The organism is Nostoc sp. 'Peltigera membranacea cyanobiont' 210A, from assembly GCF_002246015.1.
Lineage (GTDB): Bacteria > Cyanobacteriota > Cyanobacteriia > Cyanobacteriales > Nostocaceae > Nostoc.
Genome location: NZ_NOLJ01000006.1, coordinates 351,364 through 465,276, shown reverse-complemented (window position 1 = coordinate 465,276; position 113,913 = coordinate 351,364). Strand labels below are relative to the sequence as shown.

Annotated in this window: 129 protein-coding genes and 4 pseudogenes (1 of these 133 only partly in view); 57 read left to right on the top strand and 76 right to left on the bottom strand. The window is 41.5% G+C overall.

The annotated features are described in order from the left end of the window. The 4 genes and pseudogenes from treY to CDG76_RS39680 all read right to left on the bottom strand — a co-directional run. Positions 1–231 carry the start of a malto-oligosyltrehalose synthase gene (gene treY, locus CDG76_RS21270; protein ID WP_094350915.1) on the bottom strand. Its footprint begins 2,562 nt before the window's first position, so only the first 231 of its 2,793 coding nucleotides appear in the window; the start codon lies at positions 229–231; its stop codon lies off the left edge, out of view. A gap of 521 nt (positions 232–752) precedes the next feature. Then, on the bottom strand, positions 753–2,600 hold the full coding sequence (treZ, locus tag CDG76_RS21265; RefSeq protein WP_094350914.1) for a malto-oligosyltrehalose trehalohydrolase: 1,848 nt from the start codon (positions 2,598–2,600) through the stop codon (positions 753–755). A gap of 457 nt (positions 2,601–3,057) precedes the next feature. Next, positions 3,058–3,462: a thiol-disulfide oxidoreductase DCC family protein gene (locus CDG76_RS21260; protein ID WP_094350913.1), complete on the bottom strand. Its 405-nt coding sequence runs from the start codon at positions 3,460–3,462 to the stop codon at positions 3,058–3,060. Between the two features lie 114 nt (positions 3,463–3,576). Beyond that, positions 3,577–3,728, bottom strand: a pseudogene (locus CDG76_RS39680) (Uma2 family endonuclease); the annotation flags it as partial. Positions 3,729–3,995: 267 nt separating this feature from the next. Here CDG76_RS39680 and CDG76_RS21255 point away from each other — a divergent pair. The 6 genes from CDG76_RS21255 to CDG76_RS21230 all read left to right on the top strand — a co-directional run bounded on the left by CDG76_RS21255 (position 3,996) and on the right by CDG76_RS21230 (position 9,691). Beyond that, positions 3,996–4,520 (top strand): calcium-binding protein, encoded by a 525-nt coding sequence (locus CDG76_RS21255; RefSeq protein WP_094350912.1) that lies wholly within the window; start codon positions 3,996–3,998, stop codon positions 4,518–4,520. Between the two features lie 389 nt (positions 4,521–4,909). Continuing rightward, on the top strand, positions 4,910–5,962 hold the full coding sequence (locus CDG76_RS21250; RefSeq protein ID WP_094350911.1) for an aldo/keto reductase: 1,053 nt from the start codon (positions 4,910–4,912) through the stop codon (positions 5,960–5,962). A gap of 120 nt (positions 5,963–6,082) precedes the next feature. Then, positions 6,083–6,655: a DNA starvation/stationary phase protection protein Dps gene (dps, locus tag CDG76_RS21245; protein ID WP_094350910.1), complete on the top strand. Its 573-nt coding sequence runs from the start codon at positions 6,083–6,085 to the stop codon at positions 6,653–6,655. A 314-nt stretch (positions 6,656–6,969) separates the two neighbouring features. After that, positions 6,970–7,686: a pirin family protein gene (locus CDG76_RS21240; RefSeq protein ID WP_094350909.1), complete on the top strand. Its 717-nt coding sequence runs from the start codon at positions 6,970–6,972 to the stop codon at positions 7,684–7,686. Between the two features lie 408 nt (positions 7,687–8,094). Beyond that, positions 8,095–8,799 (top strand): mobilization protein, encoded by a 705-nt coding sequence (locus CDG76_RS21235; RefSeq protein WP_094350908.1) that lies wholly within the window; start codon positions 8,095–8,097, stop codon positions 8,797–8,799. A gap of 169 nt (positions 8,800–8,968) precedes the next feature. Then, entirely contained in the window at positions 8,969–9,691 is a 723-nt protein-coding gene (locus CDG76_RS21230; protein ID WP_094350907.1) for a class I SAM-dependent methyltransferase, read from the top strand. Positions 9,692–9,824: 133 nt separating this feature from the next. Here the strand turns inward: CDG76_RS21230 and CDG76_RS21225 are convergent, their stop codons facing one another. From CDG76_RS21225 to CDG76_RS21215, 3 genes are all read right to left on the bottom strand, one after another. Then, positions 9,825–10,253, bottom strand: coding sequence for a YidH family protein (locus tag CDG76_RS21225; RefSeq protein ID WP_094351079.1), 429 nt, complete (start codon positions 10,251–10,253; stop codon positions 9,825–9,827). Positions 10,254–10,571: 318 nt separating this feature from the next. Further along, a complete protein-coding gene (locus CDG76_RS21220; protein ID WP_094351078.1) occupies positions 10,572–11,234 on the bottom strand; it encodes a hypothetical protein in 663 nt (220 codons plus the stop codon). A gap of 79 nt (positions 11,235–11,313) precedes the next feature. Next, positions 11,314–12,024, bottom strand: a complete 711-nt coding sequence (locus CDG76_RS21215) for a cadmium resistance transporter (RefSeq protein WP_094350906.1) — start codon at positions 12,022–12,024, stop codon at positions 11,314–11,316. Positions 12,025–12,264: 240 nt separating this feature from the next. Between CDG76_RS21215 and CDG76_RS21210 the strand changes: the two genes are divergently transcribed. Beyond that, a complete protein-coding gene (locus CDG76_RS21210) occupies positions 12,265–13,347 on the top strand; it encodes a LysR substrate-binding domain-containing protein (protein WP_094350905.1) in 1,083 nt (360 codons plus the stop codon). 117 nt (positions 13,348–13,464) lie between these two features. On the opposite strand, the gene CDG76_RS21205 is transcribed toward CDG76_RS21210, so the two are convergent. From CDG76_RS21205 to CDG76_RS21195, 3 genes are all read right to left on the bottom strand, one after another. Beyond that, complete coding sequence (locus CDG76_RS21205) at positions 13,465–13,833, bottom strand: pentapeptide repeat-containing protein (RefSeq protein WP_094350904.1); 369 nt, start codon at positions 13,831–13,833, stop codon at positions 13,465–13,467. After that, positions 13,823–14,137, bottom strand: a complete 315-nt coding sequence (locus CDG76_RS21200; RefSeq protein WP_190240923.1) for a hypothetical protein — start codon at positions 14,135–14,137, stop codon at positions 13,823–13,825. The genes CDG76_RS21205 and CDG76_RS21200 overlap by 11 nt, the downstream gene beginning before the upstream one ends. A gap of 129 nt (positions 14,138–14,266) precedes the next feature. Further along, positions 14,267–14,797 carry a hypothetical protein gene (locus tag CDG76_RS21195; RefSeq protein WP_094351076.1) on the bottom strand — a complete coding sequence of 177 codons (531 nt, stop codon included), beginning with the start codon at positions 14,795–14,797 and terminating at the stop codon, positions 14,267–14,269. A 24-nt stretch (positions 14,798–14,821) separates the two neighbouring features. On the opposite strand from CDG76_RS21195, the gene CDG76_RS36350 reads away from it, so the two are divergent. From CDG76_RS36350 to CDG76_RS21165, 7 genes and pseudogenes are all read left to right on the top strand, one after another. Continuing rightward, the gene (locus tag CDG76_RS36350) at positions 14,822–15,010 is read left to right on the top strand and encodes a hypothetical protein (protein ID WP_143854135.1); all 189 of its coding nucleotides are present in this window, start codon (positions 14,822–14,824) and stop codon (positions 15,008–15,010) included. Positions 15,011–15,078: 68 nt separating this feature from the next. Beyond that, a complete protein-coding gene (locus CDG76_RS21190) occupies positions 15,079–17,037 on the top strand; it encodes an AAA-like domain-containing protein (RefSeq protein ID WP_094350903.1) in 1,959 nt (652 codons plus the stop codon). A gap of 272 nt (positions 17,038–17,309) precedes the next feature. After that, positions 17,310–17,366, top strand: a pseudogene (locus CDG76_RS39675) (hypothetical protein); the annotation flags it as partial. 24 nt (positions 17,367–17,390) lie between these two features. Further along, entirely contained in the window at positions 17,391–17,855 is a 465-nt protein-coding gene (locus CDG76_RS21180; RefSeq protein WP_190240922.1) for a WD40 repeat domain-containing protein, read from the top strand. 51 nt (positions 17,856–17,906) lie between these two features. Then, positions 17,907–18,884 (top strand): ABC transporter substrate-binding protein, encoded by a 978-nt coding sequence (locus CDG76_RS21175; protein WP_190240921.1) that lies wholly within the window; start codon positions 17,907–17,909, stop codon positions 18,882–18,884. A gap of 9 nt (positions 18,885–18,893) precedes the next feature. Further along, positions 18,894–21,557: a hybrid sensor histidine kinase/response regulator gene (locus CDG76_RS21170; RefSeq protein WP_094350900.1), complete on the top strand. Its 2,664-nt coding sequence runs from the start codon at positions 18,894–18,896 to the stop codon at positions 21,555–21,557. Continuing rightward, positions 21,547–22,914, top strand: a complete 1,368-nt coding sequence (locus CDG76_RS21165; protein WP_094350899.1) for a diguanylate cyclase domain-containing protein — start codon at positions 21,547–21,549, stop codon at positions 22,912–22,914. The genes CDG76_RS21170 and CDG76_RS21165 overlap by 11 nt, the downstream gene beginning before the upstream one ends. Positions 22,915–22,992: 78 nt before the next feature. Here CDG76_RS21165 and aat read toward each other — a convergent pair whose 3' ends face one another. After that, the gene (aat, locus tag CDG76_RS21160; protein ID WP_094350898.1) at positions 22,993–23,568 is read right to left on the bottom strand and encodes a leucyl/phenylalanyl-tRNA--protein transferase; all 576 of its coding nucleotides are present in this window, start codon (positions 23,566–23,568) and stop codon (positions 22,993–22,995) included. Between the two features lie 102 nt (positions 23,569–23,670). Between aat and CDG76_RS21155 the strand changes: the two genes are divergently transcribed. Next, positions 23,671–24,000: a hypothetical protein gene (locus CDG76_RS21155; RefSeq protein ID WP_012410384.1), complete on the top strand. Its 330-nt coding sequence runs from the start codon at positions 23,671–23,673 to the stop codon at positions 23,998–24,000. A 77-nt stretch (positions 24,001–24,077) separates the two neighbouring features. On the opposite strand, the gene rpsN is transcribed toward CDG76_RS21155, so the two are convergent. The 6 genes from rpsN to CDG76_RS21125 form a co-directional block, all read right to left on the bottom strand. Further along, positions 24,078–24,380 (bottom strand): 30S ribosomal protein S14, encoded by a 303-nt coding sequence (gene rpsN, locus CDG76_RS21150; RefSeq protein ID WP_012410383.1) that lies wholly within the window; start codon positions 24,378–24,380, stop codon positions 24,078–24,080. 76 nt (positions 24,381–24,456) lie between these two features. After that, positions 24,457–25,146 (bottom strand): endonuclease III, encoded by a 690-nt coding sequence (gene nth, locus CDG76_RS21145; protein ID WP_094350897.1) that lies wholly within the window; start codon positions 25,144–25,146, stop codon positions 24,457–24,459. Further along, positions 25,122–26,222 (bottom strand): RIP metalloprotease RseP, encoded by a 1,101-nt coding sequence (gene rseP / locus CDG76_RS21140; protein WP_094350896.1) that lies wholly within the window; start codon positions 26,220–26,222, stop codon positions 25,122–25,124. Before rseP ends, nth begins: the two co-directional genes overlap by 25 nt. Positions 26,223–26,352: 130 nt before the next feature. Then, the gene (gene serS / locus CDG76_RS21135; RefSeq protein WP_094350895.1) at positions 26,353–27,633 is read right to left on the bottom strand and encodes a serine--tRNA ligase; all 1,281 of its coding nucleotides are present in this window, start codon (positions 27,631–27,633) and stop codon (positions 26,353–26,355) included. 193 nt (positions 27,634–27,826) lie between these two features. Then, entirely contained in the window at positions 27,827–28,168 is a 342-nt protein-coding gene (locus tag CDG76_RS21130) for a hypothetical protein (protein WP_190240920.1), read from the bottom strand. 316 nt (positions 28,169–28,484) lie between these two features. Next, the gene (locus tag CDG76_RS21125) at positions 28,485–29,063 is read right to left on the bottom strand and encodes a DUF3611 family protein (RefSeq protein WP_094350894.1); all 579 of its coding nucleotides are present in this window, start codon (positions 29,061–29,063) and stop codon (positions 28,485–28,487) included. Between the two features lie 667 nt (positions 29,064–29,730). Between CDG76_RS21125 and CDG76_RS21120 the strand changes: the two genes are divergently transcribed. Continuing rightward, positions 29,731–30,078: a PadR family transcriptional regulator gene (locus tag CDG76_RS21120; RefSeq protein WP_094351073.1), complete on the top strand. Its 348-nt coding sequence runs from the start codon at positions 29,731–29,733 to the stop codon at positions 30,076–30,078. 52 nt (positions 30,079–30,130) lie between these two features. Continuing rightward, on the top strand, positions 30,131–30,661 hold the full coding sequence (locus CDG76_RS21115) for a cofactor assembly of complex C subunit B (RefSeq protein WP_094350893.1): 531 nt from the start codon (positions 30,131–30,133) through the stop codon (positions 30,659–30,661). A gap of 451 nt (positions 30,662–31,112) precedes the next feature. On the opposite strand, the gene CDG76_RS21110 is transcribed toward CDG76_RS21115, so the two are convergent. Then, complete coding sequence (locus CDG76_RS21110; protein ID WP_041566316.1) at positions 31,113–31,430, bottom strand: DUF3155 domain-containing protein; 318 nt, start codon at positions 31,428–31,430, stop codon at positions 31,113–31,115. 286 nt (positions 31,431–31,716) lie between these two features. Between CDG76_RS21110 and CDG76_RS21105 the strand changes: the two genes are divergently transcribed. After that, positions 31,717–33,072, top strand: a complete 1,356-nt coding sequence (locus CDG76_RS21105) for a GAF domain-containing sensor histidine kinase (RefSeq protein WP_094350892.1) — start codon at positions 31,717–31,719, stop codon at positions 33,070–33,072. A 106-nt stretch (positions 33,073–33,178) separates the two neighbouring features. On the opposite strand, the gene CDG76_RS21100 is transcribed toward CDG76_RS21105, so the two are convergent. From CDG76_RS21100 to CDG76_RS21085, 5 genes and pseudogenes are all read right to left on the bottom strand, one after another. Next, positions 33,179–34,420 carry an S-layer homology domain-containing protein gene (locus CDG76_RS21100; protein WP_094350891.1) on the bottom strand — a complete coding sequence of 414 codons (1,242 nt, stop codon included), beginning with the start codon at positions 34,418–34,420 and terminating at the stop codon, positions 33,179–33,181. A 609-nt stretch (positions 34,421–35,029) separates the two neighbouring features. After that, a pseudogene (locus tag CDG76_RS37490) lies at positions 35,030–35,671 on the bottom strand (S-layer homology domain-containing protein); the annotation flags it as partial. 1,471 nt (positions 35,672–37,142) lie between these two features. Then, positions 37,143–37,283, bottom strand: coding sequence for a hypothetical protein (locus CDG76_RS37485; protein WP_190240919.1), 141 nt, complete (start codon positions 37,281–37,283; stop codon positions 37,143–37,145). Between the two features lie 19 nt (positions 37,284–37,302). Then, positions 37,303–38,025, bottom strand: coding sequence for a conjugal transfer protein TrbI (locus tag CDG76_RS21090; protein WP_094350890.1), 723 nt, complete (start codon positions 38,023–38,025; stop codon positions 37,303–37,305). Between the two features lie 410 nt (positions 38,026–38,435). Next, positions 38,436–40,847, bottom strand: coding sequence for an NACHT domain-containing protein (locus CDG76_RS21085; protein ID WP_094350889.1), 2,412 nt, complete (start codon positions 40,845–40,847; stop codon positions 38,436–38,438). A 162-nt stretch (positions 40,848–41,009) separates the two neighbouring features. Here CDG76_RS21085 and CDG76_RS21080 point away from each other — a divergent pair, with 162 nt between their 5' ends. Next, a complete protein-coding gene (locus tag CDG76_RS21080) occupies positions 41,010–41,204 on the top strand; it encodes a hypothetical protein (protein ID WP_094350888.1) in 195 nt (64 codons plus the stop codon). Between the two features lie 355 nt (positions 41,205–41,559). Next, positions 41,560–44,586, top strand: a complete 3,027-nt coding sequence (sbcC, locus tag CDG76_RS21075) for an exonuclease subunit SbcC (protein WP_094350887.1) — start codon at positions 41,560–41,562, stop codon at positions 44,584–44,586. Between the two features lie 43 nt (positions 44,587–44,629). On the opposite strand, the gene CDG76_RS21070 is transcribed toward sbcC, so the two are convergent. The 3 genes from CDG76_RS21070 to CDG76_RS21060 all read right to left on the bottom strand — a co-directional run bounded on the left by CDG76_RS21070 (position 44,630) and on the right by CDG76_RS21060 (position 48,665). Continuing rightward, positions 44,630–46,054, bottom strand: coding sequence for a peptidoglycan-binding protein (locus CDG76_RS21070; RefSeq protein ID WP_190240918.1), 1,425 nt, complete (start codon positions 46,052–46,054; stop codon positions 44,630–44,632). Between the two features lie 201 nt (positions 46,055–46,255). Continuing rightward, positions 46,256–46,765 carry an SH3 domain-containing protein gene (locus CDG76_RS21065; RefSeq protein WP_094351071.1) on the bottom strand — a complete coding sequence of 170 codons (510 nt, stop codon included), beginning with the start codon at positions 46,763–46,765 and terminating at the stop codon, positions 46,256–46,258. A gap of 388 nt (positions 46,766–47,153) precedes the next feature. Continuing rightward, positions 47,154–48,665: an AAA family ATPase gene (locus CDG76_RS21060; RefSeq protein WP_094350886.1), complete on the bottom strand. Its 1,512-nt coding sequence runs from the start codon at positions 48,663–48,665 to the stop codon at positions 47,154–47,156. Positions 48,666–49,533: 868 nt separating this feature from the next. On the opposite strand from CDG76_RS21060, the gene CDG76_RS21055 reads away from it, so the two are divergent. After that, positions 49,534–50,136 (top strand): hypothetical protein, encoded by a 603-nt coding sequence (locus CDG76_RS21055; RefSeq protein WP_094350885.1) that lies wholly within the window; start codon positions 49,534–49,536, stop codon positions 50,134–50,136. A gap of 28 nt (positions 50,137–50,164) precedes the next feature. On the opposite strand, the gene CDG76_RS21050 is transcribed toward CDG76_RS21055, so the two are convergent. Beyond that, positions 50,165–50,860 (bottom strand): hypothetical protein, encoded by a 696-nt coding sequence (locus CDG76_RS21050; protein ID WP_143854133.1) that lies wholly within the window; start codon positions 50,858–50,860, stop codon positions 50,165–50,167. Positions 50,861–50,912: 52 nt separating this feature from the next. Further along, positions 50,913–51,842, bottom strand: coding sequence for a ParA family protein (locus CDG76_RS21045; RefSeq protein WP_094350883.1), 930 nt, complete (start codon positions 51,840–51,842; stop codon positions 50,913–50,915). Between the two features lie 590 nt (positions 51,843–52,432). Between CDG76_RS21045 and CDG76_RS21035 the strand changes: the two genes are divergently transcribed. Continuing rightward, the gene (locus CDG76_RS21035) at positions 52,433–52,654 is read left to right on the top strand and encodes an AbrB/MazE/SpoVT family DNA-binding domain-containing protein (protein ID WP_029637898.1); all 222 of its coding nucleotides are present in this window, start codon (positions 52,433–52,435) and stop codon (positions 52,652–52,654) included. Then, positions 52,654–53,082, top strand: coding sequence for a putative toxin-antitoxin system toxin component, PIN family (locus CDG76_RS21030; protein ID WP_094350882.1), 429 nt, complete (start codon positions 52,654–52,656; stop codon positions 53,080–53,082). The genes CDG76_RS21035 and CDG76_RS21030 overlap by 1 nt, the downstream gene beginning before the upstream one ends. Here the strand turns inward: CDG76_RS21030 and CDG76_RS39670 are convergent. The 8 genes and pseudogenes from CDG76_RS39670 to CDG76_RS20995 form a co-directional block, all read right to left on the bottom strand. Continuing rightward, a pseudogene (locus tag CDG76_RS39670) lies at positions 53,072–53,194 on the bottom strand (IS982 family transposase); the annotation flags it as partial. The gene CDG76_RS21030 and the pseudogene CDG76_RS39670 overlap by 11 nt on opposite strands. A 127-nt stretch (positions 53,195–53,321) precedes the next feature. Next, positions 53,322–53,840 carry a YceD family protein gene (locus CDG76_RS21025; RefSeq protein WP_094350881.1) on the bottom strand — a complete coding sequence of 173 codons (519 nt, stop codon included), beginning with the start codon at positions 53,838–53,840 and terminating at the stop codon, positions 53,322–53,324. Between the two features lie 225 nt (positions 53,841–54,065). Further along, positions 54,066–54,593, bottom strand: a complete 528-nt coding sequence (locus tag CDG76_RS21020) for a Jag family protein (protein ID WP_190240917.1) — start codon at positions 54,591–54,593, stop codon at positions 54,066–54,068. Then, positions 54,590–55,741, bottom strand: coding sequence for a membrane protein insertase YidC (gene yidC, locus CDG76_RS21015; protein ID WP_094350879.1), 1,152 nt, complete (start codon positions 55,739–55,741; stop codon positions 54,590–54,592). The genes CDG76_RS21020 and yidC overlap by 4 nt, the downstream gene beginning before the upstream one ends. 187 nt (positions 55,742–55,928) lie before the next feature. Then, a complete protein-coding gene (locus CDG76_RS21010) occupies positions 55,929–56,321 on the bottom strand; it encodes a PH domain-containing protein (RefSeq protein ID WP_094350878.1) in 393 nt (130 codons plus the stop codon). After that, positions 56,308–56,730, bottom strand: a complete 423-nt coding sequence (gene rnpA, locus CDG76_RS21005) for a ribonuclease P protein component (protein WP_094350877.1) — start codon at positions 56,728–56,730, stop codon at positions 56,308–56,310. Before rnpA ends, CDG76_RS21010 begins: the two co-directional genes overlap by 14 nt. A 26-nt stretch (positions 56,731–56,756) precedes the next feature. After that, entirely contained in the window at positions 56,757–56,891 is a 135-nt protein-coding gene (gene rpmH / locus CDG76_RS21000; protein ID WP_094350876.1) for a 50S ribosomal protein L34, read from the bottom strand. A 113-nt stretch (positions 56,892–57,004) separates the two neighbouring features. Continuing rightward, positions 57,005–57,517, bottom strand: coding sequence for a DUF2808 domain-containing protein (locus CDG76_RS20995; RefSeq protein WP_094350875.1), 513 nt, complete (start codon positions 57,515–57,517; stop codon positions 57,005–57,007). A gap of 766 nt (positions 57,518–58,283) precedes the next feature. Between CDG76_RS20995 and CDG76_RS20990 the strand changes: the two genes are divergently transcribed. The 3 genes from CDG76_RS20990 to CDG76_RS20980 are packed head-to-tail and all read left to right on the top strand — an operon-like array spanning position 58,284 to position 61,179. Next, the gene (locus tag CDG76_RS20990; protein ID WP_094350874.1) at positions 58,284–59,450 is read left to right on the top strand and encodes a Re/Si-specific NAD(P)(+) transhydrogenase subunit alpha; all 1,167 of its coding nucleotides are present in this window, start codon (positions 58,284–58,286) and stop codon (positions 59,448–59,450) included. Between the two features lie 32 nt (positions 59,451–59,482). Continuing rightward, positions 59,483–59,776 (top strand): NAD(P) transhydrogenase subunit alpha, encoded by a 294-nt coding sequence (locus tag CDG76_RS20985; RefSeq protein ID WP_012408294.1) that lies wholly within the window; start codon positions 59,483–59,485, stop codon positions 59,774–59,776. Then, positions 59,773–61,179: an NAD(P)(+) transhydrogenase (Re/Si-specific) subunit beta gene (locus tag CDG76_RS20980; protein WP_094350873.1), complete on the top strand. Its 1,407-nt coding sequence runs from the start codon at positions 59,773–59,775 to the stop codon at positions 61,177–61,179. The genes CDG76_RS20985 and CDG76_RS20980 overlap by 4 nt, the downstream gene beginning before the upstream one ends. A gap of 145 nt (positions 61,180–61,324) precedes the next feature. Here the strand turns inward: CDG76_RS20980 and CDG76_RS20975 are convergent, their stop codons facing one another. Continuing rightward, positions 61,325–62,794: a WD40 repeat domain-containing protein gene (locus CDG76_RS20975; RefSeq protein ID WP_094350872.1), complete on the bottom strand. Its 1,470-nt coding sequence runs from the start codon at positions 62,792–62,794 to the stop codon at positions 61,325–61,327. Then, positions 62,791–63,927: a hypothetical protein gene (locus CDG76_RS20970; protein ID WP_223265315.1), complete on the bottom strand. Its 1,137-nt coding sequence runs from the start codon at positions 63,925–63,927 to the stop codon at positions 62,791–62,793. The genes CDG76_RS20975 and CDG76_RS20970 overlap by 4 nt, the downstream gene beginning before the upstream one ends. 275 nt (positions 63,928–64,202) lie before the next feature. Here CDG76_RS20970 and CDG76_RS20965 point away from each other — a divergent pair, with 275 nt between their 5' ends. Together CDG76_RS20965 and CDG76_RS20960 are read left to right on the top strand one after the other, a co-directional pair. Beyond that, on the top strand, positions 64,203–64,556 hold the full coding sequence (locus CDG76_RS20965; RefSeq protein ID WP_143854132.1) for a hypothetical protein: 354 nt from the start codon (positions 64,203–64,205) through the stop codon (positions 64,554–64,556). A gap of 7 nt (positions 64,557–64,563) precedes the next feature. Then, complete coding sequence (locus tag CDG76_RS20960; RefSeq protein ID WP_094350869.1) at positions 64,564–65,463, top strand: DUF4351 domain-containing protein; 900 nt, start codon at positions 64,564–64,566, stop codon at positions 65,461–65,463. Positions 65,464–65,629: 166 nt separating this feature from the next. On the opposite strand, the gene CDG76_RS20955 is transcribed toward CDG76_RS20960, so the two are convergent. From CDG76_RS20955 to petN, 6 genes are all read right to left on the bottom strand, one after another. Beyond that, entirely contained in the window at positions 65,630–66,079 is a 450-nt protein-coding gene (locus CDG76_RS20955; protein ID WP_094350868.1) for a type II toxin-antitoxin system VapC family toxin, read from the bottom strand. Between the two features lie 6 nt (positions 66,080–66,085). After that, positions 66,086–66,409, bottom strand: coding sequence for a hypothetical protein (locus CDG76_RS20950; protein ID WP_094350867.1), 324 nt, complete (start codon positions 66,407–66,409; stop codon positions 66,086–66,088). A gap of 153 nt (positions 66,410–66,562) precedes the next feature. After that, entirely contained in the window at positions 66,563–66,787 is a 225-nt protein-coding gene (locus CDG76_RS20945; RefSeq protein ID WP_094350866.1) for a hypothetical protein, read from the bottom strand. Positions 66,788–66,938: 151 nt separating this feature from the next. Further along, entirely contained in the window at positions 66,939–70,133 is a 3,195-nt protein-coding gene (locus tag CDG76_RS20940; protein ID WP_094350865.1) for a GAF domain-containing sensor histidine kinase, read from the bottom strand. Between the two features lie 152 nt (positions 70,134–70,285). Continuing rightward, a complete protein-coding gene (locus tag CDG76_RS37480; protein WP_094350864.1) occupies positions 70,286–70,447 on the bottom strand; it encodes a hypothetical protein in 162 nt (53 codons plus the stop codon). Between the two features lie 7 nt (positions 70,448–70,454). Then, positions 70,455–70,544 carry a cytochrome b6-f complex subunit PetN gene (petN, locus tag CDG76_RS20930; protein WP_012408302.1) on the bottom strand — a complete coding sequence of 30 codons (90 nt, stop codon included), beginning with the start codon at positions 70,542–70,544 and terminating at the stop codon, positions 70,455–70,457. 258 nt (positions 70,545–70,802) lie between these two features. On the opposite strand from petN, the gene CDG76_RS20925 reads away from it, so the two are divergent. The 5 genes from CDG76_RS20925 (at position 70,803) to CDG76_RS20905 (ending at position 76,693) form a co-directional block, all read left to right on the top strand. Continuing rightward, the gene (locus CDG76_RS20925) at positions 70,803–72,713 is read left to right on the top strand and encodes an ATP-binding protein (protein ID WP_094350863.1); all 1,911 of its coding nucleotides are present in this window, start codon (positions 70,803–70,805) and stop codon (positions 72,711–72,713) included. A 161-nt stretch (positions 72,714–72,874) separates the two neighbouring features. After that, positions 72,875–74,137: a sensor histidine kinase gene (locus tag CDG76_RS20920; RefSeq protein WP_094350862.1), complete on the top strand. Its 1,263-nt coding sequence runs from the start codon at positions 72,875–72,877 to the stop codon at positions 74,135–74,137. A 235-nt stretch (positions 74,138–74,372) separates the two neighbouring features. Continuing rightward, a complete protein-coding gene (locus CDG76_RS20915; protein ID WP_094351070.1) occupies positions 74,373–74,807 on the top strand; it encodes a hypothetical protein in 435 nt (144 codons plus the stop codon). 186 nt (positions 74,808–74,993) lie between these two features. Further along, the gene (locus tag CDG76_RS20910; RefSeq protein WP_094350861.1) at positions 74,994–75,557 is read left to right on the top strand and encodes a 3'-5' exonuclease; all 564 of its coding nucleotides are present in this window, start codon (positions 74,994–74,996) and stop codon (positions 75,555–75,557) included. A gap of 338 nt (positions 75,558–75,895) precedes the next feature. Further along, a complete protein-coding gene (locus CDG76_RS20905) occupies positions 75,896–76,693 on the top strand; it encodes a superoxide dismutase (protein ID WP_094350860.1) in 798 nt (265 codons plus the stop codon). A 306-nt stretch (positions 76,694–76,999) separates the two neighbouring features. On the opposite strand, the gene CDG76_RS20900 is transcribed toward CDG76_RS20905, so the two are convergent. The 4 genes from CDG76_RS20900 to CDG76_RS20885 form a co-directional block, all read right to left on the bottom strand. Then, positions 77,000–78,343, bottom strand: coding sequence for a hypothetical protein (locus CDG76_RS20900; RefSeq protein WP_223265314.1), 1,344 nt, complete (start codon positions 78,341–78,343; stop codon positions 77,000–77,002). A 128-nt stretch (positions 78,344–78,471) separates the two neighbouring features. Continuing rightward, the gene (locus CDG76_RS20895) at positions 78,472–79,170 is read right to left on the bottom strand and encodes a hypothetical protein (protein ID WP_094350858.1); all 699 of its coding nucleotides are present in this window, start codon (positions 79,168–79,170) and stop codon (positions 78,472–78,474) included. A 1,289-nt stretch (positions 79,171–80,459) separates the two neighbouring features. Beyond that, positions 80,460–80,732 carry a GlsB/YeaQ/YmgE family stress response membrane protein gene (locus CDG76_RS20890; RefSeq protein WP_094350857.1) on the bottom strand — a complete coding sequence of 91 codons (273 nt, stop codon included), beginning with the start codon at positions 80,730–80,732 and terminating at the stop codon, positions 80,460–80,462. 531 nt (positions 80,733–81,263) lie between these two features. Next, positions 81,264–81,764: a DUF4174 domain-containing protein gene (locus tag CDG76_RS20885; protein WP_094350856.1), complete on the bottom strand. Its 501-nt coding sequence runs from the start codon at positions 81,762–81,764 to the stop codon at positions 81,264–81,266. A 31-nt stretch (positions 81,765–81,795) separates the two neighbouring features. Between CDG76_RS20885 and CDG76_RS20880 the strand changes: the two genes are divergently transcribed. Further along, on the top strand, positions 81,796–81,993 hold the full coding sequence (locus tag CDG76_RS20880) for a hypothetical protein (RefSeq protein ID WP_094350855.1): 198 nt from the start codon (positions 81,796–81,798) through the stop codon (positions 81,991–81,993). 174 nt (positions 81,994–82,167) lie between these two features. Here the strand turns inward: CDG76_RS20880 and CDG76_RS20875 are convergent, their stop codons facing one another. Then, positions 82,168–83,148: an aldo/keto reductase gene (locus CDG76_RS20875; RefSeq protein ID WP_094350854.1), complete on the bottom strand. Its 981-nt coding sequence runs from the start codon at positions 83,146–83,148 to the stop codon at positions 82,168–82,170. A gap of 225 nt (positions 83,149–83,373) precedes the next feature. Here CDG76_RS20875 and CDG76_RS20870 point away from each other — a divergent pair, with 225 nt between their 5' ends. Next, on the top strand, positions 83,374–83,625 hold the full coding sequence (locus tag CDG76_RS20870) for a hypothetical protein (protein ID WP_094350853.1): 252 nt from the start codon (positions 83,374–83,376) through the stop codon (positions 83,623–83,625). Positions 83,626–83,735: 110 nt separating this feature from the next. After that, positions 83,736–83,918: a hypothetical protein gene (locus tag CDG76_RS20865; protein WP_094350852.1), complete on the top strand. Its 183-nt coding sequence runs from the start codon at positions 83,736–83,738 to the stop codon at positions 83,916–83,918. Between the two features lie 81 nt (positions 83,919–83,999). On the opposite strand, the gene CDG76_RS20860 is transcribed toward CDG76_RS20865, so the two are convergent. Together CDG76_RS20860 and CDG76_RS20855 are read right to left on the bottom strand one after the other, a co-directional pair. Then, entirely contained in the window at positions 84,000–84,188 is a 189-nt protein-coding gene (locus CDG76_RS20860) for a hypothetical protein (RefSeq protein ID WP_094350851.1), read from the bottom strand. Positions 84,189–84,394: 206 nt separating this feature from the next. After that, the gene (locus CDG76_RS20855; RefSeq protein ID WP_094350850.1) at positions 84,395–84,976 is read right to left on the bottom strand and encodes an NADPH-dependent FMN reductase; all 582 of its coding nucleotides are present in this window, start codon (positions 84,974–84,976) and stop codon (positions 84,395–84,397) included. A gap of 219 nt (positions 84,977–85,195) precedes the next feature. On the opposite strand from CDG76_RS20855, the gene CDG76_RS37475 reads away from it, so the two are divergent. Both CDG76_RS37475 and CDG76_RS20850 read left to right on the top strand, forming a co-directional pair. Next, positions 85,196–85,342: a hypothetical protein gene (locus CDG76_RS37475; RefSeq protein ID WP_190240916.1), complete on the top strand. Its 147-nt coding sequence runs from the start codon at positions 85,196–85,198 to the stop codon at positions 85,340–85,342. A gap of 268 nt (positions 85,343–85,610) precedes the next feature. Beyond that, positions 85,611–86,711, top strand: coding sequence for an alpha/beta fold hydrolase (locus CDG76_RS20850; RefSeq protein WP_223265313.1), 1,101 nt, complete (start codon positions 85,611–85,613; stop codon positions 86,709–86,711). Between the two features lie 390 nt (positions 86,712–87,101). On the opposite strand, the gene CDG76_RS20840 is transcribed toward CDG76_RS20850, so the two are convergent. Further along, positions 87,102–87,332, bottom strand: coding sequence for a hypothetical protein (locus CDG76_RS20840; RefSeq protein ID WP_094350848.1), 231 nt, complete (start codon positions 87,330–87,332; stop codon positions 87,102–87,104). Positions 87,333–87,699: 367 nt separating this feature from the next. On the opposite strand from CDG76_RS20840, the gene CDG76_RS20835 reads away from it, so the two are divergent. After that, positions 87,700–88,899 carry an NACHT C-terminal helical domain 2-containing protein gene (locus CDG76_RS20835; protein ID WP_094350847.1) on the top strand — a complete coding sequence of 400 codons (1,200 nt, stop codon included), beginning with the start codon at positions 87,700–87,702 and terminating at the stop codon, positions 88,897–88,899. Between the two features lie 124 nt (positions 88,900–89,023). Continuing rightward, entirely contained in the window at positions 89,024–89,296 is a 273-nt protein-coding gene (locus CDG76_RS20830; protein ID WP_094350846.1) for a Precorrin-3B methylase, read from the top strand. Positions 89,297–89,303: 7 nt separating this feature from the next. On the opposite strand, the gene CDG76_RS20825 is transcribed toward CDG76_RS20830, so the two are convergent. Beyond that, on the bottom strand, positions 89,304–89,765 hold the full coding sequence (locus CDG76_RS20825; protein ID WP_094350845.1) for a DUF3592 domain-containing protein: 462 nt from the start codon (positions 89,763–89,765) through the stop codon (positions 89,304–89,306). Positions 89,766–90,027: 262 nt separating this feature from the next. On the opposite strand from CDG76_RS20825, the gene CDG76_RS20820 reads away from it, so the two are divergent. Further along, positions 90,028–92,280, top strand: a complete 2,253-nt coding sequence (locus CDG76_RS20820) for a family 10 glycosylhydrolase (protein ID WP_094350844.1) — start codon at positions 90,028–90,030, stop codon at positions 92,278–92,280. Between the two features lie 194 nt (positions 92,281–92,474). On the opposite strand, the gene CDG76_RS20815 is transcribed toward CDG76_RS20820, so the two are convergent. The 9 genes from CDG76_RS20815 to CDG76_RS20775 form a co-directional block, all read right to left on the bottom strand. After that, the gene (locus CDG76_RS20815) at positions 92,475–92,810 is read right to left on the bottom strand and encodes a hypothetical protein (protein WP_094350843.1); all 336 of its coding nucleotides are present in this window, start codon (positions 92,808–92,810) and stop codon (positions 92,475–92,477) included. A gap of 3 nt (positions 92,811–92,813) precedes the next feature. Then, on the bottom strand, positions 92,814–93,194 hold the full coding sequence (locus tag CDG76_RS20810; RefSeq protein WP_223265312.1) for a hypothetical protein: 381 nt from the start codon (positions 93,192–93,194) through the stop codon (positions 92,814–92,816). Positions 93,195–93,254: 60 nt separating this feature from the next. After that, positions 93,255–93,512 carry a hypothetical protein gene (locus tag CDG76_RS20805; RefSeq protein WP_094350841.1) on the bottom strand — a complete coding sequence of 86 codons (258 nt, stop codon included), beginning with the start codon at positions 93,510–93,512 and terminating at the stop codon, positions 93,255–93,257. Between the two features lie 2 nt (positions 93,513–93,514). Next, positions 93,515–94,090, bottom strand: coding sequence for a hypothetical protein (locus CDG76_RS20800; protein WP_094350840.1), 576 nt, complete (start codon positions 94,088–94,090; stop codon positions 93,515–93,517). 106 nt (positions 94,091–94,196) lie between these two features. Next, positions 94,197–95,189: a hypothetical protein gene (locus tag CDG76_RS20795; RefSeq protein ID WP_223265311.1), complete on the bottom strand. Its 993-nt coding sequence runs from the start codon at positions 95,187–95,189 to the stop codon at positions 94,197–94,199. A gap of 3 nt (positions 95,190–95,192) precedes the next feature. Next, positions 95,193–96,116 (bottom strand): hypothetical protein, encoded by a 924-nt coding sequence (locus CDG76_RS20790; RefSeq protein ID WP_094350838.1) that lies wholly within the window; start codon positions 96,114–96,116, stop codon positions 95,193–95,195. 20 nt (positions 96,117–96,136) lie between these two features. Then, the gene (locus CDG76_RS20785; RefSeq protein ID WP_143854131.1) at positions 96,137–97,777 is read right to left on the bottom strand and encodes a hypothetical protein; all 1,641 of its coding nucleotides are present in this window, start codon (positions 97,775–97,777) and stop codon (positions 96,137–96,139) included. Between the two features lie 6 nt (positions 97,778–97,783). Further along, entirely contained in the window at positions 97,784–98,236 is a 453-nt protein-coding gene (locus tag CDG76_RS20780; protein ID WP_094350836.1) for a hypothetical protein, read from the bottom strand. Continuing rightward, positions 98,236–98,592, bottom strand: a complete 357-nt coding sequence (locus CDG76_RS20775; protein ID WP_094350835.1) for a hypothetical protein — start codon at positions 98,590–98,592, stop codon at positions 98,236–98,238. The genes CDG76_RS20780 and CDG76_RS20775 overlap by 1 nt, the downstream gene beginning before the upstream one ends. A gap of 228 nt (positions 98,593–98,820) precedes the next feature. Here CDG76_RS20775 and CDG76_RS20770 point away from each other — a divergent pair, with 228 nt between their 5' ends. Beyond that, positions 98,821–99,405, top strand: coding sequence for a site-specific integrase (locus tag CDG76_RS20770; protein WP_094350834.1), 585 nt, complete (start codon positions 98,821–98,823; stop codon positions 99,403–99,405). After that, entirely contained in the window at positions 99,402–99,554 is a 153-nt protein-coding gene (locus CDG76_RS37470) for a hypothetical protein (RefSeq protein WP_190240914.1), read from the top strand. The genes CDG76_RS20770 and CDG76_RS37470 overlap by 4 nt, the downstream gene beginning before the upstream one ends. A 415-nt stretch (positions 99,555–99,969) precedes the next feature. On the opposite strand, the gene CDG76_RS20765 is transcribed toward CDG76_RS37470, so the two are convergent. Continuing rightward, the gene (locus CDG76_RS20765) at positions 99,970–100,164 is read right to left on the bottom strand and encodes a hypothetical protein (protein ID WP_094350833.1); all 195 of its coding nucleotides are present in this window, start codon (positions 100,162–100,164) and stop codon (positions 99,970–99,972) included. Positions 100,165–100,246: 82 nt separating this feature from the next. Between CDG76_RS20765 and CDG76_RS36340 the strand changes: the two genes are divergently transcribed. Further along, the gene (locus tag CDG76_RS36340; protein ID WP_190240913.1) at positions 100,247–100,618 is read left to right on the top strand and encodes a hypothetical protein; all 372 of its coding nucleotides are present in this window, start codon (positions 100,247–100,249) and stop codon (positions 100,616–100,618) included. Here the strand turns inward: CDG76_RS36340 and CDG76_RS20760 are convergent. The 6 genes from CDG76_RS20760 to CDG76_RS20735 form a co-directional block, all read right to left on the bottom strand. After that, complete coding sequence (locus CDG76_RS20760; RefSeq protein ID WP_094350832.1) at positions 100,539–100,979, bottom strand: hypothetical protein; 441 nt, start codon at positions 100,977–100,979, stop codon at positions 100,539–100,541. The two genes, CDG76_RS36340 and CDG76_RS20760, sit on opposite strands and share 80 nt — an antisense overlap. Before the next feature lie 51 nt (positions 100,980–101,030). After that, the gene (locus CDG76_RS20755) at positions 101,031–101,768 is read right to left on the bottom strand and encodes a hypothetical protein (RefSeq protein ID WP_094350830.1); all 738 of its coding nucleotides are present in this window, start codon (positions 101,766–101,768) and stop codon (positions 101,031–101,033) included. 68 nt (positions 101,769–101,836) lie between these two features. Continuing rightward, entirely contained in the window at positions 101,837–102,061 is a 225-nt protein-coding gene (locus CDG76_RS20750) for a hypothetical protein (RefSeq protein ID WP_094350829.1), read from the bottom strand. Next, on the bottom strand, positions 102,061–102,306 hold the full coding sequence (locus tag CDG76_RS20745) for a hypothetical protein (RefSeq protein WP_094350827.1): 246 nt from the start codon (positions 102,304–102,306) through the stop codon (positions 102,061–102,063). Before CDG76_RS20745 ends, CDG76_RS20750 begins: the two co-directional genes overlap by 1 nt. Positions 102,307–102,337: 31 nt before the next feature. Continuing rightward, positions 102,338–102,541: a hypothetical protein gene (locus CDG76_RS20740; protein ID WP_094350826.1), complete on the bottom strand. Its 204-nt coding sequence runs from the start codon at positions 102,539–102,541 to the stop codon at positions 102,338–102,340. A gap of 130 nt (positions 102,542–102,671) precedes the next feature. After that, positions 102,672–103,058: a hypothetical protein gene (locus CDG76_RS20735; protein ID WP_094350825.1), complete on the bottom strand. Its 387-nt coding sequence runs from the start codon at positions 103,056–103,058 to the stop codon at positions 102,672–102,674. 176 nt (positions 103,059–103,234) lie between these two features. Here CDG76_RS20735 and CDG76_RS36335 point away from each other — a divergent pair, with 176 nt between their 5' ends. The 7 genes from CDG76_RS36335 (at position 103,235) to CDG76_RS20700 (ending at position 106,959) form a co-directional block, all read left to right on the top strand. After that, positions 103,235–103,663 carry a hypothetical protein gene (locus CDG76_RS36335; protein WP_143854129.1) on the top strand — a complete coding sequence of 143 codons (429 nt, stop codon included), beginning with the start codon at positions 103,235–103,237 and terminating at the stop codon, positions 103,661–103,663. An 83-nt stretch (positions 103,664–103,746) separates the two neighbouring features. Continuing rightward, a complete protein-coding gene (locus CDG76_RS20725) occupies positions 103,747–104,064 on the top strand; it encodes a hypothetical protein (protein ID WP_094350822.1) in 318 nt (105 codons plus the stop codon). Between the two features lie 104 nt (positions 104,065–104,168). Beyond that, positions 104,169–104,357 (top strand): hypothetical protein, encoded by a 189-nt coding sequence (locus CDG76_RS20720; RefSeq protein ID WP_094350821.1) that lies wholly within the window; start codon positions 104,169–104,171, stop codon positions 104,355–104,357. 115 nt (positions 104,358–104,472) lie between these two features. Next, the gene (locus CDG76_RS20715; protein WP_094350820.1) at positions 104,473–104,676 is read left to right on the top strand and encodes a hypothetical protein; all 204 of its coding nucleotides are present in this window, start codon (positions 104,473–104,475) and stop codon (positions 104,674–104,676) included. Positions 104,677–104,692: 16 nt separating this feature from the next. Beyond that, positions 104,693–105,103 carry a hypothetical protein gene (locus tag CDG76_RS20710; RefSeq protein ID WP_094350818.1) on the top strand — a complete coding sequence of 137 codons (411 nt, stop codon included), beginning with the start codon at positions 104,693–104,695 and terminating at the stop codon, positions 105,101–105,103. After that, positions 105,103–105,294 carry a hypothetical protein gene (locus CDG76_RS20705; RefSeq protein WP_094350817.1) on the top strand — a complete coding sequence of 64 codons (192 nt, stop codon included), beginning with the start codon at positions 105,103–105,105 and terminating at the stop codon, positions 105,292–105,294. Before CDG76_RS20710 ends, CDG76_RS20705 begins: the two co-directional genes overlap by 1 nt. 300 nt (positions 105,295–105,594) lie before the next feature. Next, on the top strand, positions 105,595–106,959 hold the full coding sequence (locus tag CDG76_RS20700) for an IS110 family transposase (protein WP_094350816.1): 1,365 nt from the start codon (positions 105,595–105,597) through the stop codon (positions 106,957–106,959). Positions 106,960–107,073: 114 nt separating this feature from the next. Here the strand turns inward: CDG76_RS20700 and CDG76_RS20695 are convergent, their stop codons facing one another. Both CDG76_RS20695 and CDG76_RS20690 read right to left on the bottom strand, forming a co-directional pair. Continuing rightward, positions 107,074–107,715 (bottom strand): DUF938 domain-containing protein, encoded by a 642-nt coding sequence (locus CDG76_RS20695; protein WP_094350815.1) that lies wholly within the window; start codon positions 107,713–107,715, stop codon positions 107,074–107,076. 38 nt (positions 107,716–107,753) lie between these two features. Further along, positions 107,754–108,185, bottom strand: a complete 432-nt coding sequence (locus CDG76_RS20690; RefSeq protein ID WP_223265310.1) for an NUDIX domain-containing protein — start codon at positions 108,183–108,185, stop codon at positions 107,754–107,756. A 101-nt stretch (positions 108,186–108,286) separates the two neighbouring features. Between CDG76_RS20690 and CDG76_RS20685 the strand changes: the two genes are divergently transcribed. Further along, the gene (locus CDG76_RS20685; protein WP_094350813.1) at positions 108,287–109,576 is read left to right on the top strand and encodes an ISAs1 family transposase; all 1,290 of its coding nucleotides are present in this window, start codon (positions 108,287–108,289) and stop codon (positions 109,574–109,576) included. On the opposite strand, the gene CDG76_RS20680 is transcribed toward CDG76_RS20685, so the two are convergent. The 4 genes from CDG76_RS20680 to CDG76_RS20665 form a co-directional block, all read right to left on the bottom strand. Next, positions 109,544–109,978 carry a hypothetical protein gene (locus CDG76_RS20680; RefSeq protein ID WP_094350812.1) on the bottom strand — a complete coding sequence of 145 codons (435 nt, stop codon included), beginning with the start codon at positions 109,976–109,978 and terminating at the stop codon, positions 109,544–109,546. The genes CDG76_RS20685 and CDG76_RS20680 overlap by 33 nt on opposite strands. A gap of 292 nt (positions 109,979–110,270) precedes the next feature. After that, entirely contained in the window at positions 110,271–110,507 is a 237-nt protein-coding gene (locus CDG76_RS20675; RefSeq protein WP_223265309.1) for a hypothetical protein, read from the bottom strand. Positions 110,508–110,574: 67 nt separating this feature from the next. Then, positions 110,575–111,222, bottom strand: coding sequence for a hypothetical protein (locus CDG76_RS20670; protein ID WP_094350811.1), 648 nt, complete (start codon positions 111,220–111,222; stop codon positions 110,575–110,577). A 3-nt stretch (positions 111,223–111,225) separates the two neighbouring features. Beyond that, positions 111,226–111,495 (bottom strand): hypothetical protein, encoded by a 270-nt coding sequence (locus CDG76_RS20665; RefSeq protein ID WP_094350810.1) that lies wholly within the window; start codon positions 111,493–111,495, stop codon positions 111,226–111,228. 359 nt (positions 111,496–111,854) lie between these two features. Here CDG76_RS20665 and CDG76_RS20660 point away from each other — a divergent pair, with 359 nt between their 5' ends. Genes CDG76_RS20660 through CDG76_RS20640 form a run of 5 tightly spaced genes read left to right on the top strand, consistent with a single transcriptional unit; the run spans position 111,855 to position 113,525 of the window. After that, positions 111,855–112,031: a plasmid partition protein ParG gene (locus CDG76_RS20660; RefSeq protein WP_196517437.1), complete on the top strand. Its 177-nt coding sequence runs from the start codon at positions 111,855–111,857 to the stop codon at positions 112,029–112,031. A 60-nt stretch (positions 112,032–112,091) separates the two neighbouring features. Further along, positions 112,092–112,280 carry a plasmid partition protein ParG gene (locus tag CDG76_RS20655; protein WP_094350808.1) on the top strand — a complete coding sequence of 63 codons (189 nt, stop codon included), beginning with the start codon at positions 112,092–112,094 and terminating at the stop codon, positions 112,278–112,280. After that, complete coding sequence (locus CDG76_RS20650) at positions 112,277–112,534, top strand: hypothetical protein (RefSeq protein ID WP_094350807.1); 258 nt, start codon at positions 112,277–112,279, stop codon at positions 112,532–112,534. Before CDG76_RS20655 ends, CDG76_RS20650 begins: the two co-directional genes overlap by 4 nt. Then, complete coding sequence (locus tag CDG76_RS20645) at positions 112,531–112,818, top strand: hypothetical protein (protein ID WP_094350806.1); 288 nt, start codon at positions 112,531–112,533, stop codon at positions 112,816–112,818. The genes CDG76_RS20650 and CDG76_RS20645 overlap by 4 nt, the downstream gene beginning before the upstream one ends. 53 nt (positions 112,819–112,871) lie before the next feature. Beyond that, complete coding sequence (locus tag CDG76_RS20640; RefSeq protein WP_094350804.1) at positions 112,872–113,525, top strand: Uma2 family endonuclease; 654 nt, start codon at positions 112,872–112,874, stop codon at positions 113,523–113,525. Between the two features lie 11 nt (positions 113,526–113,536). Here CDG76_RS20640 and CDG76_RS20635 read toward each other — a convergent pair. Continuing rightward, on the bottom strand, positions 113,537–113,913 hold a 377-nt coding region (locus tag CDG76_RS20635; protein ID WP_143854145.1), incomplete at its 5' end, for an ISAs1 family transposase.

Sequence of the window (113,913 nt, the reverse complement as noted above, 5' to 3'; positions counted from 1 at the left end):
GATTTCATCAACTAATGCATCAAAGGATTCATTTGTTCCCAGTTCTGGATTGAGTTGAGTGGCATCTACTATATCGTAGCCGTGTGTACTCCCAGATCGTGCCTTGAAAATGGGGGAGGCATATAAATCGGAAATACCCAAATCTGCTAGATAAGCTGCGATCGCTTTGGCGTTGTCAAAGCCAAACTGGGGTGTAAACTGAATTCGATAAGTGGCGGTGGGAATTCGCATATTTTTTTAGTGGGGAGTAGAGAGTGGGGAGTAAGGGGGATGAGGTTTTGAGCATGAACGTTGAGCCTTTTAGAGGATGTTTGAAAAGTCCTCTTCTCGGTAGTGAAAAGTTCTAGATCCCCCTAAATCCCCCTTAAAAAGGGGGACTTTGATTCCGGGTTCCCCCCTTTTTAAGGGGGGTTAGGGGGGATCAATAAGTGTCTAACATCACAGCCAAACATTTTTCAAACAACCTTTTAGCTTGAACCTTAAGTCTTTTAGCTCGAACCTTAAGCCTTTTAGCTCGAACCTTAAGTCTTTTAGCTCGAACCTTAAGTCTTTTAGCTCGAACCTTAAGCCTTTTAGCTTGAACCTTAAGCCTTTTAGCTCAAACGTTAAGCCTTTTAGCTCGAACCTTAAGCCTTTCAGCTCGAACCTTAAGTCTTTCAGCTCAAACGTTAAGCCTTTTAGCTCGAATCTTAAGCCTTTTTGCTTGAAACTTGAGGTTATGAGGCTGAAACTTTAAGTTCTAACTCTCTCCCTCATCCTTTTTCATAGAGTACTAGACTAGTAGGTTGCAATTTCACTTCTTGTCCCACAGACAGATGTTCAGCAGCTTCAGAACCATGCCCAGACCATGAGGTATCAGCAGAGTCCAACAATTTATTAGCATTATGCTCAAACGGCAGAGTTACCGTCACTGGCGACGAATTGAAATTCATCACAAATATTATTTCACTGGATTCGCACCAACGGCGCACGATGACCACTTCCTTCTCTTCATCGCTAGTCGCTTCGATGAAATTGCGATCTTGGTTGAGAAGGGCTGGATGTGTCTTCCGTAAATTAATTAACTGACGATACCAATCCCAGAGAACTTTGTGCTTTCCTTCATTGCGTAATTCCCAATTCAGTTTAGACTTGAGGAAAGTTTCTGCCGATTCTGGATCTGGGGGATCGTCTGCATAGTGAAATGCTTCAAATTCTTCTCTGCGTCCGGCTCGAACTGCTTGAATCAAATCGGGATCGGAGTGACTGACAAAGTAAATAAAGGGTGCAGTTTCGCCGTATTCTTCTCCCATAAATAACAGGGGTAAGTTGGGCGACAGCAGCACAGCGCCAGCAGCTAACTTTAATCCTTCAAAAGAGATCCGCTGGGTGAGGCGTTCTCCTTTCATTTGATTGCCGATTTGATCGTGATTCTGAATGCAGACTGTAAACTGTGATAAAGGGCGATCGCGGCAAGATACGCCATGAAACCGTTTGCGATGTGGAGCATACTTCCAATCGTAGACAAAAGTATCGCTATAAGCTTTTGCTAAATCAGCACATTTCCCAAAATCTTGATAATATCCTTGGCGATCGCCTGTCAACAGTGTGTGCAATGCATGGTGAAAATCATCACTCCACTGAGCATCAAGACCATATCCACCCAATTCTGCCGGACGAATTATTTGCGGATTATTCATATCGCTTTCGGCAATTAAATGGCGTTTCCATTTTTGCCCTTGTTGTGAAAAATGATGAACTGCTTCCGCTAATTCCCACAAAAAATGCTTTGCCCCCAAGTCGTAAATTGCTTGAATGGCATCCAGGCGCAATGCATCAATGTGGAATTCACCCAACCAGTAAAGCGCATTTTCGATAAAATAATTTCGCACACCCTGACTATGGGCGTCATCGAAATTCAGTGCTTCGCCCCACGGCGTTTTATAGGTTTTAGTAAAATAGGGCGCGAACTGACTCATATAGTTGCCTTCTGGCCCAAAGTGGTTATACACCACATCCAGCACAACGGCGATATTATTTTGATGGCAAGCATTTACCAGTTGCTTGAGTTCGGCTGGACTACCGTAGGAATTTTGGACAGCATAAGGATAAACGCCATCATAGCCCCAGTTGCGATATGCCAGAGTTGCCTCAACATGAGTGTCTCCCGGAAACTGGGAGATGGGCATGATTTCAATGGCGTTAATTCCCAGTTCCCTCAGTTCTGGTAAACGGGGAATGATGGCGGTGAAACTTCCTTCTGGGGTGAATGTCCCAACGTGAACTTCATAGAAAATCATCGACTCTACAGGAATCCCAGTCCACCCTTCATCAGTCCACTCAAAAGAAGGATCGACAATTTGCGACGGCCCATGCACCCCTTCCGGTTGATACTGCGATGCCGGATCGGCAAAGTTGTCTTGGCCATTCAAGACATACCGATAAAGCGTACCCGGATACACATCGTTGACTTTCGTGTGCCAGTATCCCTCAGATTGAGGCTTGAGGGGAATTAACTGCTGTTCTGGCGTCAAAATTTTTACCGTGACGCTATCTAATAGCGGAGACCAAACTGTAAATTCACACTCTCCGTTACCCAAGTATTGAGCACCAATTTTCACGCAGTATCCTCCCGTCAGTTCAGTTTGTTGTGCCAAATTGCGGCGCGATGGCGTACCCGCCCTTTCCGGTGGCGATAAGCGAAGCTTAAGCCTTCGGCTATCGCAAATGTCATTGATTGCACAATGTTTACAAACACGCCAGATAGCATAATGGTTGGTCTAGCAGACTTTTTGCTAGCATCTGGAGGCGGATTTTTTACCAGAAAAAATTCTGTCTAATGACCAAAGAGGCAGGGGAGCAGNGGGGGATGAGGGGAAACCCCATAAATAAATATATTGGCTCTGAGACAAATACGTATTATTTATCGTCGCACTTTTCGCTCAAAATAAATATTTTTTCCTTGAGCATAAATACATTTATTAGCTCGTAACCCTAGACTGCTGGGGAATTACAGCATCTTTCTCCCCCTGCCCCCTGCCCCCTGCGTCAGACTGGGAATACGCTCACCTTTACTACCTACGGTTTGCAGCTACCATCTACACAGTACGATGATTGATATGTATTAGAACGTTTACCAAAGATTGCGTAGCGGTTATCGCGGATTTGTTCGTAAAAGCGATCGCCTGCCCATTTCATCCCCGGTAATGCTCGATAAGCGTCTACAAATATACTTCCTGCTGGCAATAACCGCCCAATTTCTTCTGCTGCATTACTGCCTTGCCAGCGTCTCTCAGGTTGATTGCCATCAATTAAAATCACCCCCTGTTCGCAATCTTGGGCTGAAATTCCCCACTGTAAAAGTGTTTGCTCATCTTGCATAGGACTGTAGCGAAACAGCTTTCCTTGGTCTAAGGTTTCTAGTAATTGCACCAGACTAACGCAGAGATTACAATTCCCGTCGTAGATTACGTAGTAATTCATAAAAATAACGGCTCTTTGGCAATTGAATTGTCGGATGTGTCTAAACACAACTTTGGTATTCTAGCTTAGAAAACTGTAGCGATCGCTCTTACCTCACCGAAACCAATCTCCAGTTCAAATATGCATAATGTCATCTAGCTTAAGTTGTAAATTTGGCAATAAATCAGAAGAAATAGTATCTACTAAGCGATATTGTTGTTTGTTGCTGGCAAACAGCGTTAACAAACGTTAAAGGTTGGTTGTTTGGGATTACCGATAAACATCACGATGCATTTGTACACCATGAAAGTCCTACAATCATAGTTTCCAAACAAGGACTATAAAATGTTTCTATATAAATTACTCTCACCACAAAAAATAATTAGCATTCTTACTTTTTAACAAAAGAACCTTGTGTATTGATTCCTGTTTAATATATAGTCTTTTTTCGTACACACATTGGCACAAGAAAATACTGGATACTTGCGACATGTAAGTATATCCTTAATTGTCAGACTTTGTATCTTAAAACACCAATTACCGAATAAACAAGTATGGCTAATATCACTGGAACCTCTCTAAACGATGTTCTTAACGCTACTGTTGGCAACGATGTAATCAATGGACTGAATGGAAATGACCGCTTAACAGGGAATGCTGGAGTCAATACTTTGAACGGTGGTCCGGGTGATGACAACCTTGATGGTAGAGATGGTAATGATATTCTAATTGGCGGATTGGGTAGAGATACCTTAGCTGGTGGAGCAGGATCTGATATCTTCCGTTACAACAGTGCTTTAGAGGGTGGCGATATTATCAATGACTTAAACGCATCTCAAGGTGATAAAATACAAGTTTCTGCATCTGGATTCGGAGGTGGACTCGTAGTAGGGCAATTACAACGTTCTCAATTAACTCTCGGTAGTGCTTTCACCAAGCCTAACCAACGCTTTAGAGTTGACACCAGTAGCTCGATTGTATTCTTCGACAAAGATGGTAGCGGTTCGCAATTTGGCTCCGTCGAAATTGCTAGAATAAACGGCGTTAATGGTCCTCAAATTATCGAAGTAATCGCCTAGAAAATTTTGGATTTTAGATTAGACCTCTTGCAAAAGTCCCTAACACCCCACCCCCAACCCCTCCCCGCTCTTCGGGAGGGGAGACAAAGCGTAGCTTTGGCGGGGTGGGGTTCTTTCNGATCCGATTTTAAAAATCTTACAGCAGATTTCAAATTGGTGATGTATACAAGCTAAGTCTGTTACCAAGCTGTAAAGCGTGTTTTACTCCTGTTAGCGCAGCGGGGCGCAGCCCATTCTAAATTCTGTTCTTTCTTCTTTTTGATTTATGCAAGAGGTCTATTGTAGGGTCGGGTGTCGTAGCTAGATGGACTATGGCACCATTAGCAGACATCAAAAAACTCAGAAGCCGAGTTTCGTAAATTTAAAAACCTAGTTATAGAAAAATATTCATGAGATACAAACTCTTGGGCAAAAGCGGGTTAAGAGTCTCTGAACTCTCCTTGGGAACCATGACCTTTGGTGAAGATTGGGGTTGGGGTGCATCTGTTGACGAAAGTCGTAAAATTTTTGATAGCTATGCAGAAGCAGGGGGAAATTTCATTGATACCGCCAACGGTTATACCGATGGTAGCAGTGAAAAAATTGTTGGCGAGTTGATTGCTAAAGAACGTGAACGCTTTGTAGTTGCGACAAAATATTCCTTTCCCTTGCGGATGAATGATAAAAAGGGCGATCCTAATGCCAGTGGAAACCATCGCAAGAATTTAATTCAGTCTTTAGAAGGTAGTTTGAAACGGCTGAATACCGATTACATTGATTTATTCTGGTTGCACGCTTGGGATTTCACAACACCGATTGAAGAAGTCTTGCGATCGCTCGATGATGTAGTCCGTCAAGGTAAAGTACTTTACATTGGTATTTCTGATACACCCGCTTGGATCGTTTCCCAAGCTAATACCATCGCCCATTATCAAGGATGGACGCAGTTTGTCGCTCTCCAAATTGAGTATAGTTTAATTCAACGAACACCAGAACGTGACTTGCTACCGATGGCTAAAGCTTTAGATTTAGCAGTAACACCGTGGTCGCCTTTAGGTGGTGGTGTGCTTACAGGTAAGTATAATCAGCCTCCTCAAGACAGTAGCGAACAAGGAAGATTAGTAAATCCAGCGTTTGGAACTATTTCAGAACGGAATTTAGCGATCGCTCAAGTTGTCAGTGAAGTTGCAACCCAAATTGGACACACACCTTCACAAGTAGCATTAGCTTGGTTACACGCTCAAAATGCTGTGATTATTCCGATAATTGGGGCACGTAAATTAACGCAGTTTCAAGATAACTTAGCTTCTTTAAATATCACCCTCTCGCCAGAACATTTGCAACGTTTAAATGAAGTGAGTCAAATTGAACTGGGTTTTCCTCATGACTTTTTGCACAATGATGTTATTCGCGATCGCCTTTTCGGTGGCACATTCAACACCATACAAAACCACCGTATTTAACTAATAGTCATAAACTTTAACATATTCAGGCATTAATTCAATCGGTCGTCAGAGAGTTTCGCCAAGCCTTGCAATTCTGTAAAGTTGGATTTAAAAGGCATTAACAACGTAGAAAGAATCATGAGCGACAACAGCATTACATCACGTTTGTACCCTACCCGCATTGACATTCCCGCTGAAGCGCGAGTGCAAATCGTGGTACTTCTCAACCAAACCTTGGCAGCTACTTCGGATTTGAAAACCCAAGCAAAGCAAGCGCACTGGAACGTTAAAGGTACTGACTTTTACCAGTTACACTTATTATTTGATGAACTTGCTGGGGAATTAGAAGAGTACATCGATCTAGTAGCTGAACGTGTCACAGCTTTAGGCGGATACGCTTTTGGAACAGCCCGCGCCGCAGCTAGTAATTCAATTTTGCCAGAATATCCCTTAGATATTTTGGATGGTAAAGACCATGTAACAGCCTTGTCAGATCGTTATGCATTCTATGCTAAACATCTTCGAGAAGCGATCGATAAAACTGATGAATTAGGCGACCTCGATACCGCCGACCTTTACACCGAAATTTCTCGCACCATTGACAAACGACTCTGGTTCTTAGAAGCTCATCTGCAAGTAGCAGAAATTAAGGCAGAGAATGGCAAAGCGGCTACTACTAAAACTCAAAAGATACCTGCTGGTGTAAAGTAAGCACTTCTGAGAAAAGTAGTCTTTCGTAAATCTAAATAGTATCTTTTTGGTAAGTACGTCACTTTTAAGTGCGTACTTTTCATTTATATGTATATACTTTACTATTGAAATAGTTCAAAACTAGATCGAAAAATTCCAGAATATCTTCGACAAGTGATACATCAAGATTAATACTGCAACTTGAATAAGCTAGTCGGTTAGTGAAAAAGTATCCTAATTTCATTCGATTACTAACTGTTGTACAGACGCGATTCATCGCGTCTCTTCTACAATTAATCGCGTCTCTAAATACTCATTAATAACGAGGTAAATATATGTCTCAAAATACAATTAGCCATCTAATTCACGATCGCAATGCCCGTGGTCACGCTAAAATGGGCTGGCTCGATAGTTATCACACATTTTCCTTCGGTAGTTTTTACGATCCCAACCGCATGGGATTTCGCTCTCTGCGAGTGATTAACGACGATCGCATCGCCCCTGGTGCTGGATTCCCTACCCACAGCCATCGTGACATGGAAATCCTCACTTATGTCTTAGAAGGTGCTGTAGAGCATAAAGACAGCTTGGGTACTGGCTCGGTGATTCGCCCTGGTGATGCACAGATTATGAGTGCTGGAACTGGAATCAGCCACAGTGAATTTAATCCCTCACCAACTCAACCACTACACTTACTACAAATCTGGATTCTTCCCGATCGAGAAGGGTTAGCACCAAGATATGAACAAAAAGCTTTTCCTCTAGAAGAAAAGCGCGGCAAATTACGCTTAATCGCTGCTAAAGATGGACGCGATGGTGCTGTGACAATTTACCAAGATGTTGATTTATATACATCTGTTTTAGAGTCAGGTGATGTCGTTAATTATCAAGTCAAACCCGGTCGCTATGCCTGGTTACAAATAGCGCAAGGCATAGTTAACCTAAATGGTGAAGAACTCAGAGCCGGCGATGGTGTACAAATCAACGGCGAAGAACAGCTAGAAATTAGCACCAACATCGGCGGCGAAATCTTGCTTTTCGATTTAGGCTAATATTGCAGCGAAAAGAGCGGTTAGAAACCACGTCTAAACAAAACTTGCTTCCGCAGGTTATAACAAGGGGCTTAAGCCCCTTGTTTTGTCTTAGTCCGCGCAGACCGACTTTGCCTGTGTAAAATGAGACTGTTGGAATATAGCGGTTCTCAGTTGCATAAAATACAGACCTAACCCCCAGCCCCTTCCTTTCTAGCGTTGGGGAGTAAAATTCAAAGCCTCTCTCCTAAAAGGAGAGAGGAATGAAAGTGAGGTCAAAGTGTATTGCATCCGAACGAGAAGCGCTATATATCCAAATCACAGTTATACTTTCTCATAAAACCACCAAAATACTTGGGGGCAATGGCCAAAAAGTTCTTAGTTTGGGAAAGATATATCAGACTTTAATAACTATTAGAGGTGGCTGTAATGCCGACGATTCATTTTGTGGATGGTGAAAAAGGCGGGGTAGGAAAATCTCTCTTTGCCAGGACAATGATTCAGTATTGTCTGGATAAGAGAATCCCATTTGTACCAGTGGAGACAGATAGATCGAATCCAGATGTCGCAGGGGTATATAAGGAGATATGTAAATATGCTGTGTTTAGCGAGAATGAACGACAGGCAAATAAGGCAGATAGAATATTTGAGTGGGCGATAGAGAAGCCAGTAATTGTGAATTTAGCCGCACAATCGCATAGAGCAGTACAAGGGTGGATTGAATCTAATCAATTACTTGAACTAGGAAGTTCGCAGGGAGTGATGTTTTGCAAATGGTTTGTATCTACAGGAGGATACGACAGCATCAACCTGTTTGCTCAGTCAGTGAATACTTACGGTGATAAAATCCCTCATATTCTGGTGAGGAATTTAGGGCTGTGTGATGATTGGGAGCATCTAGAGTCAGACTCCAACTATCAGAACATAGTAAATAAATATCAGATAAAAGTTATAGATTTTCCGAAGTTAGCATACAGAGAAAGAAACATAATTGACCAAAATCGCCTGACTTTTGCAGAGGCTAGAGAGTATAAAGAATTTGGGATAATTGGGAAACAGAGAATAGTGAATTTTCTGAAGCTTGCTTATGGTGCTTTTGAGAAAGTAGGTATCTGGTATGAAAAGGTTGAGTAGTAGTCATTTGTCATTGGTCATTTGTCATTTGTCATTGGTCATTAGTACCAATGACAAATGACAAACCTTAGCAGGAGATTGGATGGGGGTGCGATGGCGTACCCGTCTGCCGTAGGCGATCGCTTTGCGAATTTGACTACAATTCTTAGAAAGAGTAGCAAAAACCTAAATGTCTAAAAAGTCCGATTCTCAGTTTCAAAATCTCTTTAGTTCACCCAAATCAAGCAACTGGGACGAAAGATTAGCCCAAATAGCCTATCGTTTTAACCGAGAGTATCAACGTGAAACCTTTGAACTCCCAGCAGAGGTACAAGCGATGCCGATATTCCGCGAGTGGATTGGAGGTAGCTTCTCAAGTAGAATTGCTTCCCCTTTTTGGGAAGTTGCTGAACCTAAAAAGAACCAACACTGTATAGATATCGGCTGTGGTATCAGCTTTTTAATCTATCCTTGGCGGGATTGGCAAGCATTTTTTCATGGGCAAGAAATCAGTAATGTGGCACGCGATACCCTTAATTCTCGCGGGCCACAGTTGAATTCTAAGCTGTTCAAAGGGGTTGAGTTGGGAGCAGCTCATCAGTTAAACTATCCATCAGAGCAATTTGATTTAGCGATCGCCACCGGATTTAGCTGCTATTTTCCCCTCGAATATTGGGATGCTGTACTAGCAGAAGTCAAACGGGTGTTAAAACCAGGTGGACATTTTGTATTTGACGTTCTCAATCCAGAACAGCCCTTAGCAGAAGATTGGGCAGTTCTGGAAACTTATTTAGGGGCTGAGGTGTTTTTAGAGCCTTTGGCTAAGTGGGAAAAAACGATTAAGACCGCTGGTGCTAAAGTCGTAACGCATAAATCAGGGGAATTATTCGAGGTGTATAAGATCCGATTTTAAAAATCTTACAGCAGATTTCAAATTGGTGATGTATACAAGCTAAGTCTGTTACCAAGCTGTAAAGCGTGTTTTACTCCTGTTAGCGCAGCGGGGCGCAGCCCATTCTAAATTCTGAATTCTGAATTCTGATGTATTACTCAGGGATAAGTGGACTCATTGGATCTAAAGAAGTTGTAAAAACAAAATAGATTACCCCAGTTCCGAGAATCATCACAGCGAGACTGAACAGCAATACCCATCTGTCTGTTGGTTCGTAAGTATCTTCTTCGATATCACGACGGACAGCAAAATAGTGTGACGTTGAAAGCCACACCGTAATTAAACCCACCAGCGAGAAGACTAAACCTAATTTCCAGCCGTTACCAGGACGGGGTATCAAAGGTACTTGAAAGGCACGCAAACGCACGATGACGACACCGAAACCTAAAAGAGCGATCCCTGTCCGCATCCAAGCGAGGTAGGTACGCTCATTTGCCAAATGATCTCGGATTCTGGATGGATTCAGTCTTCCTGGCTTTTTTTTATCTTTATCTTCTTCTGTAGGTTTCAATTTTAACTGCATCAATAACACCCTTATCCCCAAAGCGGCTCTTATCAAAAAAATGCGAAGGTAGTAGGAAATATCTTTCCAGATTACTTGCACCCAGCGCAATAGTTGCGCTACTGAAATATGCCTGTTGTGATTGTACATTTTTTACAAAATTTATCTTAATGCAGATATGAAAATAAAACAAGCCTAAAATTGAGCATAGATAAACTCAAAAAAAATAGCCAAGATCAGAGAGATGTTTCACCAGTGTTTGTCCTGTTTCTCTGATTTTGGCTGTTACCCTATTTAAATTCAGAACAATCATTCAAAAATAGACTATGCAGTTCTATTTCAAGACTGATTGCTAGGCGCATTAGGAACTCGTGTATTTATGAGATCCTGCGATATATATGGGATAAACCAGTTAGCCTCTTTGCTGTCTATAACTTTTACAGTCGGGACATTCAATTCAATCGCAGCAGTATCTGGATTCCTCTTAATTACCAACTGAGTTCCATCAAGGATCTTCAGAGCCGCCGCTCCTGTCAATTCTTCACCTTGGCCATTAGGACTAGAGGTGAAATTTTCTACCTGGACATCATTCGGTAGATAGATGCCATCACAATCCCAGTTATTTTTAGTGGATTGACCATCAGCTAGAAAATATAGACCATTCTCGTACACTGCATCTTCATCTTCTTCATCATTTGGTCTTTTACCATATACCGCTATGGTATTACCTGTTTGGTTGCTGCATTGACCCCAATTGATTCCCGTCTCTAAAGCATATTTTTGCAGTGTTAATTCCTCGGTTCTTGTTTTAATTTCTTCTGGTGTGAGACCTTCAACTTGAGTTTGAGTATCTTTTGTCTGCGAGAGTTGCTTAAGAGCTTTAGTGACTTCGATGTAATCAGGGTTTTTGCTAAATTTTGGTCTATCAGCAAAAGAAGGTTGAGCAAAGGCGAGATTAGCGACAATCATTAAGACAATTAGCAGAGATTTCCAGATTTTCATGTTTTGATTCCTGTTAATGGGTAAGATATTTTCCAGTTTAGAATTCATTTTGCTCAGAAAATTCATCATGCACCTGTTTTTAGACACTTAATTTTTCTTGTTCTTCACTCGACGGCTGAGTAGTCAAACCTAAAATTAATGAGAATATATAACTAGAAACTACAGATAAAAGAGTCCAAGTAACATTTTCTGTGACAATAAACACGCCCAAACCAATTAAGATACAAGGTACAAAAGTGTTACCATTTTCAGTTAAAAAGTTGGCGATCGCAGGCAAATAGGTTAACTTGTAAGCGGTATAACACCATACACCAACTAGAGTAAAGAATACACTTAGTATCACCAGCAGACTATCTAATTCTGAGTTGGCAAACAGGGGCACATAGACGCTGATATTATCACTACCATTAGCAAAGGCGATCGCGGCTACATTGCAAGTTTGCGGAGAGAGAAAACTACTAACTATAGAGGGACAAGATGGCTCGGTTTCTTCTTCGGCTTCCTCTGGTGAATCCTCTTCGCGTTTTAGTAAACTGCTCACACCAATGATTATTGGCATTAACCCAAGTAGTCTAATCCAGTCCTGCGGTATGATTAGTCCACCGAAGAAACCAGGAAGGCTAGCAACGATCAATGCTGCAAAACCGAGATACTGACCAGCAAGGATGTGACGACTGCGAAACGTTTTGCTTATTTGTGAAAAAAGCAACGTTAGTATGACAATATCATCAATGTTGGTGGCAGTGAATGCGGTAATCCCTGTGGTAATTGCAGTTCCTAAATCGTTCATTTGTGGATGTCCTTATGTTCATGCTTGGGCATTGGGCACTTGTACTGAGCGAAGTCGAAGTATTGGGCATTGGTTACTCTCCCTCATCTCCCCCTGCTCTCTACTTGGCCGTTTGAGTCCGTGCCGAAGCCTTGATTTATACTTTAGTCAAATTAACCGATAGAATCAAATGCTTTTATTTGTCAGAATGATAAATGAAAGTGATTAAAATTTTGACATTAAGTCTTAGGGATACGATAAATGGCAGGAATGACGCTTGAGCAGCTAAAAATATTTCTGGCTGTGGCGCAGAACTTACACTTTACTCGCGCAGCAGAGGAGCTTTATATTACACAACCTGCCGTCAGTGCAGCGATTCACAACTTAGAGCAAGAATACGGTGTGAAACTGTTTCATCGGATTGGTCGCCATATCGAGATTGCTGAGGCGGGTAAATTACTGCAAGTGGAAGCGCAAAAAATTCTCGATCAAGTTTCCTTGACAGAAAGGGGGTTGCGAGAATTGAACAATCTGCAACGGGGTGAATTGAAATTAGGGTCGAGTCTGACAATTGGCAACTACTGGCTACCAAGTAAGATTAGTGAGTTTAAGAGCCAATATCCTGGTATCCAGATTGACTGTACCCTTGCCAATGCAGAAACGATTTGTGTCGGTACAGCGATGGGACAGTTTGATTTAGGTTTGGTGGAAGGAGATGTGAAGCCAGCGCTTCAGAATACTTTAGACTATGAAATAGTAGCTAGCGATCGCTTGCAAATTGTGGTCGGTCAAAAACACCCTTGGTTTGAGTGGGGAGAAGTTGATTTAAGCCAACTAACTCAGACTCCGTGGGTGATGCGGGTGCGGGAATCTGGAACACAGCAAAGGTTTGAGGAAGCGTTGCAAAATTGGGGGATCAACCTCAGCGAACTGAATGTAATTTTAGTGTTCACCAGTGGTGAGATGGCAAAAGCCGCAATTGAAAATGGCGTAGGCGCAACTGGAATTTCTGAGTTGATGGTAAAAAAAGAAATCCAGCTTGGAACTCTGCGGGCAATTCGAGTTATTGATAACCGAGAAGGCAACGGTGCGATACCTTCAACGGTAACAGAGCGACTTGCCTTGACTAGTGCCGAGCGGCTTGCCCTGAGCGCAGTCGAAGGGAGCCGAGGTAGCGAAGTCGAAAGGAGCCGAAGTGTGGGCTACACTTACGCAGAAATAGTTCGACCTTTTTTCAAAATCAAGCATCGTCAGCGTTTTCAAACTGCTCTTTCCAAAGTCTTTGAACAAATGTTGATATCGTCTGTGTTGGATGGTTCACATCAACATTTATCAGTTATTTAAAGGGGATTGGGGATTGGGGATTGGGGATTGGGGATTGGGGATTGGGCACAAGAGGCAGAGGTGCAGAGGGGCAGAGGGGAAAAACTTACTGCAACTGCTCCCCTGCTCCCCTGCTCCCTACACCTTGCGCATATTTCTACTGATGGGGTCAAAACCTCTAGAAAAGCGCGTACTTTCATCATAGTAAGCGCCAGTTAGATTCGCTCCATACAACTTGGCATAGTTGAGTTTTGCTCCCCGGAGATTTGCTTCATTCAGATTGGCACCGCTCAAATTAGCTCTGGTCAAATTCGCTTTGGCTAAATTAGTACTACTCAAATCTGCTCCCCAGAGTTTAGCTTTAGCTAAGTTAACTCCACTCAAGTCAGATCCCCATAAATTAATTCCAGGCAAATCGGCTCCAATCAGCTTGTTACTACTCAAGTTGACGGCTGGAAAATATCTTTCTCCTGCGGCAAAACGCCTTTTTAATTCTTCAGCATTCATGCGTCGCGTTCACCTTCTTTAGCAATACAGAAGTTATTTGTTCCCATTCCTGGCTTAGTTCTCCTGAAAATACTGGCTGACCACTGCGTTGATACCAGAAATGGGCATTGTTCAAATCGCCTTCTTTGCGGTGCAGATAAGCATGAACCCAGGCACTGTCAGCATCGCTGGCATCTGTAACTATTTCATGAGCTTTGTTCCAATCACCTTTGTTGTCATACCACATTGCTTGCAGCCCTTTTGGTAGTGTCTGAGGACATGGGCGCTGCTTTTCGATCAATCGCAGGAATTCCTCTGTATTCACGATCGCCACCTAACAAGAATTAAACTTCTATTTCTAAGATACTCCTCAGTTTCAGGCTAAGGGGAAAAGAAGAAGCGGGGGAGAATGACAGACAAATGACAAAGGACAAATGCCCAATGCCCTTCATCTCTACTTAACTGGAATAACTTCAAACTGGAAAGTACCGATCAAACGGTTATCAATATAGACTTCTATTCTATGCTTACCAACTGGATCGCCAGGGGCGATTGTCCAAAAATTCTCAATTATACCTTCTGGAGCCGACTGTGTGCGCCGTGTTACAGATGTCTTGCCGTCTGCTGATATTGAGAAATCTTCACCATTATCTGTACCCCAAGTTTCTGGAGGTTTTGGTAAATACAAAACTTCACGCCATTTCACTTCACCTTGGTAGTTTTTGAGTTTAATCCGCCACCCGTAGGTGTTTCCTTCCTGAAGTGGCACTCTTGTTGTCTGGAAAATGGTAACGTTTCCTTTGGAATCAACTCTCTTCAGACCAAACTCGGTGTTACTGACAGTAATCTGTTTTGCATTCGTTGGCGCCGGAGATGATATGGCATTTTCTACCAAAACAGAAGTAGCGTTGATTGGCTTAGAACCGATGACCCCAGATATTAGCCAAAAAGCAGCTAGCACAGCAGTAGTAGTCCAAATTCTCATTAGTATGGTTTTCCTATCAGACTTTTGGTACTTATTCAAGTAATCTGCCATGTTTTCCGGGTCAAGGTTAGCGATGTTAATGATTGCAACACATCCTTGGGTAAAGACGCGATGAATCGCGTCTCTACAAATGGTCTATTTGTCGCATTCTTTTTTCAAATTGGTCTTACTCTACAAGACACTTCACAACGGGATAGTGTGGCATGGATATAGTATTCTGAATCCTGAATTCTGAATTCTGACTCCTTCTTTATCTTTTCCTTTTCTAATCACACTTGCACATGAGATACCAAGTTGGCGGTAGCCTCCACAGTGACGATCCCACTTATGTTGTGCGTCAAGCAGACGAAAAACTTTATACCAGCCTGAAAAGTGGTGATTTTTGCTACGTCTTCAACTCTCGCCAAATGGGTAAATCATCCCTACTACAGCGAATAAGTCGTCGTCTCAAGTCAGAAGGCTATAAATGTATTTACTTAGACGTGACGCAATTGGGTAGCGAGGATACCACATCAGCACAATGGTATAAAGGAATCATTGTCAGCATATTCTACGGGTTAAATCTGGCGGAACACGTCAACTTTAAGCAATGGTGGAATATGCAAACAGGTCTGTCTCCTGTACAAAAGCTACACCAGTTTGTTGAGGAAGTATTGCTGCCAAATGTTAAGAGCGATTCTGAAGGAGGCGGCAAAGCTAAAGGCATTTTCATTTTAATTGATGAAATTGATAGTTTGCTGAGTTTGAATTTTCCGGTCAATGACTTTTTTGCCTGGATTCGTCATTGCTACAATCAGCAGGCACACGATCCGAATTTTAAACGCCTGGGATTTGCATTGTTTGGAGTCGCCAGTCCATCTGACTTAATTGCTGACAAACGCCGAACACCTTTTAACATTGGGACAGCTATAGAGTTATACGGCTTTCGATTGCATGAAACTAGCCCATTGCTAAACGGGTTACAGGGAGCAATCAGTCAACCAGAAGTCGTGCTGCAAGAGGCGATCTATTGGACAGGGGGACAACCATTTCTCACTCAAAAACTTTGTCAATTAGTTCTCCAAACTGCCTTAAATACATCAGAACGGAAAATTATCCTATCGCCAAAAACTGAGGCGTATTGGGTAGAAGCATTGGTGCGATCGCACATTATCCAACACTGGGAATCACAAGATGAACCCGAACACCTCCGCACAATTCGCGATCGCTTACTTTTCAACCAACAACAAGCCGGACGGTTATTGAGTCTTTATCAGCAGGTATTGCAAGCAGAGGAAATAGAGGACGCAAAGAATAAAAATACTAGCGACTCTTGGTATCCTACACCTGCAATATCTCCCGTGCCTACCGATGATAGTCGAGAACAGACAGAGCTTTTACTATCAGGATTGGTCGAGAAACACAACGGCTATCTCAGAATTAAAAATCCCATCTACCGCAGTATTTTTAATGCTGAATGGGTGTTAAAGCAGTTAGACAATCTGCGCCCTTATTCACAGCCATTCAATGCTTGGGTAGCATCGGGCTTTCAAGATGAGTCACGTCTACTGCGGGGTAATGCCTTACAAGAGGTTTTGGATTGGACTCAGCGTAAAAGTCTCAGCGATTTGGACTATCGATTTTTAGCAGCCAGCCAAGAATTGGAACGTCGGGAAGTCCAGCACAAACTGGAAGTGGAACGACTCAAAGAAACTGAAGCGCGATTGGCGAGTGAACAAAAGAGCGCCCGCCTTCAGCGACGACTCCTGCTAGGGGTAAGTTTGGCTCTAGTAGCAGTTATTATCTTGGGGTTCACAACACTCTACGCCGCAAGGCAAGCATCACTGAGTGAGGTACGGGCGATCGCATCTGCTTCCAATGGGAGTTTTAATTCCAATCAACGCTTAGATGCACTGGTACAAGCAATCCGAGCCAGACAGAAATTTCAACGGCTCGATCTGCAAAATTTCGCAGATGCCAATGCCCTGGATCTCCAAACTCGCAAAGTGTTACAACAAGCTGTCTACGGTGCTGATGAATTCAATCGCCTGTCAGGGCATCAAGGGATTGTCTTAGGCGTTGATTTTAGCGCTGATGGTCAGTGGATTGCTTCATCTAGCATCGATCGCACAGTCAAGCTATGGAAGCGAGATGGAACACTGGTGAGAACAATACCACATACTGCAACCATACAAAGCGTTCGCTTCAGCCCCGATAGCCGTCTGATCGGGGAGCAACGCGAAAAAGTGAGATCCTCGTGAAAAGAGCTTTCTTAGGCAGGGGGAGCAGGGGGAGCAGGGGGAGTGAAGAGAAAACTTTAGTATTTTTTATGACCGTTATAGCTCTAAATACACTTNGGGAGCAATGCGATTTTGTGAGCAGGGGGAGCAGGGGATGCAGGGGAGGCAGGGGAAGAGAAAGAAATAAGTGTATTTAGAGCTATAACGGTCATAAAAAATACTAAAGTTTTCTCTTCACTCCCCCTGCTCCCCCTGCTCCCCCTGCCTAAGAAAGCTCTTTTCACGAGGATCTCACTTTTTCGCGTTGCTCCCGTCTGATCGTTGCTGCCGGTATTGATGGCACTATCCGTCTTTGGACAATCGATGGTAAATTGTTGACCATTTTTAAAGGACATAAATCTGCGGTGTGGCGAGTTGCCTTTAGCCCAGATGGACAAACGATCGCTTCTGCCAGTGGCGATTTTAGCATCAAGCTTTGGCAACTAGATGGCACTTTAATCAGAACTCTTAAACATGAGCGTGGTGTGTGGGGAATTGCTTTCAGTCTCGATGGTCATACGATCAAAGTCTGGAAAATTGATGGTACTTTACTCGTCACCCTGAATGGACATACTTCTAATGTCAGCAGTGTTGCCTTTAGTCCCGATGGTAAAACCCTCGCCTCTGGCGGAGATGACCAACTTGTGATTATGTGGGATCTAGAACAAATTCTCCATCTCAACCTACTGAAATACACTTGTGATTGGGTGCGGGATTATTTAAAGACTAATATAACAGTGGAAAAGAGCGATCGCTCTATTTGCAATTACAGTCTTTTCCATTGCAAGAGGTCTAATTAGTTTGTTTAGCTGAATCTTTGATTAACAATAATTAAAAAGATCAAGAATTCTATGCTGAAACTACTCAAATCCATTAGTATTTTCCTCATTACCGCCTGTTTACTAATTGCTTGTAATACTTCAGTACCAACTGAAGTAAAACGCCCTCCATTGAAAGTGATATTTGGATCTTTTGTTGGAGAGCTTCCAGGCATCATTGCTCAAAAAAAAGGATTCTTCAAAGCCCAAGGGGTAGATGTGGAACTAATTCATACACAATACGCCCAATTGGAACAAGCAAACTTCAATGCGGGTAAGTATGATGGGATTACATCGTCATTGGGAAAGTTTATAATCTTGAGTGCCACAAATCCAGATATACAAGGCGCGATCGTTATAGATGAATCAATAGGAGCAGATGTGGTAGTCGCCCAATCAAAAATTAAAACCGTCGCTGACTTGAAAGGGAAAAAGCTGGGTGCAAATCTAGGCAGTTTTAGCGAAGTTTTCGTGACTGAAATGTTGAAAACTGCCAATTTAACTAGTGATGATGTGAACTTAGTTCAATTAGAGGCTTCAGAAATTCCTCAACGCTTGAAAAATAATACGATTCAAGCCGGACAGACTTGGGAACCCTATCTCTCTGAAGCGATTAAATTAGGGGGGAAGATCCTATTTACTAGCAAGCAAACCCCTGGCTTGATTTTAGATTTAATTATCTTTCGCGGTGAGACAATCCGCGATCGCCCCGAAGACATTCGGGCATTTGTGCGAGGATGGCTGCAAGCCTCGACCTACTGGAAAGCAAATGTTGAGGAAGGAAAAGCGATCGTCAGCAAAGCGTTAAAAATTCCGATCGATACTCTCTCTCTAGATGGAATTAACCTAACTGATTTAGGTGAAAATCAAAAATATTTTCAATCTAGCAACCCTAACTCCATTTACAAAACTGCCAAGATATATGCAGACTTTTTTATTCGTTCTGGAAACATTACACGTATTCCTAAGCTAAAAAGTTTGTTCAATTCTTCCTTCTTGAATCCCCCCTAGTTTGAAGTTATGCAGCACTCCTTTTTGGGTGGCATCCGTACAAAGTTAATCGCCTCGTTTCTCGTTGTTGCTTTGATTCCGTTGCTGTTATTGGCATTTGTCAACAAACAGACAACCGAAAAAGCACTAACTGACAACGCCCGACAAGCCCTATCTGCGGCGGCTAACGAAACCGCTAACAGAATAGATGCCTTTATTGATGGAAATCTCAATGCCGTGCGCGTAGAGGCGATTTTACCAGGTTTGACACGCTACCTCAGCCTAACTCCAAAACAACGAGACGACAGCCCCGAAATGCAATTGGCGACAGAAACATTAATCCGTCTCAGTCGCAAAGATATGATCAATATTCTCTCTTATGCTTTGCTCGACTTAAACGGTAAAAATGTATTGGATACACGTACACTGAATATTGGCAAAGATGAATCAGTTCAAAATTATTTTAAAAAACCGCTACAAACTGGTTTCTCCTTTGTTTCTAGCATGAAGCGATCGCCGACAATTCCCGATCTTATTACCCTATTTTTTAGCAGTCCGGTTCGCAATGCCAAGGGAGATATATTGGGTATATTGCGTGTTTCATATAATGCTACTGTTGTTCAGCAGTTAGTAACTCGACAAACCGAACGGGCTGGGGCAAAATCTTTTGCGATTCTTTTAGATGACAATAATATTTATCTGGCACATAGTACTGCACCAGAACTGCTTTTTAAATCAATTGTGCCTCTGCCTGATGATGTTGTAACTCAACTGCAATTGGAAGGTCGTTTGCCTAATTCTTCTCTCAAAGAATTGGCAACTAATGAGTCAAAACTTAAACAAGCATTGGATAATAAACAGTCGTATTTAATTGCATCCTTGGAAGCAACAGGTAATCAGGTTAATCTAATTGCGATCGCTCGTTTGCAATATAAACCTTGGTCTGTGTTGTTTGCACGACCCCTTGCCGTTGCCCTAGCACCTGTAGAAAAGCAAATTCGTGATACAATTTTTCTATTTGCATTTATCGCTGGAGTAGTGACAATCATCGCTTTTGCCATTGGGCAACTGCTAACAAAGCCAATAATTCACCTTACCAATATAGTTTTCCAGTTTACCGCAGGTAACTTAGATATCCGCGCCAAAAATAAATCAAAAGACGAAATAGGTCAACTGGCAAAATCGTTTAACAACATGGCACTTCAGTTACAAACATCTTTGGAAACTTTGGAACAACGGGTACAGGAGAGAACAGCAGAGTTAGCCATTGCTAAAGAAAAAGCCGAAGTAGCAAATCAAGCTAAAAGTTTATTTATTGCGAATATGAGTCATGAGTTGCGATCGCCCCTCAATGCTGTTCTAGGTTTTTCTCAATTAATGTTACGCGCTAACAACTTGCCTGCCGAGCATTATGAAAATGCCGGGATCATTTATCATAGTGGTGATTATTTATTAACGCTCATCAATAATATTCTCGATTTATCAAAAATAGAAGCGGGTCAAACTACTCTTAACCCTAGAGACTTTGACCTGTATCGCTTGCTAGATGACTTAGAAGATATGCTACATTTACAGGCAAGTAATCAAGGCTTAAATTTAATATTTCAACGTAGTGAAAATGTTCCATGTTATATTTGCACAGATGAGTTAAAACTCCGGCAAGTATTAATTAATTTGATTGGTAATGCCATTAAGTTTACTCAAAAAGGAACAGTTAGTTTAACAGTAAATAATATTAGTGAAGAAATCATAGATATTTTAACTCTTGATTTTAAAGTCTGTGATACAGGAGTGGGGATTGCAGCCGCAGAATTACCCAAACTATTTAATGCTTTTTCTCAAGCACAAGCTGGAAAAGAATCCCACGAAGGAACAGGTTTAGGTTTAGCAATTAGTCACAAGTTTATTCAGTTAATGGGAGGAGATATTTCTGTTGAAAGTAAATTAGGAGTCGGGACAACTTTTCAATTTTATATCCAAGCAAAATTAGGTCAACCAACCAATATAAATACTTTAGAAGTACATCCAAAAGTACTAGAAGTTGCACCAGGACAACCTATATATAAACTATTAATAGTAGATGATAAACCTATTAATCGCCAATTATTAATTAAACTTTTACAACCGTTAGGGTTTGAGATGAAAGAAGCTAGTAATGGCAAAGAAGCGATCGCTATTTGGAATGAATGGGAACCCCACCTGATTTGGATGGATATGCGAATGCCTGTCATGGACGGTTACGAAGCCACAAAATATATCAAGTCCACTACCAAGGGGAATGCTACAGCTATAATTGCTCTGACGGCAAGTGTTTTAGAAGAAGAAAAAGCGATCGTCCTTTCAGCCGGATGTGATGACTTTCTCCGCAAACCTTTTGCAGAACATACAATTTTTGACACACTAGCCAAACATCTTGGTGTCAAATATATATTTGCTGAAAATAATTATTCAAATTTGGAATATACAGAAAAAAATCCTTTAACATCTAACAATCTAATTTGTATGTCTCAAGAATGGATTAATCAATTCTATGAAGCTGCATTAGAAGCAAATACTAATCATGTCATAGAATTAATTAGAGATATTCCCCAAACAGAAACATTTTTAATTCAATCTTTAACAAAACTTGCTCGTCAATTTGAATTTGAGGAATTGGTTGATTTAGCCGAACCCCTGAGAAGCAATGAATCTTGATTCTGATAAAGAAAATAAAGGTAATATTCTCTTAGTAGACGACAGTCCCAAGAATTTACATTTATTAAGTGATTTTCTGGTCAAACTCGGCTACACTGTTCGCAGCGTCACAAGTGGGCGGATGGCACTAAAAACAGTAAAGGCGAAGCAACCAGATATCATTCTTTTAGATATCAAGATGCCAGAAATGGATGGCTATCAAGTTTGTAGAATTCTGAAAGCAGATGAAGTTCTACGCACCATTCCTGTTATTTTTATTAGTGCTTTAGATGATGTTTTCGATAAAGTGATAGCCTTTGAGTCAGGGGGCATAGATTACATCACCAAACCCTTTCAGATGGAAGAAGTTGTAGCGCGCCTAGAAAATCAGTTAACCATTCAACGCCAGCAACGGCTTCTAGAACAAGAAAATATTAAGCGTAAGGAAACAGAAGAGATACTGTATCAGTCCAGGGCAATGCTAGCCAGTATTTTGAATAGTTCACTGGATGGTATTGCCGCTATGCAAGCTGTCCGCAACTCTACAACCGGGGACATCGAAGATTTCCGTTGCTTAGTTGTGAACTCTGTCATTGCTAGAGCCTTCGGAAGCAAATGTGAAGAGATGATTGGCAAATTAGTACTCAAAAAACTCTTAGCCCATCTAGAACCAGAACTCTTTAATCACTTTGTTAATCTTGTTGAAACGGGGGAAGCTTTAAAACGGGATTTTTACCATCCATTAGGCAATTCTTGCTGGTATCACTTTGTCGCAGTCAAACTAGGTGATGGTTTTGCTATTACCATACGCGACATTACTGGACGTAAACAAATTGAATTGGCTCTCCAAGATGCAAATCAGAAACTAGAACAACTGGCAAATTTAGATGGCTTGACTCAGGTGGCTAACCGTCGTTGCTTTGATGCACGATTAAAAGCAGAATGGAAACGCCTTGCACGAGAACAACAACCCCTGTCACTGATTATGTTTGACGTTGATAAATTCAAACTTTACAACGATTACTATGGTCATCTTGCAGGCGATAATTGTCTAATGAGGATAGCGCAAACAGTGCAAAAGACAATTAATCGTCCTGCCGATTTAGTGGCGCGTTACGGTGGAGAAGAATTTTTGGTACTCTTGCCTAATACTGACTTAGAGGGAGCGATTAAAGTAGCCCAAAGTATTCAGCAAGCAATTCATGCTCTGGCTATTCCTCATGTACAGTCTGATGTCAAGAATATCATCACCGTTAGTTTAGGAATTACCTCTCGCATACCCATTTGGAATATCAAGCCAGATACACTCATTGCCTCAGCAGATAAAGCACTGTACCATGCCAAACAAAACGGGCGCGATCGCTATTGTAATGATTAAAACATTTTTATATGGCAATACCTTCATTCCCGCCATTACTACATGAGTAACAATCGCATCCGAGGCTTTTTTCTCAAATTAGACTAACTTACAAGCACGTTGCAACGCTTGCTGAAGTAAAGATTGATATTCTTTATCCCCAACCCGATAAGCGCCAAACCTTTCCAAATGGGGATTCATCATTTGGGCATCAAAAAACACAAATTTCCTCTGACGCAATCTTTCCACCAACTTAACCATCGCCACCTTTGAGCCTTCGGGAATGCGGTAAAACATCGACTCGCCAATAAAAGCCCCACCAATCACAATCCCTAAAATTCCCCCGGCTAATTCGTCACCCTGCCAAGTTTCAAAACTATAAGCATAACCATTCTGGTAAAGTAGCCAGTAAATCTTTTCCAATTCCGGTGAAATCCAAGTTGTCTCTCTATCAGCACAGCCAGCCACCACAGCCTGAAAGTCTCGATTAATCGCCACAGTAAACCGTTCTTGATTCAGAACGCGCTGCAAAGACTTGGGGTAGCGAAACCTCTCATCCAAAGGAATAAAAGTCCGATCGCGACTTCCGTACCAACTCAGGCGATCGCGTTCATCAGCCATGAGAAAATAGCCTTGTGCATAGCCCTCAACAATAGCGGCGATATCATATTGCATAAATAAATAATAAAAAAACACTAGAGAAACGCGATTTGATGCTAACAGTCAACCTTAGCGTTCCTCTGCGTTTCCCTCCGCGTCCCTCTGCGTTTAAAAAAAATGACTCAACCAATTCCACCCATCACCCTACCACCGCCCGAAAACCCCCTACTCGAAGGTGAATGGTTACGAGAACGATTACAACGGTGGCTAGATACAGAATTTATCCCCGAAGCAGTCAACCAAAATATTGCCCAACGAGCCGCACAGATTTTTGTGCGTCAACGGATGGAAGGAGAAAATGACCTTGGTTCTCTGGTAATTGCCATTGTCACAGAGATGCAGTCCTATGATTTTTCCAATAGCTTTTACGGAGAGTTTGCGATCGCCAACGCCGTCAGCGATCTACTCTTAGAAAGTCTGGGAATTGATAAGTGTTGTGGTCAATAATATTTTGTCATTTGTCATTTGTCCTTTGTCATTTGTTCTTTACCAATGACTAATGACTAATGACTAATGACTCTCGATTACCAACTAGACTTAACAACTCCAGGTAAAAGACCTTCATGGGCCCATTCCCGCAGTACGTTCCGAGACAACCCAAAATCGCGGTAAACACCTCTAGAACGACCAGTCAACCAGCAACGGTTGCGGTGGCGGGTAGGCGCACTATTCCGGGGTAACTGTTGAATCTTCCGGTGGATTTCTAGCTTATCCAAAGGAGATGCTGCACTTCTGAACTCTTCCAAAAGAGCTTCCCGCTTGTCAGCATACTTTTCTATCAACCTGGTGCGCTTTTTCTCGCGCTCAATCATGCTCTTTTTAGCCATATATTCTCTAACTTATTTAAAGACACCGTTTTCCATTCTACAATCTCTCAATCAATTCTGGGGTTACTTGTGTCGCTTATCCTACAACCACTGGCTGATTTGCAGCAGGACATAAATCGGCAAGCTCACAAGCAATGCAGACGGGAGAGCGGGCTTTACAAATAGCACGACCGTGATAAATCAGCCGAATTGACCAATTTTCCCAATCAGGCTGAGGCAATAAACCCATTAAATCTTGCTCAATCCGAACGGGGTCTGTATGTTCAGTTAAACCCAAACGTTCGCTGAGGCGCTTGACGTGAGTATCTACTGTCACGCCAGCATTAATACCATAAGCATGAGCTAGGACTACATTTGCTGTCTTGCGCGCCACACCGGGAAGCTTTAATAATTGCTCCATTTGGTTGGGGACAACAGAGTTAAACTCAGTGACAATCATCCGACAGGCGGCTTGAATGTTCTTGGCTTTATTGCGATAAAATCCGGTTGAACGCACCAAACTTTCTAATTCTACCAAGTCAGCGATCGCTAAACTCTCAGCATCAGGAAACTTACCAAATAAAGCTGGTGTTACCTTATTCACTCGCTCATCAGTACATTGCGCTGAGAGAATAGTTGCTACTAACAATTGTACTGGTGTTGAGTAGTTCAAAGAGCAAGTAGCATCTGGATAAACACGCTTCAGACGATCTAAAATTTCTATCGCCCGTTGCTTTTTAGATAACGATTTGCGGGTAATGCTCACTGGAACAATTTTTGTACCCACTCCAATTGGCTAGTTAATTGAGTGGTTTCTTTGACAATCAGAAAAATTCCTAAGCCTAAGAGTAACACCAAACCGGTTTGCATTACACCTTCTTGAATCCGTGCGGGTACAGGCTTACCGCGCAAACCTTCAATCAGCAGAAAAGCGAGTTGTCCGCCATCCAAAGCGGGTAAAGGCAAAATGTTGATAATAGCCAAGTTAATGCTGATAATTGCCGCAAAAGACAACAAGTTTACGCTATTGTCCTCAGCTAATTTCGCGCCTATTTTGACGATATTAACTGGCCCAGAAACTTGTCCAGCAGTTTGTTGAAAATTGGTAATCAACTGCCCAAAACCGCTGAGTGTACCAACAAATAATTGTTGAAACCTGTTAGCAGCAAGACCAAAAATTTCAAAAGGACTATTTGGACGGCGATAAACTGCTGTAGCATTTGGACTAAGTGCCACACCAACTACACCTTTGCCATCGGCTCCCAGTTTTGGTGTTAATTTCAGGGTTTGTTGTTGGTTTTCACGCAGAATTTTCAGTTCGATTTGCTGATTGGGATGAGTTTGAATTTCTTTTGTCAGCAAAGGAGTTGATTTATCAGAAGCCGGAAGTTCTTGACCGTTAACAGCCAGAATAATATCTCCTTCCCGAATCCCTGCTTGATAGGCAACAGATTCTTGATTAACAGGCTGTACAGCAACACCAGCTTTATAGGTTAATTCCTTGGGAATGCCGACAATACCCAATTGCAGAGCCAACACCAAGTAGGCAAATATTAAATTTGCGATTACTCCGGCACTGATAACTATCGCCCGGTCTAAAACTGGACGGTTACGCAGCAGATTCGGGTCATTGGGTGGAACATCGCTATCGGGGTCATCATCGGGAAAGCCCACAAAGCCGCCCAAGGGAAAGGCGCGGACAGCATATTCGGTTTGTGAACCTTGGTACTTTAAAAGAACTGGGCCAAAACCCAAAGAAAAACGGTTAACGAGAATGCCTTGAGAACGTGCTGCAACAAAATGCCCCAACTCGTGTACCAAGATCAAAACAGCCAAGACTGCGATCGCTGCTAAAACTGACATAGAGTAAATTGTGAAGATATTAAGCTATAGTTATCTCCATTCTAATTGGGCATTGGGTATTGGGTATTAGTCATTGGTCATTGGGCATTGGTCATTGGTAAATAACAAAGGACAAATGACTAATGACAAATTATAAAACTTCACGCCCCAAGTAAGGTTGCAGGACTTCCGGTATCCTCACCGTCCCATCAGGTTGTTGATAATTCTCCAAAATTGCTGCCATCGTCCTTCCCACAGCCAAACCCGAACCATTCAGAGTATGTACGAACTGAGTTCCTTTCTTACCCGCCTCTTTGAAGCGAATATCAGCCCGTCGTGCCTGGAAATCTATAGTATTAGAACAGCTAGAAATTTCGCGGTATTTGCCAGAAGAGGGCAACCAAACCTCTAAATCATAAGTTTTGGTAGAAGCAAATCCCAAATCTCCAGTACTTAAATTTACTACTCTGTATGGCAACTTCAATGCCTGTAAAATTGCTTCCGCATTCCCTACCAATTTCTCCAATTCATCAAAAGACGTACTGGGTTCGACAAACTTCACCATTTCCACCTTGTTAAATTGATGGAGACGAATTAATCCCCGCATATCGCGTCCATAACTACCAGCTTCCCGGCGAAAACAGGGAGTAAAAGCACAGTGGTAAATAGGTAAGTCCTCAGCAGCGAGAATTTCACCCCGATAGAGGTTGGTAACTGGAACTTCCGCCGTCGGAATTAGCCATAAGTCATCATCAGCACATTTAAAGCTTTCTTCCGCAAACTTGGGTAACTGACCGGTCGCCGTCAAAGACTCAGTATTCACTAACAGCGGCGGACTGACTTCCACATACCCAGCTTGAGTATGAAGACTCAGCATAAATTGAATTAATGCCCTCTCCAATGCTGCACCAGCGCCTATCAATGTCACAAAGCGACTTTGGGCAACTTTTACAGCTCGTTCAACATTGAGAATACCCAGCTTTTCGCCAATTTCCCAGTGAGGAAGAATATTCGGGTTTTGGGGAATGTACTCATCACCCCAACGCCGCACCTCTACGTTATCTTCCTCATTCTTACCAAGGGGTGTAGAGTCGCTTGGCAAGTTGGGAAGCGCCAACACAAGTTGAGCAATTTCAGCTTTGAGGTCTTTTTCTTGGGGTTCCAGTTGACTCAACGTCGCTTTGAGAGAGTTACCTTCATCCCGCAAAGCTTGAATTTCTGGGTCTTGAGCATTAATCCCAGATTTAATCTTCTGCCCGACTATTTTACCAATTTCGTTGCTCCGGGCTTGGAGTTGACTACGCGTCCCCTCAAGTTCCCGTTGTTGCCGATCTAACAGTAATATCGGTTCGATGTCGTATTTACCATTACGACTATTCAATCGTTCTTGAACTAATTGCGGATTTTCCCGTATTTGCTTAATATCCAGCACAGATTTTTCTCAGTTTTTAGCCTAAAATCTTCCTGTCAATACAGTTAACACATAAGCATTTAGCATATAGTAATTTTGCTTTGCTGTAACTGCAAAAACAAAGTTTATTAGAAAAATCAGTCTCAATCTCTGAGCAAGATTTTACCCTAGCATCACTGCCAGGGCTAAGAAACCATATAATGCATTAAACCAATCATGAATTCGTATTTTGAGTCACTGTCGTTTCAGAGACCTGAGCAAGACTCTGATCATTACCGTTATTGTTATCAACGGCTGCAAACGTCCTTTGAGTGATATTCGGTGGTTCCTTATCGTCTCTAGTTTGTCCAGGTGAAGGTAACCAGTATGCAAGCACACCTGATAAACCACCCCAGTAAAGCGCAATATTCTTCTCGTCCTCTGCTGGCGAGCCAAGCTTGAAAATGCACAGCCCCAATACGATGCTACTAAAGAAAACCTGTACGCCAAATCTCCATACGTCTTGATTAAATTTCTGTGCTGGTTGATTTCTCATGGTGTCAAATTGATTTTTCATGGTGTCAGACTTCTAAAAAAGGTACATATTATCCCTGTGCTAGTTTTGGCATCACCTACTACTACAGCTTGGCAAAATTCCTAATTACGCTCGTACCTTTACAGGGATCTTGTTACGCCCAGCGTGCCGCTTTCCCGACTCGCTAAGTAATTTGTAATTCCTATACCGCAAGCGTTCCATTGATTTGAATTACGCAGTGCTGTACTAGCAGGATGTTTTTCAAGGATTATGTAGTTGTCTTCACACCCAGTTTTGTCAGTTTCGGAAAAATTATGATTAACTTCTTTAGACTTTTGAAAACTCAGCACTCATAATATTAGGGTCGGTTAATCCGATTGAGCAACCAAAGTGACGCAATAAGCCCTGCAAAGTGGGCTGAGACGGTATTGGTGTTTGCCTGTACCACAAGCATATCTAGACCGCTAATAATTCGGGTAGGGTCAAAAAATTGGGTAGTTATCGCTTGGGGAGAAATGGAACGTGCTACCAGTGTTCCAACGATCGCTTGCGCCCCCAAAAGAGTCACTAGCGTTCCCCCTAAATTTACCCACACCCCTAAGCGTAATACTTGCACAGTCTCGCTTTTCCGAGGGCGGTTGCTGGGATTGGAGGATTCCAATTGCTTGCCAATCCTCGTGTAACGGTAAGCTAAATAAATGCCTCCGCCTAAAACAACCAGTCCACAAATTGCTAAAAATACGCCAAAGCCAGTCCCAGGATTATTACTAGGACTGCCAGTTCTTTGATTAAAGATGGCGAACAGCAGCACAATTATGCTAGAAACAACGCCTAGTACTAGCTGAATCCAGAAGCTAATCCAACCTGTAAGGCGAAAAGTTTGGGCAATTGCCCTGAGAGTTGAGGAAGATGATGGGGCATCGGGAGTTTGTGACATAGCGATCGCTAATATGCTGAGTGCTTGATAAAGGAAGGCGAGGACGAGAGGACGAAGGGAAGTGAGGACACAGAGAGTTCTTTCCCTACGTCTCCCTCTCCTGTCTTCTTTCCCCTAGTATTTAGCGCCTTCTTTGATCAATTTACTATCACACTTGCCAAATAAGACAAGAAATTCTGCGATCGAGGAAATCAGAAATGGTTACTGCTTAAGTGTGTCCACTGACATAGCAGCTCGATCCCAGATATATCCCTTAGCTTAAGCTTTTAGAATTTGCATTGGAAAAATCACTGTAAAAAAAAGTGTTTATTAAGTTTTACAGACAAAACAGCATTTTACCTGTAAAATTTCTTCGATGGCATTTTATTGCTTAAGCAGTTCTAAGCAGCTCGGCATCAGTTAACACCAAGATAGTGACTCTCTCACTTTCTGTTCGCTCCTCACCACACCGTATCGAGCTTGAGTGGGGGTACATTGTTTTGTACCCTTAAAACTCGCAAACTCGCCCCACAACTTCACAGGCGTGGGTAACTGTTTGATGTTTACGCAATGGATATCTAGTCTAAGTAGCTTTATATGTATTACTCACGTAGTAGTAGCACTGTATACTGACTACAAGGATTATAGAATTTACCCTAATGCATTTTTTTTAGCCATTCACATAACCATGAAACTTGAGGATATATATCAATTTTTTGAGAATCCTCCGCCAACTTACCTTTGTCAGGAACTAGCAGTTTGTTACATACTGTCTGTTTTATTACAAGGTGAATCCTACGGAACCGAGTTGATTGAGCAATTAGAAACTGAGTATCCCGTCTATCGGCTTTCAGATACCGTACTTTACAGTGCAATCAAATTTCTGGAAGACCAAAGGGCAATCACTGGATATTGGAAGAAACTCGAAGGACGGGGGCGCCCCAGGCGGATGTACCAAGTTTCTCCCGAATGGCAAGTTCAAGCTCAGGATTTAGCTTTGCAATGGCTTGACTATATCAACGGGAGGAAAAAGTAACGAATCATTGATAATGAATAAGTCTCCTCCAGTCAAACACTAACAATTAGTTATGGATACTGCTATTCTGCCATCTACGTTCCTGCTAACCTTGTTGTTATCGGTTGGGCTGTTTTTCTTTATTCGTGCCTCGACTAAAGACCGCATAGAAATAGCGCAACTGGTATCTGAGCAAGACGAAGCTGTTTTAATGTCTCAATTAAAAGAGTACTTTCGATCGCGGTCTTACCGAGTGGCAGCGGTAGACCGAGAACAAAATCAGGTAATTTTTGAAGGTAATGTTCGTCCCAGCTGGTTCTTAGCTATATTTCTAACTTTACTGGCAGCGACTGGGATTGTTTGTCTATCTCTAGTTACATACCTGCTTTTTCCTAGCCTCAGTACCCTTATTCTGGCGATGGTACTGCTGTCGCCTTTAAGTGGTCTATTTTATTGGAAAAAATCTGGAAGACTTGAGAAGGTGTCGCTCAAAGTAGAAACAACTCAGAGCGAACAAACCTCCTCAAGTAAGATCACTGTAGTCGCCCATCGAGATGAACTCAGTGAGTTGCAAAGGACTCTACAGCTCAAGCCTGGGAAATAATTGTTGATTTTTGCGACCATCTCTTAACTATGATATGCAGACTTCTGACCTAACCTACTCTTTAGGCAATGGAAAGTAGTCAGGAGAAAATCAAGACTGCTGCTTTGTCAGTTTTCCCCACGACTTTGGTCGTGGGGAAAAAATTTAAATTCATTAACTTAAATTCATTGACAGAGCAAACTTTAACCATCTACGGCATAAGAGCGCAACTTAACTCTTCCTTTTAGACGCGCTTGGCTATATACCCACTCCCTTCTGCATCATCAAATTAGTATCAACCCATGCAATCTAGCGTGGTTTGAAACAGGTTCACTTTCCAACTACCTGGACTAGATTTACTGGCAAATCAGCTACAAACTAAAAAAAAATTAAATTTTGCATAAACTTAGCAATTTTGCCAGTTAATAATAGTCAGGAGCCACATTCAATGCTCAAGATGACCATCTATGGTTTACCGACTCGCTAAAGCAAGAGGTTCTTGACCTGGTGAAGGTTCTAACACCCTCAAACTAGGAAACAAGAAATGGTTTTCCTCTACGTATTGAGCACCAAACAGTCCCTTTTCTGCCCAGAAATAACGATCTGTAGTGTGTTCATTTCGCTTTACAAGTAGCAACGCTGGTGGCAAAATTCCTTCAGCTTGAATGAATCTTCTAGCTGCTGTTACAGGCTTTTCTTCGCCACTTTCGATGCTATATTGAGGCACGTGCTCCAAAATGCGCCGTCCTTCCTGACGACGACGACTCTTCCTTTTGCGTCTCCTTGCCAATCTATTGTCCTCCTCTTTCAAGCTTATAGATTGTAGTGATAGCTACAAAATCCGTCGTCATTATATAGGTTCTAGTTCAGAATATCAATAGTTTTTAACCTTTTAATATAAGAAAGTTAATATCTTTGAAACATCGAGAAAATAAAACCACGTAAGAATATAATCCCCTAGTAGAAACCATCTCTAAGAAAATTTTAGTTAAGCTTTATGAAATGAGTGAGGTAAAAATTAAGTATCCTCTCTTACATCATGCCTCAAAATCTATAATCTTGAGCAAGAGCTAAAAATGTTAATGTCTGCCAGTTCTGATTTTCTTGCTCTGTGTCGAGAGCAAATAGCGCTACTAACCCAAGGGCTGGGAGCAACTTTAAGTATTGTGTACCTAACACAAGAATTGGTAGATACTCCTTCCGGTGATGCAAAACTTATTCCTGTGGTGATTTACCCGGAAACAGCATTATTGCCGCCAGGAGAGGAAACTATTGAAGCGACGGCATATAAGCAACTTCAAGTTGGAAATGCGTTTATATTACCCAATCATCAGGGAAGGTTATTGACAGCAGGTTCAGAATCTCCAACTTCGTCACGGGAGTCTGAGATCCCAGATGCATCTCAACCCGATCTCAAAGAGGAATACCTACTTAGTAGTAACCAAATTGTTTTACCTCTGATTTATGAGGGTGTAATGATGGGGTTACTAGTGACAGGTAGGAAAGATCGGGTATGGAATGAACACGAGCAAAATCAAATTCAACGGATAGCTCAAACATTAGCGATCGCTTGTATTTTAGATCAGCGGCGAGCATGGTTTGAGCAACAGTTGCGTGAGCAACAAATTGTTCAAGAAAAACAGCGGGATTTGCTGGATAATCTATTGCATCAGTTTCGTAACCCATTAACGGCGTTACGGACTTTTGGCAAACTGCTATTGAAACGATTACGACCAGCAGATGCTAACAGAGATGTGGCAAATAGTATTGTCAGAGAAAGCGATCGCCTTCAAGAATTACTGCAACAATTTGAACAAGTAATTGACTTGACAGAGGCAGATTTAGCACCACTACATCTGCCGGAAGATGAAGTATTTGTAGAAGCAACTATCCAAAAAGACGCTAAACCGCTGCTATTATTACCGGGAACGGGAGATAAAGCAGTTGACTGCTCCCTAGCAGATATATTAGAACCATTATTAATATCAGCCAAAGCGATCGCCCAAGAGCGAAACCTAAAACTAATAACTGAAATTAAACAGAATTCATCCTTAGTACGTGCTAATGTCAAAGCATTACGAGAGGTGTTAACTAACATTATTGATAATGCTTTGAAATATACTCCCACTGGTGGCAAAATTTTGATTCAGGCGGGACAAGAAAAAGCTAATTTTCAGGGAATAGTCATTAGTGATAACGGGCCTGGCATTCCACCCCAGGATTTAGAACATCTTGGAGAACGGCATTATCGCGGTGTACAAGCGCAAACAGAAATCCCCGGCACAGGTTTGGGGTTAGCGATCGCTAAACAATTAATAGAGCAAATGCAGGGCGAAATCGAGGTTTTCAGCCCTGCAATCAACTCTAAATTCACTTCACCCAATGCGCCGGGAACTACGTTTATTATTTGGTTGCCGGAAGTTCAAAATTAGTCATTAGTCATTTGTCATTTGTAAAGACTAATGGCTAATAACTGAAGTTGAGAGTTGGTCATTTGTCCTTTGTAAATACTAATGACTAATGACTAATGACCAATGACTATCTTAGTGAAACCAACAAATTTTGATTGATTGTCATTTGTAAATCGGTATTTGGGTCAATGGCGATTAAGTCAACACTATTCTTGCCGAAGAACAGACCAACCAATGCACCGATACCAGCACCACCCAAGACTTCTTCTGTGGCAATGGCGCGATCGCCTGTGACAGCAGATACCGCAGTTGCTGCACCTGCGCCCAATACAGTATTTTTGATAATTGAACTAACACTAGTACCCTTATTGACGGTTTCAGTTTTGGTAATCACGCCAGAAGTAGCGTTAAGCTGATACTCTTGACCACTGGGCAAAACCAGTTTCTCGGCAACGAATTGAGAACCACCCGTAGCAGGTTTGAGTTGACCAATAACCTGACTACCAGCAGGAATCACTACAGATCCATCTTGCGTAACCACGTTTTGAGATACTGTCAATGTCAAGGGCGATGTTTCATCCTTTGTTACCAGAATTTTTTCTGCCTTGTCATACTTCACAGCAATAGCAGTCCCTTGGGGAATTGTGACTGATGCAGGTGTTGGAGTAGTAGATCCGACAGCCACAACATAGGGTGAATTAATTGCTGAGGCTTGATTAGAACTAACCAATGCTTGGTAGATAAAAGCTGCTACCTGAGCGCGAGTGGCGGTTGCAGTTGGATTCAGGAAGTTCACATTCGGATAGTTGACCACAATTTGCTTTTCAGTTGCTGCTGCGATCGGGCTACGGGCATAGCTAGCGATGTTAGAGGCATCGTTGAAGTATTGCAGAGTGCTTTCGGTATTGCCACTGGGAATATATCCCAAACCGTTAGCGAGGGAAACTAAAACTTGTTGGCGAGGAATAGCCTGATTAGGTTCAAAGCGATTACCGGGATATCCTGATAAGAAACCAATGGTATAAGCTTGCTGAATCGCACTGGATGCCCAATAGTTGCTAGGTACATCAGCAAAACTGATTGGCTGCCGTTGCTGTGCTTTTTGGAAAGCTTTGTTAACCATCGCGGCAAATTGAGCGCGTGTCACCGGTTCTTCTGGGCGGAAGCTACCATCAGGAAATCCGGCAATTACACCTCGCTGTGACAATTGTTGAATAAATTGTGCTGCCCAATAGTTAGATGAAACATCAGAAAAAGTAGTTTGAGCTAAAGATGGCGAAGCTGTAATGAAAGGCGCTACAGTACCGACTGTGACGCTCAAAGCCATAAGTGCAGCTGTTCTAGATTGCCAACAATTTAAAGTAAACATTAATTTTTAACTCCAGTCACAATTAGTTTTTTACTGTTAATTAATTAGACATTTACTGAAGCATGAGGTTCCCAATTTTTATGTTTTTTGTAAAAACCATTACCTTAGTTATACAGTCATGGTCAAAAAATCTCTGTCAAAGGAAGTAGGCAAGTAGGCGAGAATGAAACAAAGTAGATTAAGTAATGTAAAAACTTTTAAGATTATTTTATCACAAGGGCTTCAGTTCTCTCTTCTCTATTAGAGACTGCGCCGACGAGACGCTACGCGAACAACTAAGGGCTAAATTCCTCTCTACCAACCTTTGATTATTTACGTATATTTACTTATACGATAGAAATAGTCTAATCACCGTATTATCTCTTGGCAGAATTAAATAAATATTTCAATAAATATGGATACTGAGTCAGACGAGACAGAGTATAGAATAGTTGCTTGAAAATAGAAGTTTTAGGTGTAAAAATGAAGGCGATCGCACACTCTAGTTAAGGTAGCGATCGCCTATGGAATAACTATTTAAGTAAATAGATTCTAATTGTGACTTATACAGGTGTTGAAGTAGTAGACCCGACAACTACTGTATACGGCGAGTTAATTGCTAAGTTTTAACACGACATAGGGTGAGTTAATGGCTGAGGCTTGATTAGAACTAACTAATGCTTGGTAGATAAAAGCTGCTACCTGGGCGCGAGTAGCTGTTGCGGTTGGATTTAGTAACTTGACATTCGGATAATTCACCACAATTTGCTTTTCAGTTGCTGCTGCGATTGGGCTACGGGCATAGCTAGCGATGTTAGGGGCATCGTTGAAGTATTGCAGAGTGCTTTCAGTATTGCCACTAGGACTATATTTCAAACCGTTAGCGAGGGAAACCAAAACCTGCTCGCGGGGGATAGCTTGATTAGGTTCAAAGCGATTTCCAGGATAACCAGATAAGAAACCAATGGTATAAGCTTGCTGAATCGCACTGGATGCCCAATAGTTGCTGGGTACATCAGCAAAATTGATTGCTGTCCGTTGTTGGGCTTTTTGGAAAGCTTTGTCAACCATCGCGGCAAATTGAGCGCGTGTCACTGGTTCTTCTGGGCGGAAGCTACCATCAGGAAATCCGGCGATTACACCTTGCTGAGACAATTGTTGAATAAATTGTGCCGCCCAATAGTTAGATGAAACATCAGAAAAAGCAGTTTGAGCTAAAGATAGCGGGGAGCATCCCACTTTGATGAGTTTGTCTTGCAAAGGATAATTCACTGAATCGCAAACAAAATCTGCTGACTTAGCCTCTATAGATGTCCGCGTTGGCGGATTTTGTTTATCTAATTGTGATTTCCAATCGTCAGAGATTTTTTCGAGAGTGGGATGCTTACTTAAAAACTGTGAGTCTGCAACAACATCGTGAGGCCCCTTTACACTTATCTTAGAACTATTGAGATAGATATTGTAATCATAAACAACGTTTTCATTTTTAGTGTTATTATTAATATTTTTTCCAGGGAAAGCATAGAGAATGTTCCTTAAAATTCTGACATCGGATGAGGTATGAGCAAATATTTGCCCACCATTAAGTTCTGGACTCTGATTATTTAAAAAAGCTGTGTTATTTACAATATCAACATGGTCGCTAAAAAAGGCATGAATACCCGATCCACCGTTATTAAATGCAAGATTGTTTTTAACTAAAGTACGTCCTTTATATGCACCCAATTTTGAGGTGTCTTGATTTCTTGTACTATCGATAATAATGCCATTACCGTCTGTGATCTTTCCAACTGCAATCCAAGGGATGTACATACGATTGTTGTAGGTCTTGTTGTTGGTAACAAACATCTTGTATCCCTGGTTGTTGTCAGAATTCCAATTATTCAACATTGAAATACCACTAGAACCATAAACACCATACCAGGCATTATTAAATACCACATTATTATCTATTGTCACATAGTCTGCTTGAATCGCTGAAATACCTGCTCCTCCACAGTCATGCACTTTGTTGTTCAGAATACGGATGTGATGAACATGACCATTAGTTCGTCCATCAACGTTTATACAGTTTCCATTTGTCAGTGGGTTTACTTTGTTAGTCTTCTCTTTCATCGCATAATCAAGGGTTATATTGGCATTGTTTCCTATAACCTCTAGCCCGTTGATTTCGATATATGAAGCTTTATGTGAAATCGCGATACCATTCCATGTATTGTGCTGAATTTTTGGTAAATGCCCAGGATATGCTTTATACCTAATCCATGCATTTGCAGTTCCAGAACGTTTAATATTTACTACACTCCCAGCTTTGCCTGTATTTGTGTATACTCCGTTCATTATCAATACTGTATCGCCAGGGTTGGTAAGGTCTGCTGCCTTTTGAATTGTTTTAAAGGCAGATGAAGTAGAAAGTCCGCTATTATTGTCGTTTCCATTACCACTAACATAGTATGTTTTCGGTGTTGAATTCGCGCTAATTAGCTCACGGCTAGATAGGCTCACTTCCTTATTAGTGGATACTTGACGGACGTTTTCAACTAAAGATACTTTTATATTGTCTCCCGGAACCAAAAGACTTAAGACTACGGGAATTGCAAGATATGTGCTTAAATTTAAAGCTTGAATTACCACAAGAAAAAGCTCCTCGATCGCTACTACTTAACAAAAGTATCAGGATATTCCATAATTTTGAATACTCTTTTAGATACAGAATACAATAGAGCTAATTTTTAAATAAGTATTACAATAAATATCGATATTGATTAAGACGATAGAGAGGTGGAATAGTTGCTGTTAAATAGAAGTTTTTAGGGTTAAAAATAAAGGCGATCGCACACTCTAGTGAAAGTGGCGATCGCATATAAGGGATGATTAAATTCACAACTTGAATGAAGTGAAATCTAGTAGCGGGATCTTGGTACTAAATTCAAGTTAGAATCCAGCGTTAGTCTTAAATCTTGTGCAGGTCTGAGGACAAAAGCATTTCCTTCTTTTTTCCGCAATAGCACGCTAGCACCCGCACCCGCAGCCGCACCAATAACAGGTTTTAAATCGTCAATTTTGCGATTACCAGTAATTAATGAACCTAAAAGACCAGCACCCCCACCAATAGCTGCGTCAGTTAAAACCTGAGTTGTGTTGGGCTTCTGTGAAACTCTTTCAGTTGTGGTGTATGTCCGAGAAGTTGCATTAATCGACTGACGCTGACCGTTAGAAAATTCTAATTCTTGAGCGACAAACTTTACACCTTTTCCTTGATTATCATCTGTATTTCTTGTATCTCTGGAATAACTATCTAAGTCAACAGATTCTAGCCGTCCATGTACTTTAGTACCAGCAGGAATCAAGACGTTTCTATTTCTGTCGATAATGTCGTTGGCTATTCTCAAGGTTAGAGATTTACTTTCCCCAGGAGCAATAGTAATTGTCTCTTTTTCGTAGGTGACAGGAAGAGCAACTCCAGAAGGAATGGTAGCGTTTCCGTATTGCCCAGTTCTGTTTTGATCAATTCTGTATTGAGCATTAGCAGGAGCAAAGCTGAATAGGGGGCTAATGACGCTTGTAGTAACGGCCATTGCCATAAATGCAGCGGTTCCATATTTCCATTGATGTAGACGAGTCATAAGAGGGTTATCCTTTGTGTATGTGATGTATTTAATGACGAGGATTCACTGAGTTTGTTTCTGACTATTTTTGAACCTGTCTATAGTCGTATTCCGAAGATAAAAGTACTTATTATGATGGGAAGTTTTTGCGATCGCGTGGGCGTAAACCGTCGTAGACATCGCTGTTCAGAATTTGTATCCTGCTAATGTGCATCACTAAAATAGAGGCGAGACATTTATACGACGTAAATGAGTATCATTTTGTTCCAAAATGCTATTTTATTACTCATATCCACATATCTAAGCCATTGATATAGAGGCGAATAGGCTGACTGCGAACTCTTACTTCCATTCTAGATTGACTTGCTAGGAATTGGAAAATATTTTCGTTTTTTTAACGAATGATTTACTATCTGCTATATGGGTATTTAAAATTGTTGCTGACGCTGTTTAATCTCTGCGATCGGTAAGAGCAAAGTATTTTCTATTTGCTGTCGCACTTCACGGCTGACATAACAATCACTCTTTAGACAAGATATGAGTATTTTATGGGCATCGTAATATTGTTTAAATATTTCTTTTTGCTCGTCAGTAAAATGCCATTCGTGACCAATGTTTCGATATCTAATAAGTAAAAGTTTGAGTTTTTCAACCCAAGATTTTCCATTAGCTCTCCACAAGGGTTTAAATATTCCTTTATCCTTATCTGGATCTGGAATTTGTTGTTTAAACTTTCTTAGTGAGCGCTGTAATTCATAGTCTGATGTCGATGTAATAGCACGATTTAGGGCATATGATAGTTGAGATCCGATTTTAAATGTAGAAACAGTACTGGCAGTAGAGGCAAGTTTACGAGAATGATTAAGAGCAGAAATTAGAGCATTATCAACTTCAAACTCATCTGCATGAAGACTAAGATGACGAAGTGGTTCCTCAGTGCTGTCGAGATATTTTAACGCCAGCTTTTTAACAAAGCTCTTTATGAACCCATATTTTAGAGTAGAAGAGACATTTTCTATGTTAGATTCAGATTCAAAGCCTAGCTCACTTTCAGACTTAGTTAAGTAATTATTTAAGCTAAAATCAAAATAAAATTCAGAATCAAAATCTATATAAAACTCTCTAACAGTTAGTGTTGTAAAAGGAACGTTTACTGAAATAGATTTTTGATTTACCCAGTTTATAAAATATAGTAAATTTTCATATTTACTTAGAATTGCATCAATTTTCTCTTTGATCAACAGCAATAATCGATCTGCACTTGGTGACATCCCAACTGCTAGCAGGAATACTTCTTGCCAGCGCTTTTCAGTAATATGACTAACAAGATTTTGCAACGCTTCTTCTGATGATTGTCTCACAACCACAAATTCTCTAGCTGTGAAATACTCATGAAATGTGAGGTGAGAAAATGAGTAAATCCCCTTTGCCCTTGCTACAACTAGTCCATGATGATATTCAATTGAACGCAAAACTTGCTCACTGTCAACTTGCAATGCTTCTTCGTCAGTATTAGCACCGGGTAAATTGCGGATGTATTCTGTAATGTATTGCTCTGCTAATTTCTGTTTGAAGAAATAGTCACCGCGCTCAAAGGTGGTCAGAGCCATTTTGCTGAGTAAATCTTCTTTGCGTTGAACTGATAGCTTTTTGTAAATCTGATCGCGTTGAATTCCCCGTTTAGCATCCCATTTTTTCAATAATGCATCCAATCCTTCTTTATATAACTCAGAACGATTTGCAGGAAAATCCCCTGACTCTTCAAATGCTAAACAAAGCAAGGTCAGCAGAAGTGGACTTGCAGCAATTTGTTTGATGCGGTTATTTTCTTCAAGACGTTTGATAAAAGTCTCTGGTTTTACAGATTTATCTTTAAACCAGTTATTGGTAAAATTAAAAATTTGGTAATTGTCAAAATCAGCAACTTCTACCTCTGTGAACTTCTCAAAGGTATACTCCTTTGCTGCAATCCGGCAGGTCATGACAAACTGATTTTTTGGGAAACGATCAGAAAAGTCACGAATTTCCTTTAATACACGGTTACTATCCTCTTCTCTAACTTCATCCAACCCATCGAGTAAAACTAATGCTTTACCGTAAGTTATTACATCTTGGATAGAAGAGATAGGATTTATCGCCTCTTCAGTGATGTGTTGCAATAATCCAGGTTTATTTGCAGTTTCCGCAAAGTTTTTGAGGGTGACAAAAATAGGTACACGTTCAGCCTGAAACTCACCTGCAATACACTGAATCGCTAAATACTTCAGAAACGTCGTTTTACCTGCTCCTGGTTTACCCAAAATCATCAACTTGGAATATTTCTCAACCGCTTCCAGTCCTGGCACTCGTTTTGCAGTAATTCTGTTAAGTCCAAAGAGGTCAACATCCTGGCTGCTAAAGTGTTTTAAGAATTCATCAATTCCTAACCGCTGCTGTCCAGTGATTTTCTCTAATATATTGACGCTGGTGTAAATGTCATTCAACCCGATGGGTTGAGTCATATCTAGCACCCGCATTGTGCCGCAGCATTCTTGAATGAGGGGTTTTATCTTTTCGCGCACCTCTTGGACGATCGCATCAATATCAATGCTGTTATCTTGATTTACCTCTGGTTCACTGGCTGGTTCAGCCACTATTTCTTCCCACTCTAGGTCTAGCCTGTCGCAAATCTGGACAAAAAGATTGCGGTCAACAGGTTTACCTGTAAAGAATTTTCCGATCGGCTGGCGAGTTACTTCTAACTCTTGAGCTAATGCCTTTTGAGTCAAGGAATAACGAATTAAAGCTTTTTTTGCTTTTTGGATACCTTCTAGAGAACAGGAAAGCGATCGCCCGGACATAAGCTAACCACTACACTTTTGCTGATTCTAACTGCCAATTTGGCAATTCATCCTCATCGCATACACAACTCACTCATATCCTAAGCCTGTATTTAAGCCTACAACAACCACCCGCCTGTAAAGCTAGGGATGTACTGATTTGAATGATTTGGGAGTCGGTAAATGTTATCCAAGAAATTTCCTTCAAGAGACGAAGTGCTGGCTGTTGTAACACTGATTATGGTGATTGGTTCTCTCACTCTTGCAGTTATCGATGAAAAGAGTCGCCCTCCATTTCTAGATTTAACCAAATTTGCTGTCGGTACATATATTGGATTGTTGATACCTCGGTCTAGATCAAGCGATCGCGATGTCTAAGACGGGCTACGCCTACGCAACTAGCCAATGACAATCCTAAATAATTCGTAAGAGACAAGATCCCCGACAAGTTTTACGAAGTCAGGGATCTGTAACTTTCAATTCTCACAAATCAAATAGGAATGTTTTCTTCTCAGACAACAGAAAGAAATAACAAAAGCCTCCTGGAGAGTTTCATTTTTCTCCGAAGACAGTAAAACTTTTTCATGCAATAAGAAAAATTGACTGATAATATTGTAAATTTTTGTAAATTTGATGTCTTCAAGACTAGAAACCTGATATCTAGATAGCTAAACTAACAAACAGTGCATCTGTACTGTTATTTATTAAAAGTAGATGTGGCGCTATAGCCTGAATGATCCCAGTACAACTTATCCTCAAAAACTTCCTCAGTTACCGTGATGCAACTTTAGATTTTGGCGGTTTGCATACGGCTTGTATTTGTGGTTCCAATGGTGCGGGTAAATCCTCCCTTTTAGAAGCAATCACTTGGGCAATTTGGGGTGAAAGCCGTGCCACTGTTGAAGATGATGTCATCTATTCTGGTGCAAAAGAAGTTCGGGTTGATTTTACTTTCCAAAGTAACCAGCAAAAATATCGGGTGATTCGTACCCGAATTCGGGGAGGTACTAGCGTCCTTGAATTTCAAATAGAAATACCATCTGGGTTTCGCTCACTCACCGGCAAAGGGGTAAGAGCAACACAGGATTTGATTTTAGAACACATCAAGCTCGATTACGATACATTTATTAATTCTGCCTACTTACGTCAAGGTCGTGCAGATGAATTCATGCTCAAGCGTCCCACAGAACGCAAAGAAATTTTAGCGGAGTTATTAAAACTCAATCAGTATGATGATTTAGAAGAACGCGCTAAAGAATCTTCTCGTCAATTTAAAGCAAGGGCAGTAGAGTTAGAGCGTTCTTTGGAGTCGATAAAAATTCAGCTGCAACAACGCGAAATAACCCAAGCGCAAAGAGTGGAGTTAGAAGCCGAACTCAACCAACTGCAACAGGTGCAAGCATTTGACAATATTCAATTACAAAGTTTGCAAGTTGTCCAGCACCAGCGCCAAAATTGGGAACAACAACTTAATTTTATAAAGCAGCAATACCAAAATCTTACCCAAGATTGCGATCGCCTCCAACAAGAACAATCAGCTATTGGCTCTCAGCTATCAGATTTAGAAAAAATATTACGCCAAGAAGCTGAAATTAAAGCTGGATACGCCCAATATCAAAGTCTACAATCTCAAGAAGAAGCTTTTGCTGTCAAATTTGAAGAACACACCCGCGCCGGGCAGAATCGCCAACAAAAGCAACAACAGCTTACCAAACAAATTCACGAAATCGAACGGCAACTGCAACAAGCCCAAGCGCAGCTAGAAGCTTTGCAGCAACAAGAGAGAGACATTCAGCAAACTCTGACTAAATCAGGTGAAGTAGAAGCGGCTTTGTCACAACTAGCCGCAGCCCGTCACCATGTTGCTCGTTTAGATCAGCTGCAAATGCAAGTGACTCCCTTGTTGCAACAACGAGCAACTTTACAAAGCCAACTCGATCGCACTCATGCGGGTTTAGTAGCGCGACTCGAACAACTGCAAAGTACTGAGAACCAATTGCAACGCCAGCACCGCCGCCAACCGCAACTACAACAAGCGGTGATGGATGTGGCAATCCAGATTGAGGAACTGGAGAAAAAGCGCGTTTATCTGCAACGAGTGCAAGAAAAAGGGCAAGAAAGGCGGCATTTTATCGAACGTCTGCAAGCTCATCAACGGGATTATGAAAAACTGCTGGGAGAATTAGAGCAGAAATTGCAAATGCTCCAAAATCCTGAAGCACTTTGTCCATTATGTGAGCGTCCACTGGATGAACATCACTGGAGTCGGGTTGTGGAAAAAACCCAAAGCGAGTTAGAGGATACTCAAGGGCAGTTTTGGGTAGTGCGAGAACAAATGGCTGTATCTGATAGAGAAATTCAGGTACTTAGGCAGGAATATCGCGATATATCCCAACAATTGGCGGGCTATGATGGTTTACGCGAACAGCGGGGACAGTTGGCAGCCCAGTTAGAAGCGACAACTGATGTGCAACAACAGTTACAACAAATTGCTGCTGAAAAACAGCATTTAGAGCGATCGCTCCAAGCTGGTGATTACGCTCCCGATAAACAAGCCGAACTTCGACAGCTAGACCAATATCTGCAACAAGTTAATTATAATGAACAAGACCACGCCCTCGCCCGGAGTGAAGTTGAGCGGTGGCGATGGGCAGAAATTAAACAAGGGCAAATTAAAGATGCAACTAAGCGACAAGCGCAACTATTAGCCCGAAAACCAGAATTACAATCCCAAATTGCTCAATTACAAGCGAGAATCCAGCAGGATCAGATTGATTCTGAATGTGCTAAACAAATCGCGGCTCTTGAGCGTCACATTACTGAAATTGGCTACAGTTCCGAGCAGCACAACAATCTACGTATGGCTGCAAAGAAAGCTCAATCTTGGCATTTGCGGTATCAACAATTGCTGTCAGCCCAGCAGCAGTATCCGCAACTCCAGACGAGATTGCAAGAGTTAGAGGAGTCTAGAAGCGCCAGAGTAACGGAGCGGCAAAAACTCGGCGGACAAATCGAAAGTATTATCCAGCAATTACAAGCAACAGCTAACCCCTCTGCCCAAATTCAAGCTTTAGAGCAGCAGTTAGCAATCCGCAGACGGCAACTCGATGAGCAAATTACAAAGTTGGGGCGTTTGGAACAGCTGGCGCATCAACTGGAAACGCTACAAATTCAGTATGACCAACAACAACAGCAATTACAATCTTGCAAGCAGGAATATCGGGTTTATCAGGAATTAGCGCAAGCTTTTGGTAAAAATGGTATCCAAGCACTGATGATTGAGAATGTGTTACCACAACTAGAAGCCGAGACAAATCAACTACTTTCGCGGTTGAGTGGAAATCAGTTTCATGTACAATTTATTACTCAAAAAGCTGGACGCAGTGCTAAATCAACCAAGAAAAATGCCAAGCTAATAGACACCTTAGATATTTTAATCGCCGATTCTAGAGGAACACGAGCTTATGAAACTTACTCAGGTGGGGAAGCCTTTAGAATTAACTTTGCCATCCGTTTGGCTTTGGCGAAATTATTAGCGCAACGGGCGGGGGCGGCGTTGCAATTGCTGATTGTGGATGAAGGTTTTGGTACACAAGATGCCGAAGGATGCGATCGCTTGATTGCCGCGATTAATGCGATCTCCTCCGATTTTGCCTGCATCCTCACCGTTACCCACATGCCCCACCTCAAAGAAGCCTTCCAAGCCCGGATTGAAGTCAATAAAACTCAAGAAGGTTCACAGTTGAGCTTGTCAATTTAATCAAATCTTCCCAGTCCCCAGTCCCCAATCCCCAATCCCTAATTCAATTGTATTTTACCCGTGCATCAAGACCTAATGAGCGGAGCTTTTTCGTTAGCGTTTCTGCTTGGGCGCGATCGCTAAATGCTCCAGCATTCACATAGTCCCCTAAATTGGATTGCTCCGCGACAGCGTTGGGTATATATTGTTGCACTTTGCTCAGAGTATCATTATTAGAAATTGGAATTATTACTCTGTAAGGATTATTAGCAACTAATGTGTTGCCATTGGTAACAGGTACTACATAGTCATTGGCAGGAGGTAAGGCATAGCGATTAGTGTCAGCTAATACATAATCATTATTTTGAGTATAATTGCCCCCAGTTGAACCATTTAACCCCAATGCTTCCCAAGTTTGCCAATCTACATTTCCAGTAGAGTTAATTCGAGAATGTTGCTGGAATGCAATCACAGATTGTCTGGTGTAATCGTTGAAAAGTCCATCAGGGTTAGTATTAGAGAAACCCAATTGTCCCAAACGCTCTTGAACTAATCTGACATTTTCTCCGCGATCGCCTACAGTTAGATAATTTCTACCTGGTTGTTGAGTACCACCTGTAGAGACTCTACGCACTGAGTCCAAAACTTGGGCATTAGCAATGCCATCAATAGGTAGTCCATTATTTCGCTGGAATGCAATTACAGCTTCTCTAGTCATTGGGCCAACATTCCCAGTGGCATCAGCATTTAAATAACCTAGCTGCCGCAAACGCACTTGGAGTTCTCTGACTTGTTGAGTGGAAAGACTCGATCTTCCTGGAGTCGGAGAGGAACCCATTAGTGCGTTCCAAGTTTGTCGATTCACAATCCCGTTAGCAGTTATGCGATAACTTCGCTGGAATGCAATTACAGCATCTTTAGTAATTCGTCCAAAATTCCCAGTAGGATTGGTATTAAAGTAGCCTAACTGCCGTAGACGCTGTTGTAATCTTGTGACGGCTGCACCAGTTTTACCTTGAGAAAGAGTAGGATATTGACCAACTGGCGATCGCGACGATGCGCCACCAATATTTCTATTAGAATTTCTACTTTGACACGCTCGTTGCAAGGCTCGTTGAGTACTAATACCCACAATTCCATCAGATGATATTCTATTGGCTTGCTGGAATTTGATCACAGCATTTTGAGTCAAGCTAGCAAACTTACCTGTGACTGGGCCGTTAAAATAGCCTAACTTTTTTAAACATCTCTGGCTACTGCTAACTTCAGGCCCATTACTTCCTATTTTCTGAAGTGCTAAAGCTTGCCCAGCAATACTCATAAGCCCCGTAATCAGAGCCACAGACAAAAGACGCATTGCAGCACCAGTCGATAACTTTTTCCAATTTAAAAATTTAAAATTAACTACGATAGGAACAACCTTGATGCTTTCGGATGCCTCGTAGACTGAGGCAAGCTTGATTAAATGGCTAGCTACCCCTGTTTTCACTTGCTTTTTTTGAGTTAACGGCTATAAAAAAGTATACTCCTTACTATGTGTAATAATTACTTTTCGTATGATTCTTTACAAGTAAGTGTCCTGGGGAGCGGGGAGTAAGAATTTTAGATTTTAGATTTTGGATTTTAGATTGGAATTCAATCCAAAATTGTCAATCCAAAATCCAAAATTGAATTGCCCCATGCCCTATACCTATTGTTCATCAACTTTTTCAGTATTACCTGCTTTCACCCAACCTTCTTGTTCGCTACCTTCCAAACGGATCTTTTGCCAAGCTTTATCCTCGCTTTCTGACAAAATAATAATTTTTTGATTAAACGCAACTCCACCAATCTTTTCAGCTTCTTGATTTGGTTGCGATCGCAAACTCAAGCCTTCAGCCCAACTAACACGCCCTTGGTAAGCTCCTGCTGGTAATGGTTTGGATGATGGGGTAGGCTTTGGTGATTCTGTAGGAGTAGAGGTTGAGCTTGGAGACGATTGAGTAGATGTCCCAGGTGTAAGAGTGGGCTTACCTCCTCCAGGCTCAGTTTTTTTAGGAGCTTGGGCTTTCACCGAAGGACTATCATTGGAATAAATGGGTTTGGCAGGGGCTATGCCAGTACGATTCATAAAATAGAGTGCAATTGCAGCACCGCCACCTATCAGCACAGCGATCGCTAAGAAAAACCCCAGTAGAAACTTTGTTAAGCCAGAAAACATAATTAAAACCTGATTATCAAGAGTCAAGGGTGAAGGTGAGCCAGTCGTGCGTATTTTCCCCATTGAGGAGAGTGCTGTTTAACTGGCTCTCAAGGGTTATACCATTTTAGATTTTAGATTTTAGATTTTGGATTGTGAAACATCCATTGGATAATTGTTTCAGTTTCCATCTGTCGCAATCATTTTTCAAATTGGTATTACAAGTAGAGAAACAAGTAACCCATCAGTATAAGAATCAATAGTCGATAATAATTCATCATTAACTATTGACTTTTGACTAACTGATTATTGTAACCATGCTGAATAGACAGATGGTGAAATTAAATATGCGTTATCTAGAACCCTTGTAGAGACATAGGAGTACTATGTCTCTACATTTATTTTGGGTTCACGTAGTGCGCCGGAGGCGTTCGCTCAAAGGACTGTGTTTAGATGCTAAACGCGCTCTCCCAGCAGCAGCCCATTCTTGGAGTTGCTGAATTTGCTCTACGGCAGTTCTTGCTAAGGGTATGATCTGACTAGCTGCTTCTAAAATGTCCTCGGTAGCAAAGTCGCGGTTTTGGCTAAATCCAATATGCATCGCTTCAATTAAAGTTTGCTCAATTTCGGCCCCAGAAAAATCAGGCGTCTCATAAGCTAGCCTATCGATGTCATAACTTTTCAAGTTATGGGGGCGCAGTCGGGATAAATGAACATCATAAATTGCTTTTCTCTCTTCTTGAGTGGGCAAACCCACAAAGAAAATTTCATCAAATCGCCCCTTGCGGAGCATTTCCGGCGGTAAAGCTTGGATGTCGTTGGCGGTGGCGACGACAAACACAGGTGAGCTTTTTTCGGCTAGCCAGTTAATAAAAGTGCCAAAAACACGGCTGGCTGTTCCGGCATCGCCTTTGCTACCAAGTCCAGCAAAGGCTTTATCTATTTCATCAATCCACAAAATACAGGGAGCGAGGGCTTCAGCTACTTGGATCATTTGGCGAGTCCGAGATTCTGATTCACCCACCAAACCACCAAATAACCTTCCCACATCCAAACGTAGCAGGGGTAAATGCCAGTGGTGAGCGATCGCTTTTGCCGTTAACGATTTACCAGTTCCCTGAATACCCACCAACATTAAACCACGGGGGTGCGGTAATCCGTACTGTCGCGCCTTATCAGTAAATGAGCCTCCCCGACGAATCAGCCAGTCTTTCAAGTTATCTAGTCCGCCAATATCAGAAATTTGCTCAGTGGCGGGGTAGAAGTCCAGGATTTGGGTTTGGCGGATAGTTTGGCGCTTTTCTTCCAAAACCAGATCCACGTCTTCTGGTTGCAATTCTCCGTGGGTTGCGATCGCTTTTGCCAAAACCCGGCGAATTCGTTCCATCGAAAGCCCTTGACAAGAGCGCACCAAGTCATCTAAAACTTTGCCAGAAAGGGAGTTACCAGTACTTTGGAGTAAGCGTTCCACCTCAGTTTTAATTTCTGGGGCGGCTGGTAAGGGAAACTCGACGACTGTCAGCACTTCGGTTAAGTCGTCAGGGATGGCGATGCGTGGTGACAGTAGGACAATATTTTTTGGTTGTGACTTGAGAAGTCTCGACAGGTTGCGGAGTTTGCGCGCGATCGCTACATCTTCTAAAAAGCGATGATAATCTCGGAGAATTAATACTGCTGGTGCGGAAGCTGGTAATTTTTCGATAAATTCTAAAGCTTGCAACGGGTTACGCCGCCCAAACCCAACATCATTGGGGTTTCCTTGGTAGCCATCGACAAAATCCCAAGTATACACTGGGCGATTACCCTGGTTGGTTGCTTCTTCCCGAATAGCTGCTTCTACCCGCTCCTCTTCGTATGTGGGAATATAAATTAAAGGGTAGCGGGCACGTAGCAGCAGTTTAAACTCTTCACGGAAGTTCATAAGTAGCTGTGGTTATTAGTTATTCTCTCATTGTTCAGCAAAATATTAGGCGAATAGAATTCACTGCTATACAAACAAAGTCCACCTCCGTGGACTAACGAAAAATCAAGATTTTTATAATACACTTAGACATAAACATTTCTGAATTACCTTTTTCGTTCATATCTCGGCTCAATGCCTATTTGCATCAGGTATTTGAGTTTTGATTAAGGCATAATTATGGGGAAAGTGAATCTAGTATCGCTGTCTATGAATCTTTAAAGAGTCACAAGTTTGAATAGGCTGTCTCTTCATGTTCTGGTTGAACAGGCATCCGAGGGGCATTTTATCGCGTCAGGGCGACCATTAGAAGAAAGTGAATCAAATAAACAAGTAACTTTCGATGCCAATTCTGCTAGTGGAAAAGGCATGATCTATGTGTGCAGGAAAATACACGCAAGAGGTTGGTAGAAATGCCTGTAACCTTTGCACAGCAGTTTTATTGGACTGGTATAGCTTATAAAAACAACAACAGCGATCGCTTTTGATTGTCCCCGTACAGCCGAAAATGACTGTAACTCTTACACAGTAGGGTTATTGGACTACTTTATCCCTAATTAATGGCTGCTTTACTTTTGTGCAGATTTTCGCCAATGCCTGACACCTCTGAAGGCTATACCCAGCAATAGTTACAGCTTGCATTAGATATACTATTTTACCTATAAAAGAATGCAAGAATAACTGCACAGGATGGATATGAGCCGAGCAGGAGCTTACCTAATACTCATACCTAAGTTCATACCGCAATGCCTTTTCTTAGTTCAGTGGACTCACTATACCTGTGACAAAATTTTAGTCAGTATAACAGTGGTAACACTTTTAACAATATATGCCAGACACCACTTTAGAGTTAGCCCACGCAGGGGATATCAACGCGATCGCTGCACTCATTGAAGAAAAAATAGGAACAAAAGTTAACCCTCGTATGCAGTGGGGGATTATCTTAATACTAGAAACCCCATTTAACAATGTTGATAATTTCACAAAAAAAATCCAAGTATTTGAAATTATCAAACTACTTGAAGATATCCATTGCAAAATACCCTCGGTAAAAATATCTGGAAATAAATTTCAGAAAACTCTTACTCTAAGCGAGGGCAAATACAAAGATGAAACATTTGTAAGACGCGCTCTTTTGTTCTCTCCAATTTATCTTATTGCAATAGGATTATATATTGCATACGTGCCAAAAGTTGTACCAACAGAACGTGTTAGTCCTAGCCAAAGCGCAGCCCCTAGCCAAAGTGCTGTTACTGAGCAAAGAACTTTCTTGGGACGCAGTGAGAATGGTTACGAACTATGGGCAGATAAGTCTTGTGTGTATGTCAAGGGGATTAGAGAGAGTGACTTTGCACGATTAAACACCACGATGGACGGCTACAAACAGGCGGTTAAACAACAAACTGGTTTTAGTTGTGTGTTGTTTGAATGAGCTAGGGGTTGCGGCAGAACTTGCTTTACTAACTGCGACCCGCAGGGCGATCGGATGCATCCGGGGTTGGGTCAAGATGAGTTTGTTCAATTGGGTCGGGTTGGCTTTCTTGAAGAGTTTCTACATCTAGTTCTTTTGTAGACGTTGATATTGTTTCATCTTGAGTCGCTTCAATGAGGTCGAATTCAGGAGTTTGTGTCGGGAGCCATTTTGTTTCTATTGGTTCGCCTTGAATTGCTCTAGACGTTAAACGATACCCGATTGTTGCTTGTATAATTCTCTCGCGTAATGTCTGTATTGAATCTCTTTTGCTGTTTGGGATGTCAATATACTTGGCTAAACTTTGCAAATCTTTTCTGGCGGGACACAAATCAGTTAGAATCCGAAATCCTTCCTCACGAGTGCCTAAGTTCTGTAGTGTTTCAGCTACTTGTTCTGGTGACGGCTTCGCTATATCTACGCCTTGTTCTATTTTTAACGGTTCACTTTTTAATTCCAATCCTTCGGTTGAAGATATCTCTGTTTCAATTGAAGATGCCTCTAGTTCATCTACAGAATTGGTATTTTCTTCAGTTGAACTTACCTCTTTTGATACGGTGGTTTTAATCTGAGTATTCAATTGCTTACTGCTTTTATATTTGAGGACTATCTTAACCGTAACTATTCCTTCTACAATGTCATTAATTTCTTGCTCTGTTAAGGATTGAACCTCTTTTAACAGCACAATTATGAAACTTATTATTTTTGGGAAATACTGGTATTTGTTCATGATAAAATCACAAATTAATTTTCTTTATAAATTCATTAGTAAATTCTTCAATACCTTGTATTACTTCCTTCTCTGTCTTATTTGCACCTATTTTTAAAACTACAGGATAACCAGCTTCAGGGGCATTACCAAAAATAGTTTTATTCTCTTTAATGTATGGTGTAAAAGTAGCAAATCCCAATTCTTTAGTTTGATTAATATATTGCCTTTGGGCAGCAATTGGCTCTCCTCCATGAGTTTGAACCATAGTAAAAAGTACGCCTAATATTTGAGGGTTTATTTCTTTATGAACAATACCATCATCTGATTTGATAAAATCATTGAAGTCTTTCACAAGCTGTTTGACATGGCGCAGGAGGTAATCTATACCAAGTGTAGATAAATAATCTGGTTTAGCAGGTATTAGGATATAATCACTTGCAACAATTGAGTTTTTTGTCACAATATTAAAGTTCGGGGGACAGTCTATAAGAACAATGTCATATAAATTATTTGATTCTAATTCTTTTAATCCATTCGCTAACCATTTATGATTTTTTAAAAAGCTTTTTTTAATCTGTCCAATATTGCCTCCTCCTAGTTTTGAAGCAAGGTCTACATCTACATTTATAAGTCCAAGGTCTGATGATATTAGCGAAAGCCTACCTTTACCTTCTAATAATTTGTTCACAGTTTCAGGGTCAAAGGTCAAGTCAATTAAAGGTGTCGGGGTATTTCCATCTATAATGTTATCAAACCACTTTTTTAATGTTTTGGAGTTAGGAAAGCTTTTGTTCCAAATGTCAGGTTGGATAAATGAAAAGGTTAAGTTAGTTTGAGGATCTACATCTATTAGTAAGACATTATATCCCCGAAAAGCAAGATCCCCTGCTAGGTTTGCTGTTACGGTGGTTTTTCCAACGCCACCTTTGTAATTCATTACTGATACAACTTTCATCTACTTTTCCTTATTTGAATTTTCTATTTCTTTTAACAACATCATTGCCAAATCCATCGAACTATTTTGTTAACAGGCACATCGCACCCCAATAGTTGATTTCGCCTACGGCACTACTTACTTGATACTTGCAGTATGCCCACTATGAGAGAAAAACTAACAAAATTATTACAGCACCACCTAACTTGACTCCGATAACCCTTTTACCTCTTGGTAACGAGTAAGGAGCCACCTGCATTAATTGGGCAAATTATACCTGCAAGTGGTCAACGCGCTGCAAGCATAAGCAGGTTTAATCAGCCAACGCTATCATGCGGGTTGTAGCGATCGCAATTGATAAGTTGGAATTGATGAAGTGTGATCGCCATCGCGTCGCCAACGGAGTTACAATACTTTGCGTTAGTAGTTCACATTTTTCAGGATAATCTCTGGTCACAGCGACTTGGGGACGTTGCAGCGTTATCTGGAGGTCACGCCAGAGCAGAAACGAAAAGCTGTTTCTGTGATTGGGTTTTAGATTTAATAAGGTAGGATGTATATACTCAAGTAAGGAATCCTTACATTTGATAGCAAAGGCTAGGAGGCAAGTCATGCTCGCCAAGTTAACTTCTAAAAATCAACTAACGCTGCCTAAAAGTATTACTCGTGAAATCGGTGAGGCTGAGTATTTTGAGGTAAAGGTGGAGGGGGGGCAAATTATTCTGACTCCTGTAAAAATTCAGCGGGCTGATGCAGTTCGATCTAAGCTGGCGGATTTAGGACTGAGTGAGCAGGATGTGGCTGATGCAGTGGCTTGGGCGCGTCAATCGTAATGGTTTGTCCACGGGTGGTCATTGATACTAGTATCATCATCTCGGCGCTGATATTTGGGGGCAGAGTATCTAGGCTTCGTTTGGCATGGCAGGACGCTCTCTTCACTCCCGTGGTTTCTAAAGCGACAACAACTGAGTTAATCCGAGTGCTGGCTTATCCAAAGTTTAAGCTCACGCCAACTGAGCAAGAAGATTTACTATCGGATTACATACTCTTTTGTGAAGCTGTAGCGATGCCCGGCCGCTTGCCTGTAATTCCTGAATGTCGTGATCCGTTTGATGTGCCTTTTTTACTTTTGGCTGTGGTCAGTGAGGCTGATTATCTGGTGACGGGCGATCGCGATTTACTCAGTCTAAAAGATAATTTTTCTTGCCCGATTATCACGGCTGAAGATTTTCTAAATGTTATTGATGGTCAGTCACCCTAATTTTTCCGGTGATGCCTTGTAAAAGTGGTATTTGTTGCCATAAGTTTTCACACTGCTTACAGAAGTCATCTACATCACAGAATATTTGTGTAATGTCGAGCCGAGATACAATTTACAAGCCTCATATATTTACCACCCATGCTATCTCTGTCGAGTTAATATTCTCAAAAGCGATGCCTACGACGGTAAACTACGCACGGGCGGGAAATCACAGAATTTGAGCCATCACTAATAAGCTATTAGCCCGGAAGTTGCTTTTTGAGTGCTTCCAGAGAAGCCCAACGGTTATCAACTGGAGTTTCAGGACTATCAGAACTATCAACAGTACTACTTACAGGAATACCTGGACAATTCCTACTGCACAGTTGCCGTTGTGGTACTGCCAACCACATCTGCTCATACAGCCATTCGTTGGGATAAAAATAACCATCAGGCGGTAAGCTTTCCAGTAACTCTTCCATAACCACTTCCCTTTCTAAGGGCAAGTCATTTGCCTGATTTGCCGTTTCGTCTAACCAGATGATTTCTTTCGTATCAAGCCCTAAACGTCGATTGTATTGCTGCAAGCAGCGGTTGCAGGTACAAGTAATAATTGTTTCTGCCTGACTAGATACTTGCAAGTAATTACCATGATGCTGCACGCGCACGTGCCCGCGAACTGGTGTCAAAGTTTCCAGACCAGGCAGAAATTCATTAACCTGAACTTCCTCTGTCCGCTCCGGGGCTTGAGTTAGCTGCGGAATATAAATTGCGTCCATAGGATTCGTGAGACATCCTCACTAAAATTTATCTCGATTACCAGCAATTATACTGATACTGAATCTTTATTTTATCCCTTAAGAACAAGAGAAATTTTGAAATTATATATGGTTATGAGTTTTCAATTAACTCCTAACTCTAACAATTTTAGATTTTGAATTTTGGATTTTGGATTGAATAAAAAATCTAAAATCTAAAATCTAAAATCCAAAATTGAACGACTCCTAACTCCCAACTCCTTCCAACGAGGCTGGACAGACAACCAGATGACGATGTGGTTCTTTACCGCGACTGAAGGTTTCTAAATCTCCAAATTCTTTCAAGAAGGTATGAACTTGACGCCGTTCAGCAGAACTAAGAGATTTGATTTCTACTTCTCTACCAGAAAAGCGCACTTCATCGGCTGCTGCTTCTGCTAATGCACGAATTTCGGCTTCTCTTTTGACCCGGTAGCCATTTAACTCAATGGTGTAAGAGGCTTGTTCTTCTGTGGGTTGGCTAAGGTTTAGAACCGAATTTGCTAGATACTGAATCGCATCTAACACAGAACCATCAGCACCAATTAACACCTGAATTTGTTCTGATGTCAAATTGGTTTGGTCAATAGTCAACCAGTAGTTATCTGGTTCTGGAGAATCGCCGTCTTGAGATTGGGCAGTTTCTAAATGACCCTGAATCTCAGCAGGTATTCCAGTGAGTTCCAGCAGGGTTTTTAACCACTGCTGACCTCGCTGCATCGGAATGTCGCTCATGATCCCCCTGTTGCCTTTTTCTTAGGACTTTTTGGTTCAAACGGTAATGCTTTTTGCTCTGTAACTGCTGCTTCTTTCTCCTGGGTTTCTACGATTTTTTGCAGTTCTTCTGGTAGAGGTTCGCGGGAGAGAAGATAAGTTTGGGCGGTTTGGAAAATATTACCAATCACCATATACATCAGCACTCCAGCTGGTAGGGGGAAGAACAAGAACATCCCAGAAAAGATGACGGGGGTGATTTTGTTAACTGTATCCTGCTGTGGATTGCCACCGCTGGAATTTTGCCCGGAAAGCATTTGGCTAACATAAAGGCTGATTCCAAAGAAGACGATCATGGCGACGATATCCCAGTGGATTGTGCCATCTGCATCTTGTGCGCCAACCCTGCCTAAAGCATCAATGAATAGAAAGCCTTTTTCTGCTGCTAGTCCAGGAATTGTTCCTTGAATGGTGACATCTCCTGGTTGCAAGGCTTCTACATTGCCCTCAGCATCAATTTTTATCCTATCTTCACCCTTGGTAATTTTCCAATCAGGAATCAGCTTGTTTTCTGGGTGTTCTGCTAAGAGTACCTGAAATGGCTTACCGTCAACAGTTTGATACTGTATCTTGGTTTGTTCTCCCACCGCTAATTTATTTCCGCTGGGAATAATGGCAGCTACTTTAACGTGTTCCCCATCTGCAACATAAATATTTTGCGGAGCAGTGGCAAAGGCTTGCGGTTGAATTTGTTCGATTTGTTCTGCGGGAAGAATTTGCAGGTTAACGCTGTAGTTTGCACCGGCAAAAGGCGAACCTCGCAAAGTGGCAAACAGCGCTAACAAAACTGGCATTTGCACTAATAACGGAAAACAGCCGGCCAAGGGGTTGCCAAATTCTTTTTGGACATTGACCATTTCCTCTTGCTGCTTTTGCGGTTCATCCTTATAGCGCTCTTTGATTTCTGCCATCCGCTTCTGCATCAGAGGTTGTACAATTCGCATTTTCCGCATATTGCGAATTGAGCCAGCACTCAGGGGATAGAGCGCGAAGCGGACTATCAGGGTCAAAGCAACGATCGCTAATCCGTAGCTAGGCACAATACCATAGAAGAAATCTATGATTGGCAGCATCACGTTGTTCGAGAGAAAGCCGATACCAAAATCCATTATTCTGAATTCAACCTGAGGTACTGTAAACTGAATCTAATTTATCTAAATCATGATTTGTCGGCGACTATCTTTCGCTACGGATAGCCGCACATTTAAATTGGGGAAGGTGGGGCCCTTCTGGGGATAAGGGGTAATGGGGATTGGGCATTGATTCTTCCATCTCCCTAATCTGCCCCTACTATCATCACTTGTTGGCAGTGGCGATATATTCGGGATTTTTGGCGGCAATTCTTTCGTTGATGTAGTCATAGACTTCCCGAAAATTGGGAATTGCACGCAATTCAAGACGACTGCCGTTTTTTAGGGTGATCGCCATATCTCCCCAAAAGCCAATGCCACGGGGAACTTTGACGATTTTGACAATTTCTGAGTAAATTACGTCACTGCGATCGCGTCCCTGCCAACCTCCAATCACAGTAATTCGACGATCGGTGATGCGGAAACGCAGCCACAATGCCCTGACAATTGCTCCGACTGCTAATGGTAGCCCGACAATGGTTAGCCCAATCAGCAGGTTGACAATTAAATCCCCAATATGGGGGCCACCTTCATAATAAACATCTTCACGAATTCCCATCGAACACCTCAGCTTGTGCCAACAACTGCTCTAATTCTTGCAGAAATTGTGGGCTTACGCACTTAGATTCTGCTGCTGTAGGTTTGACAATGAAGACTAGCCGCCATCCTGGTGATAATTTTGGCAGCAGGTTATATAAAGCAGCAGTAATTTGCCGTTTAATTCGGTTGCGAACCACTGCCCTTTTGCTGACTTTTGTGCTAATCGAAATGCCAATCCGCGTGCTAGCAAGGAGCTTTAAGTCAGTTGCTTGTGTAGTCTGAGTGGCAGTGTCCAAAGAAGGTTTTTTTGAACATAAGGGCTTTAAGGCTCTCAATGTTAAATAAGAGCCATGACGCCGAATTCCTTCTCGGAAAACTGCCTGGAAATCCTTTCGGGATTTTAGCCGATTTGTTTTGGGCAAAGCCACAGATGCTCTTTTAGCTTAAATATGCCCTAAACGGCTAGACGGTGACGTCCCTTTCTTCTTCTGGCGCTAATCACGTTTCTACCGTCTGGCGTCCGCATCCTGGCGCGAAAACCAGAGGTTCTTTTTCTCTTACGGCTAGTGCCGCCCAGTGTTCTTTTCATACTGTTCTCCTCTTAGGTGATTTTTATAAAAACTCACAATCTCTAATTGTATCACTTTGTTAGGGAATTGGGAATCGCCGATTGGTTATATCCCCACTCCCTACTCCCGATTCTTAATTAATGCTCAAAATCCATGTTCCCATGTAGCGCAGTAGTGGCACATCGCCAGGGGAGAGTACTTGACAGTTAAAATAGTAAACTCCGCCGAAGGATGGGTTTTTCACGTTAGATAACACTACCTCGACTGCGCTACCTGCTGGTACTGGCTCTTGAGGAAAAATATTAATCAGTTTACCTTCTTTGTCCCACTTCACCTCAGAAAGCGGCACTGCTTTGCCTTTGACTCGAACTTCAATTTTTTTCTGGTCAAAAGTTCCTTTGTAATAATCAGGGTAGTTAATGGCAAATTGACCAACTGCCAATTTCATTCTTTTGGCTGGAATCCTTAATATGTATCGATCCCAACCATTAGCTTGTCCACCAAAATCTAAGCGGAAGGGTAGCTGATTTTCTTGTTTGACGCCGCTAAACAGCGTAAATCCAGGTAAGCTTTGCGCCCAACTCAAGGCTGGTAATCCAGTAACCAAAAAGCTAGTCACGGCTAAAGCAGAAAGTAAACGTCGCATAATTGGGCTTCCTCTACCAAAATATAAATCTGTTATCTAAAAATGACTGTGTGTTAGTATTCTTTACTAAACTTTACTACTGGCTTCCTGACAATGGACGTTTAATTTCCAAAAAAAGTGCCATTATATCTGAATTTTAGGCAACAGTAAAATTACTTAGTGTTAAAAAAACGGATATTGAATTTACTTCATTACCCTTACATAGCCCTGATTTGATTACTAAGTTGGTCAAATTTGAACTAGATATAAACACAGTTGGGGGTTGGATTGTGTTTCCAAATATGTATAAGTGTATCTAAATTTGAGAATTTTGTTATAAAAATTGATCCATGTCATCAGCGATCGCCAGTTAAGTTGGGCTAAATTGATTAAAATAAGTTGGATTGGAATCGAAGTCGTAATCATTAAAATTTGATTGGGAAATTATCAAGCTTTCAAAATTCGGTCAATATTACTCTATAAGAAAGGAATACCAAAATTTTTCAATCCCGAAAACAAGCTAAAGATAAAGATGCAAAATTTGGGAATCAATTTAGGATGTGCAATACGTAACCCTGTTTGCAACTATCTGAAAATATGACATCTGCGAGGGGCAAAGTGAGGCTTTGCCTGGAGAGCTAAGAGTGGGAGAGGAAAGATTCAAGGTTCAATCTACAAGTAAAATTCATGGGTGATGTTCCTGTCTAAGTACTATGAGTGCGGGACACGCCTCATCTAGACAATCGCTTACTTGGCAGAGATTAAGTATTTATCTTCAGGAGATTTCATGAGAATAGCAGTTGCTAAAGAAATTGAAGTTTGTGAACGTCGTGTGGCATTAATTCCTGACACCGTTGCCCGATTGGTAAAACAAGGTTTGGAAGTGTGGGTAGAAGCAGGTGCAGGAGAGCGATCTTTTTTTAGCGATCCTGACTATGAAGCAGCAGGAGCCACAATCATCAGCGATACTGCCAAATTATGGGGCGAAACAGATATTCTGTTGAAAGTCAGTCCACCGCAAGAACGAGAAGATGGACGCTCAGAAGTTGATTTGTTAAAGGAAGGGGCTGTATTAGTCAGTTTCCTCAATCCTTTGGGAAATCCTGTTGTAGCCCAGCAACTAGCAAATCGGAAAGTCACAGCCTTGAGTATGGAAATGATCCCCCGTACTACCAGGGCGCAAAGTATGGATGCTTTGTCTTCGCAAGCTTCATTAGCAGGTTACAAAGCAGTATTAATTGCGGCAGCTGCATTACCGAAATATTTCCCGATGTTAACCACAGCCGCAGGTACGATCGCTCCAGCGAAAGTATTTATTATGGGCGCTGGTGTAGCCGGATTGCAAGCGATCGCTACCGCCAGACGTTTGGGAGCAGTAGTAGAAGCCTTTGATATCCGTCCCGCCGTCAAAGAAGAAGTGCAAAGCTTAGGGGCAAAATTCGTTGAAGTCAAATTAGACGAAGAAACCGTCGCTGCTGGCGGTTACGCCAAGGAAATTTCTGAGGCTAGCAAACAACGTACCCAAGAAGTTGTCGCCGAACACGTTAAGAATTCTGATGTAGTGATTACTACTGCTCAAGTACCTGGGAGACAAGCACCACGGCTAGTTACAGAAGAAATGGTGGCACAAATGAAACCAGGTTCAGTAATTGTGGATTTGGCTGCTGATCAGGGTGGTAACTGCGCCTGTACAGAACCCGGTAAAGATATTGTCTGGAACGGTGTAACAATTATCGGCCCGATCAATCTCCCATCATCGATGCCAATTCACGCCAGCCAATTGTATGCCAAGAACGTTACATCGTTGATGCAACTGCTAATTAAAGACAAAGCTTTGCAGGTGGACTTTAGCGACGACATCGTTGATGCAGCTTGCGTTACCCACGCTGGTGAAATTCGCAATCAGCGAGTGCGGGATGCGCTACAAGCCTTGAGCGGAGTTGGAGCAGGCTAGTAGCCCAAATTAACATAAGGAGTTTTGATTTCATGACAGAGGCATTACTTGCTGCTTTGTTTGTATTTGTTTTGGCATCTTTTATCGGCTTTGAAGTTATCAACAAAATCCCACCGACTCTACACACGCCCTTAATGTCAGGCTCAAACGCGATTTCTGGGATTGCGGTACTTGGAGCAATAGTTGCTGCTGGTGCGAGAGATACGAGTGTGTCAGTAATTCTCGGTTTGATTGCTGTGGTATTGGCAACAATCAACGTTGTGGGTGGTTTTTTAGTCACAGACAGAATGTTGCAAATGTTCAAGAAGAAGGAGATTAAGGCGTGAGCGACTTTTTACCAACTGGCATTCAGCTGACGTACTTAGTCGCTGCATCGTTATTCATTCTGGGCTTGAAAAAGCTGGGATCGCCTGCTACAGCGAGAAACGGTAATATTGTAGCGGCTGTGGGGATGCTACTGGCAATTGTGGCGACAATGCTCGATCAACACGTGTTGAACTACGAGATGATATTGTTGGGCTTGGCGATTGGATCGGGAATTGGTGCGATCGTTGCCTACAAAGTCCAAATGACCGAAATGCCCCAAATGGTGGGTTTACTCAACGGTTTGGGCGGTGCGGCTTCGGCATTAGTAGCTGTTGCCGAATTCTGGCGGTTATTAGATAGTTCTCAGCCGATACCCCTAGATGTCAACATTTCCATCCTATTGGACGTGTTAATCGGTGGTATTACCTTCACGGGTAGTTTTTTAGCCTTTGCCAAATTGCAAGGTTTAATTAGCGGTTCCCCGATTACATTTCCTTTCCAGCAACCATTTAACCTTTTGCTTCTGGGTGCTTATATAGTAGGTAGTGCCTATTTAATCATCACACCAGATAGCTTACCCATATTCTTGGGAGTGGTTGGCGTTTCATTGCTGCTGGGCGTGATGTTCGTCCTCCCCATTGGTGGCGGCGATATGCCAGTGGTAATCTCGCTGTTGAACTCGTTGTCAGGTGTGGCGGCTGCTGCTGCTGGGTTCGTGGTGATGAACAATATGTTAATCATCGCTGGGGCTTTGGTGGGAGCATCTGGCTTAATCCTCACCGAAATTATGTGTAAGGCGATGAACCGCTCCTTATTTAGTGTGCTGTTCAGCGCTTTTGGTACAGGATCTAGTTCTGGTGGTGCTGCTGCTAGTGGTGGTGCAACCGATCAAACCGTCCGCAGTATCGATCCCGAAGAAGGGGCGATGATGTTGGGTTATGCCCGTTCTGTGGTAATTGTACCTGGTTATGGTATGGCAGTTGCCCAAGCGCAACATAGCGTCCGGGAATTGTCAGATCAGTTAGAAAAAATGGGCGTTGATGTCAAGTATGCCATTCACCCTGTTGCTGGGAGAATGCCGGGCCACATGAATGTGTTGCTGGCGGAGGCAAATGTGCCTTATACGCAGTTGTATGACATGGATGATATTAATCCCCAGTTCGATCAAGCGGATGTGGCTTTAGTAATTGGGGCAAATGATGTGGTAAATCCGGCGGCGCGGAGTGATACAAGTAGCCCGATTTATGGTATGCCGATTTTGGAAGTAGATCGGGCGAAGCAGACGATTGTGATTAAGCGCGGGATGAGTACGGGTTTTGCCGGTGTAGATAATGAGTTGTTCTACAAGGATAAAACTACAATGCTTTTTGGCAGTGCTAAGGATATGGTGTCGAAGTTGGTTTCTGAGGTTAAGCAACTTTAAGAGAAACGAACCGCAAAGGGCGCAAAGGGCGCGAAGTAAAGAAAGAATTAGAGAGTTGGCTTGCCTTGGGGGTGTGATGCTTCTGGGGCAAGTTTTTTTGCTAGCGGATTAACTTGCTTGATGCATTGAAAACAATTTCAATGCTTTATATACGCTGCCACACTCTAATTGTACGATCCTTGCTACCACTAACAAGAGTTTGACCATCAGGACTAAAAGCTATTGATTTAACTTCTTTGGTATGTCCAGAAAGCTCCAAAATTACTGTTTTACTTTTTAACTCCCAAATTCTGATTTTATAGTCATCACCTCCACTAGCGATTATTTGACCATCTGGGCTAAAAGCTACTGCATTTACTGGAGAAGAGTGCTGTCCAATTGTGCAATCTTCTTTTTTCGTCTTTACATTCCAAAGTTTAATACTATGATCATCACTGCCACTAGCCAGTATTTGACCATTAGGACTAAAAGCCAGTGAATTAATAGGTACTGAAAGTTTACCAGCTTTGATACTGCAACTTTCTTGTCTCTTTCCTAAGTCCCAAAACTTAATAACTCCGTGTCCATCACCACTAGCAAGAGTTTTACCATCTGGGCTAATCGCTATACATAGAACTTCACTATCATGCCCACTAAGACTACCAAGTTCTAATTGTTCTTCTTTAATATCCCATAGCTTAATAGTCTTATCCCCACCACCACTAGCAACTATTTTACTATCAGGAGTAAAAGCTATAGCCTTAACTCTATGGAATCCAGTCCATAAATGTTCACCAATGAGTGTCTCTTGCTTACTTTTTATATCCCACAATTTAACGAAATTGCAATCAGTCCCTTCAATCATAGCACTAGCAATAAATTGCCCAGTTTGATTGATAGCCATTGGTGCAAGATAACCACCAAATATGATTTTTCCTCCTGAGAAACAATGAATTTTTCGCCGATTACTAAAATTCCATATATCAATTTTTTGATCATAGCGAATAGCTAGCAAATTATCATCAGAAATAAAAGCACATGAACTAATTTCACCAGCAAAAATATCACTAGATATAAACTCCCATGAATTAGTTTTTTTTATTGATGATTTTTCTGATTTTTGTAATTGCTTGCCGCCAAAATTATATGGCTTTAGTATATATTTTAAACACACATCTGAAGTATTATCGATTTGTAAACTTAAATGCTCTGAGGAGAAGGCAGAGGCAGGTGTTGTGCAATCCCAAAATTCGTAGTAAAACTTTACCAGATGTTTATGAACTTTTTCGATATTGTCCTGTGTAACTATAATATCTGGCATTAATTCTCTTAAAACAATGCCCTCTATTAAATAAATTTCTCTGCCAAATGTATCTTTCAAAACGCCATTACCAGGAATACCTGTATCTTCCGCAGTTGCTTCAATAACCCGAAAAACTATAGTAAAATCTCCAACCTTAGAGTCATATATTTCGCGGTACACAACAGAACCGTTTTCAGTTAAATCACCCTCTGCTGCTTTAGCAAGTATGCTAGATGCGCCAGCTTGACACATGAAATTGGGAGCTACAACCGTCCTGTAGTCAAGGTATTGATTACGGCTTACTAAGAACCCCCAAGCCTGAATACTTTTCATGGCAACATAATATCCGATTCTGGAAATGTGTAGTCGAGTTTATTTCTAATAGATAAGAAGCAATTAATTACGTGCTTTAATGCTGTTTCTTCATCGGCAACTACCTTGAGTGATGCTGCCTGTTCACGACGAAGCTCATCAGTTCTTCTAACTGCTGCTTCTTGTTTCTTCTGTGCTGGTTCTTCAGCATACTCAATCAATTTTTGTAGGATATCTTCAGCAAATTGATACTTTTTAGGTAAAATTTGCTGCACAATTTTCAGACCACTACCAAAAGCTTGACCTAATCTCTCCCAAAAACTCAAGTTTGGTTTAACTTCAATTGGTGTACTAAGTTCTTCTAGCCTCTTTCTCATGAGTTCCTCTAGCTTGCTTTGTATCACATCTGGCAAAATACAAGCTAAAGGTACTTCTACATGAAATGGTTGCGGTAACTCCCCAGTTTTTGCCATACTGCCATCTGGTTGCAATTTAGCAAAACCTATACCTACTGCACTTACTGGAATTAAGCGCACTGGTGTACCCGCTTTATTACGCAGTTTGACTAGATTTCTAAATTCCTCAATTTGTAGCAAGCGATCGCGTATTTGTTCTAATGTAAAGTTTCCTTGTACAACATCCCACTTACTAATAACAAAGTGAATTGGTTTGTTACTATTCTGCATTAGATGAAGCATATTGGGTAAATCGTTTATAGCCCAAAGTTTTCCTAGCTTTTCATTACGCATTAATGCAGAAAGTCTCTGACCGTCTAACAATCCCAGCATAGTTTCAGCTTCTTTAAGCTTGCTCTCAAATGCAGCGTCTTCTTCTTCCATTTCATCTGTTAGCCTGCCACCAGCATAATCCAAATAGGCAAATTTACAAGCTGAGTAAATTGGCAGGTTTTCTGTCTGAACACGACAAGTGAAAGTCCATTCTGATATTTCGCTATATGTTGTCCCTTTTGGCCATTTCTCATCAACAGCAATTTGTGTATAGATGTTGTTCAGTCGCTTTCTTTTTTCTGCTCCATCAACTTCTAAAAAGAAGCCATGCTCTCCCTGCGTGGATAGGTTCTTATACATACTTGCCAAAAAAACTGTCTTGCCAGATCCAGATGGGCCTAGCATAATTACTGTGTAAGTATTCAAGACTAAGCTGTTCCATATTTAAATTGCATAAGCTGGGCGGGAAAGATGCCCACCCCACAAGAGTTATGTTTAATTTGATTATGCAAATTAGATGTTTTTTAGCTTATCTCCAGTTAGATAAGTGCTTTTTATTGATTGACAAAATAATCTTGAAGCTTTACCTAGTAGCTAAATAAAGATATTATTGTCAGCCATGAACCATTTTGGGTTAGATAAGGACAAAATACCTCAGCAATTTTACTTAGTAAGAATGGAGTGTAACCATACTAAATATTATGTGGCTAGAAAAGAGCGATCGCCAAATCTCCACAGTGCGATCGCTATCTTCTTTCTCTATGTTCTCTGCGCCTCTGTGGTTCTTTAAAAAGAGCGATCGCCTGCAAAATCTTCACCGTGCGATCGCCCCTTCTGTTCCTCTGTGTTCTCTGCGCCTGGAGTGGTTCGTTAAAAAAAGCGATCGCCAGCAAAATCTACACGGTGCGATCGCTCCTCTTCCTTTATATAAGGTAAAAAAGCGATCACCAAATCTCCTGCGATCGCTCTCTTCTTCCTTTGAGCCTTTGTGTGAGATAAAAAGCGATCGCCAGCAAAATCTACACGGTGCGATCGCCAATCAAAACATGATATAAATTTGACATGATAGACCACGATCGCCTATTCAAAGAACTGTTAACAACCTTCTTCTGGGAATTCATCGAGTTATTTTTTCCAGAGATAACAGCTTATCTGGAACGGGATACGATCTCCTTCATTGACAAAGAGGTATTTACCGATGTTACTGCTGGAGAAAAATATGAAACTGACTTAGTAGTAAAAGCGAGATTTAGAGGACAAGAATCGTTTTTCCTAGTACATCTAGAACATCAAGCTTATTATCAAGAAGCTTTTGATTTGCGGATGTATCGCTACTTCGCTAGATTGTATGAAAAATACGCCTTGCCAGTGTATCCTATCGCTTTGTTTTCTTACGATAGCCCCAAAAAAGCTGAAACAAATTTTCATCAGGTAGCATTTCCCAATAAAGTTGTTTTGCAGTTCAACTATGATGTCATCCAGTTAAATCGCCTGAATTGGCGAGAATATCTGCAACAGCAAAATCCCGTAGCTAGTGCGCTCATGGCTAAAATGAACATAGCACCAAAAGACAGACCCAGAGTAAAATCTGAGTGTCTGCGCCTGTTAGCTACCTTACAGCTAGATCCAGCGCGGACACAATTGATTTCTGGGTTTATTGACACCTACCTACGGCTAAATGCTCAAGAAGAAGAAATTTTCCAGACTGAAATTGCTCAATTTGAACCAACTCAACAGCAGGTAGTTATGCAAATCGTCACCAGTTGGATGGAAGAAGGGATACAACAAGGAGAGTTGAAAATAATCCAGCGTCAATTAACAAAGCGAATTGGTGTGATTACTCCTGAATTACAAGAGGAACTGCGTGGGTTATCCTTAACTCACTTAGAGGATTTAGCCGAAGCCTTACTAGATTTCTCCACTGAAGCTGATTTAGTGGCTTGGTTGCAACAGCATCAATAAAATATCGATTCCACTAAGCGATCGCCTGCAAAATCTTCAGCGTGCGTAGGCGAAGCCCGCCGAAGGCAGGCATCGCTCTCTTCTTCCTCTGTGTCCTCTGCGCCTCTGTGGTTCGTTAAAAAGAGCGATCGCTAAATCTCCACGGTGCGATCGCTTGGTTTATTTTCTAAATTTCTTGCCATTCTCTAGCATCAATAAAAATAGATAGATGTTTTTTATTGCTTGTGGCAATAATAACCTCATGCCCATAATTAGCAACTAAAATAGATTGAGATGCCAAAATTACATCACCATCTAAAGCTTTATTATCTGCTGTAGATTTTCCTTGATTTCTGACTTGGGCCCATAACTCTGCTACTTTCAACATCACTTCTGTTGTAATAGGAAGATAGATAATTTCTGACTTGAGTTGATTAAGTTTTATAATTCCTGATAATTTATTTGCTCTTAATAATTCCCGTCTAATTTCATAATCTATAATTTCTGGTAAAATTACTTCATATCCTCTCTCAAAGAGCGTATAAAACCATTCTTGACATTGCACAGCTAGAGGCGTTGCTTTTGGATTAGTAATTAATCCTACAGGTGCAGAATCTAAGATAATAACCTTACTCATCCTATTTTAAATAGAAATACCTTTCATGGATTCAATAATTTTTAAAGTTTGTTGTTCTTCTTGTTCATCTAACTCATTCCATGACTCAAATATTTTTTTTATGTTTGTTTTCCTTTCTTGTTGTTTGACGGCATCACTCTGATTAATTTCATTGAGAGCATTTTCCCAGTTATTTAATGATGTCTGTTTCATCGTCACACTTTGACGAAATAGACGTACAAATTGTAGTAATTCTGGTACATATTCTTCTGGAGTTTGTTGAATTTCTAATAATAGTTCAGCGCGGGGTGTAGTTGATGATTGTGCTGTGAGCGGTTGATTATTGTTCATAAATACCTTTCAAGTAGATAATTTAAAAACACGAGTAGATATTAATCAGTTTTAGCACTGGTAGTTATATTATATTTTAGCGTGAATAGCTATTTTAGTTTACTGAGAACGTCCCGACGCTGACATGGTATCGAACGGAGCAAGAATCAGTTCCTAATCGAGTGCGCCTATTGCGTGGGATAAAAAAGCGATCGCTAACTTTTTATTGACATAATTTCCAATAGCTGTGATTGCGGCTAGTGTTAATTGGCATTTTTGCTCATCTTTGGTAAGTGAGTGTTTTTCTTGAAGAACCAATTGCAGGGCTGATTCAGCTATCTTCAGGCGATCGCTTATGCTCAGGCTTGGGAGTGCTTGGAGAATTTCTTTAGTTTCCATATTAATTCATAGAGCAACTTATATTACTAATGTTAGTGAAATTATGATAAGCGATCGCCTGTAAAAATCTCCACAGCACAATCGCCTTTTTCCTCTTTCCTCTGTGTCCTGTGACGTAGCCTCTCGTAGAGAATACATCGCCTGTTTTTTCCTAACTAATTGTCCGTTTCATCGGAATTTGTATCCAGAACTCACAGCCATTACTAGGTTCAGAAACACATTTGATAGTACCGCAGTGCTTTTCTACAATAATTTGGTAACTAATAGATAACCCCAAACCAGTACCTTGTCCAGGTTGTTTAGTGGTAAAGAAAGGTTCAAAAATGTGCGATCGCACAATCTCTGGAATCCCACAACCATTGTCAGCAATCCAAATCAGAACAATATTCTCTTCTATAACTTCTGTACGTATCCAAATTTTAGGATTGTCAATTCTTTTTCCACTAATTGCTGAGTTTTCCAGTGCATCAATCGCGTTGTTGAGAATATTCATAAATACCTGATTCATCTGGGCTGCATAGCAAACTACTGGGGGCAATTCACCATATTGCTTTACTACCTCAATAGCAAAAGAATTAGTTTGTGGTTGCAGTCGATGTTGTAAGATTAGCAAAGTACTGTCAATACCTTCATGAAGGTCAACGGGCTTCATTCCTGATTCGTCAAGCCGAGAAAAACTTCGTAAAGACAAGACTAATTGAGATATCCGCTCTGCCCCCATCTTCATTGAAGCAAGAATTTTGGGCAAGTCATCATTAATGAAATCTAAATCTAATGCTGCTACTTGCTTTTTAATTTCCTCTGTTGTCTTAGGATACTGTTTCTGATAAAGGCGCAGTAATTTAAATAAATTTTCGGTATGTTCAGTAACATAAGTGATATTGCCATAAATGAAACTAATCGGGTTATTAATTTCATGGGCTACGCCAGCAACTAACTGCCCTAAGCCTGCCATTTTTTCACTTTGAATTAACTGGCTCTGAGTGTCCTGCAATTCTTTAAGAGTCTGGGTGATTTCTTCTTTTTGACGTTGAGTCTGTTCCAGTAATTCCGCTTGCTGAAGTCCTACCCCTAACTGAGTCCCAATCTGCATTAGCAAATCTACCTCATCTTCTTGCCAATCACGGGGTTTGGTATTTTGATAAGCTGCTAGCAATCCCCAAAGTTTCTCACCCTGAAAAATCGGCACAATCATATATGCCCTAGCCTCCATGAGTTCAATCAGGGCAATATAAGGAATAGAATCATCGGTGCTATTAATATCCTTAATGACCAGAGTTTTACCATTAGCAAAGTCTCCTACTTGGTTTTTTTGCAAGTAATCATTTGCGTAGGCGTAGCTCGCACTTCTCTGCGAGACGCTCCGCGAACGACTTGGCTCAGTGACCATCGTAGACATCGTAGGTACAATTTTCTTTACTGGTGTCCAACCTTGGGCTAAAGACTCAGCAACAAATTCGCCACTCCAATCAGCTCGGAATCGATAGATTGTCACTCGGTCAACTTCCAATAGCCGTCGGACTTCTTCTGTACTGGTCGCAAAAATGGTGTCAATATCAAGAGAGTGGCGGATTTTCTCTACCGTTGCAGCCAGCGCCTTCTCCCTTTCGGCTGCTTTCCGTTCTCGTTCGGCGGCTTTAGCCAGTTTTTGGGCTTGCACTTGCATCTGTTTCAAGGACTCAGCTTGCTGTAATGCTACCCCCAATTGAACGCCAACTTGTGCTAACAAGTTGATTTCTTCATCTTGCCAATAACGGGGCTGGGAGTTTTGATAAGCTACTAGCAATCCCCACAGCTTTTCGCCCTGAGAAATGGGTACAAAAACTTCATTACGTGCATACTTACCTGCTTGTTTTCCTTCCACAAGAACGCGTTCCGTCACTGGCTGCGGCTTAACCATTGGTGTCCAGCCATCAACGATGGAATCAGCCACAAATTCGCCACTCCAATCAGCATAGAAGCGATAAATTGCGACTCGTTCCACTTCTAATAACCGACGAACTTCTTGAGTAGTGGTTTTAAATATGGCTTCAATTTCAAGTGACTGACGAATTTTTTCTACTGTGTTCGCCAACGCCCTTTGCCTTTCAGCAGCTTTACTGATATCTGCTGCTTGAATCTGCATTTGTTGGATAAATTCTGCTTGCTGCAAAGCCACACCTAGTTGGGTGCCCACTTGGGTAAGCAAGTAAACCTCATCTTTTTGCCAATCACGGGTTCCAGCGTTTTGGTATGCTGCTAGCAAACCCCAGAGCTTTTGACCGTGGTAAATAGCAACGATCGCATAAGCTCTTGCTTGATATATCTCTAAAATTTTAATGTAGCAGTCACTAAAGCCTGAATTGTAAATATCATTACAAATTCGGTAGACTTCACACTGAGTAAAGCTCCCACCCTCTGTATCTTGTAAATAGGTATCAGCGACTGGGGGTTTAGCTAAATCTTTGGCGCTACATTCGCTAACGTTCTCTTTCAATTCCGGCCGTTGCGACTGTTGCTCTATGAGGGAAACCCAACCCTCTGCCACTGATTCAAACACGAATTCACCACTCCAATCGGGATTGAAGCGATAAATAGCCACGCGATCGGCATTTAGTAGCTGCCTAAGTTCTGCGGTGGTTGTGTGGAAAATGCTTTCCAAATCTAGAGACTGACGAATTTTCTCAATGGTGATAGCTATGATTTTCTGCCATTGGGCTGCTTTTTCTCTGGCTTTTGCTTGTGCTAGTTCTGCTGATTGTAGTTTGACTTGTTCCAGGAAATCTGCTTGCTGTAAAGCAACTCCTAGATGTTCGGCGATTAATTGCACAAACTCAATTTCTGATGCTTCCCATTGTCGAGGATTACCACACTGATGAATACACAACAATCCCCATAAATCTTTACCTTTGATCAAGGGGGCAGTTATATTGGCACGTACTTGGAATTTTTCCAGAATTTGGATGTAGCAATCACTAGCATTAACTTCATAAATATCAGTTATTGCTCTAATTCGACCTTGCTGATAAAGTCCTGCGAACTCCTCACTAAAGCAGTGGTCGCGTAGTTTGGCAGCTAATGCCGAATCCCATTCGGTTGCCACATCTTCATAGATAAATTCTCCTTCCCATGCCAAATCAGGATAAAAACGAAACACGCCAACCCGATCGCTTTTCAGAAGCTGGCGAACTTCAGTGACTGTAATTTTGAAGATAGTTTCTATGTCTAGAGACTCCCGAATACGGGCAATAACTCCAGATAAGGCTTTTTGTTGCTCATTCTGACGCAAGGAGCATGTTACATCTGAATGAGATTCTTGCCGTTCGGAATTTGGTTCTATGGGTTGAGTAGTAGAGGAGTTTTCCATTCCCAGTGGGACTTTAAATATTGAAAGTCTTCTATTTCATGATTCCCGTTGCGATCGCAAAGGTAACAATTATTTTCTGGGAATGTCATAAAAACAATGTAGGGACGCGATACAATCGCGTCCCTACAAAAAGATTTTCAATCACGAGAAAATTATCGCCGCTTGGGAGTGGCGCTGCGGGTGGTGCGTTTCTCTTCATCTCGACGACGGCGATCGCGCCAATCTGCCAGGGTCAAATAACCAATACCACCAGTGACTACTACAAGCAGCACTACAGCAAATAAAGCCAAAATACTCAAGAATGGACTTTCCACAATGCCTCTACAGTCCGTTACGTCCCCACACTACCATTGCAATTGACCAAGTGAACACAACTAACAACGATACCCAACCTAGTGTCAAAATCTCCATAGTCCCATTTTTCAAATAATTACAAAAGGTTTCTAATATTTATCATACAGGGATTGGGCAGGCTGAGATTTTTTTATCAATGACATTGTAAGTTTTGCGTGCAGCCAAAAACCAGATACTATCTTTTTTTGATACTTTAGTGCTGTACGTAATAATGAAAACTAATATAAATAAAGTAGCGATCGCGCTTTCTAATTTAATGCTTTGGGAATACTAGGGCTATGCGTATATATTTCCAATCCAGCAACCCTTAATATCATGCCGACATTTTTCAACTATCCTTTCCACTCCAACGGTTTTATTCCCCACGGACATTGTTATCTGTGGCAAACTGGATTAGTTTGGCTGCACATCATTTCTGATGCCACGATCGCTGTAGCCTATTATTCTATTCCCTTCTTGCTGATTTACTTTATTTCTAAGCGTAAAGACGTTCCTTTCAATGGAGTCTTTTTGTTATTTGGTGCTTTTATCATTGCCTGTGGGACTGGACACTTGATGGATATTTGGACGCTTTGGCATCCAAATTATTGGGTTGCAGGTAGTTTAAAAGCTCTAACTGCCATTATTTCGATATATACCGCATTTGCGTTATTTTATCTCATGCCTCAAGCTCTAACACTACCTAGTCCAACCCAGTTAGAAGTTATCAATCGAGCGCTTTCAACTGAAATTGTCGAGCGCAAGCGCATCGAAAAAGAATTACGCTTTGCAGAAGAAGTTGCTCAAAACTCCAGCCAAGCCAAGAGTGAATTTCTCGCCAATATGAGTCATGAACTACGCACACCTCTTAATGGTATTTTGGGCTATACACAAATTCTTCAACGCACAGAATCTTTGAGTGAGAAAGGACGCAAAGGAGTCGGCATCATTTATCAATGTGGTTCTCATCTTTTAACCCTAATTAATGATGTTCTGGATCTCTCCAAAATAGAAGCCCGGAAACTAGAATTGTATCCTGTTGATTTCTATTTACCTGCCTTTATAGATAGCGTGACTGAAATTTCCCGCATCCGAGCAGAACAAAAGGTCATTGCATTTCACGTCCAACTCGATTCTGATTTGCCAACGGGCATTCATACTGATGAAAAACGCTTGCGCCAAGTAATGATTAACTTGCTTAGTAATGCGATTAAATTTACTAATGAAGGTAGTGTCACCTTCAAAGTTAAGGTCATTAATCAACAATTAAATACTAATGGACAAACTAACTACAAAATTCGCTTTGAGGTAATAGATACTGGTGCGGGAATAATCCCTGAACAAGCTCAGAAAATCTTCCAGCCTTTTGAACAAGTGGGAAATCAAAAACGACAATCTGAAGGTACAGGCTTGGGATTAGCAATCAGCCAAAACATTGTTTTGTTGATGGGTGGTCAAATTCAAGTGCAAAGTGAATTTGGCAAAGGAAGTACTTTCTGGTTTGAGGCAGAATTCCCAGAATCTAAAGACTGGGCAAAGGTTTCTAGAGTGGTTGAGCAAGGAACTATTATTGGTTATCAAGGACAAAGCCGCACCATTTTGATTGCGGATGACAAATGGGAAAATCGATCGGTAATTGTAAATTTACTAGAGCCAGTTGGGTTTACTGTTGTAGAAGCTAGTCAGGGTCAAGAAGGATGGGAAAAGACTCTAGCCCACAAACCAGACTTGATTATCACTGACTTAGTGATGCCTATATTGAATGGATTTGAGTTGATCGAACGTTTGCGTCAGTCTGAGCAATTTAAAGAGATTGCTGTCATCGCTTCCTCAGCCAGTGTGTTTGCAGCCGACCAGTACAAGAGTATTGATGTAGGTGCAAATGCATTTCTACCAAAGCCTGTAGAAGCTGAAATGCTGCTGGAAATGCTACGACAGTTTTTGCAACTGGAATGGGTTTTTGACGTGAAGGTAGATGAAATCCAAAAAACCAATACTGATGCTTTGGATCGACCAAATGAGACGATTTATCCTGCGCAAGAGGTTTTACAAGATTTACTCGAACTAACGCAAGACGGTGATATTCAAAAAGTTTTGGAACTAGCCGAAGAACTTTCTAAATCTGATGAGCATTTAAGCATTTTTGTCCAGCAAATTGTCCAGCTTGCTAGTAATTTCCAACTCAAACGTTTGGAAACTTTTATTGTAAGTATTCAGGAGTCAGAACTCAGGAGTCAGAATAAATGAGACGACCTGTAAAAGCATTTCAAGACTAGTTACTAACTAGCTATGCTAATTCCATTCTGTTAGCGCAGCGGGGCGTAGCCGATTCTGAATTCTGGCTCCTGAATTCTTTTATTCAACAATATATCAATTAATTTGAGTTAAAATTCAATTGTTAATTCATCATGCTTAAGACCTCAGATACCGGATTTATTTTGATTGTGGATGATAATCCCACAAATTTATCTCTCCTGTGTGAAGCACTCAATAGTGAGGGTTTTCGTTTTCGGGTTGCAGTCGATGGAGAAAGTGCGATCGCTCAAGTCGAACGCAATCAACCAGAGTTGATTTTGCTGGATGTACAAATGCCCGGTATTGACGGATTTGAAACTTGTCGCCGCCTCAAAGCTAATCCTGTTACCCAAAACATTCCGATTATTTTTACTACTGCCTTAGCAGATACAGAGAGCAAAACGAAGGGATTTGCCCTTGGTGCAGTTGACTATATCCCGAAACCATTTGCCCAAGAAGAAGTGATTGCGAGAGTACGCGTACATTTACAACTCAAACAATTGACTGAATCTTTGGAACAACAAGTCAGCGATCGCACCAAGGCTTTGCAAAAAGCCCAAGTTCAACTAGTGCAGCAAGAGAAACTATCAACACTCGGAGAGCTAATAGCTGGTATTGGCCATGAAATCAATAACCCGATCAACTTTATTTCCAGCAATATTCCACCCTTGCAAGAACATATTACAGCAGTAACCGAGTTGCTTCTACTATATGAACAAGAGTATCCAAACCCAACAGCCAAAATTACTAATACTATTGAGAACTTGGATTTAAACTTTATTCTCGAAGATATGGGAAAAATCTTAAACTCACTCCGCATAGGAAGCGAACGAATTCAGAATCTTTCTAATTCACTCCGCACCTTCTCTCGCTCGGATAGTGATGCCAAAATATCTGCTGATTTGCACCAAGGAATAGATAGTACACTAATGATTTTGCAACATCGCCTCAAGGCTAATGGCGATCGTCCCGGTATTGAAGTTATTAAAAGTTATGGAATATTACCAGAGGTAAATTGCTATCTAGGGCAAATGAATCAAGTATTTATGAACATTCTTGCAAATGCAATTGATGCCCTTGATGAAGCTATAATGGAAGGCAAAATGAGCAATCTAATTCCTCAGATTAAAATTGCCACAGAAATAGATTCTGAACAATCGGTTATAATTCGGATTGCTGACAATGGGATTGGTATTCCTGAACGGCTTAAAAAACGCTTGTTTGAGCCGTTATTTACTACAAAAACTGTTGGAAAAGGTACTGGACTTGGCTTGTCGATTGCATATCAAATAGTTGTAGAGAAACACAAAGGTGTATTAGAAGTGAATTCTCAACCTGGTATGGGAACCGAGTTTATGATCAAAATTCCTACATGAGAACAACATTTGATTAATTACAAAACAGCTCTAGCATTTATCATATTGGAGACTGGGAAAAAGTTTTCCCAATACTTCTCTACGTTCGCGCAGCGTGTCGCAGACAGAGGCTGCGCCAACGGCAACACGGTAGTTGAATCTCGACTTCGCTCGATTTCCGCGCAGTCGAAACTCAGTACAAGTACCCAATCCCTAATTTATATATAGAGTGAACTCAACTTTAGATCCTCAATTAATGGCAGAACGCATAGAATCCTTCAAGGCTGGAATAGTTGGGGGATTATCTGTGTGTTTGGCTTTTGCGATCGCCAATCTTTTAAATACTTTAGTACTGGCAAAGTATTTTCAGATACTTGCAAGTCTGCACAGTGATATTAACTGGCACTTGTGGGGGAGTCTTGCAGTTGCAACTTTTATTGGTTTCCTATTTGGTGTCACCTACCGTTATATCATCCGCTCCGATCGAAATCCTCAACTCAAAACTGGTGGCGTGTTAGCCTTTGGCTTGGTGCGCGGATTAACTCAGATAGAACTTGGGTGGAATTCTAATAGCATAATTTGGCCTTTTTTAGTGTTGGCGGCAGAAAGCTTGTTATGGTTTATGCTGGCTGCGATCGCTCTTGATATCGCTATCCAATTCCGTTGGGTTAAACCTTTTTCATCAATCTAAATTCCCTTTGCCTAAGTTGCAAAGTTGTGGTCTTACAGCTAGCTGTAGTTCAAATAAATCAAAAAGGCTGTAAGCATTACGCTTTTGTAGTATGATAAATACAACAAGCTTACAGAATTAGTTGTGCAATTATTTAAACTTATGTATAAATAATTACTAAGCTTAATTATTATTCTATTACATAATATGAATACTAAAATATCTGACTATTATCTGATAGTCGATTTGGAAGCTACGTGCTGTAACAATAAAACTATTCCCCGTCACCAAATGGAAATAATTGAAATCGGTGCAGTGATGCTCAATCGAGCAACGTGGGAAATTGATTCCGAGTTTCAGCAATTCATTCAACCTGTGAGACATCCGCAACTAACAGGTTTTTGCACTGAATTGACTAGTATTCGGCAGCAAGATGTTGACGAAGCACCCAAATTTTTCGAGGCAATTTCTCGCTTCAAAGAATGGATTAGTTTATTTCCCAACTATATTTTTTGTTCTTGGGGTAATTACGACAAAAAGCAATTTATTCAAGATTGTGCGTTTCACAATTTTCCTTATCCTTTTACTTCAGAACATATAAATATCAAAGAGGAATTTTCAGAATATCTTGGCGTATCTAAAAAATTTGGCATGGCGCAGGCTCTCAATGAGTTGAGGATAGAATTAAAAGGCACACACCATCGTGGCATTGATGATGCCCGCAATATTGCAGCTATCTACAGACAGATTAAAAGCCAAAAAATCAGCTGAATAAATAATATAAAAATTGTAGTAGCGTAGCCTAGTTAAAATAGTGGTTAAAATCTAGCTATTATGCTGTAAACAAGATGTTCATACAGGCAAATCAGACTTCCATAACATAATAAAATTAGGAGTTGTATGAATAATTATTATTCTTAGTCCAAGATATTTATTATTTACAAGGTTTGAATTATAGGTTTAAAAAATAAATTTTTAGCTATATCTATTTTTGTTTGAATTAACTGACAACTAAGGTAATATATATAATATTTGGCTTAATGTAACTGCAAAATAACAGTTTACGATCGGGTTATAAGCCAATAATATTGATTTTGAGGCTACAATTTATGATCGGATTTTGGCGAAAAAAAATAGTTTTTTTCTTCACAACAATTGTGTTGACAATTCTGCTAATTTCTCACGAACCAGTACCAATAGCTGAGGCACAAACTTCTACACCAACACCTACTAGACCGTTTGCCACTGTAGCTTATCCTAATAGGTCATTAAGTGCTTCTCCCGCACAACTAGCACCATTGCCTTATGCTTATGGGGCACTAGGAAAAGCGATTGATGCTGAAACGATGAAATTGCATCATGATGCACATCATGCTAGCTACGTCAAGAACTTAAATGATGCATTGAAGCAGTATCCAGATTTGCAAAAAAGAAGTGTTGAAGGTTTACTAGTGAATTTGAACAGCGTACCTGAAAATATTCGGACAAAGGTACGTAATAACGCTGGTGGTCATCTCAACCACACGATTTTTTGGCAACTGATGAGTCCTCAAGGTGGTGGACAACCATCGGGAGCGATCGCTCAAGAAATTAACCAAACTTTTGGCAGTTTTGATGCCTTTAAAAAACAGTTTAACGCAGCAGGTGCAGCTCGTTTTGGTAGCGGTTGGGTTTGGTTAGTACGCAATCCTCAAAAGCAACTCCAGATTGTCACCACAGCAAATCAGGATAACCCAATTATGGAAGGTTCATATCCAATTATGGGTAACGATCTATGGGAACACGCCTATTACCTGAAATATCGCAACCGTCGGGCTGAGTATTTGGATAATTGGTGGAATGTGGTGAATTGGCCGCAGATTAACAGGCGATACCTTTCCTTCTCTACGGGACGCTCCCCGAACTAAACGCTACGCAAAGGGCTGGTAAAGTATCCTATTGTCATCAGGTTTTACAGTTTTTTATTTGTCGCTGTGCCAAATTAATGTTATCAAGGGTGTGAAGCTTGAATTGTCTAGCGTTAAGCTTAGAACCAGCAGAGAGAACTTGCAAGCTGTATCAACACAAATTGTTGCAAGCGTTACACGGCTAGGGTAGCACAGCTAACTGTGCTACCCTACGTGGTTAATTATTTCTTTCTAAGCCTGATGCTCGTAAGACATCGCTGGAAACTAGCGCTCTAACTTTTCCCTAAATCCCCTTATGTAAAATAATTACGAATGACGGATTTTGAAAGTTCGGTGTTTATTACGGACTATCCATAGTAGAACAATTAGCAATACAAGCGCTTTGATCGTTGATGGCTCCACTACCTTCTTCACTTCCTTGGGGGTTTGAGGAGTAACATTACACGGAACCTCAATAATCTGTGTGTGATTAGAACCATTACCACTAGGAGTCAGATCGCATTCACCTTTATTGGTGAGAGACAAAGGTGCATTTTCTGGAGGAACAGGTACAGGTGGTTGAGGAGATAAAGAAACAGGTGGTTGAGATGAAGAAACAGGTGTTTGAGCTGAAGAACTATCGCCACTCAGTAGTAGAAGCAGAATTAAACCAAGACCCCCAACGCCGATTATTGGCCAAAGTGGAAAGGAATTAGAACTGTCTGGTACCAGGACATCTCCCGTAGAGCCAGGGAAAGCATCAAAAGCTATGGTTTCTCCATCCAAAGCTAGTGGATTGTCACTCAGCAAAGTATCTCCTGCGATATCTTCTCCTAAGAGCTGATTAAATTCCGCTGGAATCGCATTGTTGGGGCGTCCAAGTTCCCCACCATCTTCGGAGTAGGGAAAGGATAGTACTTCAAAAATCTTCTGTTGGAGTTGGTTCTGATCTCCAGAACTCAACGCATCCAAGCCTGTAGAGATTTTATTTAAATAGAAATTTGTCATCTCTGGCGACAGACCTAGAGACTGAATCTGCTCTTGAATGTTAGAAATTTTTGAGGCCTCTTCAAACAGCAGTCGTCCGTATGACAATTTCAGGTCTAGTAATCCATTACGAAGGCTAACAGAGTCATTGACTCCTGAGTATGGTGCCCAGTAGAACTGCTTGGTTACAAGTCCGAGTCCTTCTACTGGATTGCGACCAAAAGGTTGTCCTAGAAGGTATTGAGATCCATCCATGATTGTGGGGGATGCATTTCTCCAAAATGAGGCGTAAGGCACCGCAGAGAGATTGGGATTATTGCCGTAGAAGCTAGCGAAATTCTGGAAGTTTTTCTCCCCACCGGCTGCTCGGATCAGAAGGTTTTGATAACTAGTCCCATTGTTTAAGTCCACTAATTGTTGGATTACCGATCCAGTCTTATTGCAAGTCAGACCAAATCCCACATCACATCCAGGAATGACTCGCATCCGGCTCAAATTCTGGTTCTTAATTTGGTACTGGAGATACTCAGACTCTAGTCCTTGTTGGATGCCATAGCGTCCAACATTTAGCTGTGCAAAAGCAGACTGACACGTAGTGAGTACTACTGCAACAGATGAAAATGCGATCGCTGCAAAGCGAACCACCTTCGGCATCGCAATTCTTTGAACAATTGATTTAGACAAGATGCACCTCCACTAGACGATAGCAATTTAATTGGGGATTGGGCACAAGAGGCAGAGGGGAAAGACTTACTGCTACTTCTCCCCTGCTCGTCTGCTCCCCTGCTCCCCTATTTCCCTACTTCCCCAATTCAACTCTTAGGTAAATAGATGTTGATCGTGATTCCCGTACCTTTAAGGTTTCCTGATGAGAGTGTGTGATACAAGACCATAGCCCGGTTTGGTTGGTCAAAAAGATACCCACGACGTGTAGGTTTGATCTTCCCTTCCTTGACTAAGGAAACGAAGGCTTGTAGATATCTACGTATACCTTGACGGTTCTCTTTAGTAGTATTCGTATGATGCTCAATCAGCATCATAAAGAAGTCCAAGCTACGATTTTCCTGACCTTGAATTAGACTGCCTTCATCTAGGAAAGAACTTGCTATGAGCCTGCTATTAACTTGTTTGACCTTAAATAAAGTAAAGTAACGTCCTTCTTTTTTAGGATCGTTCGCATAACAGACCCAGGAACCCTCTTTATTTTGTGTAAAACCCTGTTCAGCAAGGTAAGAAAGCAAAGAATTACTTGCCTTAATTTGTGGTGGAGGTAATAAATCTTCAATGGGATCTAAAGAGCAAATCCTCTGTGTTGTTTTCCGTGGATAAACAGCAGGAGTTTGCTGGGTATTGACGCGAAAGGGTTGTGTTGTTTTCCGTGGATAAACAGTAGGAGTCTGTTGGGTATTGACGCGAAAGGGCTTGTCATCAGACATTGCCATGCTAGACATTGCAGCCAACGCAGATACTTGGAGAGCGATCGCTCCAAACAAACGAACTATGATATTCATGTTTTCCTGTTACTCTTACTGACTTTGTAAATAATCGAATTTTTACTAGATCGAGATTATCTAGCAGTCCTAAATTATTTATTAAATTTAAGTGTTTGCCTGATTTGATCGAGTAGCTTAAGTTTTCACTAATCAAATAGGACTTTTATATATAGGTAACAAGCCCAAAGAGAATCAATAGACCTCTTGCGAAAGTCCCTAACATCCGACCCCCAACCCCTCCCCGTTCTTCGGGAGGGGAGACAAAGCGTAGCTTTGGCGGGGTGGGGTTCTTTCTTATTTTTGATTTATGCAAGAGGTCTAATATCTAAATAAAACACACAATGCTAATGTCTTCTTGACAAGACAAATTAGGCTTTTTGATATTTTTACATATACAAAAAACTATTGACATTGTGTCAAAACTTTTCTATTTACTCTTGTCTAATTTTTTGCCATCTTAAGAGGGTTTTATGCCTTTCTTGCTGGCTATGATGATTCCTAAAAAAGAGCTTTAGTTAGCTCTTTAGTACCTTATATAAGCAGAGGTTAAAAAGCTCTGTGCTTTGCACGTTAGGGCTTTTGTGAATTTCCTGGGTAGGTTGAATAATTTTTTGTTTTTTGGAGGTAGCGCACCTAACTAGCTCTTTCAGCATGGTTACAAATTGATGTATAAATAATATCTCCCTGACAGTAAGATAATATTACCATGAGCTTGAGACATGCAACAGTATTGTGGACAGTTGTCAAAGTTGTACACTGGAAATCGTAACTACCTCTTGATTAAATTCCATAGCAAATAGGTGAGAGGCAAGCTTAATCTATTTACACATTACTAGTATTTAAGAACTTAATACTATTGTTAGTAAATCACTACTACGCATATTAAATATAACTTTAGTTTAGATAAAACACGTATAAGTAATAGATTGCGATCGCTAACCCAAGTTTTTAATTATCCTGCCAGACGATATCTATGATGGGCTACGCCTATGCTCCAAACAAAGTTAAGTTAGATTACAAGTATAAAATTTGCGATTTAGCACGCTGTTGCTGTTGTTACCACAGACCTTATAAGCCTGTAAGGCAGAGATTTACCACTTCTCTAATACCAATTCCAAAAATGTTTGCAACAGATAGGGCATCCAAAATAAAATCATAGCCTCAACATTATTCAGGTTGATAATGTTGAGGCTATCAGTATGACAAGCGGCAAATTATGTCAATAATTGTTGATAAACAGAACTTACGCATTGACAGTTCGGACAAAAAGTGCGTAAGTTCTAAATTAGTTAATTCAATTTAATTTATTACAAAGCACTGCGGCTAGTTAACGCGTTCCACAAGAAGACTGCAACAATTGCGCCCAGAACTGCTAGTGCAATACCGGGAATACTCAAAGAGGGAGCCGCTAGAGCAAAACTTCCTGTACTGAAGAATACACCCAAACTACCACCAATAAAAGCACCAACGATTCCTAATAAAATTGTTGCTAAAATTCCGCCGCCTTGATGACCGGGGTAGATAGCCTTTGCGATCGCACCAGCAATTAGACCTAAAACAATCCAAGCAAGAATATTCATTGTTTTTATTTGATAAACGTTTTTTAGTGACAAATACACAATAGCAATCCAAATATTGACATTCAATCTACCAACAGAAGCAATTACTAATAGCCTTGAGGATGAAGGCTATTACTTCTCATGATGAACTCCCTTTATTGAGATGGATAATAAAAAAAAGCTCCTAGTAAGTCTAAAACCAGGAGCTAATAAATTCATTGCTTGATAATTGCAGTATATGCATTTTTAATGATTGTTCTCATCTACTTGAAGAATTGACCTCAGGTTTCAAAGCAGATACTCTTGTAGGTTCGCACTTAAGTTTACTCAACTTGTAGAATTCTGGTGCTGTAAGAGGTTGGTGCTTAGGGATTGGCGTAGCATTTGTAGTAAGCTAATCAGCATTAAAATTGCATAGTTAGGGCGGGCAAGATGCTCACCCCACAAGACATTGAGAAAATTTTAATATGCAAATTAAATGTGTTTTAGCTTAAAGGGCAATTGCCTGTACTTGCATTAGTGTTAAACAATAAAACCAACTGCTTTGCCAATTTATCGTTCTTGCATTTCTTGTTGACGCATGGGCATAGCGTCAATTTGCTCAAAAATTGCTGTCGCTTGCACTGGTGTAGTTTCTTGGCGCTTAACACCACCATCTTTGCCAATCAAAATGACGCGAAAATTTTCTTTATCAACCCCAAAGCGATTTCGCAAATTGGCAGCAGAAGACTCATCTATTAACTGTCCGTTGGCATAGCTTTTATCTGTTGCTAAGACTTTAACCAGAACTAAATCCCGATCTTTAAAATCGTTTTGGCGCTGGTTAAATACCCGCATCTGTTGCTGATAGTTATGGTTATCAACAGACGGTGCAAAGATTAGTAGCACCCGGTTTTGCCATTTTTGAGAATTGAGGTTAAATGAAGACATTTTGATAGTATGGGTTGAACCTTGGACAGTATCGGCAATGCTGACGGGCGATAGGACTATAGATGCGGCGATCGTCAGGGCGATTAATACTGAGTTATTCACTTTGGAGGTTGTTAGGCTCATAATGACAATGACATGAACGAGGTTTGATGAAATGTCAGAAGCTTGGACAGACTCTTCTCAACTGCAACAATGGCATCAAGGTATTGAAATGGCTAACCGCAATAACATTTTCTGTCATTGTCGTAGTTGTAGCTATGAATGGGTGGACTCTGTGATTGATGCAGTCTGTAGTCAATGCGGCAGCAAAGATATTGAACATATCTCGTGCTGGCAGTTTCCAGATGATTGAATGAGTATCCAAATATGTAGCCGATAAAATAGCGATGTCTACGACGGGCTGCGCCTACGCTACTTTTGACATTTCCTCAGAGAATTTTGGGTGATTACTTTGTTAAGCTGCGGTAATGTCTGCTTGTGCATCTAAAGCGGAATTTGAAAAAATACTCCAGCTTTTCAGATTAGATCAACGGTTAACAGTACTCATGTCAGGATAGCGATCGCCAGCTGCCACATTTTTTGGTGCAACTGTTTCCAGTCGATTCAAATCTTGTTCAGTCAGGATAATTTCGGTAGCTGCAACATTCTCCTCCAAGTAAGTACGGCGTTTTGTACCAGGAATTGGGACAATATCTTCTCCTTGAGCGAATAGCCATGCTAAAGCAAGCTGACTAGAAGTTACTCCTTTTTCGCTCGCGATCGCTTTGACTTGCTCTACTAATTGCAGGTTTTTATAAAAATTCTCACCTTGAAAGCGAGGAGAATTTCTTCGATAGTCATCCGGTGCGAGATCGTCAGGGCTAGCGATCGCACCTGATAAAAATCCTCTTCCTAATGGGCTATAGGGAACAAACCCAATTCCTAATTCCCGCACGGTAGGTAAAATTTCATCCTCTGGCTCTCGACTCCAAAGAGAGTATTCTGTTTGTAGTGCAGTAATCGGGTGAACTGCTACAGCCCGTCGAATTGTCGCGGGGGCAGCTTCCGAAAGCCCCAAATAACGCACTTTCCCCAGTTTGACTAACTCTGCCATTGCCCCGACAGTATCTTCAATGGGGACAGTTGGATCTACGCGATGTTGATAATAGAGGTCAATCACTTCCACTCCCAGACGTTTTAGCGAGGCATCGCAAGCTTGATGGACATATTCTGGTCTACCATCAACCCCTTTAAAACCACCATCTTCAGTACGGACATTGCCAAATTTAGTTGCTAAAACTACTCGATCTCGGCGATCTTTAATTGCTCTGCCTACTAGTTGCTCGTTGGTAAACGGCCCATACATATCAGCAGTATCAAGAAAATTCACTCCAAGTTCTAATGCTCGATGAATTGTCGCGATCGCCTCAATTTCATCACGACCACTATAGAACTCAGACATTCCCATGCAACCAAGTCCGATAGTTGAAACTTCTAACCCAAGTTTCCCTAGCTTTCTGGTTCTCATAAAATAATTTCTTACTCAGTAATTGGTCTTAGAATATGACACCTTTCAGCATTATCCCTTTCCCTTCCACCAAGTCATCTATTATTAGAAGTATTTACTGATATAAGTAAGTTGATTTGCGGGCGCTTCACATTCATTTTACCAGCCGTGTTAAGACAGCTTTCTAGCTTACGCACTTTATACTATGTGTTTTCTAGTCAATTACTAGCCAGTTGTAGAGAAGCGATGACCAAACACTGTAAATTGGCTGCTGAGTTATTTTACAGCGTTGGGTCAACAACTGGCGATTTGTGGTTGTTCTGTTCTGTATCTCATTTAAACTGCAAAATCCAGAGTTGTAATGCCAAATTGCCAGAACCTTTGAATATGGTATCGTCACTTCAACTTGTTCTTAGAGGAAAAATGGAAAGAGTTGATGGCAGCTTGGTCAAATACCTCCACCAATTTAAGAGACAACTTTTAGCAAAAGTTCGTTAAGCACGCACAATAATGGTCGGTTGTTACATACACCAGTCTGATTGTTATTCGTCAGAATGTAGTGGTGCAATGTATTGCACTCTTACAAAAGCTAAATTCAGAGGTAAACTATGTTTCCTTTTTGGGGTAATCCATGTTATGGAAGCGAACCCATTTCGCACAAAGCTAGCTTAGAGCGGAAATTAAAATTCTTAATTTGGATGCGAGATGATTTAGAGTCCAAACTGGCTGGTATTAATGCTTCTATTGATACCATTCGTCAGCAAATAGAACGTTCAGACTCATCTATTTAGAACTTAGCTGATATAGCAATTCATCTCATCACCTACCCAATAATCAGGTGATGAGATGAATTGCAAGTGAATTGACGACTATTAACCAGTCAACTTTATGACACCTTGGCTAACTAAAGATTCAAGCTGAGAATGATGCTGTGTTTGCTCTCGTAGCAACTTGAGTTGCTCGTAACTGAGAATGTGTAATCCTGGCCGGACAACATAACCTTCAATGGTAATGCTTTGTGGCTGCTTGCTGTCGGTGCGGTTGTAGCTAATTGAAGGCATATTTACAAAGGGTAATTTAACTGATTAGTAGAGAGTTTGATTCTTCACTCTCTTACAGCTTCACACAAGTTTCTCTTAAAGGGTGACTAAGGGTTGAGTTTGTCCCTCAATATTGAAAGAACCTATGGCAGTTTTCGCCGAAGATATATAAAAAACTTTAGTTAATTAATCAGTCCGTTATAACTAATAATTGATTGCTGACTCGATTAGAAGGGGTTTCCTTTTTCTTTTCTTTGTCGTTGTAATGCTTCTTCGTACCACTCTAATTCATCTAAAAATTGACCGACTCTTTTGGTCAAAGCAGTTTCCTGTGAAATACCCGCTTCATCCAGAGAGTTTCCAATTTTAGAAATAGCAAAAATGCTTGAAATAGTAGGCATTCCCATCTCTGACAGAAAAGCGCGTAACTGAATGGCTGCCCGTACTCCTCCAAAGCTACCAGCTGAGTAGCAAACAATACCAGCAGGACGGAAAAAATATTCTTCTAGATAGTGATCCATCAGATTACTCAATCCTGGTTGAATGGAATGGTTGTACTCTCCTGCAACAACCACAAAACCGTCTGCTGTTCGGATATGTTCTGCCAGTTCTTCCATCTTTGCAGGAGCCTGACCTTTGCCATATTCTTTATACATCCGGTCTAAGATACCAAAGTCATACTCCTTTGCATCCGCAAAAATCACCTCATGGTTTCTTTGCTTAAGCTGGTTAATCATGAATCTAGCAGCTTTGATGCCCTGGCGATCGCTTCTGTAGGAACCATAGAAGACTATTGTTTTGAATTTCACGATCGATGATTTTTAACAACTAAATAGTTTTAAGTCTAGGGATACCACCAGCAACCAATCATACACCACAGATTCGCACCCACCCCAATCTTTTCCAGGCTTGGGTAGCACCAGTTTTCACAACCTTTTGCAATTTTTGGAGAATGTCTTATGTGGTGGTGTCAGTGACTGGTGTATACCTGGATTTCTCACAAGTGAGAAATCCAAGGGGTGTGGGAGGTGTGGGAGGTGTGGGAGGATGAGGAAGAAGTCTTACTCCCCCACACTCCCCACACTCCCCACACTCCCCACACTCCTCTTCCCCTGAAGCCTACACTATGCGTGAGAAATCCGGGTATACACATCTATATTATTATCGGTGACTGACACCAAATCAGCGAACAGTAAAAAGTTTACACTCAACACAAAGTCTCAAGCTCTGACTCTCCTTAATAAAAAGCAGGAGGCAGAGGGAATATTTTTTATTAATAGTTATTTTTGCCAATCTACATTGTTTATCAACTAACCCAGCATTTTTATCACCCCCATAACACTGTATAAATCATTCTTGGGAGTGAAAGATGGATGATTCTAACTATGGTATGAAGCTAAAAGCAGTTAACAAAGCATTGCAAGGTTTAGGCTCATGATATTCATGCCTCATAATTTTCTACTTGTATGGCTGTTTCAACTGCTGTCTGTTGGGGTACTTGGCGGGGGGATCTACATTCTCTATGAGTGGTATGAACGAGAACTTGTAGGAACGCCCTACTTAGTAGCTGGACTAGTGATGTTTCTGTGGTCTTTTGGCGGTCGTTTTATCAGTTTGCCACTACTGCGCCGTCCTGGAGCCGAGGAACCCAAGTTTATGCGTAGCAAAACCGTGCAGCGCTTGCCACGTCCCGATGGGAGCGTGTTGCAAGTAGAGTTTTTTGGTCCTGAAGATGGTCAACCAATTATTTTGTCACACGGTTGGGGGCCAAACAGTACTATATGGTATTATGCCAAACGACAACTAAGCGATCGCTTCCGAGTAATTGTTTGGGATTTACCAGGGTTAGGAAAATCCACTAAACCGAAAAACAACGATCACTCTATAGAAAAATATGCCCGTGACTTGGAAGCTGTTGTTGCGATCGCAGGGGATAAACCTGTTATCTTGGTAGGACACAGCATGGGTGGCATGATTAACCTGACATTCTGTCGCCTGTTTCCAGAGCAATTAGGCAGTCGGGTGGCTGGCTTAATTCTTGTGGATACTACTTATACCAATCCGGTAAAAACTTGTATCTTTAGCAATTTGGTACGTAAATTGCAGAAACCCCTACTCGAACCTATATTGTACCTAACTATCGTGCTGTGGCCGGTTTTTTGGTTGATGACTTGGCTCTCGTATTTGAATGGTTCGCTATTTATCACCGTCGAACTATCTGGATTTACGGGTACTGAAACACGCGGTCAACTAAGTTTTGCAGGTCTATTATCAGCATTGGGTTCGCCTGGTGTTCTGGCTCGTGGCACACTGGGAATGTTGAAGTTCGACGAAACAGACACACTTGCAACTATTAACGTTCCTGTATTGGTAATGTGTGGGGCTTCAGATATAGCGACAAAACCTGTGGCGAGCGATCGCATGAAAGCAGAATTACCTTACTCTGAAAGAGTCACCCTAAAACCAGGTGGACACATGGCATTGATGGAACAAAACCAGCAGTTTGCCGATGCAGTCAGCAGATTTTGCGCTGGCTGCTCATAGCTAGCTGCCTGAATCCCACATTTAGCATCCATCAAAAAATATTGCTCCAGGGTTGACGTTTCGGTGTTTCGCGCAGTCTGTAGCAATTTCCGCTTTCCCTGCAAGAACTTCCGCTTTGACGTTTCGGTGTTTCGCGCAGTCTGTAGCAACTTCCGCCTTCCCTGCAAGAACTTCCGCTTTGACGTTTCGGTGTTTCGCGCAGTCTGTAGCAACTTCCGCTTTGACGTTTCGGTGTTTCGCGCAGTCTGTAGCAACTTCCGCCTTCCCTGCAAGAACTTCCGCTTTGACGTTTCAATGTTTCGCGCAGTCTGTAGCAACCTCCGCCTTCCCTGCAAGAACTTCCACTTTTTTTGTAGCAACTTCTGCTTTGACCCCAGTTTTGCACTTTATTTAATTCGCATTCCTTAGTACCTTTTGATTAGATCCAAAGTAGAGTTCGCTCAATTCTTCCAAAAAAACATCGGTCTGCAATTTGGGATTATGGAAGTAGGGATGGATAGGAAAGAGTTCAGCGCGAGGGCGAGTTTCCGGTGAAGACAGAATTTGCTCAAGCAAAGACAATTGCCCACTTCCTAATACAGGTTGATTTCTATTAGAGATTTTGCCTGAAGACGGCAGCATAAGAGCTTAGTGAGCTTATTAAAAACTCCCAAGGCTGAAAAATGCAGACAGTGAGACTGTAGATAAATACCATCAACAAGTAAGTCAAAGGGCTTTTATTAATTCCCTTTTGCTTAAACTCAGCCAATTCGCGTATTTTCCTAATGTATAAGTTAATCGCTACTGCGGTTGGCGCACATATACCGAATGACATAAATAGTAATCTGATGTTTTTCCTTAAATGATTTATCAAACTACCTGGTCGTAATCTATTAGACTTACGGAGAATAGTTTGACGAATAGCTCAAAACAAAACATTGTCACAAATCTTACAAATCTGTTACTGTATGTCAGTATATATATCGCTAAAAACTAGAGGGATAAAAACATGAGTATAGATATTGAAACAGTTCAAGAAGCAATTTGCATTCCCAATTTCAAAAGAACAGATTTACTTGAAATTGCCTTGACTCATCCTTCACGAATTTATGAAAATTATAACAACCGACAGCAGCAAGATAAACAAGAGCGTGATTATAGAAGATTAGCAATTCTAGGAGATGCTATTTTGGGTACTACTATAATTGACTATCTATATCAAAAATATCCAGATTTTAATCAACAGAAAATTACTGATGTAAAAAGTCAGCTGGTAAGTAGAAAAACCTGCTACAAGTTTGCCAAAAAGTTGAATTTGAAGGATTTATGCGTATTGGGAGGAAGTGAACGTTTACAAGAAGAAAATAAACAAATAGAGCTTTTAGCCGAAATGTTTGAAGCTTTATTTGGAGCCATATATCTACACTATGATCGCAAATTTTCCCTAGCTAGTGATTGGCTAATCAAACATTTCATAAAGGATGCTGTTGACGAGTTCCTCAAATCCAATCAAATTTTAGAAGAATTGCCAGTAGACTATTCAGAAACTATTAGTTCAATGAATGTCGATGAATCATCTAAACTTCTATGGCAAATGAAGGAAGAGGCTGATGCTTTAGTAGCGCAAGATGATCAATTACAGACTCTTTTATCTTGGATACATAAGAAATCATCTTTAGTTGATACTAGCTACAAACATACACAAGTTAGAGCTTTTTATCTAGCTCTCATCCGTATATTTGGTCTTGGCTTTGTTCGTAATTGTGACCCGACTGTAAATAGTAATAGCAAAGTTCGGAATTTTTTTGACAGCTTCAATCGTGTAAATGCTCTTGGACTTGAACTTTCTTTTAAATTTAACTCTAAGTTTGATCCGGCTAATGTCCTTGCATCAATCTTGATAGTGGATATTGAGCCTGAACTCAAGCAAGCTTTGCAACAATTAAAAATCGAATTACCTAATCCAAAAACAGAACAAGTAAGATTTGAGGAATGGCGACAAGAATATGGTCAAAACTGGCTTGATAGAATAAAACAGTTAATTGGTTATGATTTAGTATTGAGCGAACATCAAAAGGAATTATTAAAGGAATATTATGAAAAAAATTTATTAATCATACATTGTCTTAATGAGAGTAAATTAGCTCCTGAAGTAAAACAAGACATCGAAGAAACTTTATTCTTACCTACTCAGAGTGACAACATTTAAAAAAGAATGTTTAATAAGTTTAATACAAAACCGTCATTAATCAAGTATTTGATTGGTATTAGTTGCAATTGTCAAGATAAATCTGACTCGCTAGGATGGCATTGTAAAATTACAGCATTTGAGTATGACCAAGCAAGACACTCCACTTACGGGAGACGCACTGATTAAAGAAGTCTGTCGGCGGATTCGAGTAGCCCGCAGCTATTGGGATGCTCACAACAATGCAGCTTGTCGGGGCGAACGCGATCGCGCTTTAGCCCTTTACAACACCCTGACTAAAGAACAAAAAGACCAGATTCCGCAAGTGTTGCGGGTGTGGTTGCGTTACAGGAGTGAGAAATATTTTGGCGCACACCGAACGCCGCCAAAGTCAGCACGAAAATCAAAATATATCTAATTTATAGTTACCCACCTGAAGACCAGCGTATAGGCAACAGTGCGCTCACGCTAAAAACCACAGCTAACCCACCCATACCAAACATTCCCCAAGGTACTAAGCCTTCCAGCGGATTCACCACACGCGCAGTACTTATGGGTTGTTTAGGATTGTAACGTATCACCACCATGTGGCCGTTGCTGGAGCGGTAGGACTCATAATTGCCTGTAAAGCGAGTGCGTTTACCGTTGGCTAAAAACTCGATAACTGGCGCATAGGTTTCTTTTTGCTCATTGTTGTTCGTACTGCTGCGATCGCGACGACTGATGCTGTCTACCACCGTACCACGTGTTTCGTTTAGCGTTGCACCTTCGTGAGCGATTATGTTACATACCCAAAAACCGCCCCCAATGAACAGCAATCCAATGGCCAGTCCAATACTTGCGCTTAGTTTGTCGTCAAAAGTATTTTGGTGAGGTTGGAAATTCATGGATTTGAGGATGGCACAACATTAACAATTCAAAATTCAAAATTCAAAATTAAAGACATTTTCAGACAGGGATTTACGATAAATTTCATCACAGCATCTCGATTACAGCTTAAATTTGAAACATTTCTATTTGGCACCACAACCTTATAACTGCGTCAACTATCTTGCAGCTAAATTAGTGCATCAGTTTTTCTGATGTAGTAATTTAACATTTATATGGTATTAAATATAACCAATTAACCTCATTTAGTAAGCAGAAGTAATGACAACTCAGTTTTGGGAAAAAAGTAGAGAAATTAATGCAACTCTAACTAACTTACTATTTAAGCCTGTACACAGACGAGTACTAGTAGGTATAAGTAAGCTACAGGTAACATCGCCGTGGCTTTTGAAAAAGCGTCTGCTGCCATTATTATGTCTGATATCATTCTTTCTAGTATTGCTACTAAACAGCTTTGCCCCTGCCGTTGCCCAACTACCTCCTCAACCTCGTCAGGAAATTCGGGGAGTATGGCTAAGTGGTAACGATTTTAGCGTTTTTAGAAATCGTTCACAGGTGCAAGCAGCCATGAGCCAACTGCGGCAGTTAAACTTTAATACTGTTTATCCCGTAGTCTGGAATGATGGTTATACACAATACCCCAGTGCCATCATGCAGAAAAAGGGTATCCCGTTTTTCTTCAAGGGAGCAGATGGACAAGATGTAATTGCAGACATTATCACTCAAGCCCGCAGCCAAGGGTTACTAGCAATACCCTGGTTTGAATTTGGTTTTATGGTTCCTCTAACTTCGGAACTTGCATCGCAGCATCCAGATTGGTTAACACAAAAAGGGGATGGGACTCAAACTTCAATTAGTGCTGCGGGTGAAGTAGCGTGGTTGAATCCCTTTCACCCGGAAGTGCAAAATTTTATCAGGGAACTTGTCGTGGAAGTGATCGCTAAATACGATGCTGATGGCGTTCAATTTGACGACCACATGAGTTTACCTGTGGATTTTGGTTACGATAAGTACACGATAAGTCTATATACTCAAGAAACTGGCAATCCTCCACCACCCAATCCCCAAGCCCAAGCATGGATAAAATGGCGGGCAGATAAAATTACTGCATTCATGGTAGACCTTTACCAAACTGTGAAAGCCAGAAAACCGAATGCCATTTTTTCAGTTGCTCCTAATTACTATAATTTCGCCTATAAAATGCAACTGCAAGATTGGCTCAACTGGGTACGGTTGGGTATGGTCGATGAGTTGGTGATGCAGGTGTACCGTAATGATTTGGAAAGTTTTATCGCTCAAATTACCCGCCCAGAAATTTTAGAAACCCAACAAATTATTCCAACTGGTATCGGGATTATGGCGGGGTTACGAAATCGCCCAGTTGCCATCCCACAAATCAAATCCCAGGTAGAAGCAGCCCAACAACGCGGTTTAGGTATCGGTTTTTTCTACTACGAAAGCCTTTGGGATATTGCCCCTGAACCAGCAGCGCAACGCCAGTCTGCATTTGCGGCTCTTTTCCCAAATTCAGCGTTGCGCGATATCTCGCAAAATACACCCCGCAAGTCAACTTTTAACACCGTAAGCTTACCTTTATATCCAAAACCTTCCCTTGGGCAACGTGTTCGCGGCTATTTTTTGGAAGTTGCGATCGCAAATGGTCAACCAAAACGTATTTTATTAGATACAGGGTCAGCAGGGCTAAGAGTTCCCAAAGAGTTTTTAGGTAATTCTCCCATCCAAAGAACAGGTCAAAATATCAAGGAAGTATTAAGCGATGGTACTATCCTGGAAGGAGAATTAGTTTACACTAATGTCCGGTTTGGTTTGATTCCCACCGCCGAACCTGTTCCCGTACAGGTTGTTACTAGCCGCCAATGTACTGCCCAAAAACCTAAATGTTCAGCAAATAGTGGTGTGCCATTTTTGGGAATTATCGGTGTTAACTATTTTGAAAAATCACTTCCCTATAACCCGTTAAGAAAATTATCAGGCAATCTGAGTAACGGATTTATTGTCACTGGAAATGGTGGTAGTAATAATAATGGCAGCCTAATTCTCGGTTTAACTGCCGAGAATCAAGCAGGCTTCAAAATGGCTTCTTGGAGCCAACAACCCGAAATTAATGGTGTACCCGGTAAAAGATGGGACTCTCGACTGAACAAAGTTTGTTTAACTGTTGCTGGGAGTTCTGCGAAAAATTTGTGTAATAGCAGAGCGATCGCTGATACTGGAACTATTAATGGTTTGACTGAATTCAAGTCAGCTTCTACAGCAGGTAAACTCAAACCCGGAGTATTAGGGTCAGCAAATGCTGTGAAAGTAGGAATTAATGGCATTTTTGATTACAGTTTGACACCCGGAACCCGTGACGGATTTAATCGCTGGAATTTCAGTATCTCGCCACAAGCAGAACTGATTATATTTGTAAATCCTGGAATCGCCTTGTTTGATAAATACGATGTACTCTTTGACCAAGTTAATGGTAAACAGGGTTTTCGCAGTCGGCGGTGAGAAGAAAGTAAAGACTTGCTTACTCAGATAGCGTTCAATTAACCCAGGATTTACGCAAACATTGCCGAAAGCCTGATGTAGAGACGCGATTTATCGCGTCTTGAAAGACCAATTATTTACACCAATAACCCTTAACCCAAGCGTATTGGTTTTTAGCCCAATAAAAGTCAATCACTAAGTAGAATCCCCAGTGACTAAAACTTGTCATCACGGATCTGAAACCCAGCTTCTTTGTGCAGATAGCCGGTAATCTGGGTTATCCAGCTTGCTAGTCTGTTAAATTTATGCTCAATTAATTTATCTGTGTTATTAAGTCGATACTCATAAATATTCTCTTTATCGGCTTGATACTGAGTTAGATTAACTTCTATTCTTCGCTCGATTAAGTCTAGTTTGCTAATTAAATTGTATTCAAGCAAAGAAATGCGGGAATTAATGTGCGCTTCAACTTGAGCTAGCCTGTAAATCGATCCAATCAAGGCGAGCAGTCCAAGAATAATAGTTAGAGCATTCTTAATGTCAATTTTCATATTTTAAAGAGCATCAATTTTAGATTCAATTCGTGCCAGATCATTATTAGTATCAAGACCGTCATACTGATAAATCACTATGCTCACATCGACAAACCATGATGGTGGCAGGTAAGTAATAGTATAATCAGCCGAAAACTCCGAGAAAAATATCAAGTTTCTTTTCCCAAGAAACAATGCTTTCTCATCCACAAATGAATCGCCTAAAGCTGTAGGGAAAATTTGCCTACAGCGTCCGGCATAGCGCCAAATTTTACCGATTGGAATGCTTGTAGAAATGTTGACTAAAATAATAGACTTACTAAAAACCACAGGAATTATTATTTCAGTCAACTTGGCATAAATGTTTTTTCCATTCACCATCTCTATAGAAGTGGCAGGCACAGAGTTAGTATATTGAAGAGAGAAATTATCCCCATTCTGTAACTCTAGTATCCTGCCCATCTATGCCCCCATCCTGATGATTAGCTCAGTGTGTTCGCAAAATTCATTCACGAGTTCAAAAGGATCGGGAATGCCGTTCATCTGCAAAATATCGCAATAATCACTTAGCGATATTTTGTTATCAAGCCAGTCTCTAGCAGCCTGATTAATGTTAATCATGCCCAAAAAATCAGCATCAGCATCAGCCGAAACCGCGAGTAGATCGATATCATCTTGTGGAGTCCAGATAATGCCGGTTCTTTGCGCTATCTGGCTCATCTTTATGCACCTTCTGGCGTAAATTTGTACGAGCGTTTAGCTGGTGCAGTTGCCGCTTCCATCCAGGTATTAGCCAGGGGAACGAGAATCACCAAGGCTGCTGCGTAATCTTGATCGCCAACAGACTGCCCAAAAGGCGCAGAGTAGGTATCTACATCGGGTTTGAGATAGGCTCGCTTTGTGATGCGGCTATTTTTCTTGGTAAAAGTAGATCGTAAGGTGAATGATAATTTTGCAGCTTTAAACCGCTTGTAATCAATTGCACCTCCAACGGGGGCAGTCTCAGTATCATCTATATAGAAAGCATCAAGAGCCGTCGCCAAAGCGTTTCCTACCGCAGATCCTTGCCCCTCTTGGGTTTTCTTCAAAACGGGCATTCTTATATATTTGAGAGCCGTTCCCACCTGATTGAAAGGGGATAAGTATCCAGTAACCCGTTCTGGCTTGGATCTTTTTGCCTCATCTGTTATGGCGGCGAATGCAGCTTGTTTTAAATCTGGCGTGAGTGCTTGCCATGCCTTATAGGAATCGTATGCTGCCTTTTGAGATTCGTATCGGCGTAAGTCGCGGAAGCTCATAAATTCACTTACTTAGGTTTACTTTTATACCAACCATAAGTGATATTTTCCCTTCTTTCCCTGTCCAGAAACCTAATAGGTTTCGTTGGTATTTCTCAGCTATCGGCTACAAAAAGCTAACTAGTGACTGGTTTCTGAACGTGGTATCAATCAAAAAGACAGGGGGGATTAGATTTCCCAGTGAGATGTAAGCGTATCGAAATCGGAGTATAGCTATTGGTCTGTATCGCCTGTTGTTGCGCTGCTTTCCTAAGATAGTGGTTTTACCAGCAGTTTCTGTAGTCGTGCTGGGTTTATCCGGGTCGTTAAGAATGATATGCGAAGCACCCTTGAAAGGCACATCAATTGCATTGCACATTTTTGAATAAATATTTTCAGCGTCAGTTTTAGAATTTACTAGAATATAATTTCCTTTTGGGAAACCATTGTCAGGATCTGTATAGGATGCGGATTTATTTCCACAAGTATAGGTGATGCCTTTTTTAGCATCTAAAAACAAGGTTTTAATTTCATTAGCAATTGCGGTCATATCAACTTTGGTAATAGCAGGTTTGACACCCTCGCTTGAACATGAAAAATTCATCAATCTACAGCTTTTCTCGTGCTCAATTAATGGCTCGTCCGTTGGTTGTGCTGCGCTATCCTGCGAGAAATATAGAAATAGTTGGGGATGTCCAGCTACGGGAGGGGCTGTGTCAAATTTACTGCCATAAACTATAGCTAAATTTTTCCTTCCATATCCCAACAAGTCAAACAATAAATGATGTCGCAGGTTCATTATCAATTGATTATCGGAGTCGAGCATTGTACAGGCAACCCGTAGACTACTACGAGCGGTTGCTATATTTGGTTTCCAGTCGGGTGCATGATCCGAAAAATATCGTCTGACAATTGCATTGTGTTGCGGAATGTAGACTTCTTGTAAATGCTCGAAGGGTTGAAAATTATCGGGTAATTTATCATCAGGTGGTGCAGTTGCATTAATTGCTGGTGTAAAAGGAGTTTTTGTGGCTCCCGTTGTAATATCTGATGTTGGCGTTAGTTGCCTACCCTGCTCGTCTCTCGGAGGAATTAAAATTGGTAAATTATCATCTGGCATTTTTTAATCACCTCCATCGAAGATGTCTTCTAGTGTTGCCTGGATGATATTTTTACTATCTGCTTTAGCTTGTTCTTGAGCCAATACTGTTTTGGTTGGATCTGGTACTGTAACCCCAGGTTCCCACTTTAAGGGATTGCCTAATTTGTCAGTTATTGGATGTCCATCTTTATCTTTTGGATCTTCTTGATCCAATTCTTTTTTAACAGCGCCAACACTACTATTTATTTCAATAGCTGCTGCTGAAATTCCTATTGGGATCGCCACCATCATTGCAATAGTATTTGCTTCGGCTGTAGCGGTATTAATAAAATTAAAAAATTTCCCTTTAAAATTTGGCTGCGGATTCATCCATCCGTATACTTTCTCGCCAAGTACACCCCATATTTTTAAGCCATTTCCGATTTTGGCGACATTACCACCAATTACTTCCATGCCAGCCGTAACTAAACCAACAGCATTACCAACTTGATTAAAAACATTTACACCTGCCTGATAAATTCTATTGGCCTTAGCCCAATCTTGCGATATCTCCTGATAATTAGCCTCACCAATGGTATCAGCGATAATTTCGTGTACAGCTTTTCCAATTACGTTATTGATACTGATAGCATTACCATCAAGTCCTTTTGGCAGTATAAAGCCTAGCACTTGATCGATTATTGTCCCTAGTGTTTGTGCAAGATTATTCGATAGCATCAAAGCATTGTGCATTGTGGCAGCAAATGTTAATACTGATAATGCTTTTTCAACATAAGTGTTAGTCGCAATTGCGGTAATAAGTGTTGTCAATCCAGCCAATTGTGCTGTAAAAAATGTTTTTACACCGCCAACAAGTCCTGATGTTGTTGAATTAATGCTTGTGCGGGTTGCCGCGTGTTGGGCAACAATCAATGCTCGTAAACTTGCTACATCTGCCGGATTCACATCAATACCATTCCTTCCATTTATGCCATTAATCCCTGGTCTGCCATTCCTACCGGGTAATCCATCTCTACCGGGTGTCCCAGGGATTTGAACAACCGTGGTAACTCCCGGCGCTCCCTGCACCCCATTTCTACCATCAGTTCCGTTGCTCCGTTGCGTCCATCCCTGCCGGGCAATCCAGGCAAGCCACGCAAAAACCGAACAGTTTGGAATAAGGCGATCGCGGTCAACCCAACCCCCAGCGCTTGCCCAGCTTTACCTAGCGCCTCGCCTGCAATTTTTTTAGCTTGATTACCAATACCTTCTGCGTTCGCAGCAGTACTTTGTGCTTTATTTGCTGTAAGTTGTGCATCAGCCGCTTTTTGATATGCGGTCATAGCGTTGTCGTTAGCCCGTGTTGCATTTCTTACCGCACCGTCAGCAGTTGTTTGCGCTGTTTTGGCGTTAGCATTAGCAATCTGCCCAAAATTCTCAGCGCGAGTAGCGGTCACTTGTGCAGCCCCCGCCTGAAGTTTAGCCGCTTCACCAATACCCTTAGCGTCGAGTGCAATATTCTTCACTTGTGCGGTCAGTGACTCGTTAGCACCAATGCGGTTTTGTAAGCCCAGTAACTTACCAAGGATGCGTGATACATCATTACCTAATGCTTGCAACCCAGACTCTACTGCGTCAATTCTGCCACCCAAGATGTTGAGGGTTGCCAATTGCTCAATCAAGGTAAAAATTGTCGCGATCGCGTTAAAAGCTTCCAGCAATCTGCCTGCCAAACGCCCTGTGGCTGCAAGCGCTTCACTGCTTATACCCACTGCTTTAGCAGCAGCGGTAACGGCATTACCTACAGCAGTTTCTAATGTCCCAATAGCCTTACCAAGTGCATTAACTTTGCTACCAAAACCATTAACCAATCCGCGTAAGCCGGATACCTCTGTTGATAGATTGAATGCATCTCTGGCAACAGTAGCGGTTTTAGTGGTTGCACTTACGGATTCAGTTATGGCTTGTGATGATTTACTGATGGCTTGATTAGATAAACCTTTTGCTAATTCTGCGTCTGATGCGACACCTTTAAGTGTGTTTTTTATTGATGGTATTTCCTGCTCTAGGCTGCCAAGCTTACTGCTATTCTTTCTCTCTATCTGAGCTAATCTCTCTGCCTCTCGTGCGTTTCTCGCACTAAGCTCCCTAAGCTCGATGTCGGACACTTCAAGTGCTTTGTTTGTCCGATTTAGTCGTGCTTGCTCCCCTTCGATCTGAGTAACTTTCGCTTGCGCCTCTCGCATCTGTCTAGCGTACTCAGCAGCATTTTTTTCTACCCTAGTTGCCACCTCACTGGCGCCCCTAGCCTCGATCTCCAGTAATCTTTGTTTCTTCGTGTTCTCAACTACTTCTAGGAAAGCGTCAGTTGCCGTTTTCCTAATAGCTTCAATCTGTGGCTGTAATTTATTAGTAGCAACGACTCCCGCAGCAGCTACAGCAGTAAAGATATCGGGTTGCAAAGATGCCTTGAGTGATGTTTTTAGAGCATTTTCATCAACATTTTTTAGCCTAGCAAGCTGTGTTTTGATGGCATTAATTTGCTGCTGTAATTTGTCGCAACAATCACATTTACCAGTGCAATTAAGCGCCGACTGCATACTTCCCAGCACAGTGGACGTACTCATAAGTATTTAGCCACAATTCCTATTTTTTAATTGATTAGACAAACCTTCTATTTGTGCCCATTCGCTATTGCTGACACACTTACCACTACAGCCAGTACCACATGCAGTTTCACACTCGGATAATGACTGATAAATTCCCGGTGTATTGTAAGTTGTTTTGGGTATACACGCGCCATTTATGCAGTCATACTTTACTGCAACGATTGGTGGACAACTGTTTGTGCTACTTGTAATCGTGGGCTTCAAGTAGCCTGGATAGTAAGTAGCTAGTTCTACTACACCAGCAGAACCATTGCAACAGATGGTGTAAACATTGTTGCTTGAGCCGTTATATCCTAAGTCTGGGCGGGGAGTGGCGTAAGGTGATGTATAACTGCCATCTGCCACGGTGTAATTTTGTGTATCAGTGCCATCCTGATAGCCTGGTACGCTAAAAAGGATTGTTAAGGTGCACGTCATTAGTAGTTATCCGGATCAATTGTTGAGCCAGTGTCAATTTTTGCAAGGCTTAATGTTAATTGGTCTTGCCTATATGCAGTGCTGTCAGTTCCTCTTGTGGTGAAACTTGAGAATCCATCTGCGACAATTAAGGACTGGTCAATATTTGCATCAAAATTGGTCTGGGTAAGATAATTTTTGGCATTGACGGCAATCGCTACCAAATGACCTTCTGCTGTCGCTGTAGAAGGAGTTGCTAAACCTGCCCCTTGTAATGCACTATCGGGAATAAATAACCCTGCTGATGGGGCTGCCGCTGCATTTGCAAGCCTTACTGTTCCAGTTCCGAATACTTGCACTAAAGTTGGTTCTGCCATAAAAGAAACGCGGATTTCTAAATGTTGTGATAAATCCGTTGTATGGCTTAATCAAAATTGTGTAAATGTTCCACTTTTATGTAGAAGTGGAACATTTACGGATGCCGTGTATCCTTTACTGGCAATAGCATTGAGCCAGTATTTACGGTTAGTGAATATTTAAGGAATTCCGGTTTCACCCGAATCAGGGGTAAAAGCGGAATACGAGAAGTTTATTTTTTTGTATCTATGCCAAAGAATAACAGAAAGGGAAAAGCGGCAGTATTGAATGATGGTGAATATTCAAAAATCAGAAGGCAGATCCGAACCGAGAAGTACAAACTACTTCTTGACCTAGCATGGTACACCGGGGAACGGTGGGGGGCCCTTGTTCAACTCAAAGTGAGCGATGTTTACGACGATCGCGGTCGGACCAAGGAAGATATCATTTTTCCCGCGATTATCAGAAAACATAGACCAGACGGGAGTGCCGAAACAACAGAAATTCCGGTACATCACATTTTGAAAGCGTCCTTGGGGCAATACAAACCAGAAACAGATAGCGAGTGGCTATTTCCTTCGAGGTGTGGAACCAAGCCCATCTGCTGGAAGAATGCCTATAACATTTTCATAGCGGCATCAGATAACGCGGGATTTGAGTCCAAGGGAATCTCAACGCATAGTACCCGCCGGAGTATGGTTAACAAATTGCGAAAAAGTGGAATTGCCAAAGAGATTATTCGCACTTTTACCGGACACCGCGACAACAAAGGACTTGACCCTTATTTTGAAATTGAAATGGACGAACGCCGGGGCGCGATCGCAACTCTATGAACACCAAACTCCTATTCCTGCAAATTGAGATATTCTTCGAGCGCTTGCAGCAGGGGGAGTACGATCATCCTTTGTATTTGGCTATGGCACTGGAAAACCTTGCTAGCCAGGCATGGGATGAAGTAGACCAGGTTTACCCGAATTTGTGACAAACCACAGCAGAGCGAGTAGGCTGAAATCCTAAAGCTTCAAAGCAACTATTTGCGATCGCGGTTCATCAATCAGCGATCGCTTTTTATTGGGAATATGCTTGAAAGGCTTTGCGGCGCGATCGCAACCCTGTAAACGCCAAACTGGCGAAACCGTGTCTTTTCGGTCTAGGCTGGGATTGGTTATACACCTAACCTAACCTCATTAAATTTATTGCGATCGCTAGAAGGACAACGATCGCAGTTTTCTTGGCTTCTAGCGCGATCGCTTTTCATTGGGAATTAGAGACTTAATGAAATTCACTCCCAACAAAAGATTTGCTTTTAAGCACTTTTATCACGATATATCAATGCTTTCACTCTATTTTTAGAGGCCCTCAGCACAGCTTCTGCTTGTTGAGAATGCTTGCACTATTTATTGTTGACTGTCTGGGTTATCTTCTTCCCAGTCGAGTTCTAAATCAACTCGCATCATTTGAATTATCACTTGCTCAAGCCCCTCATATAATTCAATTGCTTTTTCTGGCGACGATGCACTGATAGTCAACTGCACAACTGTTTTGTCTTCGCTTAGGGTAAGACGGAAGTGATTATTTTTTGGTCTAGTCATTGGTCATTAGGTATTGGGCATTGGGGCGTTGGGCGTTGGGGACAGGGGACTAGCAATTGAACCAAAAACGCTGTATCCTGCCTTGACACAGGCCTTTCAAAAAACTTATATGGGACAGCCACCGGGAAAGAACCAAACCAGCTGGCAACCAGCTTGGAACAATGGCAAGACCAGAACTATCCGTGTACCAGTCGTACTTGCAGAACAAATTTTAGAATATGCCTATGCGGTTGACTCTGGTCACGTTATGGATCAACAGATGATTTTACGGGCCATCGACTCTTTTGTAGAAACCAGGATTGCAGAATTTCACCCCAATCAACACGGCCGCACTGGCTCAACCACTAGCCGACGATGGGATGAACTGCGGCGGTTTAGAAGTGCGATCGCTTCTGGGATTCACCCCAACACTGAATTAACCTTTGAATCTCAGCGGGCGACTGTCCGTCACTAATCCAAACTTCCACATCTGCCTTTTTATGTCTAGCTAGCTTGCTGTTTACGCTACCCAGGTAACGGCGGTGGATTTTGCGGCCCTGCATCCAACAGTAACGGTAATACCAGTATTTATTAGAGCATCTCTCGACCCAGTATTCCTCAATCCAGTGGGTATCGTGTTGGGGGGCAGATTTTTGAGTATCAGTTGCAACTTGCTCCCCAACACTTTCACACGGAGAATCCGCCTCTGAAATTTGCCCCCCAACACTATGACTATCTTGGGGGGTAAGTTCATCCCAGAATGGATCGTAAGCGTAAACAGGAGAAGATCCAGTTTTAGTAAAAGCTTCTAAATCAAAAAGTGTGGGTTGGTTCATAATCGAGTTGGTTATTTATCTGCTGCTTCTACTTGTTTGTAGAAGCAGTTTTTATGTGGAGTAATAGTCGTAGTAAAGAGACTCTGGAGTAATAATTCCAGCTTTGTGAAGTAAACGTAGATTTTCTGGTTCATTCCAGTATTCCCAGCGCAAGCAATCAATCAATAAGCCGATGCGGTTATCAATTGAGTCTCGTTTGTTGCGTAAAAAGACAAGGTTTAAAGCTAAGAAGATTTTTTCAATTGGGTAACTGTAAACTTCACATTTTTCAGGTAGGTGAATGTCTACTTTTTGGGCGAGTTGCTTAATCTCGTTTTTGGTTTCATCGGATACATGGTTGTTTGGCTTAATATTTAATTGCTGCTGCTGACTAGGCTCCTCGTGAGGGAGAGAACTGTTTTCCTGGGTTTGAGGCGAGATTTTGGAACTATCGATCCTGATTTCGGATCTTTTTTCCGCTCGTTTTCTAGGTGGTTCTAACCACTCCAAAGGTTTGATTATTAACTTTAATTCGTGCCAGTTATATTTTTTGATTAGCCTGACTAGTCCGAATTCAAGCAGTCTTTTGAGGAGATTTTTTAGATGTCTTTCGGATAATGGTTGTCCTGATTGTTTCTCTACCCAGGCATTAAATTCATGTAATGTAACTTCTATTACCTTGCCGGGTTTGGCGTAGTTTGTTAACCAGCACCAGAACTGTTGATATGCTGCTTTTATCCGATACTTTAGGCAAAGTTCTTGATGTTTCTGCGTCCAGAAATTAGGATTATTTTGGCTATTTTGTGGCATAATACTGTTAGCTATTTCTCAGAGAGCCACCCTTGATCAGCAAAATCTTCTGGTGGCTTTTTGTTTTTTTAAGTCTTGTTTGCATTCAATCGGTGGTCATCAGGAAAGGAGTTTGTTGCTGAATAATCAGCGTGGTTGCAACCGAAAACACCGTAAAATGTTAATCCATCCTGGAGAGCGAGTTCTTCTCCAACTTCACCAGCTCTCTGTTTTTCACTGTGCCAGCACAGGGGCATCAGTCCTTCTTGGTCACTGGTTACGGCATAAGCAATGTAAATTGGTTGTCTGGTCATTAGTTATTAGGAGTGCGGTTTTTAAGCTTTATATTGGTCGCTATCTCTTTTATCCGATCTACTAGCGTGGGATTTTGTTCGATTAATTTTGGCAAATCACTCAACATATATGCTGTTAGCACGATCGCTTGGTCGGGTTCCAGTTCTGGGTCAATAGTGCGGATGTACTCAAAAAGTTTTTCTAACTCGTAAACAGCTAGACTTCTGGCTCGAACTACTTTTGATGAGATTTTTTGTTTAGTCATTAGTCATTTGTCATTTGTCGTTTGTCATTTGTCACATGGAGACATACAGAATACCTTCCCCGTCACAATCGCTACATTCTTCCGTGTAAGGAATTCCGTCTGGGTCATCGTCGTTGATCTCGCCGCTACCGTCACAGAGGGGGCATTGAAATGCTTCAAGTGTCAGCCCAATTTCGTAGCCCTCAACTTGTCCATCTTTGAACACCTGGGTCTTTTTCTTTGGAAAGTCATTCATATAGATAAGTTTTTGATAGTTACCCTGATCGCTAAAAATCACGCATCACATCGAGGGCGCGATCGCACTTGTAGAGGTTGAGTGCGATCGCAAAATCAAAACCGCCCTAGCCACAGCGGGCAGGACGGTTTTATTCTTGAATCCCCTCGTTAGTATCAGACGTTAAATCATAAATTTCCTGTTTAAGCGCTTGCACCTCTTCTTTGAAAGTAGTTTCTACATTCTTGCTTTCGTCTAGGCGCGTCTCAAGACGGTGCTGATGTCCATGCACGTATGAAAGAAAAGTTCTTTCTATCAGTTCGAGACGCTCAAGGATTTTCCCAGGATTAGGGTTTCTTTGTCTATTTGACCCAGAGGTATCTTCTCCTGAGCTATCAGTCGGAGCATTTCCGATCTGGTTATTCCCCTCATCTGGGCTATCTTGTCCATGTTCTCCCAGTCCCGCTGGCTCATTCTTATATTGACTAGTTTTGCGTCGTCCGCTAACGTCTTGTGTCTGGCCATTCTTGGTTTTCATTTAAACGTAACTCCATTTTATCTTTACAAAATTATTTTGTATCTACAGAATTCTTGACAGGTTATGTCTTTACGCTATACTACCATTAGAACGGTAAAGACAAAATTAATCTTACTTTAGCTCCCTCCCCACATTTGCCTAGTGCCCGTGGAGACTATAGGACTCATATTTGATTTTTGAACAAAACTCAGTACACCTTTATTCCTTCTTCCCAGTCCCCAGTCCCCAGTACCCAGTCCCTTACCTCTACGAGTGATTCAGAAATCAAATCGGATTGCTATATATGGAGCAAGCACCCGCGTCACTGCATTTTATGCCCCGGCGCGGAAATACCCTTTATCACCAGAGAAGCGATCGCGGTAACGAGTTTGCCGCGCGGTGATATTTTGATGTCTGCAAACTTTTACTCAGGAAACAACATGACAACCACAGTTTTAGAACTGCTTGCAAATCTAACGCCTTACCCTGGCTTGACAAAACTAAGTATCAAAGATGTTGATGATGGGGAATTTGCGATCGTTGATTACCAGTCTGGCGATGACGGCGTGACTATAGTCATCGGCGAAAAAGTAGAGTCTGAGCCAGATGAGGAGGAGGAAATCTAAAATCTAATTTTGAAAAAGCGACCGATACCGTCCGAGGGGAGCGATCGCCAAATGCAGTATTTAATATTAAGGAAATTGTAGCAATGTCAAAGCCTATCGGCTATTACACCAATTTCACCCCAGGCGAAGAAACACTGCTTGCGACATTGCAAGATAACTATGGTGCAGCATTTGAAAAAATCAGCAAGCGAGAAAAGCTGGTTATTCTCACCGTCTTGGCATCACACATTGGCTGTCAGCTAGAAGGTGATTGTCGAGCGGAGATATTCACCATTGCCAAGCAGATGATTGAACAGCTAACCATTGATGACCTTACAGGAATGATGGAAGCGATTATTGTTCAAATCCGCTGGGGTCAAAACTTTGTCGTTGAGAAAGAGGAGTTGCCTATGCAGCAATAAACCCACTAACTACAACACCTCTGAATATATAAGGTTGCACCAGCGCAGGCTGGAGAGCTTGCGTTGGTCTTTTTTACACAATTAGGAATTAGGAATTTTAAATTATGAGTTATCAAGATGACCTTAGACCGTGGGCAATTTTTCGACGCCTGCCCACTGGTGAAAGTTCATTAGTTTATAGATTTCGCACCCGAACGGACGCCGATGCTTACACCAGCATCCTGCGCCAAGGTGGAGGAGTGTTTGAGGTAGTTTTCGACCTACCCCAACCCCAGAGAGCTACCCAAGGATAGCTCAAAATCAAATTGCGATCGCTTCCAGCGGGCGGGTACGCCATCGCGCAAAGCGCAGGAGTGCGATCGCAGCTAAAAAAAATCAATTCAAACAAGTAAAAAATAGCACGTGCCGATGAAAATTGAAACTATCACTTACAAGCGGGTCAAAAACCTGGGGAATTTTCAGAGTGAAACGATGGAAGTCACCGCAGTCTTAGACCAATACGATGAGCCAGATCGAGTAAGCGAACAACTCAGGGAACTGGTGAAGAATCAACTTTTTCCACCAACACCTGCGCCGATTTCCACTGAATCTGCTGAAACTGATAATTTTTAACTGACAGGTATCAAAGATGAAAATCAAAACAATCCACGCACACTTTCTAATTTCAATTGGCAGTTACAGCAATGAGCGAATTGGCTTTTCAGTTGAATTAGATGAAGCAGAATCTATTGAATCAACTGTAGAACAGTTGCGAGAAAGAGCTAAAAAAATTGTCGGGAAAAAAGCTGAAGACCTTTACGATGAGAGAAGTAAAATTTGGCGTGAATGTGTTGAATTAGAAAAGAAGCTCAATACATTACGTAAAGAATGGGATGCAACAGCTGAATTCTTAAAAGCTCAAGGGCTAAATCCTGCTGCTCCTTCAATGCCTCAGTTCAGAAATTTGCTTACTGCTGTCACTGTTGAGTCTGAGGTTGTCACAGAAACAGAAGATGAGCAAAGCGACAATTACGACGAAGATGATGAGGATTATATGTAATGACTGACAATATTCCACATCCAGATCCAGCATGGGATTATTACATTGAATGGCACAAGTTAATTAGGGCTAAAGCTCAGTTAGATAAATTAATTGAGTTTATGTCAAAAGTTGAAAATGCCACAGAAGACACTCAAGAAATACTGCAACAAGACGCAAGCATAATTATCAGCACTCTCGAAAGCCTATAACCGCCTGATGAGGCTAGCTGACACACTAGCCGAAACGGTGGGAATTACCCACCGTCGCGGGTTGTGTCCACAACAATCAGCAAGTTAATTAGAGGAAGTGCAGCGTTCAAGTAGAATTGCGCCTCTAAATTGTGGCGTTTCAACGTTCATGCGCGGCACGACTCTAGTTAATTCCCCGAATGCGTTTACTCCTGAATCGCGCCCCTCAAGTGTGGGGCGTTAGGGTGATTCGTGCGCTATAGGTTCGGGTAATTCAAGGGATGCCAGTCCCCAAAATCATCACTCATATCTCGCAGAACCATGACAACAGAATTAACAATTCTGGGAATTGATGTTAGTAAAGCAAGCGTAACTTGCCATATTTTAACACAATACCCAAAGGGCGGATTGCAGGCATATTGGAATAAAACAAGAAATAAAGCATCTACTTTATATCCGGCTTTTTACTCCAATCCTGATGCTAAGAAGAAGCAGAAATCAGCTTTTGACTTTGCATTTTACCTAGCAGAAATCAAGCCAGATTACGCAATCTTAGAACCAACCGGAAACCACTATTCAAGACTGTGGGCATCCATCCTCAAAAAGTTGGAAATTAAAGTCTTGTGGGTTGGTCACGTCGAATTGCGGCGTTATCGTGGGGGCAAAAACCTCCCGAATAAAAGCGATCCGGCTGACGCTTTAGCAATGGCCGCTTACGGTCACGATTTAGACCATTGGTTAGAGACTGGGGAACTAAATCTGAGGTATTTCCTCATGCACCGCCCCGAACCCATAGACGATCTGCGGGATCTGTGCCAGCAACTCGAACACCTCAACCGGGTACAATCGCCAATTGTGAATTATGCCCGCCAATTGTTGGCGTGGCAGTTTCCAGAAGTGGCGCACACCAAGAGTGTATCTACTAAATCGGGATTTTTACCGCCCTTGTGGGGATGGTTAGCTAAAAGGCTCGAAATTTCGCCCGCCGGGAAAACCCGAATTGAAAATCTCTATAAAATATCCATTGCCAAAGACTATGGAATTGAGTTTGACCCAATCTTAGAGTTACACGCTGGCTGGATGTGCGACATCTCACTTTTTGAGCAGCACTTAGAAGCGAGAATCACTCAAATGCTGTGTCTGAGTGAATTTAAGCTTTACATGAGCGTGTTTGATAAGTTCGGTTTTGGGTTACGAGTGCGATCGCGTTTGTTGACTAGGATTTATCCCTTTGAGTCATTCCTGGGCATCAACGGCAAGCCCGTAATTGAATACGAAGTTAGGGAAGTGAAGCGAACCGAGCGCGATCGCAAAAACGGAGAAACCACTGTTAGGCGACTGGCTGGTGAAACCAAACGAATTAAACGCAACCGCAGCCGCGACACTTTCAAAATGAGGTTAGGAATGGGTACTGTTCTGGAACAATCCGGGGATGGACTTGTTGAAAAACCAAGCGGTTCAGCCTTGTGTAGAATCAGTCTGTGGCAATACGTCCTAACCGGCGTAGAAACTGGAAGGCTACCAGAGAACGAACTGACCAAGGAATTGATTGACTACCGCGACTCACTTAAAGCTAATGTCACCGAGCAGGGTGAAAAGCTGTTAGGTGGCAAACACATTCAGGGAAAACTCATGAGCAAGGTAGTTAACCTACTGTTCCAAGAATTGTGTAAAACAATTGTATAATTTATTCAAATTTCTATGAAATCGGACAGTAAATCCTGTCTTAAAAACGGTCACATTTGAAATCAAATGCTCTGGTTTTACGCTAGAGCATTTGTTTTAAGTTGAAAGTTTCAGTTACCCTGAACGTTGAAACACTACTGAAAGATTATTAGCTGGCATTTGGTAAATCTGTTGCAAGATCAGATTTTGGGCGCTAGCTACTGCTATGACATCATCCAAGTTACGCACACCCCACTCTGGGTTTTCAGTGCGTAAATATTCGTCAAACGCTGCATTACTCGCAGCTGTATGTTCTCCACCTTGTTTGAAGGGGCCATACAAATAGAGGATACCTCCTGCTTTTAAGATACGACCTGCCCCTGCCATCAACCCCAGACAGGCTGACCAAGGTGAAATGTGAATCATATTGATGTTCACAATCGCGACAATTGGCTTCGTATTCAGCCAATCAAATCCACCATTTTCCACAGGCCAAACTGGTTCTTTTGCATCTAGTTCAAGCGGTGCATAAACGTTATCACATAGATTGTGTTCAGTCCATGAAATAATGCTGGCTCTTGATTGTGGATTTACATCGGTTGGGAGCCACAGATAATCTTTGAGCCTGGATGCAAAAAAGACTGCGTGTTCACCAGTACCACTTGCTATTTCTAAAATAGTGCCGCTCTCCGGCAACACTTGTAAAAGTACTTCAAGAATTGCTTCGCGGTTACGCTCGGTTGCTGGTGCGTATTTTCGTGCGTCTTGTGGTGTCATCTGGATCGTTATATTTATAATTAATCTAAAATATCAAACTAAGAACTCGACAAATTTTTATAAAATATTTGCACAAGTTTGAGCAAGTCACTTTTTGCAGGCTCACCGCCATACAACCATTTTATTAAATCATCAGGCGATAACCAAAAACTTTCAATAAAATCATTTTTATTGTACTCTGGGCTACAATCTAATTTTATTTCAAAAACCTTCATAAAAGCAGATACTTGATATTGATGTGGTGTTAAATATCCCAAAAGTCGAACATTAAGTATATTTAACTCTAAGTTCAACTCTTCTTTAAGTTCACGTTGTAGAGCATCTTCATAGGTTTCTCCGGTTTCAACATGACCCCCCATACTGACATCAAGACAAAGGGGAAAGATACTTTTGTGTGCAGAACGCCGAGGTATCCACAGCAGGGTAAGCTCATCTAATTTTGTATAAAGATAACTTGACAAATCAAACAAGATGAGGATGGACGACGCTGTAAAAAACGTACTTGACATCAGAGCAAGATAAGTGAGATGAATTCAATGCTGTCGTCGAAAAACTAAAGGAATTAAGCTTTATGTCTGAGGGCTTTGAAACTAAATCAGCTGTAGCTAAAGAAAGTTCTCGTCAACAGCGAAAGCCTATACAGATAGCATCCATTGAGGCTATTCAACAGAGTTTAGTGGAGCATTTATCTGACATCAAAGACCCAAGAGTAGAGCGAACCAAAAAACATCAACTCACAGACATTCTGGTAATCGCAATTCTCGCAGTTATAGCCGGAGCGCAAGGATGGGAAGATATTGAGAATTATGGCATTAGTAAACAAACATGGTTAGAAGATTTTTTGGCATTACCACACGGAATTCCGTCAGATAGCGTAGCGTTAGCGAGTCTTCGAGCGTCTGATACTTTTCGACGCGTATTTGAGTTTCTCGACCCAGAAGCATTAAATCGATGCTTTTTGAGATGGGTAGAAACCCTTGTTGCTAAGATGGGAGGAGAGATTATCCCCATAGATGGTAAGACGATTAGAGGTTCCTATGACCGAAATCAAGGCAAGTCAGCACTCCATGTCATTAGTGCTTGGTCTAGTGAACAAAGTCTAGTTTTGGCACAAATGAAAGTAGAAGAAAAATCCAATGAGATTACTGCCATTCCGGCATTATTAGAGTTATTAGATATCACTGGCTCCATTATCACTATTGATGCAATGGGGACACAAACTGAAATTGCCAAACAGATTATTGACAAGAAAGGTGATTATGTCTTGGCACTTAAAGCTAATCATCCGACTCTCTATTCTCAAGTAACCGAATGGTTTGAAACCGCTCTTGTAAATAATTTTTGGGGGATTGATTTCAGTTATGACAAACGTATTGAGAAAGGACATCATCGCCGGGAAATTCGTGAAGTTTGGACTGTACCCGTTATTGCAATTCCTGAGCTTTATCAACCCAAATTATGGGCAGGATTACAAACCTTGGTTATGGTCGTCCGTGTGCGTCATCTTTGGAACAAAACTACCCGCGAAGTTCAGTTTTATTTGACTTCTTTACACAGCGATGCTCAACTTATTGGTCGGGCTATCCGAAAACATTGGGGCATTGAAAATCAGGCTCATTGGACGCTTGATTGTACTTTTGCCGAAGATGCTTGTCGCATTCGTTCTTTCCACAGTCCCCGAAATTTTGCCCTTCTACGACGCATTGCTCTTAATGCTCTCAATCGTGAACAGACCTACAAACGTAGTCTCCGTCAAAAAATGAAACGCACCGCTATGGATAACAATTATATGATTCGGGTTCTCAGTTGTTGCTTCATTGACAATACATTACATTCTTCTGAGTCCTTGTGTCAAGCCTGATTGAGATGCTCTTACCCTGGCACCAAAAGCCTTTGAGTGTTTACCAATGACAGTAAATTTCTCGCGTGTTAAGTCGAGCGCGGCCCCCGTCAATTTGAGCGATCGCGTAGCACCTTCATAGATTTTTATCCCTTTATCAAACTGGCTTTGAGTTGCCTGTGGGAGCGTTTCAGGAGGATTTAGCGGATCTGAAATATGGTATTGATTGGGCTGGAATGATGGCATCATTCCCGGTACTAAGTCAGGGGTGATAGTTAGTAAGCCAGGAATGCGGCTATCTATGGGGACAGTGGCAGTGGTAGCAGATGTGGAATTAGTGCTAGATGCCGAGTTTTGTTTACCTCTTGCTAGCTTTTCTGCCACAGCTTTAGCTGCTGCTTTTGTAGTGTCAATTTTAGCCATTGTTGAAAAATTTTCTGGTGTTGACTAGGGATTGATATTTAATTTCCAATTGCCGAAATGCTTTATCGATGTCGCTAAACTCAACTGCCAATTCCTCATCTAGGTCATATTTTTTTCAGGACAAGATTTAGCTCTGTTTCATCCGTCTTTGCATCCTGAATTTGGCTGTTTAAGTCATCTTGCATGGTAGTATTGACGGGTATCTGATGCTTAAAAGCTCTCAATAATTTTGAGAGCATTAATTCTGGCTTTACCTGCTACCGACTGTGTTCTGTGGAGTTGGCAGCAGGAATCATACTGTAAAACCTTCAAACGTAGATGCCTCTAAGTCAACACCAGCAGCCCATTCCAGATAATTGAAATATTGCTTAACGTCACCAAAAGCTACATCGCAATCGAATCGCAAGCCTTTAAAATCTGGATGTTGGCGGATTTGTCCAAGTAATTCTCGCGCTTGACAAACTAGCTCTGTCAAGGAATTAGCGCTCATATTTACCTCTGGTTCAATGCCGGAAATTGTAAAAGTCATGGCGTTAGTATTCTTTCTAATAACCAGTTAACGAAGTCGAGGGGAGATAACAGGATGTTGATCGCTCTCACACAATTAGCTTTTTTCCGAGTTCGGTGATGATGCCTTCTATTTCTTGGGTAAGGTTGCTTTCATCCGGGGTAATCGCTACAGGCTCCTTAGCCAAACTCGCCAAATCTCTGATCGCTCCCAGATATTCTTGCTTTTGGTATTGCCAGCGCTGATTGATACCCTCTGCTAGTTCGGCATCTCGCACAGCCAAGTTATTGAGGATCAGTTGATTTTTTACTTGTGCGATCGCATCTACTAATTCAATTTCTTGCCCTGCCTGCCGAGTTAGCTGGTCAATTAGGGTGAGTTGACCGTTGGATATGGGGAATTGGGCAGGCGATGCTAATTGTTGGTGTTGCTGAGGCTGGGAGAGGGTATTTTGTGGCTGTTCTGTAGCTGGCTCAGGCAATTCTTCTGAGAGAGTTTTGGAGTTTTCGGGTAATTCTGAGGTGTTGCTAGCCACGGTTGACAACTGTGGCTGAAAGTGTGAAGCGATTGCTTCTAAATCGGCTTCTGAAACTGCCTTTACAGTATCAAAATCATCCGGGCGAACATGGCTTAAAGCGAGTCTCAGACTTTGCTCTGTGGTCATGTATTTTAGGCAACCATCATGAATGCTTACTGTATCTGCTGTTGGTACTGTGGTTCTCTTCCGTGTTGCCATGATTTACGCTCCCTTTTGGATTTGCTGGAATGCTTGCTGATAGCGGTATCTAGAAAAATCGTTAGGGTTTTTGGCGATATAGCCTTTGACGCGATCGCCGCGTCGTAGCTGTGCCATGAGGCGACCTACACGCCCCAAGACCCATGATTGATAGGGGGACAAAGGTGATTCCCGATCAAGGCTTCCATCATGAGTTTTTGGGTAGGCATTGCGGAAAGACTCTATTCGCCAAAACGCTATGTTTTCCCAAGCGCAAAGCGTAGAACGAGCCACACCCAATAAATCAGCTAAATGTGTCTTGGTTGCCGGGAACTCAAGAAATAAATCTAAATTCGTGGAATCTTTGCACCGTCATGGTTTCATCGGTTCGTACAGATATAAATACAAATCAATGGGTAATTAGCCAAATATCGATAGAGTAAACAGCGCTGTATAGTATCCAATCGCTGAACTCCAGGCTGTGTATATCTCTGGAATACTCGTAGGACGCTAATTAGTGGTTTGTTGTTGATCGATTGAGCTTATGGTGTTAGCATAGCATAGTCCACATAAACAGCATAGATATTCGTTTAAGCATAATGACTAGCTTTAAGCTCAGTGACATAATTAGGTTGTTGAGCAGGTTTTTTAGCGTGTCAGAAGAAAAGCAAGTTAGCTACAGAATGTTTATGTCAGAATCCTTGAGGGCGAAATTTAAATCTATCTGCGCTCTCAGGCAGGTCAGCATGAATGAGGTTTTGGTTGAATTGGTAGAAAATTGGATCAAAGAAGCTGAAAGCAAATCAGATAAAGGCAAGGGTGCAGCATGAACGAGGGCAAGCCTAAACAGCGATCGCCAAGCTAAGGAAGCTAGAGAAAGAAGCTACAACATGACTGAAGAAAAGCAAGTAACTTACAAAATGTTTCTACCTGAATCAATGAGGGCTAGATTCAAGTCAATCTGCGCTCTCAAAGGTGTAAGCATGAACGAGGTTTTGCTTGAGTTAGTAAAAACTTGGGTGACAGAAAACGAAGCAAACTCATCTACAACAACTAATAAAGGCAAAGGAGCAGTATGAGCGAAACGCTAGGAGGAGCTTACGAAACAGAAAAACTAAAGGTATCGCCAGAAGCATTAGAGACAGCAGAAAGTTTTACTACTGCGCTAAATAATTTTCATTGGCGGGCTGACTACTTGAGATTCTGTGAAGTTTTAGGCTTCACACCAGATAGCTATGCTGAGGAAAAATATCAGCAATTTCGAGAACTGGTTAGTTATCTAGACTGCTTTGATAAAGAGGCGATCGCCAAAATGATTGAGGCAGGAAAATGACAGACACACCAGAACAGCCAAGCCGACTTGACCGTATAGAAGGAATCTTAATTAGAGTAGCCCAACAACAAGAACGTAATACAGATGCCCTTGCTGACTTAACAGATAACGTTACCCGTGTCTTAGGTCGTAGCGCAATTTTAGATGATGTACTGCTGGAACTACGCGATAGCCATGAGGAACTTAAGCAAAATTTTCTAGAGAATCAGCGCACTACTAACGCAGCATTGAATCAACTTGGCGCAATCTTGGTACAGCTAACACGGATTGATCCGCAAAACTAGCGATGCCTACGGCGAGATACGCTAACGCCAAAAGATAAACGGGAGAATTGACAATGGTTAGCAGTCTTAAAGAACTAATTGATCAGCCAGAATTGGGTCATACCTCAGACCCAGAGGAAAGGTTTATCAGCAGTGGCGTAAGTTGGGAGAGCTATGAATCGCTACTAGTCAAACTAGAAAATAACTCTCATTACCGTGTTACTTATTTAGATGGAATATTAGAGATAGTGTCGCCATCAATCAGGCATGAAAAAATCAAAACGAATTTAGGGATGCTGTTAGAGCGTTTCTTTTACAGCAAACGTATTCGTTTTGTACCTATGGGAAGTTCTACTTTTAGAAACAAAGCAAGAAAAGCAGGTGCAGAACCAGACGAATGCTACTGCATAGGTGAAGAGAAAAATGTACCGGACTTAGCCATAGAAGTAGTTCTTACCAGTGGCAACATAAGTAAATTGGAAATCTACCGAAGATTAGGAGTTGCAGAAGTTTGGTTTTGGGAGAGAAACCAGTTTAAGCTATACCACCTACGGGACACTTCCCAGACTGAGCTTGCCACTGTTTACACTGATACCTATGGGTATGAGCAAATAACAACAAGCGAGATACTGCCAGGACTAGACATTTCCTTGCTAGAGCAATGCATTACAATTTCAGATTCAATTCAAGCTGTTGATGAATTTGAACGGGGGCTAAAAGCAGGGTAAGAGCATCTCAATCAGGCTTGACACAAGGACTCAGAAGAATGTAATGTATTGTCAATGAAGCAACAACTGAGAACCCGAATCATATAATTGTTATCCATAGCGGTGCGTTTCATTTTTTGACGGAGACTACGTTTGTAGGTCTGTTCACGATTGAGAGCATTAAGAGCAATGCGTCGTAGAAGGGCAAAATTTCGGGGACTGTGGAAAGAACGAATGCGACAAGCATCTTCGGCAAAAGTACAATCAAGCGTCCAATGAGCCTGATTTTCAATGCCCCAATGTTTTCGGATAGCCCGACCAATAAGTTGAGCATCGCTGTGTAAAGAAGTCAAATAAAACTGAACTTCGCGGGTAGTTTTGTTCCAAAGATGACGCACACGGACGACCA

Coding starts and splice junctions, on each gene's coding strand:
- CDG76_RS21260 (WP_094350913.1), bottom strand. CDS start 3,462: ATGAATTACTACGTAATCTACGACGGGAATTGTAATCTCTGCGTTAGT.
- CDG76_RS21255 (WP_094350912.1), top strand. CDS start 3,996: ATGGCTAATATCACTGGAACCTCTCTAAACGATGTTCTTAACGCTACT.
- CDG76_RS21250 (WP_094350911.1), top strand. CDS start 4,910: ATGAGATACAAACTCTTGGGCAAAAGCGGGTTAAGAGTCTCTGAACTC.
- dps (WP_094350910.1), top strand. CDS start 6,083: ATGAGCGACAACAGCATTACATCACGTTTGTACCCTACCCGCATTGAC.
- CDG76_RS21240 (WP_094350909.1), top strand. CDS start 6,970: ATGTCTCAAAATACAATTAGCCATCTAATTCACGATCGCAATGCCCGT.
- CDG76_RS21235 (WP_094350908.1), top strand. CDS start 8,095: ATGCCGACGATTCATTTTGTGGATGGTGAAAAAGGCGGGGTAGGAAAA.
- CDG76_RS21230 (WP_094350907.1), top strand. CDS start 8,969: ATGTCTAAAAAGTCCGATTCTCAGTTTCAAAATCTCTTTAGTTCACCC.
- CDG76_RS21225 (WP_094351079.1), bottom strand. CDS start 10,253: ATGCAGTTAAAATTGAAACCTACAGAAGAAGATAAAGATAAAAAAAAG.
- CDG76_RS21220 (WP_094351078.1), bottom strand. CDS start 11,234: ATGAAAATCTGGAAATCTCTGCTAATTGTCTTAATGATTGTCGCTAAT.
- CDG76_RS21215 (WP_094350906.1), bottom strand. CDS start 12,024: ATGAACGATTTAGGAACTGCAATTACCACAGGGATTACCGCATTCACT.
- CDG76_RS21210 (WP_094350905.1), top strand. CDS start 12,265: ATGGCAGGAATGACGCTTGAGCAGCTAAAAATATTTCTGGCTGTGGCG.
- CDG76_RS21205 (WP_094350904.1), bottom strand. CDS start 13,833: ATGAATGCTGAAGAATTAAAAAGGCGTTTTGCCGCAGGAGAAAGATAT.
- CDG76_RS21195 (WP_094351076.1), bottom strand. CDS start 14,797: ATGAGAATTTGGACTACTACTGCTGTGCTAGCTGCTTTTTGGCTAATA.
- CDG76_RS21190 (WP_094350903.1), top strand. CDS start 15,079: ATGAGATACCAAGTTGGCGGTAGCCTCCACAGTGACGATCCCACTTAT.
- CDG76_RS21175 (WP_190240921.1), top strand. CDS start 17,907: ATGCTGAAACTACTCAAATCCATTAGTATTTTCCTCATTACCGCCTGT.
- CDG76_RS21170 (WP_094350900.1), top strand. CDS start 18,894: ATGCAGCACTCCTTTTTGGGTGGCATCCGTACAAAGTTAATCGCCTCG.
- CDG76_RS21165 (WP_094350899.1), top strand. CDS start 21,547: ATGAATCTTGATTCTGATAAAGAAAATAAAGGTAATATTCTCTTAGTA.
- aat (WP_094350898.1), bottom strand. CDS start 23,568: ATGCAATATGATATCGCCGCTATTGTTGAGGGCTATGCACAAGGCTAT.
- CDG76_RS21155 (WP_012410384.1), top strand. CDS start 23,671: ATGACTCAACCAATTCCACCCATCACCCTACCACCGCCCGAAAACCCC.
- rpsN (WP_012410383.1), bottom strand. CDS start 24,380: ATGGCTAAAAAGAGCATGATTGAGCGCGAGAAAAAGCGCACCAGGTTG.
- rseP (WP_094350896.1), bottom strand. CDS start 26,222: ATGTCAGTTTTAGCAGCGATCGCAGTCTTGGCTGTTTTGATCTTGGTA.
- CDG76_RS21130 (WP_190240920.1), bottom strand. CDS start 28,168: ATGAAAAATCAATTTGACACCATGAGAAATCAACCAGCACAGAAATTT.
- CDG76_RS21125 (WP_094350894.1), bottom strand. CDS start 29,063: ATGTCACAAACTCCCGATGCCCCATCATCTTCCTCAACTCTCAGGGCA.
- CDG76_RS21120 (WP_094351073.1), top strand. CDS start 29,731: ATGAAACTTGAGGATATATATCAATTTTTTGAGAATCCTCCGCCAACT.
- CDG76_RS21115 (WP_094350893.1), top strand. CDS start 30,131: ATGGATACTGCTATTCTGCCATCTACGTTCCTGCTAACCTTGTTGTTA.
- CDG76_RS21105 (WP_094350892.1), top strand. CDS start 31,717: ATGTTAATGTCTGCCAGTTCTGATTTTCTTGCTCTGTGTCGAGAGCAA.
- CDG76_RS21100 (WP_094350891.1), bottom strand. CDS start 34,420: ATGTTTACTTTAAATTGTTGGCAATCTAGAACAGCTGCACTTATGGCT.
- CDG76_RS21090 (WP_094350890.1), bottom strand. CDS start 38,025: ATGACTCGTCTACATCAATGGAAATATGGAACCGCTGCATTTATGGCA.
- CDG76_RS21085 (WP_094350889.1), bottom strand. CDS start 40,847: ATGTCCGGGCGATCGCTTTCCTGTTCTCTAGAAGGTATCCAAAAAGCA.
- CDG76_RS21080 (WP_094350888.1), top strand. CDS start 41,010: ATGTTATCCAAGAAATTTCCTTCAAGAGACGAAGTGCTGGCTGTTGTA.
- sbcC (WP_094350887.1), top strand. CDS start 41,560: ATGATCCCAGTACAACTTATCCTCAAAAACTTCCTCAGTTACCGTGAT.
- CDG76_RS21065 (WP_094351071.1), bottom strand. CDS start 46,765: ATGTTTTCTGGCTTAACAAAGTTTCTACTGGGGTTTTTCTTAGCGATC.
- CDG76_RS21060 (WP_094350886.1), bottom strand. CDS start 48,665: ATGAACTTCCGTGAAGAGTTTAAACTGCTGCTACGTGCCCGCTACCCT.
- CDG76_RS21055 (WP_094350885.1), top strand. CDS start 49,534: ATGCCAGACACCACTTTAGAGTTAGCCCACGCAGGGGATATCAACGCG.
- CDG76_RS21045 (WP_094350883.1), bottom strand. CDS start 51,842: ATGAAAGTTGTATCAGTAATGAATTACAAAGGTGGCGTTGGAAAAACC.
- CDG76_RS21035 (WP_029637898.1), top strand. CDS start 52,433: ATGCTCGCCAAGTTAACTTCTAAAAATCAACTAACGCTGCCTAAAAGT.
- CDG76_RS21030 (WP_094350882.1), top strand. CDS start 52,654: ATGGTTTGTCCACGGGTGGTCATTGATACTAGTATCATCATCTCGGCG.
- CDG76_RS21025 (WP_094350881.1), bottom strand. CDS start 53,840: ATGGACGCAATTTATATTCCGCAGCTAACTCAAGCCCCGGAGCGGACA.
- CDG76_RS21020 (WP_190240917.1), bottom strand. CDS start 54,593: ATGAGCGACATTCCGATGCAGCGAGGTCAGCAGTGGTTAAAAACCCTG.
- yidC (WP_094350879.1), bottom strand. CDS start 55,741: ATGGATTTTGGTATCGGCTTTCTCTCGAACAACGTGATGCTGCCAATC.
- CDG76_RS21010 (WP_094350878.1), bottom strand. CDS start 56,321: ATGGGAATTCGTGAAGATGTTTATTATGAAGGTGGCCCCCATATTGGG.
- rpmH (WP_094350876.1), bottom strand. CDS start 56,891: ATGAAAAGAACACTGGGCGGCACTAGCCGTAAGAGAAAAAGAACCTCT.
- CDG76_RS20995 (WP_094350875.1), bottom strand. CDS start 57,517: ATGCGACGTTTACTTTCTGCTTTAGCCGTGACTAGCTTTTTGGTTACT.
- CDG76_RS20990 (WP_094350874.1), top strand. CDS start 58,284: ATGAGAATAGCAGTTGCTAAAGAAATTGAAGTTTGTGAACGTCGTGTG.
- CDG76_RS20985 (WP_012408294.1), top strand. CDS start 59,483: ATGACAGAGGCATTACTTGCTGCTTTGTTTGTATTTGTTTTGGCATCT.
- CDG76_RS20975 (WP_094350872.1), bottom strand. CDS start 62,794: ATGAAAAGTATTCAGGCTTGGGGGTTCTTAGTAAGCCGTAATCAATAC.
- CDG76_RS20965 (WP_143854132.1), top strand. CDS start 64,203: ATGTGGCTAGAAAAGAGCGATCGCCAAATCTCCACAGTGCGATCGCTA.
- CDG76_RS20960 (WP_094350869.1), top strand. CDS start 64,564: ATGATAGACCACGATCGCCTATTCAAAGAACTGTTAACAACCTTCTTC.
- CDG76_RS20955 (WP_094350868.1), bottom strand. CDS start 66,079: ATGAGTAAGGTTATTATCTTAGATTCTGCACCTGTAGGATTAATTACT.
- CDG76_RS20950 (WP_094350867.1), bottom strand. CDS start 66,409: ATGAACAATAATCAACCGCTCACAGCACAATCATCAACTACACCCCGC.
- CDG76_RS20945 (WP_094350866.1), bottom strand. CDS start 66,787: ATGGAAACTAAAGAAATTCTCCAAGCACTCCCAAGCCTGAGCATAAGC.
- CDG76_RS20940 (WP_094350865.1), bottom strand. CDS start 70,133: ATGGAAAACTCCTCTACTACTCAACCCATAGAACCAAATTCCGAACGG.
- petN (WP_012408302.1), bottom strand. CDS start 70,544: ATGGAGATTTTGACACTAGGTTGGGTATCGTTGTTAGTTGTGTTCACT.
- CDG76_RS20925 (WP_094350863.1), top strand. CDS start 70,803: ATGCCGACATTTTTCAACTATCCTTTCCACTCCAACGGTTTTATTCCC.
- CDG76_RS20920 (WP_094350862.1), top strand. CDS start 72,875: ATGCTTAAGACCTCAGATACCGGATTTATTTTGATTGTGGATGATAAT.
- CDG76_RS20915 (WP_094351070.1), top strand. CDS start 74,373: ATGGCAGAACGCATAGAATCCTTCAAGGCTGGAATAGTTGGGGGATTA.
- CDG76_RS20910 (WP_094350861.1), top strand. CDS start 74,994: ATGAATACTAAAATATCTGACTATTATCTGATAGTCGATTTGGAAGCT.
- CDG76_RS20905 (WP_094350860.1), top strand. CDS start 75,896: ATGATCGGATTTTGGCGAAAAAAAATAGTTTTTTTCTTCACAACAATT.
- CDG76_RS20895 (WP_094350858.1), bottom strand. CDS start 79,170: ATGAATATCATAGTTCGTTTGTTTGGAGCGATCGCTCTCCAAGTATCT.
- CDG76_RS20890 (WP_094350857.1), bottom strand. CDS start 80,732: ATGAATATTCTTGCTTGGATTGTTTTAGGTCTAATTGCTGGTGCGATC.
- CDG76_RS20885 (WP_094350856.1), bottom strand. CDS start 81,764: ATGAGCCTAACAACCTCCAAAGTGAATAACTCAGTATTAATCGCCCTG.
- CDG76_RS20880 (WP_094350855.1), top strand. CDS start 81,796: ATGTCAGAAGCTTGGACAGACTCTTCTCAACTGCAACAATGGCATCAA.
- CDG76_RS20875 (WP_094350854.1), bottom strand. CDS start 83,148: ATGAGAACCAGAAAGCTAGGGAAACTTGGGTTAGAAGTTTCAACTATC.
- CDG76_RS20870 (WP_094350853.1), top strand. CDS start 83,374: ATGACCAAACACTGTAAATTGGCTGCTGAGTTATTTTACAGCGTTGGG.
- CDG76_RS20865 (WP_094350852.1), top strand. CDS start 83,736: ATGTTTCCTTTTTGGGGTAATCCATGTTATGGAAGCGAACCCATTTCG.
- CDG76_RS20860 (WP_094350851.1), bottom strand. CDS start 84,188: ATGCCTTCAATTAGCTACAACCGCACCGACAGCAAGCAGCCACAAAGC.
- CDG76_RS20850 (WP_223265313.1), top strand. CDS start 85,611: ATGCCTCATAATTTTCTACTTGTATGGCTGTTTCAACTGCTGTCTGTT.
- CDG76_RS20840 (WP_094350848.1), bottom strand. CDS start 87,332: ATGCTGCCGTCTTCAGGCAAAATCTCTAATAGAAATCAACCTGTATTA.
- CDG76_RS20835 (WP_094350847.1), top strand. CDS start 87,700: ATGAGTATAGATATTGAAACAGTTCAAGAAGCAATTTGCATTCCCAAT.
- CDG76_RS20830 (WP_094350846.1), top strand. CDS start 89,024: ATGACCAAGCAAGACACTCCACTTACGGGAGACGCACTGATTAAAGAA.
- CDG76_RS20825 (WP_094350845.1), bottom strand. CDS start 89,765: ATGAATTTCCAACCTCACCAAAATACTTTTGACGACAAACTAAGCGCA.
- CDG76_RS20820 (WP_094350844.1), top strand. CDS start 90,028: ATGACAACTCAGTTTTGGGAAAAAAGTAGAGAAATTAATGCAACTCTA.
- CDG76_RS20815 (WP_094350843.1), bottom strand. CDS start 92,810: ATGAAAATTGACATTAAGAATGCTCTAACTATTATTCTTGGACTGCTC.
- CDG76_RS20805 (WP_094350841.1), bottom strand. CDS start 93,512: ATGAGCCAGATAGCGCAAAGAACCGGCATTATCTGGACTCCACAAGAT.
- CDG76_RS20800 (WP_094350840.1), bottom strand. CDS start 94,090: ATGAGCTTCCGCGACTTACGCCGATACGAATCTCAAAAGGCAGCATAC.
- CDG76_RS20795 (WP_223265311.1), bottom strand. CDS start 95,189: ATGCCAGATGATAATTTACCAATTTTAATTCCTCCGAGAGACGAGCAG.
- CDG76_RS20785 (WP_143854131.1), bottom strand. CDS start 97,777: ATGAGTACGTCCACTGTGCTGGGAAGTATGCAGTCGGCGCTTAATTGC.
- CDG76_RS20780 (WP_094350836.1), bottom strand. CDS start 98,236: ATGACGTGCACCTTAACAATCCTTTTTAGCGTACCAGGCTATCAGGAT.
- CDG76_RS20775 (WP_094350835.1), bottom strand. CDS start 98,592: ATGGCAGAACCAACTTTAGTGCAAGTATTCGGAACTGGAACAGTAAGG.
- CDG76_RS20770 (WP_094350834.1), top strand. CDS start 98,821: ATGCCAAAGAATAACAGAAAGGGAAAAGCGGCAGTATTGAATGATGGT.
- CDG76_RS37470 (WP_190240914.1), top strand. CDS start 99,402: ATGAACACCAAACTCCTATTCCTGCAAATTGAGATATTCTTCGAGCGC.
- CDG76_RS20765 (WP_094350833.1), bottom strand. CDS start 100,164: ATGACTAGACCAAAAAATAATCACTTCCGTCTTACCCTAAGCGAAGAC.
- CDG76_RS20760 (WP_094350832.1), bottom strand. CDS start 100,979: ATGAACCAACCCACACTTTTTGATTTAGAAGCTTTTACTAAAACTGGA.
- CDG76_RS20755 (WP_094350830.1), bottom strand. CDS start 101,768: ATGCCACAAAATAGCCAAAATAATCCTAATTTCTGGACGCAGAAACAT.
- CDG76_RS20750 (WP_094350829.1), bottom strand. CDS start 102,061: ATGACCAGACAACCAATTTACATTGCTTATGCCGTAACCAGTGACCAA.
- CDG76_RS20745 (WP_094350827.1), bottom strand. CDS start 102,306: ATGACTAAACAAAAAATCTCATCAAAAGTAGTTCGAGCCAGAAGTCTA.
- CDG76_RS20740 (WP_094350826.1), bottom strand. CDS start 102,541: ATGAATGACTTTCCAAAGAAAAAGACCCAGGTGTTCAAAGATGGACAA.
- CDG76_RS20735 (WP_094350825.1), bottom strand. CDS start 103,058: ATGAAAACCAAGAATGGCCAGACACAAGACGTTAGCGGACGACGCAAA.
- CDG76_RS20725 (WP_094350822.1), top strand. CDS start 103,747: ATGTCAAAGCCTATCGGCTATTACACCAATTTCACCCCAGGCGAAGAA.
- CDG76_RS20720 (WP_094350821.1), top strand. CDS start 104,169: ATGAGTTATCAAGATGACCTTAGACCGTGGGCAATTTTTCGACGCCTG.
- CDG76_RS20715 (WP_094350820.1), top strand. CDS start 104,473: ATGAAAATTGAAACTATCACTTACAAGCGGGTCAAAAACCTGGGGAAT.
- CDG76_RS20710 (WP_094350818.1), top strand. CDS start 104,693: ATGAAAATCAAAACAATCCACGCACACTTTCTAATTTCAATTGGCAGT.
- CDG76_RS20705 (WP_094350817.1), top strand. CDS start 105,103: ATGACTGACAATATTCCACATCCAGATCCAGCATGGGATTATTACATT.
- CDG76_RS20700 (WP_094350816.1), top strand. CDS start 105,595: ATGACAACAGAATTAACAATTCTGGGAATTGATGTTAGTAAAGCAAGC.
- CDG76_RS20695 (WP_094350815.1), bottom strand. CDS start 107,715: ATGACACCACAAGACGCACGAAAATACGCACCAGCAACCGAGCGTAAC.
- CDG76_RS20685 (WP_094350813.1), top strand. CDS start 108,287: ATGTCTGAGGGCTTTGAAACTAAATCAGCTGTAGCTAAAGAAAGTTCT.
- CDG76_RS20680 (WP_094350812.1), bottom strand. CDS start 109,978: ATGGCTAAAATTGACACTACAAAAGCAGCAGCTAAAGCTGTGGCAGAA.
- CDG76_RS20675 (WP_223265309.1), bottom strand. CDS start 110,507: ATGACTTTTACAATTTCCGGCATTGAACCAGAGGTAAATATGAGCGCT.
- CDG76_RS20670 (WP_094350811.1), bottom strand. CDS start 111,222: ATGGCAACACGGAAGAGAACCACAGTACCAACAGCAGATACAGTAAGC.
- CDG76_RS20655 (WP_094350808.1), top strand. CDS start 112,092: ATGACTGAAGAAAAGCAAGTAACTTACAAAATGTTTCTACCTGAATCA.
- CDG76_RS20650 (WP_094350807.1), top strand. CDS start 112,277: ATGAGCGAAACGCTAGGAGGAGCTTACGAAACAGAAAAACTAAAGGTA.
- CDG76_RS20645 (WP_094350806.1), top strand. CDS start 112,531: ATGACAGACACACCAGAACAGCCAAGCCGACTTGACCGTATAGAAGGA.
- CDG76_RS20640 (WP_094350804.1), top strand. CDS start 112,872: ATGGTTAGCAGTCTTAAAGAACTAATTGATCAGCCAGAATTGGGTCAT.